This is a genomic window from Burkholderia sp. BCC1993, assembly GCF_905339865.1.
Lineage (GTDB): Bacteria > Pseudomonadota > Gammaproteobacteria > Burkholderiales > Burkholderiaceae > Burkholderia.
The window spans coordinates 57,672-169,812 of record NZ_CAJPGZ010000015.1; the positions used below are offsets into that span (position 1 = coordinate 57,672).

Genomic DNA, 112,141 nt, shown 5'->3' on the forward strand with positions numbered 1-112,141 from the left:
TTGTTCCGGCGCTGCCGGCGCAGGCCGCGACGCCGCCCGGCATTTTCGTCGTCGCCACCCAGCTCGGCGAATTCACGACCCTCGATCCGAGCGAAATCTACGAGCTCGTGCCGTCCGAGTACGTCGCGAACACCTACGAACGGCTCGTGCGGGTCGACCTGAAGGACCCGACGCGCTTCGACGGGCAGATTGCGCAATCCTGGACGGTCGGCGCCGACGGGCTCACCTATACGTTCAAGCTGCGCCCCGGCCTCGCGTTCCACTCCGGCAACCCGGTCACCGCCGACGACGTCGCATGGTCGCTGCAGCGCACCGTCCTGCTCGACAAGGGCCCGGCCGGCGTGCTCGCCGATCTCGGCCTCACGAAGGCGAACGTGATGCAGAAGGTGCGCGCGGTCGACCCGCAGACCTTCGTGCTCGAAACCGACCGCAAGTACGCGCCGAGCTTCGTGCTCAACGTGCTGAGCGCGTGCCCGGCGTCGGTGCTCGACAAGAAGCTGCTGATGTCGCACCAGCAGGGCAACGATTTCGGCAGCGGCTGGCTGAAGACCAACGACGCGGGCTCGGGCCCGTACCAGCTCGCCAAGTGGACGCCGAACGAAAGCATCGTGTTGCAGCGTTTCGACAAGTACCGCGCGCCGTACCCGATGAAACGCGTCGTGCTGCGCCACGTGCCCGAGGCATCCGCGCAGCGGCTGCTGCTGGAAAACGGCGACGTCGACGCCGCGCGCAACCTGAGCCCCGACAGCCTCGCCGCGCTGACCAAGGCCGGCAAGATCAAGGTCGCGTCGTGGCCGGTGTCCGCGCTGCTGTACCTGAGCCTGAACACGAAGAACCCGAATCTCGCGAAGCCCGAGGTCCAGCAGGCGATGAAGTGGCTGGTCGACTACGACGGCATCCAGCGCAACATCGTCAGCACGACTTACAAAGTCCACGAAACCTTCCTGCCGGAAGGCTTCCTCGGCACGCTGAAGGCGAACCCGTACAAGCTCGACGTCGCGAAGGCGAAGGCGCTGCTCGCGAAGGCCGGCCTGGCGAACGGCTTCGACGTAACGATGGACATGCCGAATGATTACCCGTACCTCGAGATCGCGCAGGCGCTGCAGGCCAACTTCGCGCAGGGCGGCATCCGCGTGAAGCTGATCCCGGGCGATGCGAAGCAGGCGATCGGCAAGTACCGCGCGCGCCAGCACGACATCTTCATCGGCGAATGGTCGCCCGACTACATGGACCCGAACAGCAATGCGCGCGGCTTCGCCTGGAATCCGGACAATTCCGACCAGTCGAAGACGAAGATGCTCGCGTGGCGCAACAGCTGGGACATCCCGCAGCTGACGAAGGACACCGAGGCCGCGCTGGTCGAGCCGTCGCCCGCGAAGCGCGCGCAGCGTTATGAGGCGCTGCAAAAGGCCGTGCTCGCGAACTCGCCGTTCATCATCATGTTCGAGAAGGTCGTGCAGGTCGCGACGCGCCCCGGCACGACCGGGCCGGAGATCGGCCCGATCAACGACCTCGTGTCCTACCGGACGCTGGCGAAATAAGGCCGGCTGCCCGCGCGACCGGCGACGCCGGCGCGCGGGTGCATCCCTCATCCAATACGCTTCGCTCGGGGCCACGCAATGCGCTCATTACAAGAACTGCGGCTGGAATTTCTCCAGTACAAGATCGAACCGATCGGCTGGCTCGGCGACAGCCCGTCGCGCTTCGACTTCTATACCCGCACGGCCGCCGGATGCGACAGCATCGTCGAGCTGGGCGTGTTCACCGGACTGACCACGACAGCCTTCATGCTCGCGCAGCCGAAGCGGCTCGTGTCGGTCGACATCACCGATCAGTATTTCCACATCCAGGACGAGCTGAAGCACGCGGCGCGGGAACTGTCGATCGACTTCGAATTCAGGATCGCCGACGATCTCGCGATGGAGCCGCTCGCGTGCGACCTGCTGTTCATCGACACCACGCACACGTACGAGCAGACGCTCGCCGAACTGAACCGGTTCGGCCCGCTCGCGCGCAAGAAGATCGTGCTGCACGACATGAACACGTCGGGCGTCTACCAGGCCGTATTCCAGTGGCTGTGGGACAACAAGCAGTTTCACATCACGTATCACGACAGCCGCGGCTGCGGCGCGGTCGTGTGCGAGCGTCACGTCGGCTATTGAGCCGCGCCGCGCACGCGCAACGGAGAGGCACCATGCATTCGAACGGACACGCAGTGTGCGTGGCGATCAACGACAACAACCGCGCGTGGTACGAGATGCTCGTACCGTTCCTGCTGTCGCTGCGGCAGACAGGCTACGACGGGCAGGTGGCCGTCATCGGCTACGGGCTGTCCGAACGCAAGCGGCGTATCCTGGAAAGCCAGTCGGTCGACGTGGTCGAAGCGTCGAGCGCGCATGCGCTGCCGGTCGGCCGCTTCATCGAGGCCGCCGACTATTGCGCGCGCAATCCGCACATCACGAAACTCGCGCTGTACGACGCGGACATCTGGTTCAGCGCGTCCTCGTTCGACCTGTTCTCCCGGATCGTCGACGACCGCCTGTACGCGTGCCCCGACCCGCTGTTCTGCACGTTCGTCGTCACGCCGCTGATCGGCGAGCGGCGCGACGCGCACTGGCGTCTCGTCGTGGACGAGGTGCAGGCGCGTCACGGCGGTGCGCTGCAGGCCGGGCTCGTCGCCGGCACGGCCACGGCGTGGGCGCGCTTCGCGGCGCACCTGCGCGACTGCGTCGCCCGCATCGGCACCGACTTCCAGGAATGCTTCGGAATCGACACGACGTTCCTGCACCTGTGGGGCGCGCGCGGCGAAACTGCGCTGCTCGACCCGGTCCAGAACTTCGTCAGCAAGAACGGCATTCACGAATCGTTCGATTCGAGCAACGGCACCACGACGTTGCGCTATCAGGGCGAACCGATCCGCGCGCTGCACATGACCGGCGACATCCGTTTCTTCGATCGCTGGCGCTACTACGCGAACCATGTCGACGCCGCATTGCGCGACGGCATGCCGTTCGCGCTGTCGGACGGCACGCCGTCGCCGTCCGACACGACCGCCGCCCGCATCGCCGCGGCCGAATACGTGCGTTCGGCCGGGCTGACCGTCACCTCCGCCGCGATCGAGGGCAGCGCGGGCGCGTACCTGCAGGCGATCGACGAACCGGGCGGCACAATGCTCGTCGGCAGCGGGAACCACGAGATCGTGTTGACCGCGACCCGCGACATCGCACGGCTGAACGTGTACATCACGCACCCGTCCGGCTCGCCGTCGCCGCTGCGATGCGAGGTGGTGATCGATGGGCAGGCGCAGCGCAAGGGCCCCGACCTGATGACCCATTTCTGGTATCGGATCTCGGCCGGCACCGTCATCACGCTGCGCTCGACGAGCCTCGGCGGCCAGCAGTGCAATACGATCTGGCGGCTGCGCGAGGCGTCGGACATGCAGCAGTAGGCAGTGGACGACGCGTAGGCGGTTCGCGGCCCGACGTCAGGCGCGCGGTGTTTCGGCGAGACGTTCGGCGGCGAACCGCAATCCGCCCAGAATGCGTTCGGCGATCCGCGCCGGAAACCCGGCCGGCAGCGTCGCTCCGACCGACTCGATCACGTGCGGCGTCGCGGCGACCAGCCGTTCGATGATCGGCGTCGCGATATCGCCGAGCAGACAATGCTCGGCCATCGCACTGAAGTGACGGCGCGTGATGTCGCGCATCGCGTAGTGCTTGCGCTTGCCGTGCACGGCCATCGCGAGTTTGGCCTTGTGCCACGACCACTGGTTCGCGCCGTCGCCCTCGACCGGCCAGATCGACATCACGTCGTAGAGCGGCGTCAACCGGAACCGACCGCCCGGCAGCAAGCGCAGGCTGAAGTTCTTCGCATGCCCGTCCGGTGCGGCGAGCATCCAGAACACGATCAGCGCCGCGAACAGCGTGTCGAGGTCGGCCTGCGCCGTTTCCGAACGGCGCAGGATGGCGGCAAGGTCCGGCACGCCGGGGCCGCCCTGCGATTCGTATTTCAGATGCGGCGGCACACCGAGCGCCTGGCAGAAATCCTCTTGCGGCAAGCGCAACAACCATCCGCCGTCACGATGCAGCGCACGATCGAAACGCGCGACCGACAGCACCTTGTGGTCGCCGAAGCGCACGATTTCGGCATCGGCCGTCGGCAGGCCGTACGCGCGCAGGATCGCGAGACACAGCCACTCGTTTTCGACGGAAGCGGTGAGATCCGCACGCTTGTTGCCGACCAGACCGAGCGGCAACTTGAGAATATGCGTGGTCGGCGTCGCACCGTGCGGGCGCATCCATCGCCCGTCGTGAAACAGCAGCGCGGTCTTTTCCTGCGCGCCGGCGAGCGACAGGCGGAAGTCGTCGTCATCCTGCGCGCCACCCGCCACCCCGCTCGCCTGATCGAGCACGCGCGCCACCTCGTCGTCCGACAACGGCGTACCGTCGATGCGATCATGGCCGGCCGGTGCTTCGTCCTCGCCGAGCAGTTGCACCGCGCCGACGCAGTCGCGGCCGAGCGCGGCGAGCAGATCGAACGGCTCGATCGTCGCCGTGCCGAACCGGGACGCCAGCCGGCGACGAATCGCATCACTGTCGGGCAGCAGATTGTCGAAGTAATGGTTGACGCGCACGCCGCGCAACGGCGCATCGCCGACGCCGAACGGCAGCGACAGCGACAACGGGCGGCCCGCCGCGGACTGCTTCCAGCCGGCGTCGTACCGCAACTCCATGTCGCCGCGCGCGGGAATCCGCCATGTCCCGACCCGCTGGCCGTTGGCCCAGATCGACAGCGCACGGGTGTGCGAGTTGCGCCCCATCGCTTACCAGTCGATGTCGGCAGCGTCGCGCCCGTCCTTCGTGCGGACGCTGAGCTCGAGACCGTACAGCGCGGTCAATTCGAGCAATTGGCTGAGCGACAGGCTGGCGGTGCGCGTGGTCTCGAGCGACGACAGGCGCGACTGGCCGACGCCGATGCGCGCCGCCGCCTCGGCTTGCGTCAGCCGCCTGGCCTGACGCGCGGACGACAGGATTTCGCCCAGTTGCGCGGGCGTATTGACGATGAAATTCACGGCTCGGGTCCAGTGGGCAATAAATGCAGTATATCTCTGACAGGCATAAACGCAAATTATTGCTGACAGGCATAAGCGCAAAATATCTCTGTCAGAAATAACTCGCGTGGTTGCGCATCGCGACGGTGCCGTCGGGCACGCGTACCCGACCCTATCACCCTCCGCTAAACCATAGTTTTTATCCGCTGGCGCGAATGATTTTGGCTTTGTTAGATGGATGACACCGAATCATCTGATGACAAACATCTAACATTCCGATGACCTGCGCGTTCGCCCATACCGTCGAATCCCGCTTTGCCGAGCTGACGCCGACCGCGAAGCGCATCGCGAGCTACATGCTCGCGAACCTCGACCGTCTCGGGCTCGAAACGGCCGACCAGATCGCGCAGCAGGCCGGCACCAGCGGCATCTCGGTCGGGCGCTTCCTGCGCAGCATCGGCTACCGGAACCTCGACGACCTGAAACGCGAACTGCGCGGCGGCAGCGATCGCCCGTGGATGATCACCGATCGCCTCGACGAATACCGCCGCGCCGCCGGCACGCGCCCGACCGCCGGCGACGACCCTCGCAGCGACGGCACGCTGGCGTCGTCGCTCGATCGCGAACTCGACGCGATCCGCCACGTCTACCGGCTCGCCGAAGAACCGGTGTTCGCGCAGGTCGCGGACCGGATCGCGCATGCCGATGCCGTGTTCATCCTCGGCATCCAGTCGACCCGCGGCATCAGCAATGCGTTCAGTAGTTATCTCGAATATGTGCGCCCGCGCGTGTTCTATTCCGACGGCCAATCGGGCTCGTACGTCGATTCGCTGAACTCCGAATTCGAGCGCCCGTACTGCATCGTCACCGACACGCGCGCCTATTCGCGCAGCGCGCGCCGCTATTGCCAGGCGGCCGCCGAGCGCGGCCAGCCGTTCGCGCTGGTCACCGACCTGTATTGCCCGTGGGCGCGTGAATGGCCGGCCGACCTGCTGCAGGTGAAGACCGATGTCGGCCAGTTCTGGGACTCGCTCGCGCCGCTCACGTGCCTGTTCAACCTGCTGATCACCGCCGTGATCGGCCGCCTCGGCCCCGCGATCGACCGGCGCGTCGCGCGCAACCGCGAACTGCAGCGCACGTTCGACCAATTCGAATCCTGAGCGCCCCGACTGCCGATGAACCCTTCCCGCCTCGTCGAAATCACACCCGCCACGCATCGCGTCGAGATCGATCTCGTCTACGCGACCGAGCGCAACCTGACCGGCAAGCCGATCTACCGCCGCGCGCACTGCCTGCTGCTCGAGCCGGCCGAAGCCGCGCTGCGCCGCGCGGTCGACGTCGCCGCGCAGGCCGGCTTCACGCTGCGTGTCTACGATGCGTACCGGCCGCCGCAGGCGCAGCAGGTGCTGTGGGATTTCCTGCCCGACCCGAACTTCGTCGCCGATCTCGGCCGCGGCTCGAACCACAGCCGCGGCACCGCGCTCGACCTGACGCTCGTCGACGCGAACGGCGAGGCGCTCGACATGGGTACCGGCTTCGACGAGATGGTGGCCGCGTCGGGCCACTTCCACGCGGGGCTGCCCGAAGCCGTGCAACGCAACCGGCTGCTGCTGCTCGGCGTGATGCACGCGGCCGGCTTCGCGCATATCGACAGCGAGTGGTGGCACTACGAGCTGCCCGGTTCGTATGCGTTGCCGCAGATCGACAACGACGCGAGCGGCCCGTGGCGCCTGATGTAACGACGCTGCACGTTCCCTTCACCGTTCACGTTCAACGACTTCAACGACACATGGAGAAACGCACATGAAGCCCCTGACCTCCCGGCTCGTCGCGGCACTGGTCGCCGCATCCGTGCTCGCCGCCGTTCCGCTTGCCGCCGCACGCGCGGAAACGCCGAAGGACATGTTCGTGATGGCCACGCTGCTCGACGAATTCACGACGCTCGATCCCGGCGAGATCTACGAGCTGGTGCCGGAGGAATACGTCGCGAACACGTACGACCGGCTCGTGCGCGTCGACCTGCGCGATCCGTCGAAATTCAACGGCGACGTCGCGCAGTCGTGGACGGTGAGCACCGACGGGCTGACTTATACGTTCAAGCTGCGCCCGGGCCTCAAGTTCCACTCGGGCAACCCGCTGACGGCCGACGACGTCGCCTGGTCGATCCAGCGCGCGGTGCTGCTCGACAAGGGCCCGGCCGCCGTGCTGACCGGCATCGGCCTCACGAAGGCGAACGTCGTCGCGAACGTGAAGAAGCTCGACGACCAGACGGTGTCGATCACGACCGACCACAAATACGCGCCGACCTTCGTGCTGAACGTGCTCGGCGCGTGGCCCGCGTCGGTGGTCGACCGGAAGCTGCTGCTGTCGCACCAGCAGGGCAACGACTTCGGCAACGCATGGCTGAAGACCAACGAGGCCGGCTCCGGCGCGTACAAGCTGGTCAAGTGGGCAGCCGGCGACAGCATCGTGCTGCAGCGCTTCGACGGCTACCGGCTGCCGCTCGCGATGAAGCGCATCGTGCTGCGCCACGTGCCCGAAGCGGCGAGCCAGCGCCTGCTGCTGGAAAACGGCGACGTCGACGCGGCGCGCGACCTGAGCCCAGACGATCTCGCGTCGGTCGTGAAATCCGGCAAGGCGAAGGTCATGGCCTCGCCGCAGGCGACGCTGCTCTATCTCGGCCTGAACACGAAGAACCCGACGCTCGCGAAGCCCGACGTGCAGGAAGCGCTGAAATGGCTGGTCGATTATTCCGGCATCCAGAGCAACGTCGTGAAGACGACTTACAAGGTGCACCAGACCTTCCTGCCCGAAGGCTTCCTCGGCACGCTGAAGGCGAACCCGTACAAGCTCGACGTCGCGAAGGCGAAGGCGCTGCTTGCGAAGGCCGGCGTGCCGAACGGCTTCTCGGTGACGATGGACGTGCGCAACGACTATCCGTATACGGAGATCGCGCAGGCCGTGCAGGCGAACTTCGCGCAGGCGGGTGTCAAGGTGCAGCTGATTCCCGGCGACAACAAGCAGACGCTCGCGAAATACCGTGCGCGCCAGCACGACATCTATATCGGCGAATGGTCGGCCGACTACATCGACCCGCACAGCAACGCGCAGGGTTTCGCATGGAACCCCGACAACGCCGACAAGTCGAGCTATAAAATGCTGGCCTGGCGCAACAGCTGGGACATTCCGCAACTGACGAAGGAGACCGACACCGCGCTCGCCGAGCCGACCGCCGCGCAACGCGCGCAACGGTATCAGGCGATGCAGAAGGACCTGCTCGCGCGCTCGCCGTTCGTGAACATGTTCGAGAAAGTCGCGCAGGTCGCGACGCGGCCCGGCGTGAGCGGGCTCGAAGTCGGACCGATCAACGATCTCGTGTCGTACCGTAACCTGAAGAAGCAATAAGATTCGCCGCATGTCGACTCCCGCCTCCTCCCTCGAAGCACTGCGCACGCTGCCCGCGCGCCGCCCGGCCGTACGCTGGGCGCTGCGCGTGCTGCGCTGGGCGCTCACGCTCGCCGTCACGTTCGCGGGGCTGCTCGCGCTGACGTTCGTGATCGGCCGCAAGGTGCCGATCGATCCCGTGCTCGCGATCCTCGGCGATCGCGCGTCGGCCGAGGCGTACGCGGCCGAGCGCATCGCGCTGGGCCTCGACAAGCCGCTCGTCACGCAGTTCCTGATCTACGCGCGCGACGTGCTGCACGGCGATCTCGGCATGTCGCTGCTGACGTCGAACCCGGTGCTCGACGACATCAGGCGCGTGTTCCCCGCCACGCTCGAACTCGCGACGATCGCGACGCTGATCGGCATCGCGATCGGCGTGCCGCTCGGCGTCGCGGCCGCGGTGAAGCACAACCGGCCGATCGACCACGTCGCGCGCTTCGTCGGCCTGATCGGCAATTCGGTGCCGGTGTTCTGGCTCGGGCTGATGGGGCTGCTGCTGTTCTATGCGCGGCTGCACTGGGTCGGCGGCCCCGGGCGGCTCGATCCGGTGTACGACGGGATGGTCGACACGCGCACGGGCAGCCTGCTGATCGACGCGGCGCTCGCGGGCGAGTGGGACGTGTTCCGCAACGCGGTGTCGCACATCGCGCTGCCGGCCGCGATCCTCGGCTACTACTCGGTCGCGTACCTGAGCCGGATGACGCGCTCGTTCATGCTCGACCAGCTGAGCCAGGAATACATCGTCACCGCGCGCGCGAAGGGCCTGTCCGAGCGCCGCGTGATCTGGCGGCACGCGTTCGGGAACATCGCGGTGCCGCTCCTGACCGTGATCGCGCTCACGTACAGCAACCTGCTCGAAGGCTCGGTGCTGACCGAGATCGTGTTCGCGTGGCCGGGGCTCGGCTCGTACCTGACGGGCGCGCTGCTGAACGCCGACATGAATGCGGTGCTCGGCGCGACGCTCGTGATCGGCGCGATGTTCATCACCGTCAACCTGCTGACCGACGCGCTGTACCGCGTGTTCGATCCGCGTGCGCGCTGAGGGCTGCCGCAACATGACTGCTGCCGCCCTGCTTCCTTTCCCGTCCATGCCGAAGGTGTCCCGATCATGAATGCCGAGCGTCTCACGCTGCGCGCGTGGCTGCTTTCCGATGCGCCCGCGTCGCGCGCGCAGGCCGCGTTCGGCCTCGCGTATCGCCGCTGGCGCCGCTTCGCCGCCAATCCGCTCAACCTGTTCGGGCTCGCGATCCTGGTCGCGCTGATCGTCGTCGCGATCGTCGGCCCGCTGATCATGCCGCACGATCCGCTGCGCCAGGTGCTGTCCGACCGCCTGCTGCCGCCCGGCTCGCCGTCGCACTGGCTCGGCACCGACCAGCTCGGCCGCGACATCCTCTCGCGACTGATCGACGGCTCGCGCCTCACGCTCGGCATCGCGCTACTCGTGGTCGTGATCGTCGTGCCGATCGGCCTCGCGATCGGCACGACGGCCGGCTATTGCGGCGGTTTCGTCGACAGCGTGCTGATGCGCATTACCGACATCGCGCTCGCGTTCCCGAAGATCGTGCTCGCGCTCGCGTTCGCGGCCGCGCTCGGGCCCGGCGTGGTCAACGCGGTCGTCGCGATCTCGATCACCGCGTGGCCCGCCTATGCGCGGCTCGCGCGCGCGGAGACGATCCGCATCGCGCAGGCCGACTACATCCACGCGGCGCGCCTGCAAGGCGCATCAGGCCCGCGGATCCTGCTGCGCTACATCGTGCCGCTGTGCATGTCGTCGGTGATCGTGCGCGCGACGCTCGACATGGCCGGCATCATCCTGACCGTCGCGGGCCTCGGCTTCCTCGGCCTCGGCGCGCAGCCGCCGAGCCCCGAATGGGGCTTCATGGTCGCGTCCGGCCGCAACGTGCTGCTCGATGCGTGGTGGGTCGCAACGCTGCCCGGCGCGGCGATCCTGCTCGTCAGCCTCGCGTTCAACCTGCTCGGCGACGGGCTGCGCGACGTCTTCGATCCGCGTCATGGAGCGTGACATGCCACTGAATTCCGTCAACGCCGCCGCGCCGCTCTGCGAGATCGACGGCCTGAAGATCGGGTTTCGCGGACACGACGGCGTCGTGTCCGACGCGGTGCGCGACCTGTCGCTGACGCTCGCGCCCGGCGAACGGCTCGGCATCGTCGGCGAATCGGGCTCCGGCAAGTCGCTGACGGGCCGCGCGCTGCTCGGCCTGCTGCCCGAAGCTGCGCGCTGGTCGGCCCGCACGATGCGCTTCGCGGGCCACGACCTGCTCGCGATGTCGGCGGGCGAACGCCGGCGCCTGTGCGGCAGCCAGATGGGGATGATCCTGCAGGATCCGAAGTATTCGCTGAACCCGGTGATGACCGTCGCGAAGCAGATGGGCGAAGCATTCCGGCTGCATGAGCCGGGGCTGCGCGGCCGCGCGCTGCGCGAACGGATCGTCGATGCGCTCGCGGCCGTGCAGATCCGCGATCCGGCGCGCGTCGCCGATGCGTATCCGCACGAGCTGTCGGGCGGCATGGGCCAGCGCGTGATGATCGCGATGATGGTGTCGACCGGCCCGCGCCTGTTGATCGCCGACGAACCGACCTCTGCGCTCGACGTCGCGGTATCGATGCAGGTGCTCGCGGTGCTCGACGCAATGATCGCGCGGCACGGCACGGGGCTAATGTTCATCAGCCACGACCTGCCGCTCGTGATGTCGTTCTGCGATCGCGTCGCGGTGATGTATGCGGGCCGCGTCGTCGAAACCTGCGCCGCGCGCGACCTGCGCAATGCCACGCACCCCTACACACGCGGGCTGCTCGCGGCGAACCCGCCGCTCGCGAACCCGCCCGACGAACTGCCGGTGCTGCGGCGCGATCCGGCGTGGCTCGATACCGTTTCGCCTGCAAGCGCCGCGACGGCACAACAGGAGTCCGCCCGATGATCGACGTCGATCACGCCTCGATCCGTTTTCCGACCCGCACGGGCCATGTCGACGCCGTGCGCGATGCGAGCTTCGCGGTGCGCGACGGCGAAGTGTTCGGCCTCGTCGGCGAATCGGGCTCCGGCAAGTCGACGCTGCTGCGTGCGCTGACCGGCCTCGTGCCGCTCGCGGGCGGCAGCCTGTCGATCGACGGCCGGCCCGTCGGCGGCACGCCCGACCGCGCATTCCGCCGCCACGTGCAGATGGTGTTCCAGGATCCGTACGCGTCGCTGCATCCGCGCTTCACGGTCGATCAGACGCTGCGCGAGCCGCTGTCGATCCACAGGATCGACGACGCCGACGCGCGCATCGCCCGCGCGCTGTCCGAAGTCGGGCTCGGCCCGGCGTTCCGCTTCCGCTATCCGCACCAGCTGTCGGGCGGCCAGCGCCAGCGTGTCGCGATCGCGCGCGCGCTGATCGTCGAGCCGCGCGTGCTGCTGCTCGACGAGCCGACCTCCGCGCTCGACGTGTCGGTGCAGGCGGAGATCCTGAACCTGCTGCGCCGCCTGCATCGCGAACGCAACCTGACGATGATCCTCGTCAGCCACAACCTCGCGGTGATCGGCTTCCTGTGCCAGCGCGTCGCAGTGATGCAGCATGGCGAGATCGTCGAACAGCTGCGGATCGAGGACGTGCGCGCCGGGCAGGTCGCACGCGACTACACGCGTACGCTGCTGCGCGCGACCGAAGGCTATCGGCGCCTCGATCCGGTCGCCTGACATGTGCGCGACGCGCGGGCGTGCGATACTCGGCACCCCGTGCGTCGGTGCGCCAGTGCGCCGACGCGCCGCCGAATGGAACCCTCGCGCGCCGCGCGGGTCCATTTCCTTTCGTCAACAGCTCAACAGCTATAGGGAGGCGTTCATGCTGCAATTCATCGAAACCCTGGTGGTCGGGCTCATCGTCGGCCTCCTCGCCCGTGCGCTCAAGCCCGGCGACGACAAGATGGGCATCCTGATGACCATCGTGCTCGGCATCGTCGGCTCGCTCGTCGCGGGCTACGTCGGCCGCGCGGCCGGCTGGTATGCGCCGGGCCAGGGCGCCGGCTGGATCGCGTCGATCATCGGCGCGATCGTGCTGCTCGTGATCGTCGGCGCGGTGCGCAAGCGCGCGGGCTGACCGCCGCATCGCCCGCATCGATGCACAACGGCCGCTCGTTCACACGAGCGGCCGTTTTCTTTTTACACACCTCAATTCGCGCCCCCCTCGAATCGTTGAGTCCTCAACGATTTACCAGCAAACGCCGCATCCATTGATGCCCCTTCCGCAAGCGTACGCCACCGGCAATACCCTGACTTGCGGCCGCGCAAATTTGAGATAAATTGATTAAAGGAATACGGCGTCATTTGCTTATTGCCGTTATTTCCGTCTTTTCATTCAAGAGGTCCGATGGATTTGCCGTTTACGCATACAGCACCGCAGCGTTGACGGACTGCCATTCGAGCGGCCCCGCTGCGACGCGCTTCCTCTCTGGAGCCTGTCATGAAGCATCGCCTGTTTGCCGCCTCGTTTGCGCTGGCTGCCGCGCTTCTGGCCTCGTCCTCGTCATTTGGCGCCGACACGTCCGGCATCATCCACTTCACCGGCATGATCGTCGAGCCGCCGTGCTCGTTCGCGCTCGACACCGCCGACACCGCACATGCGCACGTGCGCCCCGACTGCCCGCGTCCGGTGACCGGACAAGTCGCGTTCGTCGACGCGGCCAGCCTGCGCACGATCAAGACCACGACCTTTACGCAGGCGTCGCGCGCAATCGTTTTACCGGACCGTCCGGGCAACGCGCATGCGCCGATGATCGCCGTCGTCACCTATCAGTAAGCAACACGCGCCGCCGGCGTCGCGTCGCGCGTCAGTCGCGATGGCTGGCGATCCAGTCGCTGAACGCGCGAATCTTCTGCTGGCTGCCGATGCTCTCGGGATAGACGAAGAAATAGCGGGCGCCGGTCTCGAGCACGATGTCGAACGGCCGTTCGAGCCGGCGCACGCTGACGTCGTCGTCGACGAGCGTCACGTCGCCGATCGCGACGCCGAAGCCCTGCATCGCCGCGTTCGTCGCGAGATCGAGCGTGTCGAAGGTCGGGCCGCGCTCCGCGTCGACGGCACGCTCACCCGCGTAATCGAGCCACGCGCGCCAGTCGCGATGGTCGCGCGTCGGATGCAGCAGCGTATGGCGCGCGAGATCGCCGACCGCATCGAGCGGCGTCGCGTGCCGCAGCTCGGGTGCGCACACCGGCGTCAGCCGCTCGTCGAACAGCGGCAGCGCGAACACGCCCGCGCCCGGCGACGTGCCATAGACGACCGCCGCATCGAACGGCTCGGTCGAGAAATCGACGACGTGCTGCCACGCGGTCGTGATCTGCACGTGGAGATCGGGATGCTCGCCCTGGAAGCGCATGATGCGCGGCAGCATCCAGCGCATCACGCAGGTCGGCACCTTCAGCGCGAGATCGGTGCGCTGCCGCGTGAGCTTCATCGAGATGTCCTCGATCCGCGCGAAGCTCTCGTTGACGACCGGCAGCAATTGCTCGCCCTCCGCCGTCAGCGTGAGGCCCTTCGCGTGCCGCTTGAACAACGGAAAGCCGTAGTGCGCCTCGAGTGTCAGGATCTGCCGGCTCACCGCGCCCTGCGTGAGGCACAGCTGCTCGGCCGCGCGCGTGAAGCTGCGGTGGCGAGCCACGGTCGAGAAGATCTGCAGCGCGTGCAGGGGCGGAAGTCGGCGCATGACGAAGCGTGTAAGGCGGGTAAACGGACCGCGGATCGCGGATCGACCGCGCTGAACGACGGCGCGGCAGGACCGCGCGTCGACACCGGCGCGCGCTGATCGACACGATAAGCCAAACGCCGGCTTTACGCGAGGTGCGCCGGGCGCTCAGGTCGTGGGGACAAGCGCACCCGCCGCGATGCGCGCCGCCGACGCGACGACGTCCGCGCGTGCCGCCGCGTCGGCACGCGGCTGCGTGAACGACACGGCCAGCACGATCGGCGCGCGTGACGGCGGCCACAGCACCGCGACGTCGGTCGTCGTGCCGTAGCCGCCGGTGCCGGTTTTGCCGGCAATGCGCCAGCCGGGCGGCACGCCGGCCGCGATCCCGGTCGCGCCGCCGGTCATCCATTCGGTGAGCTGCGCACGCTGCGGCTCGCGCAGCGTGTCGCCGAGCAGCAGCCGCTGCAGCATGTCGACCATCGCCACCGGCGTCGACGTATCGCGCTCGTCGCCGGGCGCGGCCTGGTTCAGTTCGGGTTCCCAGCGGTCGAGCCGGAACGCGGTATCGCCGCTTTCATGCGCGAACGACGTGACGGCCTGCGGGCCGCCGAGCACGCCCATCAACAGGTTCCCCGCGCCCTTGTCGCCCGACTGCAGCAGCGCCGTGCAGAGCTGCGCGATCGTCATCCCCGTATCCACATGGCTTTCCGTCACCGGCGACCCGGCCACGACCTCGTAGCGGCGGTACAGGATGCGGCGCGGCAGCAGCGATGCGTCGAGCGAACCGCGCGCGAGTATCGCGGCGGCGGCGGTGACCGCATAGGTGCCGCACAGCGGAAAGCGCTCGCGCGCGTGATGCGCGATGCGCGTGCCTTTCGATGTATCGAGTGCGGCGACGCCCAGCCGGCCGTTCGACGCTTTTTCGAGCGCGGCGAGTTCGGCCTGGGCGACGTGGGCGCGCCCCTGGTCGGCGACGGGCGCCGACGAGCACGCGGCGACGAACGGCGCGGCGACGGCGGCGAGCAACAGCGAGCGGCGTGTCGGAGAGTGTTCCATGGATGAAGGCTGTTCGGTCGGAAACGGTGGCACGGAGCAACGCACGCGCGCATCGGCGATGCGCGCGTGTTCACGCCGACGGCCGGCTCGCGACGGCTTCGCCGCGCATCCCCGAAGACGTCCGTCGGCCCCGCATGCGGCGGGACTCACATGAACAGACCCTAGCGTAGCAGCGCGCGCGGCCCGCGTCAGCCTTGCGACGAAGGCAGGTACGGCATCGGATTGACGGGCTTGCCGTCGCGCCGCACTTCGAACAGCAGCGCGACCCGCGAGTTGTCGAGGTCGCCCATCTCGGCGATCTCGTCACCCTGGCGCACGATATCGCCGGTCTTCACGAGCAGCTTGCGGTTGTGCGCATAGGCCGTGAGGAAATCGGCGTTGTGCTGAACGATGATCAAGGTGCCGTAATCGTTCAGGCCGCTGCCCGCGTACATCACGCGGCCGTCGGCGGCCGCGCGAACCGGGTCACCCGGCCGGCCGGCGATCTGGATGCCGCGGTTCTGCCCCGGCTTGAATGCATCGACGATCTTGCCCTGCGCGGGCCATTTGAGCGCCACCGCGCCCGCATGCCGCCGGGTTTCCTTCACGACCTGCCGGTCGCTCGCCGTCGACGCGCTCGCCTGCGCGGCGCCCGCCGCATTGTTCGCGGCGGCCGGCACGGCCGCCTGCGCGCTGGCGGGCGCGCCCGGCGCCTGCAACGGCTGCTGCCGGACGATGCGCAGCACCTGCCCCATGCGCAGCCGGCCGCGCCCGTCGAGCTTGTTCCAGGTCCGCAGGTCGGCGACGCTGCAATCGTTGGCGGACGCGATGCCCGACAGCGTGTCACCGCGTTTCACCACGTACTTCTGCGCGACGAGAATGGGCGCCGGCGGCGCCGCGGGCGTGGCCGCCGGCGCGGCGGCGAGCTGGCCCGACGGCGAACCCGCCAGCGTATCGCTCGGCGGGACGGACGGCGTGCTGGCGCAACCGGCCATGACGAGCACCGCGGCCAGGCCGGACAGCCACGCCGACTTGCGGCAAATCTCGCGCTGTTTCATGGACGATCGACTCCGGTTTGACAATCTTTCAAGCATCTCAAAAACGGAACGGCCGACGTGTAACCGGATGCAAACAATGATGACAAACGATCACGAACCGGGCGCCGGCAAACGCTTGTTACCGGGAATACGGTCGGATTCGGAAAAACTTGACGGTATTGGATGGGCGATGCGGAAGAAATTTCGCGATGCGCCGATTATTTCGAACAGCTTTCATTGCGCGCGTGACCGCGCGGGCCAGCCGCTGCGGCCCGCGCCGCCCGCCCGCTCAACGCAGCCAGTCGACCAGCTCCGCGCAGGCCCACGCGATGCCGATGCACAGGAACAGCACGTGCAGCGCGATCTTGAACGACACGCCCCACGACGAATCGACCCGCATGACAGTCTCCCCCGGTTGATATGCGGCCATGATCCGGCATCGATCCCGCCCCGAAAATGCGGAACCGGCGAACGGGGTCTCAGGCCCAGCCTGAGACCGGTGCGGCGGTTCCTGCTAACTTATCGGCCATACCCATCCTTACGCGCCCCCACCGATCATGCGCTTCGACCTGACCGACCTGCGGCTCTTCCTGAACATCTGCGAGGCCGGCACGATCACGGGCGGCGCCGAGCGCACCCACATCACGCTGCAGGCCGCCAGCGAGCGCATCCGCGGGATGGAGGACGAGCTCGGCGTGCCGCTGCTGCACCGGACCAAGTCGGGTGCGCAGGTAACCGACGCCGGCCGCGCGCTCGAGCACCACGCGCGCACGGTGCTGCAGCAGATCGACCACATGCGCGGCGAGTTGCAGCAATACGGCCAGGGGCTGCGCGGGCATATCCGGCTGCTGTGCAACACGGCGTCGCTGAGCGAATACCTGCCCGACGCGCTCGCCGCGTATCTGCCGCTTCATCCGAAACTGTCGATCAGCGTCGAGGAGCGCTCGAGCCAGGAAATCGTGCATGCGATCCGCAACAGGACGGCCGAGGTCGGCATCGTCGCCGATTCGGTCGGGCTCGGCGGGCTCGAACAGAAGCCGTTCAGAGAGGACTGGCTGATCGCGGTCGTGCCGGCCGGTCATCCGCTCGCCGCGCGCGACAAGGTCGCGTTCGACGAGATCGCCGACGCGGACTTCATCGGGCTGACCGACGGCAGCGCGCTGCAGGTCCATCTGGCGGACCAGGCGCGTGCGCTCGGCAAGCGGATCCGCTACCGTGTGCAGCTGAAGAGTTTCGATGCGATCTGCCGCGTGATCGCAAGCGGCGTGGGGATCGGCATCGTGTCGCGCCATGCGGCCGAACGCGCGATGCAGACGATGGACGTGCGGCTCGTCGAGCTGTCCGATGCGTGGAGCCACCGCAAGCTGACGCTCTGCGCGCGCTCGTTCGATGCGCTGCCGAAATACACGCAGGCGTTCGTGTCGTATCTGTCGGGCGACATGCCACCACGCTGAACGTCGCGCGCTCCGCAACAGCCGGGCGATACCCGAGGAGACATCGCAGCCATGACCGGACCCGAACTCGCGATGCACTATCGCGCCTACATCGACTGCCTGAACCGGCAGGACTGGCCGGCGCTCGGCCGGTACGTCGCCGACAACGTGATCCACAACGACCGGCCGCTCGGCCTGGCCGGCTATCGCGCGCTGCTGGAGCAGGATTTCCGCGACATTCCGGATCTCCATTTCGAGGTCCGGCTGCTCGTGAGCGAACCGCCGCGCATCGCATGCCGGCTGCGCTTCGCCTGTGCGCCGAAAGGGACCTTCATGGGGCTCGCCGTCGACGGCACGCGCGTCACGTTCGCCGAGAACGTGTTCTATGAATTTCATGACGGCAGGATCCGGCAGGTCTGGTCGGTGATCGACAAGGCCGCGATCGAAGCGCAGCTGTGACGCTGGCGGCCGTCACGGCTTAGCGCAGCCCCGACACGGCCATATAGGCGCCGAGCGCGATCATCCCGACGAAGAAGCAGCGCTTGAACGCCTTCTCGCTCATCACGCGCCGCGCGTACTGCCCGCCGATCATCCCCGCCAGTGCCGGCACGAGTGCCAGCGCCGATACGCCGAGATCGACCGTCTGCAGCGCGCCCGTCACGCGCAACTGCAGGCCGAGCGCGATCGTCGACGCGGTAAACGACAACCCGAGCGCCTGGATCAGCTCGTCTTTCGACAGGCGCAGCGCCTGCAGATACGGCACGGCCGGCACGACGAACACGCCGGTCGCGGCCGTCACGACACCCGTCAGGTAGCCGACCGCGGCCGACAGCCACTTTTCGTGACGGCCCGGCGCGGGCAGCCGCGCGGCGGCGAGCCCCCAGCCGCCGTACGCGACCAGCACGATGCCGAGTGCCGCGCGGGTCCACGCGCTGCCGGCCGCGAGCGCGGGCAGCCCGCCCGTCAGCGTGCCGAGCGTCAGCGCGGCGAGCAGCGGCCACAAACGCCGCAGCAATGGCCCGAACGACGGGCCGAGCCACAACTGCCACACGTTGGTGATGAACGACGGCACGAGCAGCAGGCTCGCGGCGGCCGACGGCGGCATCGCGAGCGTCAGCAGCCCCATCGCGATCGTCGGCAGCCCGAGGCCGATCATGCCCTTGACCGCGCCGGCGAGCAGAAAGACCAGCACGATGATCGTCAGCGTATGCGTTTGCATGGCGGGTGTTCCGTCCGGTTGAATACGGCGCCGATGGTGAACCACCGTCACGCCGTCGGCCATCTGGCTTTGCCTGAGGCTGGCTCGGGCCCGCCCGGCGGGGCCTTTCACCCCGCCATCCCGTCACCCCGTCGCCCCGCCATGCGCGCCGTTCAGGCGCCGTGCGCCGGCCCCCGTCCCTGCTCGCTGTCGAGGTGCGCCATCTGCGCGGCGGGATAACGCTCGCCGGCAGCCGCCCCGGCGGGAACCGCCGTTTCGATGCGAGCGAGATCATCGACCGTTAGTTGCGATTTGGATGCCTGAAGCGCGTCCTGGAGTTGCGTGCGCTTGCGCGCGCCGATCAGCGGCACGATGTCGTCGCCGCGCGACAGCGCCCACGCGATCGCGATCTGCGCCGGGTTGCTGCCCTTCTCGTCGGCGATCGCGCGCAGCGCGTCGACCAGCGCGAGGTTGTGCGCGAGGTTCTCGCCCTGGAACCGCGGGCTGGCCGCGCGGAAATCGCTCTCGCCCTGCCGCGCCGCGCTCCAACCGCCGCCGAGCAGCCCGCGCGACAGCACGCCGTAGGCCGTCACGCCGATCCCGAGTTCGCGGCACACGGGCAGGATGTCCGTCTCGATCCCGCGCGACAGCAGCGAGTATTCGATCTGCAGGTCGGCGATCGGCGCGACGGCCGCCGCGCGGCGGATCGTATCGGCACCGACCTCCGACAGGCCGATGTGACGCACGTAGCCGGCCTTCACGAGATCGGCGATCGCCCCGACCGTCTCTTCGATCGGCACCGCCGGATCGACGCGCGCCGGCCGGTAGATGTCGATGTGGTCGGTGCCGAGCCGCTTCAGCGAATACGCGACGAAATTACGGATCGCCTGCGGCCGCGCGTCGTAGCCGACGAACGCGCCGGCCGGATCGCGCAGCGCGCCGAACTTCACGCTGATCAGCACCTGGTCGCGCGTGCGGCCGCGCAGCGCGTCGCGGATCAGCATCTCGTTGTCGCCCATCCCGTAGAAGTCGCCCGTATCGAGCAGCGTGATCCCGTTGTCGAGCGCCGCGTGCAGCGTCGCGATGCTTTCGTCGCGATCCGCCGGCCCGTAGAGATCCGACATCCCCATGCAGCCGAGCCCGATCGCCGACACCTGCGGGCCCGTGCGGCCCAGTTGACGCTTGTCCATGTCCGTTTCCTCGCGGTGGTGAGTGAATGAACCGGATTCTGGGCGTAACGCGGCGCGCGATAAACGCGAAACGCCCAACCAAATCATTCGACGCTGATTAACAATGGAGCCTGTCCCGATCCGCCACGTTTCCGCCCCGCATGGACCATCTGCATGCAATGCGCATCTTTGCGCGCGTCGCCCACCTCGGCAGCTTCACGAAAGCCGCCGAGCAGTTGCAATTGCCGCGCCCGACCGTCAGCAATGCCGTTCAGTACCTGGAGAAGCACCTGAAGGTGCGCCTGTTGCAGCGGACGACGCGGCGGGTCGCGCTGACCGCGGAAGGCGCGACCTACTACGAGCGTTGCACGCGGCTGCTGGCCGACCTGGACGACGCCGAGACGCTGTTCGACGAAGCCGGTGCGTCGCCGCGCGGCCTGATCCGCGTCGACCTCCCCGAGCGCTTTGCGCTGAACAAGGTGATTCCGGCGCTGCCGGATTTCCACGCACACTATCCCGACCTGCGCGTCGTGCTGAGCACGACCGACCGCTTCGTCGATCTCGTCGCCGACGGGATCGACTGCGCGGTGCGGGTCGGCATGCTGTCCGACACGTCGCTGGTCGCGCGGCGCGTCGGCGAGATGGCGCAGATCAACTGTGCGTCGCCCGCGTATCTTGCGCGATACGGCACGCCGCGCTCGCCGGACGATCTGCCCGACCACGTCGCGGTCGGCTATTTCTCGAGCCGCACGGGCCGCGAGCTGGACTGGGAATATGCGGACATGGATTCCGGCGCGCTGCAGACCGTGAAGATGCGCAGCGTGGTCGCGGTGAACAGCTCGCACGCGTATCTCGCGTGCTGCCTCGCGGGCCTCGGGCTGATCCAGGCGCCGCGTGACGGGCTCGCGCCGCTGCTGGAAGACGGCTCGCTGGTCGAGGTGCTGCCGGAATGGCATGCGGCGCCGCTGCCGGTGTCGGTCGTGTTTCCGAACGGCCGGCATCTGGCGCCGCGCGTGCGGATCTTCGTCGACTGGCTCGCGCACACGCTCGACGACGCGCACCGGGCGCAATGACGACGGCCGGCACCGGGGCAACCCGCCCCGGGCGCCGGCCGGTCAAGCGCATCAAAACTTGTGGCGGATCGCGGCGCGCACCGCGAACTGGTTCGCCGACGACGACGGACCGTCCGTCCCGACCACGTAGCCGCCGTCTGCCGCGGTGCCCGTCTTGTCGCCGGCGACCTTCTGCCATGCGCCCTGCAGGTAGACGTCGGTGCGCTTGGACAAGCTGTAGTCGGCCATCAGCCCGACGGTGTGGTACTTCGGCTTGAACGAACCGGCCGTGGCGTCGAACTTGCCGTCGGTGTACACGTACTGCGCGCCGAGATAGAAGTCGGGCGTGAGCTGGTACTTGCCGTTGATCTCGAAATTCTGGAACTTGGTGGCCGTGAGCCCGAGGCCGTCGAACGTCGACGCCGGCAGGTAGACGGTCGACACCGGGTTCTTCACGTCGGTCTTCGTATAGACGAAGCCGACCGTCGCCGCACCGAACGTATAGTTGATGCCGCCGCCGAAGATCCGCAGGCGGTCGGCGACGAAGTTCGCGTCGTCGGCCGCGATCGCGCCCGCGCTGCCGACGCCCGGGCTGTTCGCCTGCAGGTACGCGGCCGCGACCTGCAGCCCGGCCAGCGAATACTGCGCGCCGATGCTGTACTGGCGGTTGGTCGAGAAACCCGTGCTGTTGCTGAAGCTGTAGGTGCCGCCGAACGACAGCCCGTTCCAGTCGGGGCTCGCGTACTTGACCGTGTTGTTGACGCGGAACGAGTTGTCCGTGTTGTCGTTGTCGAACGGGTGCGAGAACAGCGTGCCGCCCCAGTTGCCGTTCGCGGTGAGCGGCGCGAGATAGTCGACGACGGCATCGTACTGGCGGCCGAAGGTCAGCGTGCCGAAGCGCGAGGCGCTCAGCCCGACGAACGCCTGGCGGCCGAACATCCGGCCGCCCTGGTTGAGCCGGCCGTTGTTCACGTCGAAGCCGTTTTCCAGCGTGAAGATCGCCTTCAGCCCGCCACCCAGGTCCTCGCTGCCCTTCAGGCCCCAGCGGCTGCCCTGCGCATAGCCGCTCGCCAGCTGGTAATTCGTTTTTCCGACCCCGTTCACGTTCACGTTGTTCGTGTAGTTGAAGCCCTCGTCGATCAGGCCGTACAGCGTCACGCTGTCCTGCGCGAAGGCCGGCGCGGCGAAAGCGGCCAGCGCGGCGGCAAAAATGACGTGCTTCTTCATGACGGATCTCCGGAGCCGGGTGCCGGGCAGGCCATTCGCCCGGCGATTGTTTGGTCTGTTTTATAGAGGTGGCCCGCAGGGCGGACTGCGCGGTGTGCGGCCGCGAGGACAAAATGGTGTCACGTCGCAAACCGCCCGTCCATCGGGGCGTGGGCGCGGCAAGCAAAGCGTTGCGCTCGTCCAACTGCCCTGTTCTTCCGATGGCATGACCAGGCTTATCGGCAACGGCCGGCCGGCCCGCCATCCGCGTAAACCCGGACGGCACCGCATCGGTGGCACAATGCGCATCCGTTCGTCATTTCTTCACGAATTCATGCTTCACCCCGATTCATGCGCGGCAGGTGCCGGCCGCGCACGCGGCGCGCGCCGGGAGGCGGCCCGATGACCGCCGCCGCCCGGGCCGGCCGCTACGCCGAGCTCGATTTCTTCCGCGGCCTCGTGCTGCTGGTGATCGTCGTCGACCACATCGGCGGCAGCATCCTGTCGCGCGTGACGCTGCATGCGTACGCGCTGTGCGATGCGGCCGAGGTGTTCGTGTTCCTCGGCGGCTTCGCGACCGCCATCGCGTACAACTCGCTCGCCGAGCGCCACGACGAGGCCGCCGCGCGCCAGCGTTTCATCCGCCGTGCGTTCGAGATCTACCGCGCATTCCTCGTGACGGCCGGCCTGATGCTGCTGATCACCGCCGCGCTGAACGCGTTCTCGATCGACGGCCCGAACATGCCGACCAACGATCTCGACGGCCTGCTCCACAAGCCGCTCGCCGCGCTGCGCGACATCCTGCTGTTCCGCCGCCAGCCGTATCTCGCGTCGGTGCTGCCGATGTATGCGTTCTTCGCGCTGCTCGTCCCGCTCGCGCTGCCGCTCGCGCGCACCCAGCCGTGGCTGATGCTCGCGTTCAGCGGCTCGCTCTGGTACGCGGCGCCGCACGTCGCGCGCTTCTTGCCGACCGTCGAAGGCGCGCCGTGGGACTTCAACCCGTTCGCGTGGCAGTTCCTGTTCGTGCTCGGCGTGATCGCGCGCTGCCAGCCCGTCTACCAGACGCTCGCGCCGAAACCGCAGGGCTGGCTGCTGACGGCCGTGTCGCTCGCGATCGTCGCGGCCGGCGCGTACTACCGGCTGCGCATCGAGCCGTTCCCGACCGATCCGTCGATCAAGCAGAACCTCGGCGTGCTGCGGCTCGCGAACTTCCTCGCGATCGCGTGGCTCGCGGCCAAGCTCGTGCACCTCGGGTGGATGAAGAAGGTCGCGCACGCGATGCCGTGGATCGGCACGATCGGCCGCCAGGGGCTGCTGTGCTTCGTCGCCGGCACCGGCATCTCGCTCGCGGTCGACTCGCTGCTCTACCAGGCGACCGAAGGCTATCTGGACGTGCCGCTCGGCCTGACCGCCGACATCGTTGCAATCGGGCTGCTTTATCTCGTCGCGAAGCTCTATGCGCCGCTGGTGTCGCGGCTGCCGTTCCCGTTCCGTACGCGGCGATGACGTGCCGCGCCGTCACGCGCCGCTGCTACGATAGCGGGCGCCTCTCCTGAAACGCTTCGCCATGCGCCGACTCGCCCTTCCGTTCGCCGCCGCCCTGATCGCCGGCTCCATCGCCACCGCCCACGCCACGCCGGGCGGGCCCGCGGCTGCGCCGGCGACGTCCGCGCCCGCGATCGTCCCGCCCGCAACGGTCGCGCCGGCCACCCAGGAGCCGCCGGTCAATCCGGGCAGCAGCGTCGTGCTGCGCGCGTTCCGGTCGGTGTCGCTGAAGCGCGACTGGTCGTACACGGTCTACCTGCCGCCCGGCTACAACCCGGAAGGCGCGCGCTACCCGGTGCTGTACCTGCTGCACGGCAATGCCGGCAATGCGAACGACTGGATCACTCAGGGCCGGCTGCAGGCCACGGCCGACACGCTGATCGAGCGCCGCGAGATCCCGCCCGTCGTGATCGTGATGCCGCAAGGCGGCACCGACTGGTACGTCGACCGCAAGGAGAAGATGCAGAGCGCGTTCCTGAACGACCTGCTGCCGGAAGTCGAAGCGCACTTCGCGGTGTCGAACCAGCGCGCGGGCCGCGCGATCGGCGGCGTGTCGATGGGCGGCTTCGGCGCGCTGCGTTTCTCGCTGCTCGAACCGGGCCTGTTCTGCGGCGCGATGCTGCTGAGCCCCGCGATCTACGCGAACGAGCCGCCGCTCAATTCCGCCGCGCGCTATGTCGGCGTGTTCGGCGACCGGCAGTTCGACCCGCGCGTGTGGCACGAGCTGAACTATCCGTCCCTGATGCACGGCTATTTCGCGCGCAACTGGCGCGTGCCGATGTTCATCGCGGCCGGCGACGACGACCTGACGATCCAGGCCGAATCGAGCGTGCTGTACACCCACCTGCGCCGCGCGCAGAACCCGGCCGAACTGCGCATCGTCGATGGCGGGCACACGTGGGACGTGTGGCGCGGGGTGCTCGGGTCGGGGTTGAAGTACGCGCTGGAATGCGTGAAGTAATGGAGCCGGCCGACGCGTCAGGCAACCGCACAATGATCACCTGACGCCGCTTCCTGCGCTGCGCCGGTGTCGGCGGCGCAAGGCGCGCGCTGCGCTGTCGCGCTGACTCGCACCCGATTCAATTCCACGCATGCCGCGCCGGCCGCACGCCGTTCAGGTAGTAGTTGCCGACGAGGTGATACTTCCACCGCACCGGATCATGCAGCGTGTGCGTGCGCGCATTGCGCCAGTGCCGGTCGAGATTGTGTTCGGCGAGCGTCGACTGCGTGCCCGCCAGCTCGAACAGCTTCTCGCCCGCGAGCAGCGCGATCTCGGTCGTCAGCACCTTCGCCTCGCCGATCGCGACCGATGCACGCGCGACATCGTCGTCGGTCACCGTGCCGCGCGCGCCGATCTCGTCGAGCGTGCGCGCCGCGCGTTCGAGCAGCGCTTCCGCCGCATGCAGCTGGATATGCAGACGGCCGATCTCGCGGACGATCAACGGATCGTCGGCCGCCCGCTCGACGCCGCTGTCGACCCACGGCCGCGTGCGCGTGCGCACGAACGTCTCCGTATCGGCGATCGCGGCCTTCGCGATGCCGGCATCGATCGCCGCCTGGATGATCTGCGACAGCGGGCCGTTGAGCGTCGGCTCGTCCGACACGCGCTGCGCGTGCAACACATGCGAAGCCGGCACGCGCACGCCGTCCAGCACCACCGTGCCGCTCGCGGTCGTGCGCTGCCCGAAGCCCGACCAGTCGTCGATCACGGTCAGCCCCGGCGTCGGCTGCGGGATGTAGGCGAGCCACGCCTGCTGCGCATCGTCAAGGCCGAGCACCGGCACGTAGTGCGCGAACAGTGCGCCGGTCGAATAGAACTTCGTGCCGTCGACGACATAGTCGTCGCCGTCGCGCCGCACGCGCGTCTTCAGGTCGAGCACGTGCTTCGTGCCCTTCTCCGAAAAGCCGTTGCCGAAGCGCTTGCCGCTCAGGATCTCCGCGAAGAAATGGCGCTTCTGTGCGTCGGTGCCGGTCAGCGCGATCACGTCGACCAGCCCGAAGTGGTTCTGCGGCAACTGCCCGAGCGACGCATCGGCCGCCGCGACGATCTTGATCACCTCGGTGAGCGTCACGTTCGATACGCCCGCGCCGCCATAGGCCTTCGGCACCGTGATTGCCCACAGCCCCGACTGCGAGAACCATTCGATCTCGTCGCGCGGCAGCCGGCGCTCGCGGTCCCGCTCGGCCGCCCCTTCGGCCAGCCGCTGCGCGAGTGCCTGCGCAACCGCGATCGCCTGCGCGTCATCGGCGATCACGCGGGCCACCTGCGGTCTTGCGTCGGCCGGCCGGTCCTGAATCGTCGCGCTCGTATCTGACATCGGGCTCTCCTGTCGAATCACGAAAGCATTCAATCTAGCAGCGCGCTGCAGGCCGGCAAACCGAGCGATTCTCGTAACGATATTCCTTCGGATAACAAACGACATCGCACGGCACGGCATCCGCTTCCGCGCTTCGGCGTCGCAATCGATGCCCGGGCGTCGACGTTTCCCGTCGCCGTTCGGCGTAATGCACAGCGACGATAACGATCTGCGAATCCGTTATTGGAACGCGCGCGCCGTGCTTCCTATACTGGGCTCCCGGTGCAAACGGCCCCGCCCTACGAGGAACCCCGCATGACTTCGTCGCACGCAGATACCGAATTGTCCACCGGCACCGACTACGACGCACTCGCGAGCCGGTTCCGGCCGATCTTCGACCGGATTGCCGCCGGCACGGCCGAGCGCGAACGCCGCCGCGAACTGCCGCACGAAGCGATCGGCTGGCTCAAGGCCGCCGGCTTCGGCGCGATACGGCTGCCGGTGCGTGACGGCGGCGCCGGCGCATCGCTGCCGCAGCTGTTCCGGCTGCTGACCGAACTCGCCGCCGCCGATTCCAATCTGCCGCAAGCGTTGCGCGGCCACTTCGCGTTCGTCGAGGACTGGCTGAACGCGCCGCCCGGGCCGCAGCGTACGACGTGGTTCGATCGTTTCGCGAGCGGCCAGCTCGTCGGCAACGCGTGGTCGGAGGCCGGCGACGTTCCGCTCGGCCAGACGATCACCAAGGTATCGGAGCAGAACGGCCGGCTCGTGTTGAACGGCCGGAAGTTCTATAGCACCGGCAGCCTGTTCGCGGACTGGATCGACGTGTTCGCGCAGCGCGAACAGGACGGCAGCGACGTGATCGTCGCGATCGCCACCGGGCAGCCCGGCGTGATACTCGAAGACGACTGGGACGGCTTCGGCCAGAGAACGACCGGCAGCGGCACGACGCGCTTCGAGAATGCGGCGGTCGACGCCGACCACGTGATCGATTTCGCACGCCGCTTCAAATACCAGACCGCGTTCTACCAGCTGTTCCACGTCGCCACGCTGGCCGGCATCGGCCATGCGATCGTGCGCGACGCGGGCGAGCTCGTGCGCGGCCGCACGCGCGTGTACAGCCACGGCAACGCCGCGCGCGCCGGCGACGATGCGCAGCTCCAGCAGGTGATCGGTGAAATCGCATCGTGGGCCTATGCGGCCGATGCGCTCACGCTGCGCGCCGCGCAGCCGCTGCAGCAGGCATACCTCGCACGCTTCGGCGGCGACGACGAAGCGGAACATGCCGCCAACGTCACCGCCGAAATCGAATCCGCGCAGAGCCAGCTCGTCGTGTCGGAACTCGTGCTGCGCGCGGCGACGCGCCTGTTCGACGCGCTCGGCGCTTCCGCGACGCGCAGCACGACCGCGCTCGACCGTCACTGGCGCAACGCGCGGACGGTGTCGTCGCACAATCCGCTCGTCTACAAGGCGCGGATCGTCGGCGACTGGGTCATCAACGGACGCACGCCGCCGTTCGTCTGGCGCGTCGGCAACGGTGCAGGTGCGGAAGCCGGCACGGAAACGGGAGCCGCGCGATGAGCAAGACCATCCGCTTCAACGCGTTCGAGATGAATTGCGTCGGCCATCAGTCGCCCGGCCTGTGGGCGCATCCGCGCGATCGTTCGTGGCAGTACAAGGATCTCGACTACTGGACCGATCTCGCCCGCGTGCTCGAACGCGGGATCTTCGACGCGATCTTCATCGCGGACGTGATCGGCTATTACGACGTCTACCAGGGCAGCAACTACCATGCGCTGCACCAGGCCGCGCAGATCCCCGTCAACGATCCGCTGCAGCTCGCCGCGCCGATCGCGATGGCGACCGAGCATCTCGGTATCGGCATCACCGCGTCGACGACGTTCGAGCATCCGTACACGTTCGCGCGCCGGCTGTCGACCGCCGACCATCACACGAAGGGCCGGCTCGCGTGGAATATCGTCACGTCTTATCTGGAAAGCGGCGCGAAGAATGTCGGCGACAACGGACTGCGCACCCATGACGACCGCTATGCGGTCGCGGCCGAATACGTCGAGGTGCTGTACAAGCTGTTCGAAGGCAGCTGGGAAGACGGCGCGGTCGTGCGCGATCGCGACGGCCGCGTGTTCACGCATCCGGAGAAGGTGCACGAGATCGGCCACAAGGGGCGCTTCTTCGACGTGCCCGGCTATCACCTGTGCGAGCCGTCGCCGCAGCGCACGCCGGTACTGTTCCAGGCCGGCGCGTCCGGCCCCGGCAAGGCGTTCGCCGCGCAGCACGCCGAATGCGTGTTCGTCGCCGCGCCGACCCGCCCGCAACTTGCGCGCTATGTCGCCGACGTGCGCGCGCAGGCCGCCGCCGCGGGCCGCGACCCGCACGACGTGCTGATCTACAACCTCGTCACGGTGATCGTCGACGAGACCGACGAGAAGGCGCAGGCCAAGTTCGACGAGTACCGCCGCTATGTGTCGTACGACGGCTCGCTGGTGTTCATGTCCGGCTGGACCGGCATCGATTTCGGCCAGTACGCGCCGACCGATCCCGTCCGGCGCGTCGAGACGAACGCGATCGTGTCGGCCGTCGAGCATCTGGCCGGCGGAGACACCGCGTGGACGATCGAGGAACTGGCCGCGTGGGGCGGCATCGGCGGGATGGGGCCCGTGTTCGTCGGCTCCGCGCAGACCGTCGCGGACATCCTGCAGGAATGGGTCGCCGCGACCGACGTCGACGGCTTCAATCTCGCGTATGCCGTTGCGCACGAAACCTTCGAGGACATCGTGCGCTACCTCGTGCCGGAGTTGCAGCGGCGCGGCGTCTATCCGACCGAATACGCGCCGGGCACGCTGCGCGAGAAGCTGTTCGGTGCGTCGGCGCGGCTGCCGGACGCCCATCCGGCCGCGCGGTTTCGCGACATCGAACAGGTCAAGCGCGAGGCGCAACAGGTGGCCGACTACGCGTGACGGCCAGCCGGGCTGGCCAGCATGCCCGACGAACGGCCGCGCGCCCGGGCGGATTCGACTGGTCGCCCGACGCGCTGCCGCCGATCGCGCCGCACCCTGCCGCTCACAGCCACGTCCCGCCCTGCCGCTCGTTCGGTTCATCGGCGAGCGCGTCGAAATCGTGAATCCAGTCCAGGTGATGCAGCACGCTGTCACGCTCGCCGAGACGCGCGTTGCGCGCCTGCGCGGCCGGCCCGTCGGGCAGATGCAGCACGTCGGCCGCGGAGATCGACGCGTACTGCACCTTGCGCGTGCGGCCGCGCCGCAGCCGCTCGTACGCTTCCTGCGCCTCGCGCCAGTTGCCGCGCCCGGCCTTCGCCAGTTGCGCGGCCAGCACCATCGCGTCCTCGATCGACTGGTTCGCGCCCTGCCCGTGATGCGGCACCAGCGCATGCGCGGCGTCGCCGATCAGCGTCACGCGCCCGCGGCTCCAGCGGCCGAGCGGCGGCCGGTGGAACAGCCCCCAGCGCTGGCTGATCGGCACCGCGGTGATCATCTGCACCACCGCCGGATGCCAGTCCTTGAACAGGCGCAACTGCTCGCCCTCTTGCGCCGGCATGACCCAATCGCGCGACGGCCACGGCGACGGATGACGCTCGACCAGCAGGAAGTTCTGGTCGCCGTTGTCGCCGATCGGATAGTGCAGCAGATGGCCGTGCGGCCCGACCCAGAACTGAATGGACTCGGGATCGGGCAACAGGTCCATCCGCTCGGCCGGCACCACGCCGCGAAAGCCCGAGCACCCCGAATACAGCACGTCGTCGTAGCCGAGCATCCAGCGCCGCGTGATCGAACGCGCGCCGTCCGCGCCGATCACGAGATCGGCGTCGACGCGTGCGCCGTTGGCGAAGCTCAGCGTGACGCGATCCGGATGCTGCGCGAGATCGACGAGCCGATGGCCGAGATGAATCTGCCCGACACCGACCGCCTTCGACAGGATCGCCTGCAGGTCCGCGCGATGCACGCCCCAGTACGAGCCGCCGAACTGCCGGCGATAGTCGGGTTCGCCGCGATGATGGCCGATCACCGCGCCGCTGCGCCCGTCGCGATAGACGAGGCCGGGAATCTCCGCGCACACCGCGTCGAAAGCCGGCCGTAATCCCATCCGTTCGTAGAAGCGCGTCGCGTTGGCCGACAGCGCGACGGCCGCCCCCACCTCGCGCAGCACGTCGGTCTGCTCGTACAGTTGTGCGTCGATGCCCTGCTCGCGCAATGCAAGCGCCAGCGTCAGGCCGCCGATGCCGGCCCCGACGATCGCGATCCTCAGATTCGTCTGCATGATGAACGTGTCTCCGATATTCAGATAGTGAGTGGTCGAGGCCGCGGCGCGCGCGACCTGCCTGGCGCGCCAGTCGAATGCGAGCGCCGTATCGGTATTTTCAGCAGCGCCCCTTCATCCCACAATAAAATGCAGGGAATCTGCTTCATCACTGATCGGAATGATCCGACACAACCCGGAACCATGGAACTGAGCGAGATCGACCTCAATCTGTTGCTGCTGTTTCAGCGACTGATGCAGGAGCGGCGCGTGTCGAGCGTCGCCGAGCAGATGAACATGAGCCAGCCGGGCGTCAGCAACGCGCTCGCGAAGCTGCGCCGCCGGCTCGGCGATCCGCTGTTCGTGCGCGGCCCGGGCGGCGTGGTGCCGACGCCGTTCGCGCTGCGCCTGGCCGAACCGGTTGCGCACGCGCTGTCGACGCTGCATGCCGCGCTCAACCCCGAGACCGGTTTCGATCCGCTGCGCGCGTCGCGCACGATGACGATCGGGATGACCGATATCGGCGAAGTCGTGTTCCTGCCCGCGCTGCTCGAACACCTGTCGCGCACGGCACCGGGCATCGCGCTCAATACGGTGCGCAACACGAGCGTCAACCTCGCCGACGAGATGGCCGACGGCCGCGTCGATCTCGCGATCGGCCTGCTGCCGCAGTTGCAGGGCGGGTTCTATCAGCGCCGGCTGTTCGATCAGCGCTACGTGTGCCTGTTCCGGCGCGGGCATCCTCTCGAGGACGCGCCGCTGACCGTCGACGCATGGCGGGCGGCCGAGCATCTCGTCGTGGTGTCGGCCGGCACCGGTCACGGCCAGGTGGACGAATGGCTGAAGCGGCGCCGCGTGAAGCGCCGCGTGCGGCTGACGGTGCCGCATTTCATGAGCGTCGGCTATATCCTGCAGCGCACCGACCTGATCGCGACCGTGCCGGAACACCTGGCGCTGCAGCTCGCCGCGCCGTTTTCGCTCGGCTGGCGCGCGTTGCCGGTCACGCTGCCGGGCGCGCCGATTCACATGCTGTGGCATGCGCGTGTGAATCAGGATGAAGGCAACCGGTGGCTCCGCGATGTCGTGGTCAGCCTGTTCGCGCAAGCCGGAACGCGCGAACGGAAGGCCGCGCCGGCGCGCAAGGCATAGCCGCTCGCGTCGCGAAATCCGGTGTGCGCGGTAGGATGTCGCTTCGACCGGCGCGGCGAGTCCATCGCGCGCCCGCCGCCGCTTTCCTCACCCAACCCGCAGGAAATCAAGCCATGTCTGTCTCGAAGAAGTTCGCCGCCGTCACGGGCGCCGGATCCGGCATCGGTCGTGCCGCGGCAATCGCGCTCGCGAACGCCGGATTTGCCGTCGCGCTGATCGGACGCAAGGAAGCCTCGCTGCGTGAAACGAAAGAGGCGATCGTCGCCGACGGTGGCGACGCACACGCGTTTCCGGCCGACGTCACCGACGAAGCGTCGGTGGAACACGCGTTCGCGCAGATCGCGCAGCGGTTCGGGCGGCTGGACGTCCTCTTCAACAATGCCGGGCGCAACGCGCCGGCCGTGCCGCTCGACGAACACGCGTTCGGCGTGTGGAACGACGTCGTCGCGACGAACCTGACGGGCGTCTTTCTGTGTGCGCGGGCCGCGTGGCGCCTGATGAAGGCGCAAACGCCGCAGGGCGGCCGGATCATCAACAACGGCTCGATCTCCGCCTATACGCCGCGCCCGAACACGATCGCGTACACGGCCACCAAGCATGCGGTAGCCGGCATCACCAAGTCGCTCGCGCTCGACGGCCGCGCGTACGGCATCGCCTGCAGCCAGATCGACATCGGCAACGCGGCGACGTCGCTGACGGATCGCATGACGGAAGGCGTGCTGCAGGCCGACGGACGCATGGCGCCCGAGGCGCGGATGGACGTCACGCATGTCGCGAATGCGGTCGTTCAGATGGCGAATCTTCCGCTGGATACGAACATCCTGAACATGACGATCATGGCGACCGCGATGCCGTTCGTCGGACGGGGATAAAGCCCGGCGCCGCGCCGTTTCTGCTGCGCCGGGCCGCGATGCCGGGCACGCCGCCCGGCCACCCGGCTTCGCTCGTCCTTGACAAGTTGCGCATCGCAACTAATATTACTTGCGACACGCAACTTTCCCGGGCTCGGCATGGACCTCATCGATATTCCGTCGAAGACGCGCGAAGCGACGATCCTCGAACTTCGGGACTTCTCGCGCAAACTGGTTCGCGAACTGGGTTTCATGCGGGCGACATTGGCCGACAGCGATCTGGCGCCGTCTGCCGTTCACGCCGTTCTCGAGATAGGCATGGCGCCTGGCATCAGCGCAAAGGATCTGGGCAGCATTCTGCGTCTGGATAAATCAAACACGAGCAGGCAGCTTTCCCGGCTCGAAACGGCCGGCTTCGTGACGCGCCGCGTCTCGCCCGACGATGCGCGTGCGACGCAGCTGTACCTGACTGCCGACGGGCAAAAACTGCGCAAGAAGATCGACCAGTTTGCGACGCGTCAGGTGTCGAATGCGTTGCGCCGGATGGTTCCGGCGGACCAGCAAACCCTCGTCCGCTCCCTCGCGCTTTATAGCGATGCGCTCGCGCAAGACAATGCCACCGACACGCGCACGCCTAAAGCGGACACCACGCAGATCGTCGACGGCTACCAGCCCGGCTGTATCGGCGACATAGCAAGCCTTCACGCGCGGTTCTATTCGGAACACTGGGGGTTCGGCGCTTTCTTCGAGAAAAAGGTGGCGACCGAACTCGCGGAATTTGCCGGCACCCTGCCGGCCGAAGGCAAGGCTCTGTGGCTCTATGCCGAACACGGCCGCGCACTCGCCTCGGTCGCGATAGACGGGAATAAAGCCACGGGAATCGCACATTTGCGATGGTTCATCGTCGACGATGCATTGCGTGGCTTCGGGATCGGACGGGAACTGATGACACGCGCCATGCATTTCGTCGACGCGCAGCAGTTCGACGAGACCTACCTGTGGACGTTCAAGGGGCTGGATTCGGCACGTCACTTGTATGAATCGTTCGGCTTTACGCTGACCAGCGAATCGGAGGGCGCGCAATGGGGAACCAACGTCGTCGAGCAGCGCTTCAGCCGGCGCAGGTCAAGCAAATGAGCCTCCGCGCGTTTCAACGTTCGTGATAGATCGCGAGCCAGACCGACCGTTCTTCAGGATGCGTCCACGCGACACGATGCCGGCAATGCGGTTCGATCAGCACGTAGTCGCCGGGGCGCATGTCGTGCAGCGTCGCGTCCGCTTCGAACTCGAGCACTGCGGCACCTGACAGCAGCACGACCCATTCGGTGCGCGGATCGTCGTACCAGAACCCGTCGGGACTCGTGTGCCCCATCGACACGATGCGCTCGACGTTCAGGCGCGGCCCTGCGACGAGTATGTCGACCCGTTCGTCGCCGCCGCGCGTTCCTTCGACACTGAACAGGTTGCCGGTTTGAAGTTGCATGATTCGACCTCGGGTCGGCCTTCGACGGAAGGCGGATGACGCCCACTGTAGCGCGGCGGGCGTCGTTGCGGCGAACTTGTTTTGCCGGCCACGAACCGGCCGGGAACGCGCTGACAGCGCCCGATCGACCCGCTTCGCAACATGCCGCGACGTTGCCCGGCCAACCCGGTCATCGCGCTGTCACAGGCTCAGGATCTCCGCTGCAACGCGCTCGAACGGCACCCGCCCTTTTCGAACCACGGCCGTATCGTCGCTCGCGAATGAAATATGGCCGCTGTTCAACCCGCGATTCAGTTCGATGAAGCCATCGATCGCGGCTGCGGAAAACGCGTTCTTCGCGAGCGCCTCCGCCCATGCGGACGGGTCCAGCGCCATCGGCCGCACCGATCGATTCAGCAAGCGAGCAAAGACGGCCGCGATGTCGTCAGGCGAATACGCAACCGGTCCCGCCAGACCGATCGTCCTGATACCGCTCCAGTCTTCCCGCAGGAGATCCGCTGCGACACGACCGATATCCTCGGTCGCGACCATCGGGATGGCGCGCTCGAGCGGCGCGAGCAGGCTCGGCAGGATGCCGTGCGTGCGGACCGGATCGACCACGCGCGCCCAGTTCTCCATGAAATAGGCGGCGCGGACGAACGTGACCGGAATCCCGAGTTCGGTCAAGCGTCGTTCGGCCGTCGCATTGGTCCTGATCACGCCGGTGCCGTCCGGCCGGTCCGCGCCGACCGACGACAGCAGGACCAGCTTGGGCAGCCCCGCCGCACGAACCGCTTCGGCCACGGCGCGCGCGGTCATCTCCGCATGTTCGAACAGATTCTCCAGCGCATAGTTGGGCGGCTTCACCAGATAGGCGCCGCGCGCACCGGCAAAGGCGCGCGTCAATGCGGCGGGATCCGTCAGGTCCGCGACTGCGACCTCCGCCCCCTGTGCGATCCACCGTGCGGCCTTCGCGCGGTCGCGCACGACCACGCGAACCGGCTCCCCTTCATCGATGAGCGCCTGGGCCGCGACAGCCCCGGTGCGCCCGGTCACACCCGTGACGACGTACATGCAATCTCCCGAAATCCGCTCCACCGGTTGGAGCGCCGGACTCGATGATGTACGCTCGTTCTACATAACTCAAATGCATACCGATCATGTCCAGCATGCACGAAGTGGATTTACACGCGGTCGATCTCAACCTGCTCAAACTGCTCGACGCATTGCTCAAGGAACGCAGCGTCACGCAGGCCGGCGTGCGACTCGGCCTGACCCAGCCGGCGGCCAGCCGCGCGTTGGGTCGGCTGCGGCGACTGCTGGCCGACCGCATCGTCGTGCGCACGCCCAAGGGCCTCGAATTCACCCCGCGCGCCGCCGCGCTGGCCCAGCCGGTCGCACGCCTGCTCGCCGAAGCGGCCGCCATCATCGCGCCGGCGGCGTTCGACCCCGCCACCGCGCACGGCCGCATCTCGATCGCCAGCCTCGACCACATGGCGCTGACGATGATCCCGAGCGTGACGGCCTGTCTGGAGCGATGCGCGCCGGGCCTCGATCTCGACATCCCCCCTTCACGCGGCGACAACGTCGAACTCGTGGCGAACGGCACCGCGGGCATCGCGCTCGGGGTGTTCGGCGACGCTGCGTTACCCGCGGGCTTCTATCGCCGCAGGCTTTACGACGAAGCACTCGTCGGTATCGTGCGGCACGCGCACCCGGTCCTGTCGACCGGACTGACGCTCGAGCGTTTCGCCGAACTGTCCCACGTGCTGGTGACGATCGTCGGCCGAGGCGGCGCGGCGGTCGATGCCGCTCTTGCGAGGCAAGGATTGCGACGGCGGATCGCCATGCGGCTGCCGCACTTCCTGGTGGCCCCTGCGGTCGTCGCGCGCAGCGACATGATTGCCATGCTGCCGCGCCGCCTCGCGCAATACGCCGCACAGTCGACACGCGTGACGCTCGTCGAATTGCCGATCGACGTTCCGCCTTTCACGTTGTCGATGATCTGGCACGAGCGCACGCACGACGATCCCGCACATGCATGGCTGCGCCAGCAGATCGCCGAACTCGCACGGGACATGACATGACGGGCCGGCCATCTCTCTGCCGGCGGACGACCGCATTCACACGGCCGCCTCGGCGTCGACATCGCGCGCCGTCGGTTCATGACGCACGATCAGCAGAAACACGATCGGCGTGACCGCGCTGACCGCGACGACCCAGAACATGTCCGTGCCGAGACGGGCCTGCAGGATCGGCAGCACGAACAGCGCGAGCGCCTGGCCGATCCCGCACAGCGAGCGCCCTAAGCCGACGCCGGTGCCGCGGATCGCCGCCGGATACGACAGCGTGGGATAGATCATCATCTGCGCACCCGGCCCGAAGCCTTCGGCGAACAGCCAGGTGCCGAGCATCAGCAGCACGAGGCCGATTGCGAATGCGCCGTGCGGATGCCCCGCCAGCGCGAGCGCGACGAGTGCGACGAACTGCAGCGCGAAGCCCGCGATCGCGACGTGACGCGACGGATATCGATATGCGAGGCGCATGCCGAGCAAGCCGCCCGTCAACGCGAACAGCACGTTCAGCGCGAGCGACGCCGCGATCGTCTCGAACACGCCCGCGCCGAGAAACTGCGACAGGATCGACGGCAGGAAGAACGCGATCGCCGTGTATTCGAACGGAATGCACAGGTTCATCACGCTGGCGACGATCGTTCGGCCGAGATACGGACGCTGGAACAGCACGCGAATCCGCACGGGCGGCGGGCTCGGCTCGCGCGGCGCGTCGTCCGCTTCATGCGCGTGAATGCCGTACGACTCGCGCAGGATGTGCGCGGCATTGGCCAGGTCGCCCTGGTTCGCGGCCCACAACGGCGATTCGTTCATGAAGCGATTCCGGACCAGGATGATGACGAGCGCCGGCACCGCGCCGAAGATCAGCGACGCGCGCCACAGCCAGCCCGCATGCTCGGCCGGCAGCAGGAAATACATGCCGAAGATCAGCAGGAAGCACACCGACGACGCGACGTACCACATCGGGCACCATGCAGCGAGCCGCGACGCCTTGTTGCCGCGGCCGTTGAACTTCGAGAATTCCGCGAGAAACGCCATCGCGACGGGCAGGTCGATGCCGACCCCGAGCCCCATCACGAAGCGCGCGGCGATCAGCACCCAGACGTTCGGCGCGAGCCCGGCCGCGATCGCCGCGACGACGAAGAACAGCATGTCGGCCATGAACACCTGATAACGGCCGATCTTGTCGGTCAGCCATCCGCCGATCAGGCTGCCGAAGATCGTGCCGATCATGATCGCCGAGCCGACCAGCCCGGTCAGCGCGGGCGTCAGGCCGAATTCGCGCGCGACGTCGTCGATACCGTACGACAGTGTCGTCAGGTCATACGCATCGAGAAACACGCCGCCGAGCGCGAGCAGCACGATCATCCGCGCGTGGCTGACGGAACTGTCCGTCGTATTGATCAGGCGCGCCACATCGCTCGCGGAGCGGATGGGCGCGGAAACCGGCGTGACAGCGTTCAGATCGATCGAACTCATCGCATTCCCTTGTTCGCCGCATAGCCGGCGATGTCCACATGGAGACAGGAACCCGACACGTGCATGCACGCTCGCCATCACATGAAAAGTGGATGCTGGAGCGTCGACACACAGGCATTCGGGTTCCGGAAGCGACGATTCTGTTCCCGCGATCCGGCATTCCCAACCGATATAAACCGATAAATTATTCGGTGTACGTCATAAAGTTTCGCGGCCGCGTACGCCTGGCAGGCACGCGCAGGTGCAATCGCGACCGCGGCGGGTTCGAGGCAATTCGAGCGCGGCCACGCGCCTGCGTCATGCCGGCGACTGAAAGGCGACGACCTTGTTCCGGCCGGTCGCCTTCGCGTAGTACAACGCTTCGTCGGCAGCCTTGATCACGGCCTCGGCCTCGGCATCGTGCTCGGGCGTCCAGCTCGCCAGGCCGATACTAGCCGTGACATGCCCGTGTTCGCTGCCGGCGTGCTCGAGCAGCAGCTCGTCGATCGCCGCGCGAATCCGCTCGGCAATCCGGGCGGCCCCCGTCTCGGGGGTATCGGGGAGCAACACGACGAATTCCTCTCCGCCATAGCGGGCCGCGGTGTCGGCCGGCCGGCGAATGTTGTCGCCGATGCAGCGCGCAACCGCAGCCAGCGCATCGTCGCCCGCCTGGTGGCCGTAGGTATCGTTGTAGGCCTTGAAGCGATCGACATCGACGAACAGCAACGAGAACACCGATCGCGCGCGCCGCGCGCGACGCCATTCGCGGTCCAGCACTTCCGCAAAGCTGCGGCGATTGTTCAGGCCGGTGAGACCGTCGGTGCGGGCGAGCAGCACGAGTTCCGACTCGGCGCGCATCCGGCGCCGGAGTTGCGTGCCGAGCATGAAGGACACCCCGATGAACGCGGCGCCGAACGTCGCCACCAGCGCGCCGATCGTCACGGCGCGGTGCCGCCAGGCCGCATAGATATCCTGCTCCGCTTCCGCGACCATGATGATCAGCGGCAGCTTGGGGAGATGTTTGAAGTAATAGAGACGGCGCACCCCGTCGATCGACGACGTTTCAGAGAACGAACCCTCCGGCGCGGTCTGGAAGCGCCGGAAGGTCGCGGCTTTGCTGATGTTGCGCCCGATGGTATGCACGTCGTACGGCTGGCGCATCACCATGATGCCGTCGTTGCCGATCAGCGAGATCGAACCATGCTGCCCCAGCGAGAGGCCGGCAAACAGTTGATGGAAATACTCGAGGTTGACCGCGATGAGCACGATGCCGGCAAACGAGCCGTCCGGGTTCGAGATCCGCCGCGAGAGCCCGATGCTGGGCGAGCCTCCTCGCAGGCGCGATATGAACGGATCGCTGACGTAGAGCCCTGCATCCGGATTGTCGCGGTGGATGGCGAAATACTTGCGATCGGCGAAATTGCCGTGGCGCGGCTCGTCGCTGCCCGAATCGAGGACGATGTTCCCGCCGGCGTCGAGCACCAGCATCGAGCCGAGAAACTGTGCCGTCATTGCGTTATCGAACAGCACGGCGCGCCGCAAGCTCGCGGGCGCGGTCATCACGTCGTGACGTTGAAGCCCCGCGATGACCGCCTGCAGCGACAGGTCGTAGAGTTCGAAATTGCGTTCGATGTCGCGCTCGGCGATCAGGCCGAGATTGCGGGAGGTTTCGCGCGCCCGCTCGAGCGCGTCGTTGCGGCTCTGGAACAACTGCAGCACGCACAGACCCATGAGCGCGCAGGCAATCACGATACCGATCACGACGATGGTATGGGGCGCCGCCGACCTGAATTGCATGTGTCTCCTCGATGATCACGCTCGTGCGCGGCGCACGACGCGATTACCTCATACTAAATAACGTGCGGGGACATATCAAGCGGGGTTGCCCCGGTCACCGCGCGGCAGGGCGCGCGATGCCGGGATAGTGCACAACCGGTCCTCACACGTCCGGATCCGGAATCCGCGCCGACTGAATCACGACCAGCGTATCGCCCGCCTCGATCCGGCACGGCGGATCCTCGTAGAACGACTGGATCTTCCCGCAGCGATCGAGCCCGACGACGATCGCGCCCGGCACGACGTTCGTCATGCAACCGATCTCGTGCGGCAATGCCTCGCGCTCCAGCAGCGTCGCGCGCCCGCGCGTCGACAGCATGTCGTTCACGAACGGCACGATGTAGCGGCTATGCACCGCATCCGCGAGCAGCAGCGCGCCGATCTTCGTCGACGACACGATCACGTCCGCGCCCGCCTGCCGCAGCTGCCGCTGATACAGGTTCTCCTGGATCCGCACGACGATCTTCGTCTCGGGCGCAATGCTGCGCACCGACAGCGTCAGCAGGATCGCGGTCGGGTCGTCGGTCACCGAGATGATCACGGCCTTCGCCGAGCGCACTTGCGCCTGCTGCAGCAGATCCTCGTGCGCGGGATCGCCGAGCAGCCCCGTCACGCCGAGCGACGTCGCGGCCTCGAGCGCCTGCTGCTGCGCATCGATCACGATGACCGTCGACGGATCGACACCGCTTTCGAGCAGCTCGCGCACGGCGATCGACCCCGACAGGCCGTAGCCGCACACGACGATGTGATCGGACAGTTGCTTCTGCAGGCGTTTCATGCGGAATTCCTCGATGACGCGCTGGATCACGAACTGATACGCCGTGCCCAGGAAGATGAACCAGATGCCGATGCGGATCGGCACGATGAAGAACGCATCGATCAGACGCGCGCGCGCGGTGACCGGCACGATGTCGCCGTAGCCGACCGTCGCGACCGTGACCATCGTGAAGTACACGAGATCGGCGACGTTCATCGGCGTGCTCTTGGTCGAATCGCGCAGGCCGTCGCGATCGAGATACAGCACGAGAAATGCGAGCATGCACAGCACCACGACCGCGCCGAGACGGAACAGCAGCGTGCGCCGCGGCGACGTCGCGGGACGCGTGAACAGCGTGCGCGCACGCGGCGCCTGCCACGGATCGCGGGCACGACGCAGGCGTGAGCGCAACGAGCGGCGCTTGTCGGAGGGCGTTGCCAACGGGGGAATCTCCTGAAGGATGCGGGCTCGATTCTACGACGGGAACACGCGGGCCCGTCCGCTACAGCATGCTGCGCGGCCGCACCATCGTCCCGTCGACGAAACGCCGGGCGCGAAACGCCGCCAGGTCGAGCGACGGCGCGCCCGTATCGACCCATTCGGCCAGCAGCCGCCCGACGATCGGCCCCATCGCGAAGCCGTGCCCGCAGAAGCCGGTCGCGATCGCGAGCCCGGACGGTGTGCCGGGCGCATCGATCACCGGAATCCCGTCGGGCAGCACGTCGATCAGGCCGGCCCAGGCCTCGACGATCTGCGCGTCCTTCAGCGCGGGGAAGATCGCCTTCAGCTTCGCGAGCGCGCGCGGCGCATGCGCGCGATTCGGCTGCGGCTGCGGATCGCGCGGCTCGATCGGCCCGCCTCCGCCGCCGATGCGCGCGCAGGCATCGCGCCACGCGGCGCCATTCAGATGCAGCCGGAACTTCTCGCGCTGCGACCAGAATTCCGGCCAGAACAGGCTCAGGCCGCGCAGATGGCCGAGCGTCAGGTCGACGTCGACCTGCATGTCGTCGGCGAGATTGATCGCGCCGTTCCTGCGTTGCCGGATGCCGAGGCCGTGCCCCCAGATCGTCGACGCGGACACGTCGGGCAACACGTTGGTGCGCATGCAGGTGCCGCGCACGGCCTGCTGCGGCAGCCGGATTCCGACGCCGTCGAGCAGCCGGAAGCTGGTCGCGCCGGCCGCGCAGATCACGCGCCGCGTGCGGATCGTGCCGCGCTCGGTCACGACGCCGACGACCGCTCCGCCGGCCGTCTCGATCGCCGTCACGCCGCAGCCTTCGAAGAAACGCGCGCCGGCTTCCGTCGCGCGCGCCGCGAACGCGGCGGCCACGCGGCGCGGTTCGGCCTGCCCGTCGGTCGCCGTATACAGCCCGCCGAGCGTGCGCGCCTGCGTCGACAGCCCGGTCACGCGTTCGTCGATTTCCGCACGCGTCAGCGTGCGCGTGTCGAGGCCGTGTTCGCGCGCAACGGCGAGCCACGCCTGGAACGACGCCCAGTCGTCGTCGTTGTCGGCCATATAGAGGCAACCGCCCTGCCGCCATTCGAGGTCGAAGCCGAGCGCCTGCTCGAGCCCTTCCCAGATCCGCATGCCGGCCATCATCAGCGGCACTTCGGCGGACTCGCGGCCCTGCTGCCGCACGAAGCCCCATGCGCGGGTCGATTGCTGGCCGGCAATGCGCGACTTGTCGAACACGACGGCCTTCAGGCCGCGCAGGCCGAGGTAGTACGCGGCCGCGCAGCCCATGATGCCGGCGCCGGCGATCACGATGTCGGCTTCGGCCGGAAACGCCGTGTCGGCGTGCGTCAATGCGTCGTGCAGCGGATAGGTGGTCGTCATTGTTCTCTGTTGGCGTCGATACGTCCGGCACACGCATCGGCGTTCGCGATGGCATGCGCCGGACAGGCGCCCGGATTGAGGATCGGGATGGCGAACGTGCGGGAAAGTCGATGAACGATCCGGTGCGCGGCCGCGGCCCCGCCGCCGGTCGCGGATGCCCGTCGGCCGTCCCTGTTTTTTCGCCTTGACGGCGCTATGTTACCGCGCGATAAACTGTACATCCATACAGTATTTCTGCGGCAACATGATCCTCCCCCCATTCGATCCCCCGAAGCTGAACGACCTCACCGAATGGTGGACGAGGTGCACCTACGCCGACGTCCAGCGCCTGATCCTCGAGGTGCAGCACCTTCGTCTGACGCTGTGGGAACTGAAAGCGCACGTCGCGGATGCATCGCGCCGGATCCGCGTGCTCGATCCGGCCATGCTCGCGCACGGCTCCGCACTGAGACGGCTGACCTACCTGCTCGAAAAGGAAATCGAGCGCGCGAATCCGATCGGCCGCACGCGCGACGTGTATGCACCGTTTTCCGATGAATGGCGCGCCCGGGAAGCGCTGCGATGTGCATTGCGCGCGCAGCCCGAACCCGCGGAAACCGGCACGCTGCCCTGCACGATTCCGGAATTCCGGCGCATCACCTGGGCCGAGCTGCGCGATCGCTGGCGTCACCTGAGCGACAAGCAATCGAGCCGGCAGAACATCGAGCAACGCATGGTGCTCGAGATCGCGCGCCAGCGATCCGTGATCCTCGCGCGCGCGCGAAAACTCGTCGATGCCGCGATCGCCGAAGCGGCGGCGGAAGGCAAGCAGTTGTTCGCGCTCGATCAACTCAAGCGGCTGCTGTCCGTCGAGCGGGAAGACGGCGAGCCGTTCACGTATAGGCCGGCGTAAGGCAATTCGAATTCGGCGGTCATTTTTCGAGGGTTCTTCGATGTCGTTCGTTTTCCTGATCATGACGATACTTCCCGGTGCAATGCGTCGGGCAGGCCATGCTTCATTGATCAATGCCGAAGGCGCGATGACCGCGAGGTCATCGCAACACATGGACGTAATCGAAGATCGAAAGGCGCGGTTCGCGCCGGGACGATCCCGGTGCAACCGGTATCGGGGTGATCAGTGTGGATAGCGCAACAAACGCGTTTGCGCGCGCGCCGTGCGGTTGTACGGCTGAAGCCGCGCAAGCTGTTCGATCGACATCGTGACGACTTCGAGCACATGCCGTGCGATCTCGTCGTCCGTCATGCCGGCGTCGACGTACTGTTCGATGCTCATCGTTCGAGGCGGATGGCTGCCCGCGCCGTCGTCGACGATGTAAATCCTGGCGGTACGGTGCTCCGACGACAACACGAGCTGGACCGTTTTACCGAGAACGACGATCTGCATGCACAAAGTGGCCATTCGCTGCCTCCCATTGCGTTGCCTTCAATCGAGCATCGAACGATACCTCACAACCCGAGCGATGAATCTACCCACTTCCCCGGATATTCGAAACCATCAGGAATCAATAGCAGGCCGGCCGTCCATCGCTTTCCGCGAACCATTCCGCCGGGCGCGACGATCCAGGCGCGTCGCCATGCGGCAACGGCGGGAAGGTGCGCGCGCCCCCGCCATGCATCCGGGCGTCCCTCGTGATTTTCGCTTTGAATGGGGGCGCCCGTTCGGCGCCCCAATGGCTCACGGTGCATGCACCGGCCGGTCGAACCGGCGCCCGTCTTGCACGGGCAAACGACGCGCTACGCGTAGCGGCTCAACCACGCTTCGGAGAATTCTTTCGCGTAGGCGACGGCGTCGGCTTCGGTATCGAATTCGCCCAGCTTACGGAATGCGGCCTCGCGGCTGAAACCCAGCTTCGTGACCTCGACCTGGGCGGCGTACTTGCCGTCCTCCGTCACGCGCGGTTCGCAGTTCATCTCGTACCCGCGCATCACAAATTTCTTCTGCATCGCTTCAACACTATTTTGAGTCGGGCGAATCGTAGCATGGGCCCCCGCCGCATTCATGCGCACTCCCGACAAGGGCATCTTCATCGGTTTTTTAGAGTAAACCGTCGAACCATCCGCATACAAGATGCGGGGCCATCTGGCCCGACCCGCGACGCCATGTAAAAATTTGTCGCCGACGCAGCGGCACGATGCCGCGGTTCGAGTCGCCGACACGCCCTGCTCTGGTGCATTTCGTCGATAGCGCGGTGCGATTACGTGCCACTCGGCGGGGAATCGTGTCCCGGTGCCTCGCGATCCGCGTCCGAAGGTTGCGAACGGGCCAGCGGTGCCTGACGCACGCCTGCGGATCAAGCGTAACGTCGTGACACACCTTTCACAGAAAGGCACCGATTGCGACATGGAATGACACTCGTTTTGCGGTAAAGTTATCTTTTCCGCGCGTGGCCGGTCGGCTCGCCCCTGGACGTCGTAAAGACTGTCCGCCGAGACTGCCGCAAGGCGTCGTTCTGAACGTCACGATCCGTTCCCGTAGCATGACCACTGAAGCAATCACCACGGATTCCCTCGCGGTTGCCGAGCGCGTGCGCGAGCTGATGACCCGCAACGGCATCGGCAAGCGCCAGCAAACCACCGAGCTGTGCCGCATCCTCGACCTGAGCTTTTCGCAGGGTCACCGCAAATTGCGCGGCAGCAGCCCCTGGACGCTCGCGCAGATCAAGAAAGTCGCCGAAGCCTACGGCGAGCCCGCCGCTCAACTGTTCGGCGCGCAGACGCTCGACCCCGGCATGGTCGGCGCCTATTCGCAGGAGGCCGTCCTGTACGCCGGCGTCGCCGAAATTCCGTGCACCGCCTGGATCGGCGCGCCGCTCGAAGCCGGCGCGCGCCCCGAGTTCGTCGCGTACGAACAGAACGGCCGCTGGCGCGTGCTGCGCCATACCGGCGTGCTGTATCAGAACGCGTACGACGTGCACAAGATCGAGATCTATCCGCGCCGCGCGGAGAGCGACAAGCTCGTCGTCGCGGTGATCGATCCCGATCGCGTCAGCGCGACCGAGTTGTGCCGCTATCTCGAGCGGCAGGGATTCTCGACGGCCGCGTTCGACGGCCTCGCGCCGTTCGTCGACGCGCTGCAGGGCCAGGCGTTCGACGCGGTCGTCACCGAATGGCTGTTCGACGACAGCACGGCCGCCACCGCGATCAAGGCGGTGCGCACGTCCGACAATCCGGGCGCGCCGATCTTCGTGCTGACGGGCGACCTGCTCACCGGCCGCGCGAGCGAAGCGGACATCAGCGAAGTGATCCGCGCATTCGACGTCGTCTGCTACGAAAAACCCGCGCGCATGGCGATCCTCAGCGCCGACCTCGCGAAGCGGCTCGCACGCGGGTAATTCCCGCACGCCGCCTACCTCTTTCGCATGGCCGGCGCCCATGCGGCGCGGCGGTCGTGAACAGGTTCCTCAGTACAATAGCCGGACCCCGTTCACGACCGGCATCCGCCGCCCGACTTCATGGCCCGCCTCATTCCCGACGACTGGAAAAGCCTCGCCGCCACCGGCGCGGCCGAACGCGAGCGCGAGACGCTTGCCGCCCTCGAACACGCGCTGCCGGACAGCTACACCGTCTATCACGGCGTGCACTGGACGCGTGCCGACCAGGGTTTCTCGGTGTTCGGCGAAGCGGCGTTCGTCGTCGTGAGCCCGGCCGGCCGCGTGCTGCTGATCGAGCAGAAGGCCGGCTTCCTGCGCGAAACGCCGAAGGGGCTCGTGAAGGTCTACCTGCAGAAGGAGCGCAACGTTCCGATCCAGCTCGCGCGCACGCAGGAGACGCTGCACCGGCGGCTGACCGCCGCGCTCGGCGCGGGCGTCTATGGCGTCGACGCGCTGCTGTACTGCCCCGACTACGCGATCCGCGAGACGGCGATCGCCGGCGTCGCGGCCGACCGCATCGTCGACGCGTCGCGCAAGGCGCAGCTCGCGCAGGTGATCCTGCAGATCCTGCCCGAGCACGACGAGCCGTTGCCGAACGCAGCGAAGCTGCATCACTTCCTCGCGGACGAACTGGCGCTCACGCCCGACACGAGCGCGCTCGTCGGGCAGGCCGGCACGCTCGTCACGCGGCTGTCGGGCGGGCTTGCCGCGTGGGCGCGCCAGCTCGAGTTCACGCCGTTCCGCTTGCGCGTGACGGGCACCGCGGGTTCGGGCAAGACGCAGCTCGCGGTGCAGGCGATGCGCGACGCGGTCGCGGCCGGCAAGTGCGTGCTCTACGTGTGTTTCAACCGGCCGCTCGCCGACTACATCGCGCGCATCGCGCCGCCCGGCGCGAAGATCGCGAACTACCATCAGCTGTGCGACTGGGTCGCCCGCGACGGCGGCTATACGCCCGACTTCGACACGCCCGGCGCGTTCGAGCGGCTCGAGGCGCGCTTCGCGGAAGCGCCGATTCCGGAACGCTGGCGTTTCGATGTACTGATCGTCGACGAAGGACAGGACTTCCACGCGCCGTGGGCGGCGGCACTGGAGCGCCTGCTGGCGCCGGACGGCGCATGGTGGTGGCTGGAAGATCCGCTGCAGAACCTCTATCTGCGCGAGCCCGTTGCGCTGCCCGGCTGGGTCACGCTGAAGGCGCTGACGAACTACCGCAGCCCGCGCGACCTGCTCGAATTCGTGCGCGACGTCGTCGGCCGCGTCGAGCCGCTCGCGGCCGAACTGCGCTCGGGCAGCCCGTTCGACGGTTCCGATCCGTCGGTGTCGTCATACGGGGAAGACGGCGCGTCGGGCGACGCACTCGCCGAAGCGTGCATCGACGCGACCAAGCGCGCGATCACGCACGCGCTGTCGCTCGGCTTCCGCAAGCAGGACATCGCGGTGCTGTCGTATCGCGGCCGCGAAAGCTCGGTGCTCGCGCGGCTCGACCAGCTCGGCCCGCACCGGGTCAAGCGCTTCACCGGCAAGTACGACCTGTTCGGCAACCCTGAATATCGCGAAGGCGACGTGCTGCTCGATTCGATCTACCGCTTCAAGGGGCAGTCCGCGCCGTGCGTGATCCTCACCGAGATCGACTTCGACACGCTCGATGCGCGTGCGGCCCGCAAGCTGTTCGTCGGCGCGACGCGCGCGACGATGAAGCTGCTGCTCGTCGCGTCGGCGCGCTCGGCGGCGCAGCTTGCAGGCGGATGACGCGGCGGTCCGCGGGTGGCGGGCGCGCGCCGGATGACCACTCCGCCCACTGCGCCCGCCGCACCGTGCGTCACGCGACCCGAAACGCCCCCACCGCCCGCCGCAGCCCATCGGCCTGCTCCTCGAGCGACGCCGCAGCCGCCGCCGCCTGCTCGACCAGCGCCGCGTTCTGCTGCGACACCTGATCCATCTGCGACACCGCGCGGTTCACCTGCTCGATCCCGTCGCGCTGCTCGTTCGACGCGGCCGCGATCTCGGTCATGATGCCCGTCACGCGGCCGATCGCCTGCTGGATGTCCTGCATCGTCGCGCCGGCCACGCCGACCAGCCGCGACCCCGTCGCGACGCGCTCGACCGACTCGCCGATCAGCGTGCGGATCTCCTTCGCGGCCGACGCCGAGCGCTGCGCGAGCGTGCGCACCTCGCCCGCGACCACCGCGAAGCCGCGGCCCTGCTCACCCGCGCGCGCGGCTTCGACCGCCGCATTCAGCGCGAGGATGTTGGTCTGGAATGCGATGCCCTCGATCGTGCCGATGATGTCGGCTACCTTCTGCGAACTCTGGTCGATCTCGTTCATCGTGCCGATCACTTCGCCGACGACCGTCGCGCCGCGCGTCGCGATCTCGCTCGCGTTGTCCGCGCACGCCTGCGCCTCGACCGCGTGATCGGCGTTCTGCTTCACGGTCGCCGTCAGCTGTTCCATGCTCGCGGCCGTCTCCTGCAGCGCGGACGCCTGCTCCTCGGTACGCTGCGACAGGTCGGTGTTGCCGGCCGCGATCTGGTGCGTCGCGGTCGAGATCGCTTCGGAACCCTGGCTGACCTGGCGCACCGTATCGGCGAGGCTGCGCTGCATGCCCGTCACGCCCTTGACCAGTTCGGCCATCTCGTCGTGCGACGACCAGCGCACTTCCGACGTCAGGTCGCCGTCCGACAGGCGGCGGAAATGCGACAGCAGCCGGTTCACCGGTTGCGTGATCGCGAAATGCAGGCCGACCGCGCAGCCGAGACACGCGGCGAGACCGAACGCGATGCCGGCGATCGCGCCCGCGCGCATCCAGCCGTAATAGGTCTGCGCGGTGTCGTAGACGTCCTTGCCGCGCGCGGCCTGGTACGCGTCGAGCGCGTCGGTCGCCTGCGTGAGCGCGACCGACAGCGGCGGCGCGACCGTCATCAGCAGGCGGTCGGCATCGTCGCGGCGTCCCGCGCGGATCGCGTCGATCAGCGGCTTCAACGCCTGTCCGATCAGCGTCTGGCGCGCGGCGTCGAGCCGGGTCGCGAGCGGGCCTTCATCGCCGTCGTGCGGCATCGTCGCGTAGGTGCGCCACGCGGCGTCGGCCTTCGCGAGATAGCCCTCGGCCTTGTTGACGAGCTCGGGCACGTCCGGCGCTTCCGGATGCAGCATCGCGCGGTCGAGCGTGGTGCGCACGATCGTCAGGTTCAGGCTCGCGGCGGACAGCGCGGTCTTCGCGGCCAACTGGCGCGTATAGGCTTCGTCGAGCGCGCGGTTGGAGTGCTGCATGCCGGTCAGGCCGATCAGGCCCGACACGACGAGCAGCACGGCGACGAGCCCAAGCGTGGAGAAAATCCGCGTACGGATCGAGAAACGGGAAAACAGGGCGTTCAGGTTCATGACGGGACGTGAGCGATAAAGGGTGCCGCGGCAATCGGTCCGCGGCACTCTGGATTACGGTTTGCCTGCAAAAAACTTGAGTCCGGCCCGCCGTCTGGCTGATCGCGATCAATTTTCCCGGCCGGCAATCTCCTGTTACCGATGCAACAAATCGAGGCTCGGCAGAAATTGACCAGGCAACAAATTGTCTCTATATTTCGCTCAATTCCCTGCCATGGCAGATATCTCGATGAGAACCGATACCCTCCTTGCCCCGCCGGCCGCCGACGCGGCCCGCCGCGATGCGCCGACCGGGCTGATCGTCGCCGCGCTGCTGCTCGTCATGCTGCTGTCCGCGCTCGACCAGACGATCGTGTCGACCGCGCTGCCGACCATCGTCGGCGAGCTCGGCGGCCTCGACCAGTTGTCATGGGTCGTCACTGCGTACCTGCTGTCGTCGACGGTCGTGCTGCCGCTGTACGGCAAGCTCGGCGACCTGTACGGCCGCAAGATCGTGCTGCAGGCCGCGATCGTGCTGTTTCTCGCCGGCTCCGCGCTGTGCGGCATCGCGCAGGACATGACGCAACTGATCGTGCTGCGCGCGCTGCAGGGGCTCGGCGGCGGCGGGCTGATGGTCGTCACGATGGCCGCGATCGGCGACCTCGTGCCGCCCGACCGCCGCGCGCGCTATCAGGGGATGTTCGGCGGCGTGTACGGCCTCGCGACGATCATCGGGCCGCTGCTCGGCGGCTTCCTGGTCGAACACCTGTCGTGGCGCTGGATCTTCACGATCAACCTGCCGCTCGGCCTGCTCGCGCTCGCGGTGATCGGCATCGCGTTCCGGCCGCACACCGCGCACGTGAAGCACCGGATCGACTACATGGGCGCCGCGTTCCTCGCGACGGCCCTCACCTGCGTGATCCTGTTCACGAGCGAAGGCGGTTCGCTGCTGCCGTGGTCGTCGCCGCAGCTGTGGATGACGCTGGTGCTCGGCGTGGTCGCGGTCGGCGGCTTCATCTACGAGGAGCGGCTCGCGGCCGAGCCGATCATGCCGCTCGAACTGTTCCGCCAGCGCACCTTCGTGCTGATGAGCCTGATCGGCTTCGTCGTCGGCATCGCGCTGTTCGGTTCGGTCACGTTCATTCCGCTCTACCTGCAGGTCGTGAAAGGCTCGACGCCGTCGCAGGCCGGGATGCAGCTGCTGCCGATGATGGGCGGGATGCTCGCGATGTCGGTTGTCAGCGGCCGGCTGATCTCGCGGCTCGGCACGTATCGGCCGTTTCCGATCGCGGGCACGCTGATCGGCGGTGTCGCGATGGCACTGCTGTCGACGCTGTCGCTCGACACACCGCTGCACACGATGTACGCGTACATGGCGCTGCTCGGGATCGGGCTCGGCATGGTGATGCCGGTGCTGACGCTCGCGGTGCAGAACACGGTCGAATTCCGGCACATGGGGGTTGCGACGTCGGGCGCGACGCTGTTCCGCTCGATCGGCGGCTCGCTCGGCGTCGCAGCGTTCGGCGCACTGTTCTCGCACGGGCTGCAGTCGCGGATCGTGCAGGCGCTGCCGGCCGGCACCGAGCTGCCGCCCGCGCTCGGCCCGGCGGCCGTGCACCAGTTGCCGGATGCGGTGCGCGATGCGTACCTGCATGCGTTCGCCGGATCGCTGCATGTGGTGTATCTCGCGGCGGCCGGCGTGATCGCGATCGCGTTCGTGCTTGCGTGGTTCGTCGAGAGCGCGCCGCTTCGGGGCAAAAGCTAAACGAACAACGCCGGCGCTCGGCTTCCTTTTGACCTTCAATCCTCACACGATATCGCCACGACCACAAGAATCGAGGCGGCGGGGACCATGGATCTAAGTGAAGCGAAACGCAATGCGCTGCTGACGAACGACGACACCGACAAGCCACCTTCTCCACCGCCGCTTTCCGCGGATGGGGTAAGAAAGAAATGGGCATGGGCTTTCAGGATTGCATGGCTTGCACTGATCGGCGCCGTTTACATCATCGGTTATCTGTATCGAACTCAATATTTCGCCCTCTTTCACTTCGATGCAGAGGCCTTCCCGATCGCGACGCCCGAGTATTTTGTCCGCGGTGGGTATGCGATCTACATCGCGGCAAGTGCGTTTCTCAACATCGAAGGGCACGGCGTGTGGTCAATCGCCGGGGTAACTCTCGTGATCGCCGTCGCGATAGGCTGCTACCTGGCAACACTTTCGTTTGTCGTCGAATGGATCTCGCTCCTGTTGCCGAAGGACAAGGCGATCAACAGATCCGCCGATCAGATCAGACGCACACTGAGCGATAAATTCCGGAAAAGACTGCCGGTCAAGCTCGGTATCAGCGGAATAATGGCGGTCATCGTCGGCGCCTATTTTTTCGTCGCAATCTGCATAATCGCCATATTCGTGTATGGGGCGCCAAGCGCTATCGCAGAGGCAGCCGCCAGACGGCAATACCACATGGAGCTCGCCCGCTTCGGAAACGGCTGCAAAGACCCGCAAACGCAAGACTTCTGCTTTGCGGTTCAGGACAGTAACGGCGCAACCTTGGCACGAGGGTTCCTGATTGCCGCTGCGCCCGAATATGTGGCGCTCAGCGACGACGGTCGAACGCGCGTGGTGTCGCTTCAAGGGCGCCAGTTGGTACAACTGGACATGCCGCTGAAAGAGTAGCGTCTGCCGGATGCCGCTTTTGAGCGTCACGGCACCAGCACCACCCCGCCCGTCGTCTGCCGCGACTCCAGCAAGCGATGCGCGTCGGCCGCCTGTTCGAGCGGCAGCCGCGCGCCGATCTCCACGTGCATCCCGCCCGCGAGCCGCTCGAGCGTCGCGCGCGCCGCTTCCCGATACCCCGCCACGTCACGCGCGATGAAACCCAGCACGCTCGGCCGCGCCAGCGCGATCGAGCGGGCCGGCCCGAGTTCGTCGAGATCGATCGTCTGCCGCGCGCCGATCGCGGCGACCTGCCCGATGCTCGCGACCATCCCGAACGGCCGGACCGCGCCGAGCGTACGCGTCAGCACGTCGCCGCCGATCCCGTCGATCGCATAGTCGACGCCCGCGCCGCCGGCGAACGCGCGGGCCGCCGCGACGAAATCCGCCTCGCGATAATCGACCACCGCTTCCGCCCCGTGCGTGCGCACCAGCGCCGCCTTCGCGGCCGAGCCGACCGTGCCGATCACCCGTGCGCCGAGCGCGCGCGCCCACTGCGTCGCCAGCAAGCCGACGCCGCCGGCCGCCGCATGCACGAGCACGGTCTCGCCGGCGCCGACCTGCCGCACGCGGTGCAGCAGCATGTAGACGGTAATGCCTTTCAGCAGCCCGGCCGCGGCCGCGTCGTCGCTCACGCCGTCGGGCACGGGCACCACGCGCTCGGCGGGCAGCGTGCGAAGGCTCGCGTAGCTGCCGGTAGGCAGTCCCGCATAGGCAACGCGCTGGCCCGGGACGAGCGCCGTCACGCCGGGCCCGACCGCCTCGACCACGCCGGCCGCCTCCACGCCGAGCGCGTCCGGCAGTGCCGGCAACGGGTGCGCGCCAGTCCTGAAATAGATGTCGACGAAATTCACGCCGACGGCGGTCTGGCGAATCCGCACCTCGCCGGCGCCGGGCGGCACGACGGGCGCATCGACACGGCGCAGCACGCCGGCGTCGCCGTAGCGGTCGATCCCGATCCGGGTGGCGGTGGCAGTTTGGGTCATGACGTTCCTCGCAATCGAATGAAGTGACACGATCATCCCATCGTGCATAATCGAACGGAATTCCCGTTATGCGCCCATCTACTGTGCAAAATTCGACCGAACCAACGGCAGTGTCCGCGCCGCCGATGAGCTGGGACGACCTCCGCTATTTCCTCGCGGTGATGCGCGGCGGCAGCCTGTCGGCCGCCGCGCGGGCGCTGCAGGTCCAGCATTCGACGGTCGCCCGGCGCATCGACGCGCTGGAGTCCGCGCTCGGCATCCGGCTGTTCGACCGGCTGCCGCGCGGCTGGCCGCCGACCGACGAAGGGCTGCATCTCGCCGAACATGCGGCGCGCGTCGAAACCGACGTGCATGCGTTCGCGCGCGCCGCGCAGGGGGCGGCGGCGCTCGAGGGGGTGGTGCGCGTGTCCGCGTCGCCGGTGTTCGCGAGTCACTTCCTCGCGCCGCGGCTCGCCCGCGCGCAGCGCGCGTGGCCCGCGCTGCGGATCGACCTGATGGGCGAAATGCACGCGGCCAACCTCTACGCGCGCGAAGCCGACCTCGCCGTGCGCTTGTCACGACCGAACGAGCCGGGGCTGGCCGCGCGCCGGCTCGGCACGATGCGCTTCGCGCTGTGCGCGTCGCCCGACTGGGCCGCCGCGCCGCCCGACACCTGGGCATTCCTCGGATACGACGACGCGCTCGCGCAAATGCCGCAGCAGCAATGGCTCGAACGCTTCGCGGCCGGGCGCCGCTTCGCGTTCATCGCCAACGACCTGGCCGCGCTGCATCGTGCGTGCGTGGCCGGCGCGGGGATCGCGTTGCTGCCGCGCTTTCTCGTCGACGTGCCGGCGACGAGCACGCGCCCGGCCGCGGCCGATCCGTCGTTGTCGGCCCCCGCAGCGCTCGTCGAACTGACGTCCGCACCTCGTTGCGACGTCGAGCGCGAGATCTGGCTCGTCGTCCACCCCGACGTGCGCCGCTCGCCGCGCGTGCAGCGCGTCGCGGAGGCGATCGCCGACGCGGTTCGCGACGCGGACGGCCATCTGTAGGCCGGTCGGGCAGGCCCTGCACGCAGGCGACGCGGCCAATGCCTTTACCGCACCGCCCGACGGCCGGCATAGTAGCGGTTTCATCCGCCTACTCCGCCACCATGCCCGCCGCTCCCGCCTGCGTCATCCGCGACGCGACCGATGCCGATCTCGACGCCATTCACGCGATCTACGCGCACCACGTGCGCCACAGCGTCGCGTCGTTCGAGGAGACGCCGCCCGACGTCGACGAACTGCGCACGCGCCGCGACGCGGTGCTGCGCCACGGGCTGCCCTATCTCGTCGCGGAATGCGACGGCCGCATCGCCGGCTACGCGTACGCGACGCCCTATCGCACGCGCAGCGCGTACCGCCACACGCTCGAGGATTCGATCTACATCGACGACGCGCAGCGCGGCCGCGGCATCGGCCGCGCGCTGCTCGCGGCACTGATCGCGCGTTGCGAAGCCGGCCCGTGGCGGCAGATGATCGCAGTGATCGCCGACGGCGGCACCGGCGGGTCGACGTCGCTGCACCGCGCGTTCGGTTTCGAGCCGGCCGGCGTGCTGAAGGCGGTCGGTTTCAAGCACGGCCGCTGGATCGATACCGCGTTGATGCAGCGCGCGCTCGGCGAGGGCGCACGCACGCTCCCCGCCGCGCCCGAGCCTGTCGCGTCGCGCTAGAATGGCCGCATGTCAAAACAGACTCCATCCATGCCAGACGAGGCCGCGCCGGATTCCCGCAACGAGTACACGGTCGACGAACTCGCACGCGTGTCCGACACGACCGTGCGCAACGTGCGCGCGTACCAGGATCGCGGGCTGCTCGCGCCGCCCGAGAAGCGCGGGCGCGTCGGCATCTACGACGACACGCACGTCGCGCGCCTGAAGCTGATCAACCACCTGCTCGCGCGCGGCTACACGCTGTCGAACATCCAGGACCTGATCATGGCGATCGACGAGGGTCACGACCTGCGCTCGATCCTCGGCCTGGAAAACGCGATCGGCGGCCGCTGGTCGCACGAACTGCCGAAAACCTATTCGCTCGCGCAACTCGCGCAGATGTTCGGCCCGCAGACGGCGTCGCAACTGTCGCGCGTGACCGAACTCGGGCTGCTCGAACGGCGCGGCCTGTCGTTCGTCGCGAAAAGCCCCGCGCTGCTCGAGGCGGCAGCCGCGATGACGAAGGAAGGCATCCCGCCGCGCGAGCTGCTCGACGTGATCAGCCTCGCGCGGCCGCACTTCGACGCGATCGCGCGGCTGCTCGTCGATCTCGTCGTGAAGCGGCTCGACCGCTATGACGAAGGCACGCTGCCGCCCGTCACCGACGTGCCCGCGCTCGTCGATGCGATCTGGCGCCTGCGCCCGCTCGCGGCCGTGTTCGTCGAGGGCGAGACGAACCGCGCGCTCGAGAACGCCGCCAGTGCGTATCTGGGCGGCCGTGTCGCGACGATCCTCGACAGGAAACTCAGCGACGAAGCAGCACGCCAGGCCGGCACGTCCGATACGTCCGACACGTCCGGCCCGCAAGGCGACGGCGACAAAGCATAAGACCGCCGCCGTCATATTCATATCGGCATTGCTTGGTTTGCGGGCCCGATCGCCCATGCGACGATTCTTCCAACCGAGCGGCACACGCCGCTCCCCGAAGACGTTTCGCATGGAGTCCGTTCGATGATTCGTTTCACCCGCTGGATCACCCGCACCGCCGCGACGGCGCTCGTCGCCGTCGCCGCCACATCGGCCTTCGCGCAAGGCAGCGCCGACAAGGTCGTGCGCATCGGCTACCAGAAGGCCGGCCTGCTGTCGGTCGTCAAGACGCAGGGCGCGCTCGAGACGCGGCTCAAGCCGCTCGGCTACACCGTCCAGTGGTTCGAATTCCCGGCCGGCCCGCAACTGCTCGAGGCACTGAACGCGAACAGCATCGACTTCGGCTACACGGGCGCGCCGCCGCCGGTGTTCGCGCAGGCGGCCGGCGTGCGCTTCGTGTACGTCGCCGCGGAACCGCCGTCGCCGCACAACGAAGCCGTGTTCGTGAAGGCCGATTCGCCGGTCCGTTCACTCGCCGACCTGCGCGGCAAGAAGGTCGCGCTGCAGAAGGGTTCGAGCGCGAACTACCTGTTGCTCGAAGCGCTGAAAAAGGCCGGCGTACGCTACGACGAAATTCGCCCGGTGTATCTGCCGCCCGCCGACGCGCGCGCCGCGTTCGAGAGCGGCAACGTCGACGCGTGGGCCGTGTGGGATCCGTATTACGCGGCCGCGCAGAATTCGCTGAAGATCCGCACGCTGTCCGACTACACGGGCCTCACGCCCGCGAACAACTTCTACGAGGCAACGCGTGGCTTCGCGGAGCAACATGCCGACGTAGTCGGCACGATCCTGAAGCAATTGCGCGAGACGGGCCTGTGGGTCAACGGGCATCCGGCCGAGACGGCCGCGCTGATCGCCCCGAAGGTCGGCCTGCCGCTGCCGCTCGTGGAAACGTGGATCAAGCGCGTGCCGTTCGGCGCAGTGCCGGTCGATGAGAAGATCGTCGCGGTTCAGCAGGGCGTGGCCGATGCGTTCTATGCGGCGAAGCTGATTCCGCAGAAGCTGAACGTGGCCGATAACGCGTGGACCGACAAGGGCGTGGCGAGCGCGCTCGCGGCGAAGTAACGCGCGGCGCGCACTCGTTTCGAACAGGCCGACGGGTACCCTGCCCGTCGGCCTTTTTTGGTTCCTCTCGAATTTTCGGGGGAACGTCGGGCGCGCTGTCGGCGTTCGGCCAGTTTGAGTCGCTGAACGAAGATTTACGACCGCCCGCTCCCGGACCAAGAAGAGACGGTCATCAATGATGCTGTACCCTTCGGATCGTCTACCGTTGCGGCGGTCGCGAACGGAAGCCCTGTCTCGCGGAAGAGGCTTGGTCGTGACTGCCAGCCCGTTGGCAAACAGGTTCGGCACCGGGGCGGCCGGGCAAGTGGCTCAGATCACACAGTCGGAACAGTTCCTCCGTCGATGACGTATTCAGTGCCGGTGATTGCGCTGGCCCGCGCGGAGACGAGGAAGCCAATGAGCTCCGCAACCTCCCGAGGCGAGCATGGTCGGCCGAGAGGAATGCCACCGAGCGAATCCATGATGATCTTGCGGGCGCCTTCCGTGTCGATACCGCTTTGTCGGGCGATCTCGGCAACGAGACCTGCGGCGGCATCGGTCTCGACCCAGCCCGGGGAGACACGCACGACGCGAACGCCCTTCGGACTGACCTCCTTCGACAAGGCTTTGCTGTAGTTTGACAGGGCAGCCTTGGCGGCGGCATAGGCAATCGTCGCCTCCGGCAACGGCAATTGCCGCTGGATCGACGTGACATGGATGATGACGCCCGAACGCTGCTCGACCATCGAGGGCAACAGCGCGCGATCGATGCGCACTGCCGGGAATAGGTTCAGGCTCAATGCCTTGTTCCATTCATCGTCATCTAGCACGCTGAAGCCACCGGCCGGCGCAGATGAGCCGCCCGCTACGTGCACGACTATATCAACGCCACCCAACCGCTCGAGCACGGCGTCGACAATGGTTTTACAGCCCTCGGCCGTCGTGATGTCCGCCCCGATGAACCGTTCTTCGGCAAGCTCATCGGGACGGGAACGCGCGGTCGTCAGAACGTTCGCACCTGCCTCGCAAAGGCGTACGACAACGGCTTTGCCGACGCCCTTGGTTCCGCCCGTAACGAGCGCCCGAAGCCCCAGAAGTTCGGGTGCGGAGCTCATTAGCGGATTTCCAGCGACGCAATCCTGCCGCCGGCCAGGACGAACGTATAGGTCAGCTCAACTGGGCTACCTGGGAAGGTGCCCGTGAGCCGAGCGCGCATCGTCACGGTGGCGCCGTCCTGCAATACGTCCAGCGGCTCAATGCTGTACTGGTACCTGGTTTTGCTGTCTTTCTTCCAGGCCTGGATGGCCTCCAGCCCCTTGATCGTGCGGCCTTCGTCCCGCACGACGGCATCGGCGGTAAAGCAGTTCGATAGAGGGGCGGTGTCGGTGACGGTTTCCGCGAGCAGATAGGCATCCAGCGGCGGAGGCAGCATCATGTTCATCGGGGTTCACCTCAACGTGAAGGTTTGCATGCCCCGATCATGGCGCTACAGTTACCGCATCGCAAGAACGCACAAAAAAGTAAGTAACCCGTGGCTAACCGAAAAAACTACACCCCCGCGACTGCCGCAAGCGATGTCGAAGCCGCATTCAAGCTGCTGGAAGGCCGCTGGAAACTGGTGATCCTGTTCCACCTATTCGGCGGACAAGTGAGGCGCTTTTCGGACCTCGAGAGGCTGATCCCCGGCATCACGCAGAAGATGCTTGCCCAGCAGCTACGCCGCCTCGAAGCGGATGGCATCGTAACGCGCACGGTCTATCACCAGGTGCCGCCGAAGGTGGACTACCGCCTGACTGATTGGGGTCAGGCGTTGTGCCCCGCACTGGATGCGATCCTGACATGGTCGGAGCGCCGTGAAGACTTTCCGTAGGCCGCGCCGAGCTTGCGTGCGTGATGCTAGCAGCCTTTCATCCGGAGCTCCAATTTCGCAAGTCGTCGACGTGGTCTCATCCGCGATCGTCTCATGTCGGGCCGGAACCTGACGGTCGTCAATCTCATTTGAGGGGCAGCACCGGGTCGGAAAGCACCATCCACGGAAACGCGTGACGAGCTTCTTTTGCTCGACCCACGGCGAGCAATCCACCCACCGCCATCGATCCGTCGAAGTTGCGTGCAGCGCATCAAAGAAGACCGGCGGGCACCCAGCCCGCCGGCCTTCTGCATGACAAGGCCGTGCCCGCCGGCCCCACCCCACTTCAACGCCCCGCCACCTTCTTCTGCCGCCACAGACACAGCAAATCGCACGCAATATGCGCAGCGGCGATTGCGGTGATGTCCGCGTGATCGTAAGCAGGCGCGACCTCGACGACATCCGCGCCGACCAGATTCACCGCACCGAGCGCACGCACGATCGCGAGCGCCTGCGCGGACGACAACCCGCCCGCGACCGGCGTCCCCGTGCCGGGCGCGAACGCCGGATCGAGACAGTCGATATCGAACGTCAGGTACGCGGGCCGCGCGCCGACGATGTCGACGATCCGCTCCACCGCCGCGCGCGGACCATGCTCATGCACCCACGCGGCATCGAGCCGCTCGATCCCGAGGAAATCGTCGTTCCACGTACGGATGCCGACCTGCGCCGACGTCGCCGGATCGATCAGCCCTTCCTTCACCGCCTTGTAGAACATCGTGCCGTGATTGAGGCTGTCCGGCTCGTCGTCGGCCCACGTATCGCAGTGCGCATCGAAGTGGATCAGCGACAACGGCTTGCCGTAGCGCTCCGCGTGCGCGACCAGCAGCGGATACGTGATGTAGTGATCGCCGCCGAGCGTCAGCATCTTCGCGCCCGAGCGCAGGATCGTGCGCGCATGCTCGACGATCGCCGGCTTGATCGACAGCGGGTTGTGCGCATCGAACCAGCAATCGCCGTAATCGACGGCCGCGAGATCCTCGAACGGATCGAAGCCCCACGGATACGGATTGAGCTCCGCGAGCTGCACGCTCGCCGCGCGGATCGCGGCCGGGCCGAGCCGCGCGCCCGAGCGATAGGTCGTCGCGAGGTCGAGCGGCACGCCGGATATCGCGACGTCGACGCCGTCGAGCGCGCGCGAATAGTTGCGGCGCATGAACGACAGCACGCCCGCATAGGTGTTTTCGATCGAGGAGCCGTATGGCGTCGTGCGACGGATCGCGCCGTCGCCGTGGAGCAGTTCGGTCATGTCGAACCTGTTGGTCAGGAGGACCGGCCCCGGCCACTGCATCGGGTGCGCTGGCGGGACTCGGCACGGATTCATTGGAAACGCGGCGGCATGCCCTCGCCGGGCGCGGCCGTCGCGCCGGCCTGCGAACCCTGTAGCGTGGCCGGGCGGGACAACGTCGATACGCGGCGATGATAGCAAGCCGAAACCGCGGTGTTGCCCCGGTTCGACCGGGGCAAACGCATCGAAACGATCGGCGCGGCGGCAGGCGCACCGGCGCCGCATGGCCCGATCCCGTGCCGCCGGACCGCCGCACCACCGCCCCCGTCGCCATGCCGCGCCTAGAAGGATTCGCCGGTTTTCGCCCGCGCTTTCTTCCGGATAATGGCCGCAGCCGCGCCCGCGACGGCGCGCCGTCCACCGCAGACGACAACAACCCCGGAGACACCCGCCTTGATCGCCACGCTTCCCGCCACCTATCGCCGGCTCTGGCCGCTCGCCGTCGCCGCCGCGCTGCTGTACGGGCTGTCGCTCGCCGCCGCGCCCTATCCCGGCCAGGCCGCCGCGAAAGCCGCGATGGGCATCCTGCTGCTCGCGGCCGGCAGCACCTGCGCGGCACCGCGCGAACGCGCGTGGCTGTGCGCGGCGCTCGTCACGGCCGTGCTCGGCGACGTGCTGCTCGCGCTGCCCGAGTGGCCGCTGTCGTTCGTCCTCGGCCTCGGCGCGTTCCTGCTCACGCACCTGTGCTACTGCGCGATCTTCGTGCGCTGGCGCGCGCGGCCGCACGGCTGGCGCGTCCTCGCGCTGATCGGGCTGTGGATCGCCGCGCCGGCGTTCTATGCGGCGTTCCTTCCGCACTTGGGCGAACTGCTCGCACCCGTGGCCGTCTACATGCTCGTGCTGTGCGCGATGGCGAGCTTCGCGCTCGCGGCCCGCACGCGCGGCCCGCTGGTCGCCGTCGGCAGCCTGATCTTCGTCGGCTCCGACACGCTGATCGGCGTCGGACGCTTCCTCGGCGGCTTTCCCTGCATCGACTGCCTGATCTGGGGCCTCTACGCGCTCGCGCAGATCACGATCGTCGCCGGGGTTTTCCATGAGACGGCCGCCCGCCCGATCCGTCCCCGATAGCGTTTCAAACAGGCCGCCGCATATCGGCGGCCTCGTCTCCTGCCTCTCCTGCCCTGCCGACGGCCGTTTCCGTGCATTCCGCAATGCGGAAACCAGACCGTTCCAAACCCCGCTCAGCCTTTTCCCGCGCGGCTTCCGGCCCTTAGAGCGCCGCTTCTAGCCTCTTGCGGTTTCCGGGTTCACCCACTATCGTTACATCAACCAATGTAACATTCAAAAATGAGCCAAATCGGAGACACCCGGATGAATGCTCGCACGTTGCCTTTCGGCCCGCCCGGCCACGACGGCCTGGACGAAACCACCGACATCGCCATCATCGGCACCGGCTTCGCCGGTCTCGGGATGGCCATTCGCCTGCGGCAGACCGGCGTGACCGACTTCGTCGTGCTCGAGAAGGCCGCGTCGGTCGGCGGCACGTGGCGCGACAATGATTACCCCGGGTGTGCATGCGACGTGCAATCGCACGTCTATTCGTTCTCGTTCGCGCCGAACCCGCGCTGGACGCGCATGTTCGTGCCGCAGCCGGAGATCCGCGCGTACCTGGAAGACTGCGTGCAGCGCTTCGGCGTCGGCCCGCACCTGCGCCTGAACCACGAGTTGCAGCGCGCCGAATACGACGAGGCCGCGCGACGCTGGCGCCTCACGTTCGCGAACGGCAAGCGGCTGTCGGCGCGCGTGCTGGTGTCGGGGATGGGCGGGCTGTCGCGCGCCGCGCTGCCGGCGATTCCCGGCGTCGAGACCTTCAAGGGCCGCGCGTTCCATTCGCAGCAGTGGGATCACGACTACGCACTCGAAGGCAAGCGCGTCGCGGTGATCGGCACCGGCGCGAGCGCGATCCAGTTCGTGCCGCAGATCGCGCCGCGCGTGAAGGCGCTCGCGCTGTTCCAGCGCACGCCGCCGTGGATCATGCCGAAGCCCGACCGCAACCTGACCGGCTTCGAGAAGTGGCTGTTCCGCACGCTGCCGTTCACGCAGAAGGCCGTGCGCAGCGGCATCTACTGGATGCTCGAATCGCGCGTGCTCGGCTTCGCGATCCATCCGTCGCTGATGAAGAACGTGCAGAAGCTCGCGCTGCGCCATATCCGCAAGCAGGTTCCCGATCCGGAGCTGCGCGAGGCGGTCACGCCGGACTACACGCTCGGCTGCAAGCGCGTGCTGATCTCGAACGACTACTACCCGGCGCTGTCGCGCAAGAACGTCGACGTGATCACGACCGGCATCGACCGCATCGAAGCCGACGCGGTCGTGACGACCGACGGCAAGCGTCATGAAGTCGACTGCCTGATCTACGGCACGGGCTTCCAGGTCGCCGATCCGTATCCGCGCGGCGCGATCATCGGCCGCGGCGGCCTCGACATCGTCGATGCGTGGCGCGACGGCGCGCACGCGTATCTCGGCACGACGCTGCCGGGCTACCCGAACTTCTTCATGATCGTCGGCCCGAACACCGGCCTCGGCCACAACTCGATGGTGTTCATGATCGAGTCGCAGATCGAATACATCCTCGGCGCACTGAACGCGATGCAGCGCGAACGCGCGGATGCGATCGAGGTGCGCCCGCTCGTCGAGGCGCAGTTCAACAGCGACCTGCAGGGCCGGCTTAAAAAGGCGATCTGGTCGACGGGCGGCTGCAAGAGCTGGTACCTCGACCCGCGCACCGGCAAGAACACGACGCTGTGGCCGGGCTTCACCTGGCGCTTCCGCCAGGCGACCGCGCACTTCTCGATCGCCGATTACCACGCGTATCGCGCGCCGCACCACGACACGAGCGCGCGGCCCGTCGCCGCGCCCGCCGCGGCCGCCGCTTCCGCCTCCACTTCCGCCGAAGCGGCCTGAGCCACACAAGGAGCCAACGACATGAGAGATTTCGCCAACAAGGTCGCCGCGATCACGGGCGCAGGCTCGGGCATGGGCCGCTCGCTCGCGGTCCAGCTCGCGCAGGCCGGCTGCCACGTGTCGCTTGCCGACAAGAACGGCGTCGGCCTCGCCGAAACCGAGCGGATCGTCCGCGCGATCGCGCCGAACGTGCGCGTGTCGACGCGCGTGCTCGACGTCGGCGACCGCGACGCGATGTTCGCCTGGGCCGACGACACCGCGCAGGAACACGGCAAGGTCAACCTGATCTTCAACAACGCGGGCGTCGCGCTGTCGAGCACGATCGAAGGGATGGAATACGGCGATCTCGAGTGGATCGTGAACATCAACTTCTGGGGCGTCGTGCACGGCACGAAGGCGTTCCTGCCGCACCTGAAGGCGAGCGGCGACGGTCACGTGATCAACACGTCGAGCATCTTCGGGATCTTCGCGCAGCCGGGCATGAGCGGCTACAACGCGACCAAGTTCGCGGTGCGCGGCTTCACCGAATCGCTGCGTCAGGAACTCGACATGATGAAGTGCGGCGTGTCGGCCACGTGCGTGCACCCGGGCGGCATCCGCACCAACATCGCGCAGTCGAGCCGCGTCGCGAAGAACATGGTCGGCTTCATCGTCGAGAGCGAGCAGCAAGGCAAGGACAGCTTCGAGAAGTTCTTCATCACGACCGCCGACGACGCCGCGCGCACGATCCTCGCCGGTGTGCGCAGGAACAAGCGCCGCGTGCTGATCGGCCGCGACGCGAAGGCCGCGGACTGGATGGCGCGCATCCTGCCGGCCGCGTATCAGGCGCTCGTCGTGCTCACGACGCGCCGCGAGGCCGCGAAGGCTCGCCGCGCGGCCTCGCGCTACGGCACGCCGGCCGCCGCGCCGCTTCACGCCACCTACAACAACGCAGGCAATCAGGGAGGAGAACAATCATGACGACCCCGAACATGATGCCGGTGCGGCGCGACATCCGTTTCGCGCTGCCGCCCGAACACGCGAAGGACTGGCATGTCCAGGGCGTGCCGGTCACGCACTTCATGAACGCGCTGTCGCTGCTGTTCCCGGCCGGCGAGCGCTTCTTCATGGATTCGGTGCGCCACTACCGCGACCGCATCGAGGATCCGGAGCTGAAGAAGCAGGTGCTCGGCTTCATCGGCCAGGAAGCGATGCACACGCGCGAGCACATCGAGTACAACGACCTGCTGCAGTCGTCCGGCCTGCCCGCGCACAAGCTCGACAAGCGGCTGTGGACGATCCTCGGCTTCTTCAAGAAGACGCTGCCGCATTCGATGCAGCTCGCGATCACGATCGCGCTCGAGCACTACACGGCGATCCTCGCGAACCAGCTGCTGTCGGGCCACGAGCACCGGATCGACGGATCGGTCGAAGGCTATCAGCAGATGTGGATGTGGCACGCGATGGAGGAAACCGAGCACAAGGCGGTGTCGTACGACGTATGGAACGCCGTGATGAAGCCGGGCCTCGGCAGCTACCTGCTGCGCACGGGCACGATGCTGACGACGACGGTATTGTTCTGGACGATCGTGTTCGACTTCCACGTGCGCCTGATGCGCGCGCACCGTCGCGAACACGGCAGGTTCGGCGGCATGTGGCGCCTCGTGAAATATCTATACAGCCCGAAGCACGGCGTGTTCCCGAGCATCGCGCGCGAATGGCTCGACTACTTCCGTCCGGGCTTCCATCCGTGGGACCACGACAACCATCAGTACCTGCAGGGGCTCGACACGCTGCTCGCGAACATCGATGCGACCAATGCGCGCCATGCGGCGCAGGCCGCCCCGCGCCGCGTGCCGCTGCATCCGGTTCCGCAGGCATGACGTCATGGCGCGCACGCACGAGATGCTGACCGTCCGCTCCGGCGACGTGAAACTCGCCGTCCATGTCAGCGGCCCGCGGCGCGCGCCGCCGCTGATCCTCGTGCACGGCTATCCCGATTCGTCGGCCGTGTGGGCGCCGGTCCGCGCGCGGCTCGCGAAGCGCTACCGCGTGATCGCCTACGACGTGCGCGGCGCCGGCGCATCCGATGCGCCGCGCCGCCGCGCGGACTACACGCTGGCGCGGCTCGCCGACGACCTGAAGGCGGTGGCCGACGCGACCTGCGGCGCGCGGCCGTTCCATCTGGTCGGTCACGACTGGGGGTCGATCCAGTGCTGGGAGGCCGTGACCGACCCTGCGTTGCGCGGCCGGATCGCGTCGTACACGTCGATCTCCGGCCCGTGCCTCGACCACGTGTTCCGCGCGAAGATGCGGCTCAGGCAGAGCCTGAAATCGTGGTACATCGCGTTTTTCCACCTGCCGGTCGTGCCGTCGCTGGTGTGGCGCCTCGGCGGCGCCGCACTGTGGCCGCGCTGGCTGCAGTTGACCGAACGCGTGCGGCCCGAGCGCGATCCCGCGCAGTTGAAGAACGCGCTGAACGGGTTGCAGCTCTACCGCGCGAATTTCCTCGCGCGGGCGAGAAAGCCGCGCGAGCGGTATGCGCAGGCGCCGGTGCAGATCCTCGTGCCGGTGCGCGACCGCTACGTGACGCCCGAAATGTCGGTCGATCTCGAGCGCTGGCTCGGCGAGCACGTGCGCGAGGAAATCGACGGCGCGCACTGGGTCGTGGTGCGCAATCCCGACCTGATCGCGGCGCGGATCGACCGGTTTGCCTCGACGCATGAACGACCGGCGGTCGCGACAGCACCCGCGGCACCGCGAGCGGCGGTTCAGCGCAATGGCGGCAGGCGCTTGAACAGCGTTTCGTAGTCGATCACGAGCCCGTCGGCGTCGACGTCCATCTCGGCCGTGAAACTCCGGAAGATGCCTTCGTAGCGGTAGCGCCGGCCCGGCTCGATGCACGCGTAAGCCTGCTTGACCGGCGTCACCTTCAGGTCCGGCGTCGAGATGTATGCGACGTCGATCGGCCGCCGCTCGCCGCGTGCGAGCCCGAGGCGGCCGATCGGCAGCGCGTTCGTGAACGGCGTCGCCGCGATGTCGATGTCGACGCAGCCATCCAGTTCCGGCAGCGCGCTGCCTGAACCGTCGCGCCAGTGCCCGGCCCCGTCGCCGTGCAGTTCCAGCGTGCCGCCGCCCATCACTTTGAGCACCGCATACCTGACCCGCCATTGCGGATCGCACTCGACCCGGTACGCAAGCCCGTACGCGCGGCCGTACCGCTGGCCGACCACGGCGCTTTCGACGACGATGCCGGCGTCCCCCCGGTCGAACGTCAGGTGTTCGATTCCGTCGCCCTCGAGCGACGCCCAGCGCAGTTCACGCATCGTTCCTCCTCGAAAACGCCGACGCGTCAGCATACGCACGAAAAATCCGACGGCGGCCAAAATTTCGCTACCCGGCCTGGCAATCCCGCGAAAACGCCGTCGCCCCGGGCAGGCAGACGCCGGAACACGCGCCCCGCCCCAACTCAGGGCACGCGCCACAAATGCTGACTATCCAGAATTCCCTATTCCGGTGCACGGCATTGTGTCCTATGCTCGCGGCTCGTCCTGTTCCACCGCCGCCATGCCTACCGCTCGCCCCGCCTCGCCGTCGATCGACCTGCGCATCCTGCTGCGCGGCATCGGGCAGATCGTCCTGCAGGCGCATGCCGTCACCGGCGCGCTGCTGCTCGCCGCGCTGGCGCTGACCGACCTGCGGCTCGCGTCCGCGGCGCTGGTCGGCTCGGCCGCCGCCAGCATGACGGCGGTGCTGACGGGCGCCGAGCGCCGCGACGTCGAACAGGGGCTGCACGGCTTCAACGGCGCGCTCGCCGCGCTGATCGCCGTGCTGTTCGCGCCTGCTTCGCTCGCCGCCGTCGCGCTGGTGCCGCTGGTCGCGATCGGCGCGGCGCTCGTGCAGCGCGCGATGCGTGTGCCCCTCGCCCGCTGGCGCCAGTGCCCGTATTCGAGCCCGTGCCTCGCCGTCACCGCGCTGTGGCTGCCGTTTGTCGCGCTGCAGCATGCGGGCGACGCGACAGCTGGTGCGCCCCTGACGCTGCCTTCCATCGCCGACGCGCTGCTTTCGGGCGTCGCGCAAACCACCTTTGCGCAAGGCCCGTGGGCCGGCGCGCTGATCGTCGCCGGCCTCGCCGTCGCGTCGCGCCGCGCGGCCGCGTTCGCGCTCGGCGGCGCGATCGTGTCGACCGTGCTGCTGCTCGCGGCCGGCGCGAACGGCGCGTCGTTCGCCGACGGCCTGCTCGGCTTCAACGGCGCGCTCGCCGCCCTCGCGCTGATGCCGCGCGGGCCGCGCGCGGCGTTCGCGGCCGCCGCGCTCGCCGCGCTGATCCAGTGGCTCGCGACGCGCGCGGGCCTCCCCGCGTTCACGGCCCCGTTCGCGATCGCTGCGTGGATCACGGTGATCGTCGCGCGCCGCTTCACCCTCGGAGAACCCGATGTCGTCATTCGCACACCGTCCTGACACCGTGAAGCCCGGCGGTCCGATCTCGGACGCCGAGCGCCGGTTGCGCGTCGATCTCGCCGCCGCCTATCGCCTCGTCGCGCTGAACGGCTGGGACGACCTGATCTACACGCATCTTTCCGCGACCGTGCCCGGCGAACCCGGGCATTTCCTGATCAACCCGTTCGGCCTCGCGTTCGACGAGGTTCGCGCATCGAATCTCGTGAAGATCGACCTGGCCGGCAACCGGATCGGCGAGAACGAATACGCAGTCAACGTGACCGGTTTTGCACTGCACGCGGCCGTGCATGCGGCGCGGCCGGACGCCGTCTGCGTGATGCACCTGCACAATACGGCCGGCATCGCCGTGTCGATCCAGCGCGACGGGCTGCTGCCCGCGTCGCAGCACGCGCTGCGGTTTCACGGCGACCTCGCGTACCACGACTACGAGGCGCTCGCGTTCTCGCCGGCCGAAGGCACACGGCTGACCGCCAGCCTCGGCGCGAAATCCGCGATGCTGCTGCGCAACCATGGCACGCTGACGGTCGGCCGGACCGTCGCCGAGGCATATGTGCTGATGGATACGTTGATCAAGGCCTGCGACATCCAGGTGCGCGCGCAGGCAGGCGGCGGGCCGCTCGTGCTGCCCGAGCCGGCCGTCGCCGAGCGCACCGCCGCGCAGTTGCGCGACGGCGGCGCGATCGAGGGCGAACTGGAATGGCCGGCGCTGCTGCGCCGCCTCGACCGGATCGATCCGTCGTATCGCGACTGACGCCGCTCGCGTCCCGACTTCCCTACCCCCAACCATCGGAGCATCCAGTCATGCCGACTTTCAATATCCAGTTGTTCGAAGGCCGCACGGTCGAGCAGAAACGCGCATTCGTCGAAGCGATCACGCGCGTCACGTGCGAGACGCTCGGCTGCGACCCGGGCTCGGTCGACATCATCCTCGCCGACGTGAAGAAGGAGAACTGGGCGACGGGCGGCAAGCTGTGGAGCGACGAACGCTGACACCGCTGCGTTCGGCGGCGGCGGAACCTGCCTGGCGACAGGCGTTCGAATTGCGGTGACATCCGGACGAATGCGCCGCACGATGCGGCTCGACTCGAAGCCGCCGACCACGCCTGACCCGCCCGTGCGACGCCGGCTACCGGCGTCGCACGCGGCCTTCGTTCCCTGCGCCGCGTTGTGCGCCCGCACATCGCGTTGTCACGCAATCGGCGCATATAATGCGGCACAGACGCAGCAGCCAATGGCCACCCGACCAGGAGACCGCCATGGAAGCGAAGAACGAAGAAGTCGTCGCACACCTGCTCTCCGATGTCGTCGAATTCGCGCGCGGACGCCTGCCCGAAGCCACGTTCCGGATCGTCGAACCGTTCCTGCGTCATTACTACGATTTCGTCGACGCCGATGATCTGCAGAATCGCGGCATCGCCGACCTCTACGGCGCCGCGATGGCGCACTGGCAGACCGCCCAGAAATTCGTGCCCGGCAGCGAGCGGCTGCGCGTGTACAACCCGATCCTCGAACAGCACGGCTGGCACTCCGACCACACGGTGATCGAGATCGTCAACGACGACATGCCGTTCCTCGTCGACTCGGTGACGATGGCCGTCAACCGCCTCGGGCTCGCGCTGCACTCGGCGCTGCACCCGGTGTTCCGCATCTGGCGCGGCGGCAACGGCGCGATCGAGCGCGTCGACGCCGGCGGCGCGACGGCCGGCGACGGCCAGTCGCAGCTCGCGTCGTTCATCCACTTCGAAGTCGACCGCTGCGGCGACGCCGCGCTGCTCAACACGCTGCGCAACGATATCGCGCGCGTGCTCGGCGACGTGCGCGCATCGGTCGAGGACTGGCCGAAGATCGTCGACATCGCGCGCGCGACGATCAAGGACATGAAGGCCCGCGAATCCACCGCGGAAGACATCGAGGCGCGCGCGTTCCTCGAATGGATGGCCGCCGACCACTTCACCTTCCTCGGCCAGCGCGACTACGCGCTCGTGTCGGACGGCACGGGTTTCGGCCTGCGCGGCGTCGAAGGCTCCGGCTGCGGCCTGCTGCGCGAATCGCTGCGCGCGCCCGGCGCACCGGACGTGACGCCGCTGCCGCCGGCCGCCGCCGAGATCATCACCGGCCCCTGGCCGATCTTCCTGACGAAAGCGAACTCGCGCGCGACCGTGCACCGGCCCGGCTATCTCGACTACGTCGGCGTGAAACTGGTCGGCGCCGACGGCAAGGTGACCGGCGAGCGCCGCTTCATCGGGCTCTACACGTCGACCGCGTACATGGTGTCGAGCGCCGAGATCCCGATCGTGCGCCGCAAATGCGCGAACATCGTGCGGCGCGCGGGCTTCCTGCCGAAGGGGCATCTCGGCAAGTCGCTGGTGACGGTGCTCGAAACCTATCCGCGCGACGAACTGTTCCAGGCCGACGAGGACCAGCTCTACGACATCGCGCTCGGCATCCTGCGCCTGCAGGAACACCAGCGCACGCGCCTGTTCGTACGGCGCGACCGCTTCGACCGCTTCGTGTCGTGCCTCGCGTTCGTGCCGCGCGACAAGTACAACACCGACCTGCGCCGCCGCATCGCGAAGCTGCTCGTCGATGCGTACAACGGCGTGAACGTCGAGTTCACGCCGCTGCTGTCGGAATCGGCGATCGCGCGGATTCATTTCGTCGTCCATGCGGAACCGGGCACGATGCCCGACGTCGACACGCGCGAACTCGAAACGCGGCTCGTGCAGGTGGCACGCCGCTGGCAGGACGATCTCGCCGACGCGCTGCTCGACGCGTTCGGCGAAGAACAAGGCAACCGCCTGCTGCAGCACTATGCGGACTCGTTCCCGGCCGGCTATCGCGACGACTATCCGGCGCGCACGGCCGTGCGCGACATCGAGCTGATCGAGCGCGTGAAGGATTCGGGCCAACTGGCGATGAACCTGTACCGCCCGATCGAGGCCGAGGCGCGCGCGTTCCGCTTCAAGGTGTATCGCGCGGGCGACCCGATCGCGCTGTCGCGCAGCCTGCCGATGCTCGAGCATCTCGGCGTGCGCGTCGACGAGGAACGGCCGTACCGGATCCAGACGCAGGATGCCGCGCCCGCCTGGGTGCACGACTTCGGCCTCGAACTCGCCGACGATACCGAGTTCGACATCGAGCGTGTGAAAGGCCTGTTCGAGGATGCGTTCGACCGGATCTGGAGCGGCCGGATCGAGAACGACGACTTCAACCGCCTCGTGCTGCGCGCGCACCTGAGCGCGCGCGAAGTCACGATCCTGCGCGCATATGCGAAATACCTGCGGCAGGTCGGCTCGACGTTCAGCGACGCGTACATCGAGCGCGCGCTGACCGGCAACCCGGCGATCGCGCGGCAGCTCGTCGAGCTGTTCCTGGTGCGCTTCGACCCGGCCACGGGCGACACGCGCGACGTGCAGGCCGAACGCCTGCTGAAGGCGATCGAGACGGCGCTCGACCAGGTGCCGAACCTCGACGAGGACCGGATCCTGCGCCAGTTTCTCGGCGTGATCAACGCGACCGAGCGCACCAACTATTTCCTGCACGACGCGAACGGCGAATCGAAGCCGTACCTGTCGTTCAAGTTCAATCCGGCGAAGGTGCCCGGCCTGCCCGAGCCGAAGCCGATGTTCGAGATCTGGGTGTACTCGCCGCGCGTCGAGGGCGTGCACCTGCGCGGCGGGCGCGTCGCGCGCGGCGGGCTGCGCTGGTCCGACCGTCGCGAGGATTTCCGCACCGAGGTGCTCGGGCTGATGAAGGCGCAGATGGTGAAGAACGTCGTGATCGTGCCGGTCGGCTCGAAAGGCGGCTTCGTCGTGAAGAACCCGCCGCCGCCGAGCGATCGCGAAGCGTGGATGCGCGAAGGCATCGCGTGCTACCAGACCTTCCTGCGCGGCCTGCTCGACCTGACCGACAATCTCGCCGGCAACGCGATCGTGCCGCCGCCCGACGTGGTGCGCCACGACCCCGACGATCCGTATCTCGTCGTCGCGGCCGACAAGGGCACGGCCACCTTCTCCGACTACGCGAACGCGATCTCGCACGAATACGGCTTCTGGCTCGACGACGCGTTCGCGTCAGGCGGCTCGGTCGGCTACGACCACAAGAAGATGGCGATCACCGCGCGCGGCGCGTGGGAATCGGTGAAGCGGCACTTCCGCGAGATGGGCGTCGATACGCAGACGACCGACTTCACGGTGGTCGGCGTCGGCGACATGTCGGGCGACGTGTTCGGCAACGGGATGCTGCTGTCGCCGCATATCCGGCTCGTCGCGGCGTTCGATCATCGCCACGTGTTCCTCGACCCGAACCCCGACCCGGCGACGAGCTTCGCGGAGCGCCAGCGGATGTTCACGCTCGAACGCTCGAGCTGGGCCGACTACGACACGTCCGTGATCTCGGCGGGCGGCGGCGTCTACCCGCGCACCGCGAAGACGATCCCGCTGTCGCCGGCCGTGCAGGCCGCGCTCGGCATCGACGCGCAGGCGCTGCCGCCGACCGAGCTGATCCGCGCGATCCTGCAGGCGCCGGTCGACCTGCTGTACAACGGCGGGATCGGCACCTACGTGAAGGCCGCGCGCGAAACCCACCAGCAGGTCGGCGATCGCGCGAACGACGCGGTACGCGTGAACGGCGCGGACCTGCGCTGCAAGGTCGTCGGCGAAGGCGGCAACCTCGGCTGCACGCAGTTCGGCCGCATCGAGTTCGCGCAGCGCGGCGGGCGCATCAACACCGACGCGATCGACAACTCGGCCGGCGTCGATTGTTCGGATCACGAAGTCAACATCAAGATCCTGCTCGGGCTCGTCGTCGGCGACGGCGAGATGACCGAGAAGCAGCGCAATGCCCTGCTCGCGGAAATGACCGACGAAGTCGGGCTGCTCGTGCTGCGCGACAACTACTACCAGACGCAGGCGCTGTCGATCGCGGGCCGCTACGGCGTCGAGCTGCTCGACGCCGAGGCGCGCCTGATGCGCTGGCTCGAACGCGCGGGCCGCCTGAACCGCGTGATCGAGTTCCTGCCGACCGACGACGAGATCGCCGAACGGCAGGCCGCGAAACAGGGTCTCACGTCGCCGGAACGCGCGGTGCTGCTCGCGTACAGCAAGATGTGGCTGTACGACGCGCTGCTCGAATCCGACGTGCCCGAGGATCCGCTCGTCGCCGCGATGCTCGTCGACTATTTCCCGAAGCCGCTGCAACAGCGCTTCAGCGAACCGATGCAGCGCCACCCGCTGCGTCGCGAGATTCTCGCGACGCACCTGACCAACGCGCTCGTCAACCGGGTCGGCTGCGCGTTCGTGCACCGGCTGATGGAGGAAACCGACGCGAAGCCGGGCGACATCGTGCGCGCCTGCATCATGGCGCGCGACGTGTTCGATCTCGATGCGGTGTGGCGCGACATCGACGCGCTCGACAACCGCGTCGCCGACGACGTGCAGGCGCGCATGTTCGTCGACGTCGCGCGGCTGCTGGAGCGCGCGGCGCTGTGGTTCCTGCGGCAGTTGCAGTCGGGCACGGTGGCCGACGGCGGCGTCGCCGGCCTGATCGCGCGCTGCCGCGACGCGGTGCAGCGCATCGCGCCGCAATTGCCGTCGTTGCTGCCGGCCGACGATCTGGAGGCGCTGTCCGAGCGGCAACGCGTGCTGGTCGAAGCCGGCGTCGAGAGCGCGCTCGCGGTACGCGTCGCGAGCGGCGACATCTCGGCCGCGCTGCTCGACATCGCCGAAGTGGCCGCGACCTGCGACCGCAGCCTCGAGCTGGTCGCGGGCGTCTACTTCTCGCTCGGCACGCTGTTGAACTACGGGTGGATCGGCGAACGCGCGGCCTCGCTGCCGACCCCGACGCACTGGGACATGCTGGCGCGCGCGGCCGCGCTCGCGGAAGTCGCGCGGCTCAAGCGCACGCTCGCCACCAGCGCGCTCGCGGAGTCGGCCGACTCGACGGCGCCCGAGACGATCGTCCACGCGTGGCGCGAACGCCGCGAAGCCGCGCTGCAACGCTACGAGCACCTGCTCGCCGACCTGCGCGCGTCGGGCGGCGCGAGCCTCGCGGTGCTGCTCGTGATCGTGCGCGAGATGGCCGTGCTCGAACGCGCGTGATGGAAGGTCGCGACGTCACACCGTCGCGACCAGCAGCTCTTCCGCGTTGCCCGGCGGGCGCAGGCCGTCGCTGCGATCGGCGAAGTAGCGGCGCGCGAGATCCGCGGCCGACACATGCTCGGCCCGCGCGAAGCCGGCCCCGGTCGCGAGCGCGCGGATCTCCGCCGGCATGAAGAAGCTGATGAACGGCGTGCCGCTCGCGCGCGCGCCCTTCGCGGCCATTTCGAGCCCCGGGCGCACGTCCGGATCGGCATGCTCGAGCGGCAGCAGGAACGTCATCGCGAACGTCGAGCCCGGCGCGAGCGACGCGACTTCGCGCAGCGCCGCCGCGTTCGCATCGCGCGTCAGGTACATGCTGACGCCGGTGGACACGACGACCGCCGGCTTGCCTGCATCGAAGCCCGCGCGCACGAGCGCGTCGCGCCACGACTGCTTCGCTTCGAAATCGACCGGCACGAACCGCAGCCAGTCCGGCACGCCGAAGCCGAGCTCGGTCAGCCGGCGGCGCTTCCACGCCTGCGGCGCGGGCGGATCGACCTCGAAGACGGTCAGGCGCGACGCCATCTCGGGCCGCCGCTGCACGAAGCTGTCGAGGCCCGCGCCGAGGATCACGTACTGGCTCACGCCCCGCGCGGCCTGCTCGACGACGAGATCCTCGATGAAGCGCGCCCGCGCGACGATCGACGCGCGAAACGGCCGCGTGAACTGCGGATCCATGTCGCCGCGCTGCTGCCAGCCGGGCGCCGGCGCGAGCAGGCGCAGTCCGACTTCGTCCGCGAGCACGTGCGGCGGCGCATCGAGTTCGACGTGCAGCGCGCGCCACAGCGCGACGCGCGCAGCGGTGCTGTCAGGGGCGTCCGGATCAAGGTCGGTCATCGTCTCGTCCTCATGCGCGCGGCTGGCCCGGCGCCTGCAGGCGCCACGCGCGGCCGTCGGGATCGCGTACGGTCATGTCGCGGCCCGCAACGCATTACATCGTGTTCGCCCGCGCCGCCACCCGCGCGAACAACGCGTCGAGGTCGAAGCCGGTCGTATCGATGCCGATCGTGTCGCGCAGGCACGCGCCCCACGCGGCCGCGTCGTCGAACGTGACGGTGCGCCCCGCGCCCGCCGCGTCGCGCAGCGTCAGCACGGTGTTGAACAGCGCCGCGCGGCCGTCCGGCAGCACGCGGCAGGCGATCAGGTCGTTGACGAAGATCGAGTCGGGATAGGTCGACGTGAACCAGTTCGCGGCGTCGTAATCGATCCACTCGGCCGGCTTCAGCGAAAAGCGGTAGGTCGTCTGCCAGCCGTCGGGGATCTGGAACTGCATGTCGAATTCGCCGTCGACCGGCGCGCCGACGACGCGAAACGCCCCATGCGGCGTCAGCTGCCGCTCGCCCGGCACGAAGCGCAGCGGCGCGGTGAGCGTCGCGCTGCCGAAGCCGATGTCGGCGAGCCACGCCACGCCGTCGAGATCGATGCGCAGCAGCATGTGGGTCTGCGCGGTGACGACCTCGGGCGGCCGCATCCAGCGCACGCGCGCGATCAGCGGCGTCACGCGAAAGCCGATCGTCGTGAGCGCGGTGTAGAAGAGCTTGTTGAGTTCGAAGCAGTAGCCGCCGCGGCGGCACCCGATCAACTTGTCGACGATCGCGGGCAGGTCGAGCGCGACGCGCGCGCCGGTCAGCGGATTGAGGTTTTCAAACGGAATGGCCTGCGGCTGCAGCAGGTGCAGCCGGCGCAGCACGTCGAGCGTCGGCTCGGCCGGGCCGTCGTAGCCGATGCGGGCGAAGTAGCGCGAGAGGTCGAACGAGTCAGTCATGAACCGGCACCGGGAACGGGGAACACGCCACGATAGCATCGAGCGATATCCCCATGTTGCGCGGGGCCATCCCGGATCGCCGCGCGCGCGGCCGGCTCCGCAGCGGGTCCGGCCGCGTTACGGCAGCAGCTTCAGCGCAGACGACGCGACCGACGGCACCGCAATGCCCTGGCTCGTCGCGAACTGCACGGCCTGGCTGAGCGTCGCTGCGAGCGACTGCAACTGGCCCGGCGCGCTTTGCGCGATATACGACGCGGCCTGCATGTTCTGCGGATTCAGGCCCGATTGCAGCAGCGATGCCGCGCTGGTCGAACCGAGATTACCGAGCCCCGACTGCAGCTGCGAGTACTGCGTCAGGCCCTGGCCGAGCGATGCCAGACCGTTGCTGAACGCCTGCTTGTCGATCGGGCCGTGCGACGCCCCGCCGCTCGCGAACGCCTGGCCGAGCGCCTGCGACACCGACTGCTGCGCGCCGCCCATCTGCGACAGCGCGGCCGGCGTCAGCGCATTGCCGCCGCCGAGCAGGCCGACGGCCTGCTGCGCCTGACCGGCCGCGCCGGTGAGCCCCATCGCCGACGCGAGCGACGACTGGCCGACCAGCACCTGCTGGTTCGCGCCGACGTACGCCTGCATCAGCTGCGCGACGCCGCCCTGCGCGGGTGCGGCCTGCTGTTGCCCGCCGCCGAGCAGCGCCGAGCCGATCGACTGGAGGTCGAGATGTGCATGTGCGGTGCCGTTCACGCCGAGCAGGATGCCGAAGGCGATGCCCGCCGATGCCAGGTGCTTGCCCGTCGCGCGAATGTGCTTCATGTGTTTCCCTCGTGCCCGAATATGTTTGAGGCCGATATTGTCGAAGCGCGCCGCGCGCCGCCGCAACGACTGAAACACATCGAAACGAAATCGCGTGCCGCGGCTGCTTGCAATTCCGCGGCCAACGGACGCCTGTGTGCGGATTCGCCCGCGTTTTCCGCGCGATATCGCGCGCGTGCCGAGATTCGTTCCTCGGCCGCAGCAATGAACGACGACGAGCTTCGCGCTCCGCGAGCGACGCGGCAACCTGTTCGCCGCTGGCGCGCGGAGCGTGGAGCGGCGTGCGCCGACGAGCATCCTGTGCGGGGCTTCAAACACGACGGGCGACCCGCCGCCGCCCGAATTGCCGCCCCGCGCGACCAACCCTCGCCGACGCCGATGTTACGCAGCCATCCAGCCCGGCAGCCGCCGGCCGACCCAGTCGGCCGCCTGCTCGTAGCCACGCGCGAGCTGCAGCACGGCGAGATCCGCGCGCGGCCGGCCGATCAGCTGCATCCCCATCGGCAACCCCGCGTCGTTGAAGCCCACCGGCACGCTGATCACCGGGCAGCCGGCCAGCGTCCACGGCACGACCGTTTCCATCCAGCGGTGATAGGTATCCATCGCGCGGCCCGCGATTTCCTTCGGCCAGCGCTGCTCGACGTCGAACGGGAACACCTGCGCGGTCGGCGCCGCGATGAAGTCGTAGCGATCGAAGAAGCCCAGCACGGCCTGGTGCCACGCCGTGCGCTCGACGCTCGCGTCGAACACCTCGGCCCCCTGCATCGCGAGCAGCCCTTCGACCTCGTAGATCGCCTCGGGCTTCAGCAGCGCACGCCGTGCCGGGTCGCGATAGTGCGCGAGCAGCCCGCCGCCGGACAGCAGGTGCCGATGCGCGAGCCACAGCCGCCAGATGCGCTCCGGTGCGAACGCCGGCAGCGCGGCATCGACGTCGCAGCCGATCTCGCGCAGCGTCGCGAGGCCCTGTTCGCACTGCGCGAGCACGCCCGGCTCGGTCGCGAGATAGCCGTTCCAGTCGCCGACCCACGCGATGCGCTTGCCGCGCAGGTCCGTGTCGAGCGGCTTCGCGAACACGGCCGGATCTTCCGCGAGCGACAGCGGATCGTTCGGGTCGTAGCCGGCCTGGATCGCGAGCAGCTGCGCGACGTCGCCGACCGTGCGGCCCATCGGCCCTTCGATGCCGAGCTGCTGCATGAACACGTCGATGCCCGGCCAGCGCGGCACGCGGCCCTGCGACGGACGGAACCCGTAGATGTTGCAGAACGCGGCCGGATTGCGCAGCGAGCCGCCGAAGTCGCTGCCGTCCGCGACCGGCAGCATGCGCGCGGCCAGCGCCGCCGCCGTGCCGCCGCTGCTGCCGCCCGCGCTCTTCGTCAGGTCGTACGGATTGCGCGTCGCGCCGTGGATTTCGTTGAACGTATGCGAGCCGAGGCCGAACTCCGGCGTGTTGGTCTTGCCGATGAAGATCGCGCCCGCCGCGCGCATCCGGCCGACGCCGACCGAATCGGCCTGCGGCACGTTATCGCGGAAGATCGGCGAGCCGTAGGTCGTCCGCAGCCCTTTCGTCATCGCGAGATCCTTCGGCGCCTGCGGCATCCCGTGCAGCCAGCCGTGGTACTCGCCGCGGGCGAGTGCCGCGTCCTTCTCCGCTGCTTCGGCGAGCAGCGTGGCGCGATCGCGCAGCGAAATCAACGCGTTCACCGCGCCGTTCACGCGCTCGATGTGATCGAGATACGCACGCATCGTCTCGACGCACGAGACCGCCTTGCCGCGGATCGCCGATGCGAGTTCGCCGGCCGACAGGCGCACGATCGGGTCGACGGTGATGGAAGCGGGTGCGAGAAGCTGCGGGGCGCCATGCGGCATGCGAGGTCTCCTGGAATCGGAATGGAATGGCGGGCCGCAAGGGGCGGCGGTCCGTCCCGAACGGCCTGGACAGCCCGGGAGAAGGCCGCGCCGCGGCCGATGCACTACTCTACGCGACGCCGGATCGCCGACCTCCGATATTTTCCGCCGCGATTCATTGAGGATCCGACTAAATCGGCGTGGTGCGCCACTCGGCGGCCCGCCCCGGGGCCGCCGCCCGGCCGGTCGGTGAAAACGTTTATGCGCATAAACTTAAATTTCTTATATTTCTAATAGGCGCGGCGGACGTTGACGACATTTTTACGCGGCCGCCCGATCTCTTTAGATCGCGCGATCTGGCCGCGCGCTACGCTGGAAACATCTCGATTCCGGAGCATCTTCCATGCTCAAACTGCTGGTTCCGGTCGGCCATTCGCCCCGCTCGCTGCAGGCGGTCCGCCACGCGACCTTCCTGTATCGCGAACGCTGCGCGTCGGAAATCGTTCTGATCAACGTCCAGCCGCCGCTCGAAGCGACGCGGCTCGAGGCGTTCCATCCGCTGTCGCGGCTCCAGTCGATCGAGGACAAGTTCGCGTGCGACGATCTGGCGATGGCGGAGCGAGTGCTGCGGGAAGCCGGTGCCCGGTACAGCATCGTGAAGAAGGTCGGGCCGGTGGCCGACACGATCGCGGCCGTCGCGGCCGCGACCGGCTGCGACGAAATCGTCGTCGTCGCGCCGCGGCGGGATCCGTTTCACGCGATGCTGTCGATGTTCCGTCGCAGCGTGATGGACCGGCTCGTGCGGATCTCGAATGTGCCGGTGACGGCGGTGCGATAAGCGGCGCGGCGCTTACTTGATAACCTTGCGCCAGAACACGAGATAGGTCGCGGCGGAAGATGCAATCAGCAGCATGGCCCACATCGGCGCGAGACTGATCAGGACGGAAGACACGTTAAGCATTTGGATTCCTCACTATTTCGACAGCGATGTTCGGCATGGACCTGCTGCATTCGGAACCGCTGCGCCCATCGCTTGCCGCGCATTGCGTTCCGTTGAAACATGCATTCATGCTATCGCCTTGACTGCCGGCGCGACCGTCCCGCCCCGCCCATACCCTGACATTCGTCAAACTCGCGTCGATCGCGCGCCGGTGTGGCCGGCCGCCGCCCTTTTCCGCGTCCGCGCGACAAAAGAAACGGGACGCAATCGCCCCGGCGCGCCGCCATTTCAGCAGACGTTTACCGGGGGAAGCCCCAAGTGCTTCCCGCAACGTGTCCGCGTTACGCTTCGGCAACGAGGAGACGAATCATGAGACGAGTCGTACACATCGCTTTTTTCGCACTGCTGGCCTACCTGATCGGCGATCGGGCGCTGCTGCACGCGCAAGGCCGCGACGCCAGCCCGATGGCGTGCTCGCAGGGTGCCGAGCAGGTGAAGTACGACGCGCTCGGTCGCGGCTTCGGTGCTGCGGCCGCCAGCAGCCAGAGCGAGGCGTTCATGTCCGGCTGCCTGGTGACCGGGCGCGGCAATCAGGATGTCGCGATGGCGGCCCGTTGACGCCGAGCGGGCGCCGCGACCCGGTCGCGCGCATGTTGCGCCCCTGACCGAGCGACGGTCACCCCCGGGGCTTTCCGTCTTTTGCAATTCGCACCGTCGGCACTGACGTGCCGCCGGTAGCTGGCGATACATCGTCGATCCGGCGCTCGATGCAACCGTCGAGCGAACGACGCGGCACGTCGGGCACGCCAATGCGCCGGCACGCCGACGCGTAACGCCCCTGCCGCGCGTCCATCGCGGCCGCGGTCCGGCCGCACGCGTTAGCGAGCGCGCAGCCCGTTTTCTCCCGCCTCCCCCGCTTCCCGCGCCCCGGCCAAGTCGGCTTTCCACTGCGCCGCGTTCAAGGTTCGACATGCATCGGCCGACCGGCGCCGCCCGGGCACGCCGCTTGCGACGCCGCTTGCAACTCGATTGCCCCCTTCCACGGATCGCCGACATGAACGACAACGAGTCCCCCGATTCCGCACAGCCTCGTCCGCGTGCGGCAACGTGGCTCCGGCGCCTCGGGCCGGGCCTCGTCACCGGCGCCGCCGACGACGATCCTTCCGGCATCGGTACGTACTCTCAGGCGGGTGCGCAGTTCGGCTTCGAGCTGCTCTGGGTGCTGCTGCTGACCTATCCGCTGATGACGGCGATCCAGCTGGTCAGCGCGCGCATCGGCCTCGTCACGGGCAAGGGTCTCGCGTCGAACATACGGACGCACTATCCGCCGTGGCTGCTCTATGCGACCGTCGCGCTGCTGATCGTCGCGAACGTGATCAACATCGCGGCCGACCTGTCGGCGATGGGCGCGGCGGTCAACTTGCTGCTGCACGGCCCGCAGGAGCTCTACGTCGTCGCCCTGGGCGGCATGTCGGCCGTGCTGCAGATCTTCGTGCCGTACGACCGCTATGCGCGCCTGCTCAAATGGATCGCGCTGGTGCTGCTCGCGTATGTCGCGGTGGCGCTCATCGTGCCCGTCCCGTGGGGCGAGGTCGGGCGCGCGATCGCGCGGCCGCATATCCAGTTGAGCGCTGCCTACCTGACCACCGTCATCGCCATGCTCGGCACCACGATCAGCCCTTATCTGTTTTTCTGGCAGGCGTCGCAGGAAGTCGAAGAGCTGCGCGCGGTGCCGAACCAGCACGCGTTGCTGCGCGCGCCTCGGCAGGCGCCCGCGCAGTTGCGCCGGACCACCTTCGATACCTGGGTCGGCATGGGCGTCTCGATCACGATTGCGTTCTTCACCACGTTGACGGCAGCGGCCACACTCAACCTGCATCACATCGACGTGAAGACGTCGGCCGATGCCGCGCGGGCACTCGAGCCGATTGCCGGACACTTCGCGTACGTGCTGTTCGCGCTCGGGATCGTCGGCACCGGCCTGCTGGCGTTGCCGGTGCTCGCGGGATCGGCGGCCTATGCCGCCGCGGGCACCTTCCGCTGGCGCAACAGCCTCGCGCTGCGGCTGGGCGTCGCGCCCGAGTTCTACGCGGTCATCGCATTGGCGATCGTCGGCGGCGTCGCGATCACGTTCATGCATTTCGACCCGATCCGCGCGCTCTACTGGAGTGCGGTCATCAACGGCGTGACCGCCGTCCCGATCATGATCGTGATGATGCTGATGGCCGGAAGCCGGCGCATCATGGGCGAATTCGCCGTCACCGGCGCGCTGGCCTGGGGTGGCTGGCTCGCGACACTCGCGATGGCGATCGCGGCAATGGGCGCGTGCGTGCCGGGATAAGCGGGCTCGGTCGCGCGCGCCGGATCGTGCGCGCGATCAGCCCGCCGCAGGACGAATCACCAGCTCGTCGAACCCGGTGCCCGCATCGGGTTCACGGGAAAATCGATGCGCGGGCAACAGCACGAGCAGGATCTCGGCGGTCGTCCGCACCACGCAGCCGCGCGCGACGTGCCCGCCCGACACACGACCGTGTGCGTCGGACACCGACATGTGCAGGTGCGCGCCGTCCGGCGACACCGAACCGGCCAGCGTCAGGATCTCGAGGTCGCCGCACAGTTCGGTCGGTGCGTCGACGCCGGCAAAGCGCAACTGCGCGACGTTCAGGCTGCCGATCCCCTGGATCACGAATGCCGCGTGTGCGTCGAGCCGACGCAGTGCCTGCTCGATCGACGCGCGCAGATCGTCGCCGGGGGACAGACGCAAAGGATGGGCTTGCATGGTCGATCACCTGCTGGCGGGCCTGAGTGTCGACAAAGAGTACGTCCGGCCGGGCCATCCGGCAAGCCGCCAGTATCGACGACGCAGGCTGAAGCCGATCTCCGCCCGCCGGCATTGCTCGTGCGCATGGAACAGCACGCATTCGCCGAGCACGTCGCCGGTGTCCCGCGCTTCAAGCACGCAGACGAGATCCTGTCCGCCGGCGGTCGTCGCGAGGTTGCGCGCGACGCGCTCGGCGGCCTGCCGCCAATCCGTGAGCGGCGCGAACGACGAATAGCGCATCGCTTCCGCATCGGACCAGAGGTCGAAGAACGCGTGAGCGTCCGTGTCGCGAAGCGGACGCAGGACGAGGCGGGACGTATGCAGCGTGACGGGTTCGAACAAGGGCATCGCGGCGGCCGGATGAAAAAAGGACCGTGAATTAGAACACGCAAGCCGGCCGTCGGCCATTGCGCTCGCCCCCTGCCCGGCACGTGCAATCGAGCGCGATCGCCCGAAAAAAAGCCCGGACATCGTCCGGGCCTTCCACGTCAGCTTTTGCCGCGCGCCGCGCTTACGCCTCGAGCGCCTCGAGCACCTTCCCCTTCGTCTCGATCCCGACGAAATGAACGGTCACGGCCGCGATCAGCGGCACGATGCCGATCAGGTAGAACGCCGGCGCGAGATTGCCGCCGATGATCGCGTGCGGCACGATCATCGGCGCCGCGAACGACGCGATCTTCAGCCACGCGCTGCCGAGCCCGCAGCCCGACGCGCGGATGCTCGTCGGATACTGTTCCGGCGTATAGACGTACGCGGTGATGAAGCCCGATGCCATCAGCCCCAGCGACAGCGAGCAGAAGGTCGCGACGACATACACCGACGACGCGTGGTAGATGCCCGCGAACGCCAGCGACAGCGCGCACAGCACGAACGACCACACGATCACCGGCTTGCGGCCGAGCTTGTCGACCAGCAGCGCGGACGCGAGCGAACCGAGCACGCCCATCACCGAGCCGATCACCGCGAGATTCAGCGCGAGCTGCAGCGGCGCGTGATAGAAGTTCTTGTAGATCGTCGGCAGCCACGTGGACAGCCCGTACTGGATGAACCCGCAGGTCGCCCACAGCGTCGCCACCGCGAGCGTGCGCTTGCGATACGCGGCGCTGAACAGGTCGCTCATCCGGCGCTTCGGATGCTGGCGCACCATCTCGTCGAACGCAGCAACCTGCGTGACCGGCGGCAGCTCGCCGCGCACCGACGCTTCGAACACGCTCACCGCGCGCCCGGCTTCCGGGAGCCGCCCGCGCGACGCGAGCCAGCGCGGCGATTCCGGCACCAGACGCGTGAGCACCAGCGCGAGAATCAGCGGCAGCCCGCCGACGAAGTACATGATCTCCCAGCCGAACCGCGGCACGAGCCACGCGCCGAGCGCCATCGACACCAAGAGGCCGATCGGGAACACGATCTCGTACAGCAGCACGAAGCGGCCGCGGCCATGTGCGCGTGTGATTTCGTTGATGTAGGTCGCGGCGACCGGCAGCTCGCCGCCGAGGCCGAGCCCCTGCAGGATCCGCAGCAGCACGAACACCTCGAACGTCGGCGCGAAGCCGCACGCGATGCTCGTGATGCCGATCACGGCGGAACTCCACGCGATCGCCTTCACGCGGCCATGCTTCTCCGCGAGCGCGGGAAACAGGAATGCGCCGATCAGCTGGCCGATCGCGCCGGACGCGATCAGCATGCCGATCTGCGTCGGCGACAGCCCCCATTTGTGAATCAGCAGCGGCAGCGTCGCCGCGATCGTGATCACGTCGAAGCCGTCGAAGAACGTCGCGGTGCCGATCAGCACGCGCGCGCGGATCTGCATCGCGTTGGCCGGAAGCCGCTCGAGCCGCGCGATGATCGCGCCGGGCGTGGAGGCGGCAGCTTCCATCGTGGCCCTGCCGGCCACGACGTTGTCGAAAGTGCTCATGCGGGGTGTCTCCTGGATCTTTGTACCGGTTTCGCCGGTCAGGCAAGCGCTTTGGTCGTGTCCGCCAGGGCTTCCGTATCCACTGCCCGGCCCTGGTTCATCCACTTGCGTGCGAGCTTGAGCTCGCGTGCGTTGTTGATGGCGATGACACCTCTCACATGCCCATCGCCCACGAAAAACAGCGTCGCGCGGCGCGCGGCGAGATCGCCGCGCACGACGAGCTGCGCATCGGCCGGCAGATCGCCGAGGATCTGCAGGTTCACGTCGTACTGATCCGACCAGAACCACGGAATCTCCGCGTACGGCGCACGTACGCCGAGCACGGCCTTCGCGGCCGCGATCGCCTGGTTCTGCGCGTTCGCCCACGATTCGAGCCGCACGCGCCGCTTCAGCCAGCCGTTGTGATGGTTCGCGACGTCGCCGCACGCGAAGACCGCCGGGTCGCTGGTCGCGCCGAATTCGTCGACCACGATGCCGTCGTCGATCGCCAGGCCCGCGTTGCTCGCCAGTGTCGCGTTCAGCGCGAGGCCGATGCCGGCCACCGCGAAATCGGCGTCGATCGTCGTGCCGTCCGCAAGCGTCGCGCGCACCTTCGATGCGTCGTCCGGCTGCGCGTCGAGCGACGCGAGCGCCGCGCCGAGGCGCACGTCGACACCGTTCGCGCGATGCAGGTCGAGCAGGAAGTCCGACACGACCTGCGGCACCGAGCGGCCGCACAGCCGCGGCGCGCCTTCGACGACGACGGCCTCGACACCGAGCTTGCGCGCGGTCGCCGCGACCTCGAGGCCGATCCAGCCGCCGCCGATCACGAGCACACGCCGGTTCGCACGCAGCTTCTCGCCAAGCGCGGCCGCTTCGTCGAGCGTGCGCAGGTAATGAAGATTCGGCGTCCTGACGATCGAGTCAGGCAAGCGGCGCGACGTGCCGCCGGTCGCGATCACGAGGCGGTCGTATTCGATCTCGCGACCGCTTTCGGTCTTCACCACGCGGCGCGCACGGTCGATCGACGCCGCGCGTTCCGGCTGCCACGCCTCGACGTTCAGCGCGTCGAACTCGTCCGGGCGCACGACGCGCACGGTTTCGATGTCGGCGTCGCCGGCCAGCACGGCCTTCGACAGCGGCGGACGCTCGTACGGCAGATGCGGCTCGTCGGCAATCATCACGAGACGGCCCGCAAAGCCTTCCGCGCGCAGCGTCTTCAGCACCCAGCCGGCCGCCTGCCCGCCGCCGATCACGACGACCGTGCCCGGCGCCTGCGTATTCGCTTCGGTCATGATTTCCGCTCCGTCATGAACTTGCCTTCCGGCGCCTTCGCGTTCTTCTGCCGGCGCGTGTTGCCGTCGAGGCCGCCGTCGACGGCCCATTCGGCGAACACGGTCGGGCCCGGTTCGAATTCGCGCGGCTGCCATTCGGGCGTCAGCACGTCTTCGTCCGCGTAGTACTCGATCAGCGCGCCGGCCGGGTTCTGGAAGTACCAGAAATACGCGGACGACACCGGATGACGCCCCGGGCCGAGTTGCGTTTCCCAGCCGCAGCGGTCGATGTGCATGCCGCCGCCGAACACTTCGTGGATGTCGCGCACGGTGAACGCGACGTGGTTCAGGCCGCGCTTGCCATTGGGCAGCGCGAGCAGGAACAGGTCGTGGTGACCACCGTGCGGCGCGCAGCGCATGAACGCGCCGCGGCCCGGATAGCGGTCCGACGTCTCGAAGCCGAGCAGCTCGTGATAGAACTTCTCCTGCGCGTCGAGGCAGTTCGTGAAGAACACGACGTGGCCCACCTCGACCGGCTCGGCGCGCGCATAGATCGGGCTCGGCTGGTCGACCCGCGCCGTCCGGCCCCACACGTTCGACGGCGAGCCGGTGATGTCGAGCGCGCGCTTGCGCGTCACCTCGATGCGGATCGCCATCCCGTTCGGATCGATGCAGCCGACCGCATCGTCCTGCGCGTAATAGCCGGGCTGGCCGGCCAGCTTCGTGCGCAGCGCGTCGACTTCCTGCTGCGTCGCGACGCCCCACGTGACTTCGCGCAGCGTCGGGCCCGCTTCGAACGCGGGCGGCAGCGACGGATCGTCGGCCTTGACGACCAGCACGGTGCAGCCGTTCAGCGTCTCGAAACGTGCGCGCGTGTCGTCGTGCGCGACTTCCTTCAGGCCCCAGTCGGCGAAAAAGCGCCGGCACGTCGCGAGGTCGTCGACACCGTACGTGATCTGCTCGATACCCAAGATGCTCATTGCGTCATTCCCCTTCGCTCAGTTCGCCCACGGCAGCGGCGCGTCGTTCAAGCCCCAGTAGAGGCTCTTCTGCTGCATGTACTCGCGGATGCCGAGACGGCCCTTCTCGCGGCCCATCCCGCTCTCCTTCCAGCCCGAGAACGGCGTGGAGATCGAGAACAGCTTGTACGTATTGATCCAGACGGTGCCCGTCTCGAGCGCGCGCGCGATGCGCCATGCGCGCTTGTAGTCGCGCGTCCAGATGCCGGCGGCAAGGCCGAACACGCTGTCGTTCGCCTGCGCGATCAGCGACGCTTCGTCGTCGAACGGCATCGCGACCAGCACCGGCCCGAAGATTTCCTCCTGGCAGATGCGCGCGCTGTTCGGCAAGCCTTCGAGAATCGTCGGCTGGTAAAAGAAGCCGTCCTCGCGCCCGTCGCCCGACGGCCGCTCGCCGCCGCACAGCAGGCGGCCGCCTTCCTCCAGCCCGAGCGCGACGTAGCGCTCCACCGATTCGCGATGCTTCGCGGTGATCAGCGGCCCCATCTGCGTGTCGGGCCGCGTCGGGTCACCCACGCGCAACTTGCGTGCGCCCGCGACCAGGCGCTGCATGAACTCGTCGTAAACCGAGCGCTGCACGAACAGGCGCGAACCTGCGATGCACGCTTCGCCCGACGAGCTGAAGATGCCGTACAGCACGCCGTTCACCGCGTGATCGAGATCCGCGTCGTCGCATACGATCGTCGGCGACTTGCCGCCCAGCTCCAGCGACACGGGCATCAGCTTTTCCGCCGCGATGCGCGCGATACCGCGGCCCACTTCGGTGCCGCCGGTAAACGACACCTTCTTCACGAGCGGATGACGCACCAGCACGTCGCCGATCACCGAGCCCTTGCCCGGCAGCACGCTCAGCACACCCTTCGGCACGCCGGCTTCCTCGCAGATGCGGGCCAGCGCGAGCGACACGAGCGGCGTCACTTCGGCCGGCTTGAGCACCACCGCGTTGCCGCCGGCGAGCGCCGGCGCGAGCTTCTGCGCGTCGGACGCGATCGGCGAATTCCACGGCGTGATCGCCGCGATCACGCCGATCGGCTCGTGCACGCTCATCGTCAGGTAGTCGCCGCGCGACGGCGTCAACTCTTCGTCGAGCGTTTCAAGGCACGCCGCGAAATAGCGGAACGTGTTGGCCGCGCTGGCCACCAGCACGCGCGTCTCGCCGATCGGCTTGCCGTTGTCGCGGCGCTGCAGGTTCGCGAGCGCCTCGTGACGCTGCATGATCAGGTCGGCGATCCGGTACAGCACCAGCGCGCGCTGGTGCGGCTTGAGGCCGGCCCAGTCGGCGCGCCGCCACGCGGCATCGGCGGCCACGACGGCGTCGGCCGCGTCTTCCGCGTTCGCCGTCGAGACTTCCATGTTCAGCGACTGGTCGGCCGGATAGATGCTCGCGTAGGGCGCGCCACGGCCGCGCCGCCACTCGCCGCCGATCAGGATGTCGCCGTTGGGTACGAGGCTCGTATCGAAAGGAGTCATGTCACAAGTCCCACAAATCTGTCTCTGCGCAGCCGCCGCGCCGTGGCGCCGGCGGCCGTTCAATGGCCCGAATGGCCGCGTCGGCCTGGTTGTCCGGGTTGTCTGCCTGCTCAGATCACGCAGCGGGCCGCGCGGTTGCGCAGCGCGCGGATCGCGCTGTACGCGGTCAACGCGGACGTCTTCGGGTTGTCGGGCAACGGCTTGCCGCTCATTTCGAGCGACATCTCGCCGAACGCGCCGCGCGCGGTGATGCGGTGCACGTTGCGCGCGACCGCCGGATCGGCGATCAGGCGCACGCGCGTCGCGTCGAGCCCGAGGCCCGCGAGCGCAACCGTCGCCGCAACGTTCGCGTTCTTCGGATAGAGCCGCGCGGCATCGCGTGCGGTGCCTTCGAAGATCACCTTTTCCTCGGTCATCGCACGCAGGTCGCACAGCGCCTCGGCGGGCGTGCCAAGCCAGCCGAGCGGCGGCTTGCGGCCGACGTACAGCACTTCGTCGAGGCCGCCCTGCTTCGCGGACGCCAGCGCGTCGATGCCGCCGATCGCGCCGGACAACAGCGTCAGCGTCGCGTCGCCTTCGTCGGCGGCCTGCGACAGCACGTCGAGCAGCGCGAGATCGGACAGCGCGCCGATCGACGCGACCGCGCAATCGGTGCCGGCCTTCAGCAACGGCACGACGTGATCGACGAGCGCGCTGTGGCCCGCGCATTCGAGCGCGAACTCGGGGCGGCGGGCCAGTGCGTCGACCGACGACACGACCTCCACCGCACCGCCGAGCTCGCGCTGCACCGCGTCGCGCTGATGCTCGGGCACGATCACGTGCGCGACGTGCAACGACGCATCGTGCTCGACCGCGTGATACACGGCGGCACCGATCGCGCCGAAGCCGATCATCGCGACGTCGACGGGCGCATGCCCGTGTCGCTGGCCGTTATGCATACTGGCGCTCCGACGGCGTCTCTTCCTTCTTCACCGGCGGGCCCGCGAACTGCGATGCGAACGAGCCGACCGACAGCATGTCGACTTCGACCATCACCGGCCCTTCCTTCGCGATCCCTTCGCGCACGATCGCTTCCGCCTGGTCGAGCGACGTGATCCGGTAGTGCGTGAGGCCGAAGCTCGCGCAGAATTGCGCGAAATCCGGCTGGTGCAGCTGCACGAAGCAGCGGCGGCCGCCGTAGTGCGCGTCCTGGATGTTGCGGATCACGCCGTAGCACTGGTCGTTCATCAGCACGATCATCACGTTCGCGTTTTCCTGCACGGCCGTCACGAGCTCGCCGACGTTGACCATCAGGCCGCCGTCGCCGACCAGGCAGACCGTCTTCGCCGCCGAGCCGGCCAGCGCCGCGCCGATGCCCATCTGGATGCCCTGGCCGATGCCGCCGCCGAGCGCATGCACGCCCGCGCGCGGCTCGAAGATCTTCAGCAGGCGGTTGCCCCACGTGCTGTTCGAGATCGTCACGTCGCGCACCCAGTTGTAGTCGCGGCCGACCGCGCCCTGCAGCGTGTCGACGAGCTGCTTGTACGGCCCGAGGCCCTTCGACACGTCGGCCACCGCCTGCTCGCGGGCCGCCGCGAGATCGGCCGCAAACTGCGGATCGACCGACAGGCGGCCTTCGAGGCGGTCAGCCAGCTCGGCCAGCACGCGCTTCGAATCGCCGTGCACGAACAGTTCGTTGCGATAGCCACGGTTGTCGGCAAGTGCCTCGGCATCGACGCGGAACAGCGGCTGCGGCAGCGCGAGCTTGTACTTCAGCGTCTCGTTGCCGCGCAGGCGCGAACCGACGACGACGAGCGCATCGCAGGTCTTGTAGAACGCTTCGACGGACGCATGCACGTTGAACGCGCCGAGCGTCGCCGGGTGATCCTCGGGCAGCACGCCGCGGCCCTGCACGCTCGTCACGACGCCGAAGCCGAGCTTCACGAGGCGTTCGACTTCTTCGCGTGCATGGCGCGCGCCGCCGCCGAGCCACAGCAGCGGGCGGCGCTTCGCCGCGAGTGCGTCGGCAAGCTTCGCGACGCGTGCGGAATCGTGCTCGCGCACCGTGACGTGCGCCGGCGCGAGGTCTTCAGGCCATTCGATTTCGGCCGCCTGGATGTCGATCGGGATCTCGACCGACACTGGGCCCGTCGGCGCCGTCTGCGCGATGCGCACGGCTTCGCGGATCGTCGGCAGCACGGTTTCGACCGTACGCACGCGGAACGCGGCCTTCGAAATCGAGTCAAGCATCGACAGCTGGTCGGGCGCTTCGTGGATGTAGGCCAGATCCTGGTCGAGGTAAGGCGTCTCGATCTGCCCCGTCACGTGCAGCAGCGCGGTGCCAGCCGTCAGTGCCTCGACCATCGCGCCGGCCGCGTTGCCGGCCGCCGTGCCCGTGCTCGTGAACGCGACACCGAGGCCGCCCGACACGCGGGCCAGGCCGTCGGCCATGTTCAACGCACCGGCTTCACCGCGCGCGCCGACATAGCGAATGTTCCCGCGCGAGTTGATCGCGTCGAGGATCGGCATGTTGTGGATCGAGATGACACCGAATGCGGTTTTCACGCCGCACTGCTCGAGAAAGGCGGCAATCAGCTCGCCAACCGTGGTTTTTTTAGACATGGCGTGCAAAGCCTCCAGAAACGTCGATATGGCTGCCCGTCGTGTACGACGACAGATGCGTTGCGAGATAAAAGAGTGCCCAGGCGGCCTCGTCAGGCTTGCCGAAGCGGTTCAACGGAATGTTCTTCTTGCGGGCGAGCGCGCCCGTCCAGTCCTCCCAGCTTTCGCCGGCCTGCGCCTGTGCTTCGTAGCGGCGGCGCCACTGCCCCGACTCGACGATGCCGATCAGGATCGAGTTCACGCGGATGCGCTGCGGCGCCAGTTCGGTCGCGAGTGACTTCACGAGGCTCAGCACGCCCGCGCGCGCCGACGACGTCGCGACCATGTGCGGCTCCGGCTGCAGCGCGAGCAGCGAGTTCACGCAGGTGATCGTCGGCGCGGCCGCATCGCGCAGCAGCGGCAGGAACGCACGCGTCGGGCGGATGATGCTGAAGTACTTCAGTTCGAGTTCTTCGCGCCATGCGTCGTCGGTCGTGTCGGCGAAGGTCGACACGCGGCCCTGGCCCGCGTTGTTGACCAGCATGTCGGCCCGGCCGAGGCGGTCGGACACGGCCTGCGCGAACGCGGCCACGTCGGCTTCGTCGAGCACATTGCAGCGCACGGCCAGCAGCGGCGCGCCCGGATACTTTTCGCCGAGCATCGCTTCGGCACGTGCGAGGCGTTCGCCGTCGCGGCCGCAAATCGCGACCGACGCGCCGGCCTGCAGGAACCGTTCGGCCGTCGCGAGACCGATGCCGGACGAACCGCCCGTCACCACCGCAACCTGCCCGGTCAGATCGATCTGAATCATCGCAGTCCTAAAGCTTTGAGAAACGTGTGCTCGTCATCCGAGCGGTAATTGAGCCGCCGCGACAGTTCCGCCGCCGCGCGCTGCACCTTGTCGATCAGGCCGTCGGCGATCAGCGCCGCGTCGATCTCCGGCCGCGGCACAGTCACCGTGATGCAGGCGACGATCCTCTGCGTGTCGTTGCGCACCGGCGCCGTGACCACCGAGATGCCGCGTTCGAACGACGAATTGCTGACGCCGTAGCCGCGCAGCGCATCTTCCCGGATCACTTCGTACAGCGCGTCGACCGTTTCCGGCGTCGCGCTCGTCATCCGGTTCAGCGTGCCTTCCGGATACAGCGCCCGCAGTGCCTGAAGCGACAGGTCGCCCATCAGCACGTGGCCGTGGGTCGTCGCATGCGCGGGCAGCCGCGTGCCGACGTTCACGCGAATCGAGCTGAACACCGGCGACTGGCTCTGCGCCTTCGCGACGAACACCACGTCGCGGCCGTCGCGGATCACGATGTGCGTCGTGAAGCCGGTCGCATCGCGCAGGCTCTCGATCACCGGCAGGCCGAGATCGGTCAGCTCGAGCGAGCTCAGGTATTCGAAGCCGAGCCGCAGCACGGCAATGCCGAGCTTGTAGTTACGATCCTTGTCCGCGCGCTCGAGAAAGCCGAGCGATTCAAGCGTCTGCAGCAGACGGAACACCGTCGTGCGCGGAATGCCGAGCCGTTTCGACAGTTCGGGCGCGCCGAGCACCGGCTCGCGCGGCGAGAATTCGGCGAGGATCCGCAAACCGCGTTCGAGGCCCGGCACCACGTAGTTGGCCTCGGACTTCGCGGTGTCCGCATCCTGTTGTTGCAACGGTTCGCTCATGATGCCTCCCGCCGGGCCGCCCCAAGGGCACGATGAAATACATGTCGGGGATGGGGGGGCTGCGCCGCCCCAAGCGAACGAATGTGAGCGTGGGGGTAGTTCATTCCAGCCCCCGTTGACGGTCGCATTGACGGCAGAACGTGTCGATCAGCGACGAATACACTGCCGGCGCTTCCACGTAGCCCGCATGACCGGCCTGCGGAATCACCTGCAGCCCGACGTGCGCGGCAGCGGCGATCCGCTCGCACGCAGCCGGCGGCGTGATCGCATCGTTCGCGCCGACCGCCACCGCCGTACGGCCGCGAAAGCCGGCGAGATCGGACGCGAGATCGGCGTTCGCGAGCAGATGCGTGGCCTGCGCATAGCCGGCCGGCACGATGCGCGCCATGTTCCAGCGCACCCATGCACGCGCATCCTCGCTCGCGAAACCGGACAGCATGTTGCCGCTGCGCTGCTCGGCGAGCCCGGCCGGGCCGAGTTCGTCGAGCATCGCGAGGCGTGCATCGCGGCGCGTGTCGCGCGTTTCGGCGGGCGCGCTGCCGTAGCCGCCCGCGGGCGAGATCAGCAGCAGGCCGGCGATCCGCGCGGGCATCACGCGGGCCAACCCGCCCGCGACGATCGCGCCGAGCGAATGCCCGACCAGCACGCAGCGTTCGATGCCGAGTGCCTCGAGCCACGCGTTCAGCGAGGCCGCGTAATCGGCGGCGGCCGGCGACGCGCCGCGCACGGGCGTCGACACGCCGTAGCCGGGCGCATCCCACGCGAGCACGCGGCGCGACGCGCCGAGCGTGTCGAGCTGGCACACCCACGATGCAGCGCCCGAGCCGATCCCGTGCAGCAGCACGACGGGCAGCGCGCGGCCCGCGTGCTGCGCGCCGGCCTCGCCTGCGCCAGCCTCACGGTAGCCGATCGTGCCCGCCGCGCCGGCCGCGCAGCGCTGTTCGGGAAACTGCCCGAGCAGCGCGGCGAACGCCGCGGTGCGGTTGCGTTCACGTTTGTCGATGACACGCATTGCTTGCTCCGCCCCGTCTCAGCGCTTGATCTTCGCGAGCGGCGAATCCGGCGGATACGTCGGCGTGATGGGCTTCGGCGAACCGAGCATCACGCACATCAGCGCGTCTTCCTCGCCGATGTTGATTTCCGTGCGGTACACGCCCGGCGGCACCGAGATCAGGTCGCGCTCGCCGAGGATCGCTTCCCAGGTCTCGCCATCGCGCTCGCAGATCACCTTCATCTTGCCGCGCAGCACGAAGAAGATTTCCTCGACGTCCATGTGGATGTGGCTCGGGCCGATGTTGCCGGCCGGAATGACCATCGTCGAGAACGTGAAGCCGCCGGCCGGCACCGTATTGACGTCCTTCGCGACGCCCGTGCCGCCCGTGCCGACGTAGCGCATCTGCGCACGGCGGTACTTCGGGTCGTAGTCGGCCTGGAACTTCAGTGCGTCCCAGTCGTAGCGCCGCGTCGCGTAGCGCGCGACACGCCCTTCCATCCAGTCGCCGAAGCTTGCGTCTTCCGGCTGGTCCCACGACTTGCGTTCGAGATCGGCGTCCGCCATCGTCCTCTCCTTCATCAGAGTGAAAACTTCAATTCAATTCATTACGAAGCCGCCGTTCACCGGCAGCAATTGACCCGTCACGAAGCGCGCGCCGTCCGACAGCAGGAACAGCACGGGGCCCGTCACGTCCTCGGGCACCTGCGCGCGCGTCAGCGCGCGGCCCTGCATGTAGAACGCGTGGCGTTCCGCCGGCACGTAGGCCGTCGCCTCGACTTCGGTAAGCCCCGGCGCGATCGCGTTGACCGTCACGCCGTGCGCGCCGAACTCGCGCGCCTGCGCATGCGTCATCGCGATCACCGCGCCCTTGCTGGCGACGTACGCGAGCAGCTTCGGCGCGCCCCACAGCGCGGTGTCCGATGCGAGGTTCACGATCGCGCCGCGGCCCGACTGCGCGAGGTGCGGCAGCGCCGCATTGCTGACGAGCCACACGCCGCGCACGTTCACGTTCATCACGGCATCCCAGGTCGACACGTCGAGCTCAGTCGACAGCTTGCCGCCCGAATTCGTGATCGCCGCGTTGTTGATCAGTGCATCGATGCCGCCGAGCGCTTGCGCGCCGTGCGCGACGAAAGCCGTGACGCTCGCCGGATCGGCCAGGTCGAGCGTGAAGAAATGCGCGGTATGGCCCGCCTGCGCGAGTTCCGCGACCAGCGCGCGGCCTTCGTCGGCCAGCACGTCGCCGAACGCGACCTGCGCGCCCGCTTCGACGAGCGCCTTCACGAATGCGGCGCCGAGACCGCGCGCGCCGCCCGTGACGAGCACGCGGCGCCCCGGCAGCGCCACGACCGGTGCGAACTCAGCCATTCGCGGGCTCCGCCGCGGCGTGCGCCGCGCGATGCGCGTCGAGCGCGGACAGGTGTTCCTGCGCGCGCTGGCGCAGCATCCGGCGCACGCGCGTGATGCCGACGTCGTGCTGGTACAGGTATTCGTGATCGCGCGCGTGCGGCGCGAGGCTTTCGAGGACGTAGCGGTCCTGCTCGAGCACGTCCCAGTGCAGGCCCTCGAGGCGGTTGCGGTACATGAAGCGCCACACGTCGCGCTGCCAGCCGCTGACCTTGCGGGTACGCCAGAAGTAGACCTGGCAGTTGTCGCCGTCGACCGGCGTCGCGAAGCCGATGATCCCGAAGTTGCCGCCCGGGCCGAACTTCTGCTTGTACGGAATCGCGAGGCGCATCCACAGGCAGCCCGTTTCGCCGAGCTCGACCCAGTCGAAGTTCACGTCGCGCTGGCCGACCTTCTCGAACATCAGGCCCGTTTCCGTCTTGCGCACGCGCATGTCGGCCTGCTTGTCGCCTTCGGCCATCGAGTGCGACGTCGCGTGCAGGTACGCGCCATGCATCGGGTCCATCACGTTGTCGATCGCGTACTGGTAATTGCACTTCCAGTTCGACACGCACAGGAAATGGCCGTACTCGTCGGCGACCAGTTCTTCCGGCAGGTTCAGCGGCGCCGGCTCGCCGTGCGCTTCGTCGCCGAACCACAGGAAGATCGCGCCAGCCTTCTCCTCGACCGGATACGACTTCACGCACTTCGTGCCTTCGAGCGGACAGTTCGCGACCGCCGGCACGCGATTGACCGTGCCGCCGCCGTCGATTTCGACGCCGTGATACCAGCAGGCGATGTTGCCGCCGAGGTTCCAGCCGAGCGACAGGCGCGCGCCGCGGTGCGGACAGCGATCTTCCAGCGCGTGGACCTTCCCTTCGTGATCGCGCCACAGCACGATCTGCTCGGACAGGCGCGTGAGGCCGACCGGCGCGTTCGACACCTGCCAGCTCGGGGCGACGGGATACCAGTAGTTCTTGATGCCGCGGTCGAGGTAGTCGCGGACCGGGTCGTGTTGTGTTTCGTGTTGTGCGGGGGACGTCATCAGTGTGCTCCGGATGCGGTTGTCGGGTCGGCGCTCAGGCGTGCGGCGCGGTCGGTGCGCTCATTCCGCCAGCGAGGCCATTTCGGCGCGGAAGCGCTCGGGCGTCCACGCCGCGCCGTCCGGCGCGCGGAAGCCGATGCGGTTCAGGCCCGCGACGACCTCGTCCAGCTCGGTCGCACCGCTCTCGAACACGCGTTCGAGCGCATCGCCCAGATCGTTCTCGTACTGCGTCGGCTCGGCCTTGCGGTTTTGCCAGATGCGGTTCTCGGCCTGGCCCGGGATCTCGATCTGCCCCTTGCCGGCGACGTTGTTCGGCTGCGGCGCCACCCACGGCTTCAGGAAGGGATTGAAGTTGACGGTCGCTTCTTTCATGTCATTCCACCTTGATCTGGATTTCCTCGCCGGCCAGGCGCACCGCGTACTGCTTCAGCGCGCGCCCGCCCGGGCCCTTCAGGCATTCGCCCGTCTTGATGTCGAACACGGCCTCGTGCAGCGGGCATTCGACCGTGCCTTCGTCGACGAACCCCTGCGTCAGCAGCGCGTAGGCATGCGGGCACACGTTCTCGAGCGCATACACCTCGTCGCCGACGCGGTAGATCCCGATTTCGACACCGTCGGTCCGCTTGAACTCGATCGGCGTGTCTTCCGACAGCGCGCCGGCGTGCCCGGCACAAACCCATTGTTCAGACATCTCACACCCTTCCTTCTGATCGACTCTCGGTTCGCCCCGGATTTGTTCCATACCCGGAACAGCAGTTTATGGATGGTGATTATAGGAGTGACTTTCCACGAGTAAAACAAAAAGCTGCATGTCCTAGGGAAAACACCGACCGCCGGGTCGACGATCGCCGACATCCAACTTTAGAAAGGTGATTTTTTGTTTTGCGGCGGGGATTTAAGTCCTTTTCTCAGGACGCTCGATCCCGTGTTGCGGATCGTCACCATTCGCATCCGGCCCGATAAATTTATTTTTGATCCGGTGCACGACACCTCTATACTCCATTCCATCAGAGGCACATTGTTCCTTATATGGAACATTAAAAATGCCCGCCCGGTGGTGAAGAACGCGCGACGGCCGGCCGTCCCCCGCGCCCGCCGCCATGGCACGTTTCTCATCAGGTTTGGAGAGTCAGGAGATCAAATGGTCAAGCACGCGGTAGCAGCAGCACTCATCGGAATCGGCGCGATGTCGGGCGCCTGGGCACAAAGCAGCGTGGTGCTGTACGGCAGCATGGATGCCGGCGTCGCCTATGTGAACAACGTCGGCGGCCATGCGAAGTGGGCGATGATCCAGGGCAACACGCAGCCCGACCGGTGGGGCCTGAAAGGCAAGGAAGACCTCGGCAGCGGCCTGTCGGCGATCTTCCAGCTCGAAAACGGCTTCTATACGAACAATGGCCAGTTCGCGACCGCGAACACGATCTGGAACCGCGCGGCCTTCGTCGGCCTCAGCTCGGACCGCTACGGCACGCTGACGCTCGGCCGCCAGACGCCGCTGACGTTCGACTATCTCGATCCGCTCAGCACCGCGTATCTCGCGCTGAGTTGGTATGCGTTCCATCCGGGCAACATCGACGGGCTCGCCGCGACCGGCAACGTGCCGTACAACAACGCGGTCAAGTACCGTTCGCCGAGCTTCGCCGGCTTCTCGGCCGCGGCGGCGATGGCGCTCGGCAACACGACGAACTTCTCGACCGGCAAGTCGGTCGGCGTCGCGCTGAACTACGCGAACGGGCCGTTCAAGGCGTCGGCCGTCTACTCGAACGAGCACGACCGCGCGATCCTGATCGGCCAGACGGGCATCACGTCGTTCCAGGGGCAGAACACCGCGAACGGCTACATCGCGAACAAGGTCGAGAACATCGGCGCGGGTGCGTCCTATCAGATCGGCGACTTCCTCGTGCACGGCCTCTATACGCGCGTGAAGATGCAGTCGAACGGGTTTTCCGACACGTTCCAGAGCTACGACGCGGGCGTGAACTACCGCAGCAGCGCATTCAACACGATCGCGGGCGGCGCGGCGACCACGACGCTGGCCGGCCGCCGCTGGACGCAGGTCGAGCTCGGCGACATCTATGCGCTGTCCAAGCGCACGCAGCTGTATGCGAACGTGCTGTACGAACACGGCTCGGGCGGCGCGAAAGCCGCGTTCTTCACGGCCGGCGCGTCGAGCACCGCGAACCAGGTGATCGTGCTGACCGGCATCCACCACTCGTTCTGAGCGGCGACGGGCGGATGCGCCCGGGGCCGGAAAAGAAGAGAGCAGCCCGCGGGCTGCTCTTCTTTATTGGCGACGCGTTGTTCGTTACTGGCTATCGGCCAAGCCGCAAGACGCGGCTCGCTCGACGGATCAGAACATCGCGACCCGATGGCGCGCGTGCGCGAACGTCGGGTCGCTTTCGAGCGGCCGGTAGTTCAGCCGCTGCGACAGGTCGACCGCCGCGCCGCACACCGCTTCGACGAGCCGCTCCTTCTCGCCGGTCTCGCCGATTTCCGAGCGCGGCACCGTCGCGGTGATCGCCGCGACGATCGCACCCGAATGGTCGCGCACGGGTGCCGTCACGGCCGAGATGCCGCTCTCGAACGCGGCTTCGCTGACCGCGTAGCCGAGCCGCGCGTAATGGCGCACACGCTCGTACAACTCATCCACCGTGCCCGGCGTGCGCTCGGTGAACTGTTCGAGCCGCTTCTCCGGATACAGCTGGCGCAGCGCGTCGCGCGTGAGGTCGCCCATCAGCACATGGCCGTGCACGGTCGCGTGCGCGGGCAGCCGCGTGCCGACGTGTACCTTCACCGAGCCGAACATCGACGTGTTGCTCTGCGCCTTCGCGACGAACACGACATCGCGCTGGTCGCGGATCAGCAGGTGCGTCGACAGGCCGGTCGCATCGCGCAACCGTTCGAGCACGGGCGCGCCGAGATCGGTCAGTTCCAGCGAATTCAGGTATTCGAAGCCGAGCCGCAGCACGCCGACGCCGAGCCGGAAATAACGGTCGCCGTTCACGCGCTCGAGAAAGCCGAGCGCTTCGAGCGTCTGCAGCAGGCGGAAGGTGGTTGTGCGCGGAATGCCGATGCGCTTTGACAACTCGGGCGCGCCGAGCACCGGCTCGCGCGCGGAGAATTCGGCGAGGATCCGCAGCCCGCGCTCGAGGCCCGGCACCAGATACGACGACGCGCCGCCCGACGATTCGTCATCGCCCGCGGCCGGCTTCGACGCGTCGCGGTCGACGTCGTCGCCGGCTGTCGCGCGCGGCGCGCTTGCCGGCTTCGCCGGCGGTTTCGATGCGCCGCTCATCGTTGGATTGATCCTGTGCACATGGACGGAATGGAAGCGTTCACGAATGACCCGCAATGCTTGATTATGGATTTTCGACCGGACCGGATCAACACGATCCGGCACAGGCGGCCGATGGCCCGGTGCGCCCGATCGGGTAGCCGGACTGTCATATAGCCTGATGCGATCGAAAGGATAACAGCGATAGACAGGACTGCCCACCGGAACGTCGTCGTGGGCAAGGCGGGCCGCCGGCCCTGCTCATCCGCGATCGGGATGCATCACGCGCGGTGCCGGCCGGCACAATCACGGCTGATGTGCGCCAGGAAAACGAAGGGGGGAAGAAGCGCGAGGGAACAAACGACCGCACCGATCCGCGAACGGGATGGGCGCGACGCGACGTCAGGCCGTCACGGCGTCGTCATATTCGGCACGGGCGAGCTGGCCAGCGGCGTACGCGTCGGCTTCGCCGCGAAAGCCGTCCGTGCTGAATGCGACGACTTTCACACCGACACCCGACGCCCGCTTCACCGTCAGCGCCCATTGCCATCCGCCGTCTTGTTCGAAGACGTGCAGCGAGGGTTCGAGGGATGAGTCCAGTACGGTCACGGGTTAGGCTCCTGCCCTGCGCGTCGCATTGCGAAGCGTCGGGCATGTCGAAAAGATGCGCCGGTTCGCGGCGCGTTTCGACAGTCTAGTCAAGGAATGTTGCGACGCACCATCAGGGCTTACACCTGCCTATCAGAACCAGGCGGTCGATCAAAATGCCTGAATCCCTTATGGCGCGGGCCTCGCGAGCCTGTTCCCACAGCCCGGGACACCTGCGTGCGGCAACGTGCCGCATCGACGATCGCTTGTCCGGTGCGGTTGAAAAACAGGGCGCGACCAGCACGACCGAGCCGGAGAACCGCGCCGGCCGATCGGCATGGCAAACGGCTACCGGCCCGCCCCCGCGGCCATCACCCGCCGGAACGTCAGGTTGACGCGCTCGCCCTGCACGGCCGGCGCCTTCGGCACGCGATGCTGCCATTCGGCCTGCGTGCGGCCGCGCATCACGAGCAGGCTGCCGTGCGTCAGCCGGTACGCGTGCACGACGCCGGTCGCACGATGACGCAGGTCGAACACGCGGATCGCGCCGAGGCTCACCGACGCGATCACCGGCGCGTCGCCGAGCTCCGGCTCGTTGTCCGCATGCCAGCCGAGGCTGTCCTGCCCGTTGCGATACCGATTGAGCAGCACGCTGTTGAATCGCGCGCCGCAGGTCGCCTCGACCGCGCGCTTCAGGTCGAGCACGGCCGGCGTCCACGGCTCGGGTACGTTGCGGATCCCCGAGTACACGTAGACGGCGTCGGGCTCGCCCTGCCACGCGGTGAGCCGCGGCAACGGAATGCGACCGCGCGGCGTGCGGATCGTGTCCTGCCGCCACGCGACCTCGTCGATCAGCGCGGCCAGCACGCGATCGGCGTCGGCCAGCGCGAGCCAGTCCGGGTACCAGTCCACGTCGGGCACGGGCGAATCGGCGAAAAGATCGGGCGTCGACATGTCGGAGTCAGGCAGCAAATGAACGATGCAGGCGAACCATGCCTGCATGGTAGCCAACGGCGACGCGCGCCGCCATGCGCTGTCATTCCGGCGCGTGACACACCCGCGCGCTTGCATCGCCGGTCGCGAAGCCGATGCGTTTTCGCGCGCCACGCTATCATCGCGCCGTGTCGCGGCGCGCCCTTATCCAGGGCGCGGCCATCTTCCGCCATGCCGACCGGCGCGACCCGGCCGATTTCTTCCCGGACCCACCATGACGCTCTCCGATTCCGCCCTCGACCAGCTGTTCCTCACCGCGCGCACGCACAACGCATGGCAGGACAAACCCGTCGACGACGCGCTGCTGCACCGGCTGATCGACCTGACGAAATTCGGCCCGACGTCGGCGAACGCGAGCCCCGCGCGCTTCGTGTTCGTCAAGTCGCCCGAAGCGAAGGCGCGCCTGAAACCCGCGCTGTCCGAAGGCAATCGCGCGAAGACGATGGCTGCGCCCGTCACCGTGATCGTCGGTATGGACTTCGCGTTCCACGAGCACCTGCCGCGCCTGTTCCCGCACGCCGACGCGCGCAGCTGGTTCGCCGGCAACGACGCGCTGATCGAAGCCACCGCATTCCGCAACTCGTCGCTGCAGGGCGCGTACCTGATCCTCGCCGCACGCGCGCTCGGCCTCGACGCGGGCCCGATGTCGGGCTTCGACGCCGCGAAGGTCGATGCCGAGTTCTTCGCGGGCACCGCGATCCGGACCAACTTCCTCGTGAATCTCGGCTACGGCGACCCGGCGGGCCTGTTCCCGCGCAGCCCGCGCTTCGATTTCGACGATATCGCGCGCATCGTCTGATGCCGCGCGCTAGCGGCCGCGGGTCAACCGGATCAGCGTGATCTCGGACGGCACGCCGAAGCGGTTCGGCGGCCCCCAGTAGCCGGTGCCGCGGCTGGTATAGAGCCACATCGCGCCGAACCGGTTCAGCCCACCGATCACGGGCTGCTGCAGACGCACGAACGGCGGCCACGGCAGGAACTGGCCGCCGTGCGTATGGCCGGACAGCTGCACGGTGAAGCCGGCGCGGCTCGCCGCTTCCGCACTGCGCGGCTGGTGCGCGAGCAGGATCTTCGTGGCAACGTCGCGCGGCGCGCCGGCCAGCGCCTGCTCGGGATCGCTGCGATGCGCGGGATCGAACCCGCCCGCCGTGAAATCGGTGACGCCCGCGAGCACCGCGCGCGCACCGTCGTGCTCGATCAGCACGTGCTCGTTGAGCAGCACCGTCAACCCGATCCGCCGGAACTCGTCGATCCATGCATGCGCGCCGGCGTAGTACTCGTGGTTGCCCGTCACGAGGAAGCTGCCGTGCCGCGACTGCATGCGGCCGAGCGGCGCCGTGTGTTCGCGCAGCCGCTTGACCGAGCCGTCGACCACGTCGCCCGTCACGACGACGAGATCGGCCTCGAGCGCATTGACCGCGCGCACGATCCGCTCGATATACGGGCGCTTGATCGTCGGCCCGACGTGAATGTCCGACAGTTGCACGATCGTCAGCCCGTCGAGCGCGGCCGGCAGCCCGTCGACCGGAATCGACACGCGCTTGACCGCCGCCGTGCGGCGCGCGCCGACGAATCCGAGCGCGCTGACCAGCACCGCGCCCGCCAGCACGCCGAGCGCCGTGTCGGATGCCGCGCCACTCCAGGCGCCGTCGTGCCCCAGATGCCGCCAGACGACGACGCCGAGCAGCACCAGCTCGCGCAGGAATGTCAGCACCAGCAGCGACGAGAAGAAACCCATCACGATCGAACCCAGCCAGCCGACCAGCGTCGCGACCCAGCCTTCGTCGAAGCGACGCGAGAACATGCCGACCGGGATCAGCACGACGAAGCTCGCCAGCACGAGCGCCGCGATCGTGCGCGCGAGCGGCGACGTGAAGGCGTCGGGAATGATCCGCAGCCCGACATACAAATGAAACACCACGCCGATTGCGATGAACCGGACAAAAAAACTTCGCATGGAATACTCGTCCTCGTTGCGATACCGCTTCCGCGCCGCGCGTCGGACGGGACCGTGACGCAGGTCTCGTCATGCCCCGCGCCACGCGCCGCGCCCTTCGCAAGATGGTACACAGATACCGGCCGGCACGACCGGTCACGGGCGCGGCGGGTGCGGCGGGTGCGCCGGACGTCCGGGGCGTGCTGACAGGACATCGGCGTGCCGGTCGATCGGTCGCACCGCACCGCACGACGCATCGCATCGCAACGACGATGACGACGACATGACGCAGAACCTCGATCGTCGACCTGCAATCGGCGTGCCGGTCGATCGGTCGCGCCGCACCGCACCGCACCGCACCGCACGACGCATCGCATCGCAACGACGATGACGACGACGTGACGCAGAACCTCGATCGTCGACCTGCATCGCGAACGGGCGCAGCCAACCCGGCCCGCCCGGTCATGTCCACACGCGGATTCGCTCGCGTTCACGCGACAATCCAGTCTTCACGCGGCGATTCCCGCACGTCAGCAAACAAACGTGCCAGCCCGGTTTCGTCTGACGATCCTTTACAGTCCGTTAGCAACCCTTCAAGAGCATGAGCCGGCAGAATCGCGGGCCGGTCGCGACCGCCCCACGACACCCACCCGGCGACCTGCCGCATGCCAGCGATGCACGCCGCATCGCTGGCGGTCTACATCGCGCTGATTTATTATCGGCTCCGTATCGCGGAATCGTCGTCGCGGCGACGACCCGCCTTGCGCCGCGCCCGGCATCCACCCCCAACGTCGAGCTCGTCACACCATGAGAAAAACAACGCCGCGCGCGCCCCTGCGCGTCGCCGCCGTCCTGGCGCCCGCCCTGCCGCTCGCGGGCTGCACGTCGCGCGGCGCACCGTCGTACGTCCTGTTCGGCGCGTATTTCCCGCTCTGGCTCGTCAGCGCGATCGTCGGCATCGTCGGCGCGATCGTCGCGCACCGCGTGTTCGTCGCGACCGGCTGGGCCGCCACGGTGCCCTACCAGCTCGCCGTCTGCACCGCGATCGGGCTCGTGATCGCCGTGATCGTGTGGCTCGCCGGCACGGGGCCGTTCGCATGAAGGCCGCCGGCACCGCCCGCCCGTCCACGAAAGGCCGCGTGATCGCGCTGGCGATCGTCGCGCTCGGCATCGCGGCGCTCGCGTACGCGTACCACCGCACGACGGCCTACCCGTCCACCGACGACGCGTCGATCGACGCGGACGTCGTGCACGTCGCATCGCCCGTCGGCGGCCGCATCGTGCAGCTTGCCGTGCACGAGAACCAGCGCGTCGCGAAAGGCGACCTGCTGTATCAGATCGATCCGGTGCCGTACCGGCTGACGGTCGCGCAGGCGCAGGCCGATCTCGAACTCGCGCGCGCGTCGCTCGACACGCGCCGCCGGTCGCTGATCGGCGAGCGCTCGAACGCGGCCGTCGCCGCCGAGCAGGTCAAGCGCGCGACGCAGAATCACGATCTCGCGACGCGCGACGTGAACCGGCTCGCGCCGCTCGCGGCGCAGGGCTACGTCAGCGCGCAGCAGTTCGACCAGGCGAAGGTCCGGCAGCGCGATGCGGCCGTGTCGCTCGCGCAGGCGCAGGAACAGCAGCGATCGTCCGCGCAGACGATCGGCGACGACGCCGATGCGATCGCCACGCTCCACGCACGCGAAGCCGCACTCGCCCGCGCGCAGCACGCGCTCGACGACACGGTGGTGCGCGCGCCGCACGACGGGCTCGTGACGGGCCTGACCGTGCTCGCCGGCGAAACCCTCGCGCCGAACCAGTCGATCTTCACGCTGATCGATGCGAGCGAATGGTTCGCAGTCGGCAATTTCCGCGAAACGTCGTTGAACCGCATCGCGGTCGGCGACTGCGCGACCGTCTATTCGATGATCGACCGCGGCCGGCCGCTGACGGGCAAGGTCGTCGGCATCGGCGCCGGCATCGCGGACAGCGACCGCATCAACCTGCCGCGCGCGCTGCCGATCGTGCAGCGCTCGGTGAACTGGGTGCACGTCGCGCAGCGCTTCCCGGTGCGTGTGAAGCTCGACGAACCCGACGGCAAGCTCGTGCGCGTCGGCGCGAGCGCGATCGTCGAGGTCCGGCATGGCTCGGCCTGCCGCTGAGGTCCGCTCGCCCGGCCCGCGCGAAGTCCTGCGACTGCTCGTGCCGTTTCCGGGGCGCGCCGCGATGGCCGCGCGGGTCGCGCTGATCTGCGCGCTCGTCGTGCTCGTGACGAGCGGCTACGGCACGCCGGAAGCCGCGATCTCCGCGTACGTCGTGTTCTTCCTGAACCGCGCCGACCGCGTGACGAGCGTCGTGCTCGCGGTCGCGATGCTGCTGCTCATCACGCTCGTGATCGCGCTCGTGATCGGCGTCGCGATCTTCAGCATCGACTATTCGGTGCTGCGCGTCGCGTGCATGGCCGTGCTGTCGGTCGGGCTGCTGTACCTCACGTCGGCGAGCAAGCTGCGCCCGGTCGGCGCGATCCTCGCGATGATCGTCGGCTTCGGGCTCGACCAGCTCGGCCTCGCGCCGGTCGGCGAAGCCGCGACGCGCGCGCTGCTCTACGCATGGCTGATGGTCGCGATTCCGGTCGGCGTCGCGATCGTCGTCAACCTGCTGATCGCGCCGTCGCCGCGCAAGCTCGCGCTCGCGCAGCTCGCGAAAAGGTTGCGGCTCGCCGCGCAGCGGCTGCGCGGCGACGAGGACGCGCGCGCGGCCTTCGACGCGAGCCTGCGCGAAGGCGACAAGCAGCTGCTCACGTGGCTCAAGCTGTCGACGCTCGAAGGGTCGACGCCCGCCGCCGACGCGCCCGCGGTACGGCAAGCCATCGCGTCGAGCACCGCGCTGCTCGTCGCGGTCTCGCTCGCCGACCGCGAGCCGGACGCGCGGCTGCCCGCCGCGTTCGCGGAACCGGTTGCGGCGACACTCGACGAGATGGCCGGCATCCTCGAGCAAGGCGGCTATCCGGTCGACGTGACGCTGGCGCTGCCGCCGGCCGATACGCTGCCGCCGCTCGCGCGCGTCGTCGCAGCCGATCTGCACACGGCCATCACACAGTTTGCCGAGCCGGCCACACCTGCTGAATCGACTGCAGCGACTGCACCGGCCGCATCGGCCGCGCCTGCTGCCGCTGCCGCATCTGCCGCACCGACGGCGACTCCGCCCGATGCATCGGCTGCGACCGCCAACGCACCCGCGGCGCCGCGCGGCGGCTTCTTCCTGCCGGACGCCCGCACCAACCCCGACCACATCCGCTACGCGCTGAAGACGACCGTCGCAGCGATGTTCTGCTACCTGCTGTACTCGCAGCTCGACTGGTCGGGCATCCATACCTGCTTCATCACCTGCTACATGGTGTCGCTCGGCTCGACGGCCGAAACGGTCGAGAAGCTCACGCTGCGGATCGCCGGCTGCATCGTCGGCGCGCTGATCGGGACCGCGGCGCTCGTGTTCGTCGTGCCGGCGCTGTCGTCGATCGGCGAGCTGATGGCGCTCGTGTTCGTCGGCGCGTGGCTGTCCGCGTGGGTCGCGTTCGGTTCGCCGCGCATTGCGTACGCGGGCTTCCAGGTCGCGTTCGCGTTCTTCCTGTGCGTGATCCAGGGCGCGGGCCCCGGCTTCGACCTGACGCTCGCGCGCGATCGCACGATCGGCATCCTGCTCGGCAACGTCGTCGTGTATCTCGTGTTCACGCGCATCTGGCCCGTCAGCATCGGCAAGCAGATCGACGTCGCGTTCGCGGCGCTGCTCGATCAATGGCGCCGTATCGCGCAGGTCGTGCAGCCGGCCGAACGCCGCACGCTCGCCGCCGAAGCGTTCGCGCGCCACGGCGCGATCGCGCAGGAGCTCAACCTGATCCATTACGAACCATCGTGGGTGCGGCCGGCCGCCACGTGGCTCGCCACCCGGCGACGCGCGCTCGCGGAACTCGGCGCGCTCGAAGGCCCGCTGTTCCTGCTCGCCGAGCGCACGCCGGGCGATGCGGCGATCGGCGCGCACCTCGCGCGCGTGGTCGAACTGCGCGACGACGCCCCGACTGCCGACGCCGCTTCGGCGCCGCCGTCGTCGACGGCAGGCGCGGCAGCCGTGCCCGCCCCGCCGCCGGCCGCAACCTCCGCCGACCCTGCACGCGACGCGCTGCTGAACCTGATCGACACGCGGCTCGCGCACATCGCCGACGCCGCGCGTCCAGACACCCCGAAGGAGCCTGCCCCTCATGCGCGTCCCTGAACCGCCGGCCGCATCGATCGCCGCCGCCGCGCTCGCGACCGCCATCGCGCTGACCGGTTGCGCCACGTCGTCGGTCGATCTCGCGCCGGAGGCCCCCGACCGCCCGTGGCAGCCGCAAACGTCGGCCGCCGGCGACATCGTGCCGGCGCCGCCGCTTGCATCGGCGCAACGTGCGCCGCACGACTACACGCTGCCGGCCTCGCCCGCGCTCGCATCGGTGTCGCCGCCGGCCGCGCTCGATGCCGCGCATCCGTACACGCTGCCCGAGCTGATCGATCTCGCCGAATCGACGAACCCGCTGACCCGCATCGCGTGGAACGACGCGCGCAATGCGGCGCTCGCGGTCGGCATCGCGAAGGCCGCGTACCTGCCGAACCTGTCCGCGACCGCGATGGGCGCGTACCAGACGAGCCACGGCTCGACGTCGACGATCCTCGGCGACGCGTCGAGCAACACGACCGTGCACGGCACGATCTCGGCGCTGTCGCTGCAATGGCTGCTGTTCGATTTCGGCGGCCGCGCAGCGCGCGTCGAGGCGGCCGAGCAGGTGTCGGTCGCGTCGAACGTCGCGTTCACGGCCGTGCACCAGCAGGTGATCCACGACGTGACCGTCGCGTATTACCGTTACGAAGCCGCCCGCTCGCGCGCGGTCAGCGCGCAGCAGGGCCTGGCGAACGCGGACGCGATCCTCGCGGCGTCGCGCGCACGGCTCAGGCAAGGCGTCGGCACCGTCGTCGAACTCGCGCAGGCGACGCAGAATCGCGCGCAGGCGAACCTCGCGCGCGTGCAGGCGGACGGCGCGGAAAGCGACGGCTACCTCGCGCTGGTTTCCGCGCTCGGCATCTCGCCGCTGTCGAAACCGTCGATCGCCGCGCAGCCCAAGCGAGCGCTGCCGCCCGCGCTCGCGTCGTCGGTCGACGCGATCGTGTCGGACGCGATCGCGCGCCGCCCGGACCTGCAGGGCGCCTATGCGCTCGAGCAGGCCAACCGCGCGAAGATCAAGGCCGCTCAAGCCGCGTTCATGCCGAAGATCTTCCTGTCGGCGTCGACGTCCTACGCCAGCGGCGGCACGGCGATCACCGCGCTGCCCGCGATCGGCGACCAGGCCCCGACCGTGAACCTGAACGGCAGCCGCTACGGCGGCGGCGTGTTCCTCGGCGTGACGATTCCGCTGTACGACGGCGGCCTGCGCTCGGCGGTGCTGATGCAGGCGCGCAACGATGCGCAAAGCGCATCCGCGCGCCTCACGCGGACCAAGGAGGAAGCCGTCCGCCAGGTCGTCGCCGCGCAGAACGCGGTGCAGACGAGCCTCGCGTCGCACGACGCGGCGAAGGCGCTCGTCGATGCCGCGCAGACGAGCTACGACGCGGCGCTGGCCGCGTACCGCAACGGCGTCGGCTCGGTCACCGATGCGACGATCGCGCAAAGCCAGCTGCTCGCAGCCCGCAACGCGGAGGTCGACAGCTACGCCGGCGCGCTGTCGGCCGCCGCCGCGCTCGCGCTCGCGACGGGGACGATCGGCGCGTCGCAGTCACCGTCGCAGTGACGCACCGGCCGCTCGCGGCCGGCCGCCAGACGGGTTGACGCCTGCGCGGGCGGCCCACTAGAATGCCGCCCATTCTTCCTTCAGGAACCATCGTGGACAGTAGCAGCACTCCGTTGCGTGCGCCGCTTGCCGCCTGAACGCCTGTCCGCCGCAGTTCTCCTGCCGCGGCTCGCGTTCCGCGAGCCCGCACGCCACCCGTTTCACATTGAATGACGCATCCGCGCGGTACAGTACCGCGCGATGACGGCCATCGTGCCGCGTTCGGCTTCGCGCCGCCGCGACGCGGGTCGGCATGCGCACTTGGCACGGCAGGACCACCATGACTCTCGATTTCGCACTCCGTCTTTTCACTGCGTTCGCCTGCGGCGTCGCGATCGGCCTCGAACGCCAGATGCGGCAACGCACGGCGGGGCTGCGCACGATCACGCTCGTCGCGAGCGGCGCCTGCCTGTTCGTCACGCTCGGCGTGCTGACCGGCAACGGCGTGGCCGGCGTCACGCAGATCGCCGCTTACGTCGTGTCGGGCGTCGGCTTTCTCGGCGGCGGCGTGATCATGCGCGACAAGGGTTCGATCCAGGGCATCAACACAGCCGCGACGCTGTGGTGCTCGGCCGCCGTCGGCGTGCTGGCCGGCTCCGGCCACTACGTGCCGGCCCTGGCCGGCACGGGTGTCGTGCTGCTCACCAACACGGTGCTGCGCGGCGTCAGCCAGGCGATCAACGCGACCCCCGTGTCGAATGCCGACCTCGTGCGCGAATACCAGATCACCGTGATCTGCCTCGCCGCCGACGAAGTGCACATCCGCACGCTGCTGTCGAATGCGATGTATGCGAAACCGCTGTCGTTCCAGAGCCTGACGAGCGAGGACGTGCCCGAGCAGCCGGACCGATTGAAGGTGACCGCGACGCTGAAGCTGCATCCGAAGGATCAGCAGAAGCTCGAGCAGATCGCGAGCCGGATGAGCATGGAGAAGAGCATTTCCAGCGTGAGCTGGACCGCGAAGGAAGCGGAGCCGATGATGGAGTGAGCGCAAACGGCGGCCGGCTCGGCACGTCCGCTCCGCCGCCGGTGCCGCGTCAGGGCGTATCGATGAGCCCGGCCGAGATCGCCTTGACCACCGCCTGGACCTTGTTGGTCGCGGCGAGCTTCTCGAGGATGTTGTTCACGTGGAAGTTGACCGTGCGCTCCGAGATGCTGAGGATCTGGCCGATCTCGCACGCGGTCTTCCCTTCGGCCGTCCAGCACAGCACCTCGCGCTCGCGCGCGGTCAGCGTGACGCTCGCCTCAGGCGACAGCTTCGGCACCATGAAGCGGCTCATCAGCGAATGCGACAGGTTCGCGAGCCAGTTGGTCTGCAGCGTCAGCATGTTGATCTCGGCCGGCGTGAGCCGGTCCGCATGACGCGCGATGCTCAACAGCCCGAACGCGCCGCGCGCCGCCCAGCTCGACTGCGCGACGCCCACCGACAGCCCGTGGTCGCGCGCGTCCTGCCACAGCGGACACGGATCGATCCGGTCGACGTCCGGCCAGACGATCATGTTGGTGCTGAGCGCGCCGTCACGAACCGTCGAGTCGATCTCGATGTAGTTCTGCGCCTGGTAGTGGGCCATCCAGCCGTCCGGATAGGTATCGAAGATCGCGACGGCCGGCTTCGATACGGGCAACGGCACGCGAATGCCGTAACAGCAATATTCGAAGCCGAGGCGTTTAGAATAAGCGGCGATCCGCTGGAAGAGCTGCTGCTCGTCTTCCGCGGCGCTGAATTGTTGGTAGGCATCCTGCCAGCGCAGTTCCATTCATTCTCCGACAACGTTACGCTGTCATACCTGTCAGGTGCCAGCGCCGGTTCGGGGCTGATACATTCCGCGCATGACTTCACCTTTGTTGCACCCGGTCCGCGGCTCGTCTCCGGACGGCTACGTGCGCCTGTCCGAAAGCGCGCTGGCCGCGCTCGCGCTCGACCATGTCGCGAGCGGCCTCGATGCATCGCTGCTCGCGGAGCTGCGCGACAGCGCCGTCGACGCGCGCCTGGCCGGCTACACCGAATGGCACCGCCCGGCCAGTGCCGGCCTCGCGTACCTGACGGTCGGCTGGGACTGGTATCTCGAACGCGCGACGGGCACGTTCGTGATCGCGGGCGGCGACGTCCGCAGCAACATCATGGCCGTCGACGCCACCGGCGCCGACCTCGGCATGTTCCGCACCGCCGCCGTGCTCGCCGCGCGGCTCGCACACACCGACTGGCCGGCCGCGGTTGCGTCGGCATTGCTCGGCCGCAACGACGTCTATCATGCCGGTCCCGTGCTCCAGTGACAACCGGCCGCGCTTTCGTCTGACATTTCCGCAGGACTGGCGCTCTTTATAAGCAAAAGCCGCCGGTATTTCAATCCCGCCGATCAAGAAACCGTTACCACCGGTCGAATGGTGTCGGCGCGCCCCCACCCTGTAAGAGTTACCAGTTACCGCCTCCTCGGGACGCGCGATGTAATGCGGGCATACCAAAGTACCGATCCGAGGACACCATGCGGACCTTCGTTCACGATGAAGGGCGGTTACCACACGAACTTGCAGCGGATCTCGGGCGCTATCGGCGCCGTGTGTTCGTCGAACAGCTCGGTTGGGCGCTCCCGTCGGCGAACGAATGTTTCGAGCGCGACCAGTTCGATCGCGACGATACCGTCTACGTGTTCGCGAGAAATGCCGGCGGCGAAGTGTGCGGATGTGCGCGCCTGTTGCCGACCACCCGCCCGTATCTGCTGAAGTCGCTGTTCGCCGACCTGATCGCCGAAGACGTCGCACTGCCGCAATCGGCTGCCGTCTGGGAGCTGTCGCGGTTCGCGGCGACCGGCGACGACGAAGGCGGTCCGGGCAATGCCGAGTGGGCCGTCCGCCCGATGCTCGCCGCGGTCGTCGAATGCGCGGCGCAACTGGGCGCGCGGCAGTTGATCGGCGTGACGTTCGCGAGCATGGAGCGGCTGTTCCGCCGGATCGGCGTGCACGCGCACCGGGCAGGTCCCCCGAAACAGGTGGACGGTCGTCTGGTTGTCGCGTGCTGGATCGACATCGATCCGCAAACGTTTGCCGCACTAGGAATCGAGCCGGGACGGGCTGCCCGGCAAGCCATCGCCGCCTGAGCCGGAACGCGCGTAGTCCGGCCAGGCGGCATCGTAACGAAGGAGAACCACCGTGGACCAGTCTCAGGTCTTTCGCGCGATGATGCCCGGGTTGACGGGTGCCGGCGGCGCCCGCATCGCAGTCGCCTACCCGTCGTTTCCGCGGCCGCTGCCGCTCGTGCGGCTCGATCGCCGCGGGCTCGTGTTCCGGGCCGCCGGCGCCACGCCGCTCGTGTGCGGGCTGCCGCGCACGGCGACGCTGCTGGTAGCGGACGAGCCGCTCTGCTCGCTGCGCCTCGTGATCCGCGACGTCGCCGCGGTCGGCGACGGCCGGCGCGACCTGACGATGCAGCCGTCCGGTGCCGCCGGCGACGAACTGCTGTGGCACGCACTGCGCGACCGCAAACCGTACCGGCAGACCGGGCAGCCGCTTGCGCCCGTCGATGCGGCCATCGCGCCGAACGGCGAGCCGCAGGCCGCCGGCGGCGGCGCGCAGCGTCCGTCGCGTAGTGCGGCGTTCCGTCTGCGCTGCCATAGCGACGCGCTGTTCTTTGCCGACTGGCTCGAATATCACTTCGACGAGCTGCGCGCGCTGTCGCAGCGACACGGGCCGCAACTGCAGCTCAATCAGCTGCAACGGCAAGTCGCCGACGACGAGGTGGGCGTGCGCTTCGTCTACGACATCGACGGACACGCGACGCGGCATGCGCTGACCGACTGCGCGCGCGAGGCCTGCGCGTGGATCGAGACGGAAATGCGCAACAAGTACGCGGTGCCGCTTGCGCAGGAACGGTTCGGCACGTTTGCCGCGCATGCGCGGGCGGGCGGGATGTAAGAGCGGCGGCGGATACGCGGATACGCACCGACGGTGCGTCGGCGGTTCGGCAGGACACGGTGGAACGCCCGCGACTGCTGGATGACGTGCAGCACCACCCTGGTCAGGAAAGCCCGCGGCGCTGCGTTGCACAATTACAACTAGGGCTTGCCATCCCTCGGGTTTTCCCTTAAAGTTACATCCGTCTCCTCCATGTCTCCAAACATGGATTCAGCCCGCTCCAGTAGCGGGCTTTTTCTTGCCTGCGATAATTTATCGAGGACATATCAAGGCCCCCTGCGAGCCACCGCAGCGCGCCCGGGCCTGCCCGTCGGCTTATCATCGCCGAATCGCTCACCCATAGCCGACATCGTCATGCATGCCCACCTGCGCATCGCCCGCCCCGTCGCCGACCTCGCCAGAACCGAGCACATGTACTGCGACGCATTCGAGCTAGCAGTGCTCGCGCGCTTCGACGATCACGACGGCTTCTCCGGCGTGATGCTCGGACGCGAAGGACTCGACTACCACTTTGAATTCACGCACTGTCCGGCGCATCCGGTCGCCCCGTCGCCGACACCCGAAGACCTGATCGTCTTCTATCTTCCCGACCGCCCGGCATGGGAAGCCGCGTGCGCACGCGCAGTCGCGCACGGCTTCATGCGGGTGACATCGTTCAATCCATATTGGGATGCGTCCGGACAGACGTTCGAGGACGCCGACGGCTACCGGATCGTGCTGCAGAACGCGAGGTGGCGTTAATGGGCAAGCGTGCCAGGGCGCGTTAAGCGCTGACGTAGTCATCCGGACGAACGGATGTTGCGTGCGCGACAAACACCACATGCGGTCGCAGCGCATGCCCCGGCGGCAACGCAGGATGATCGAAATCGCGCATCGGTTGCCGCGCCATCCCGAGTTGCCGTGCAACACGCTGCGATCGCTGGTTGGCAGCAGCCGTCCACGCAAAGATCTCGCCGAGCCCCACCCGGCCGAACCCATCGACCAATACCGCAGCGGCCGCTTCCGCGACATGGCCATGCCCCCACGATGCGCGGGCCTGGCGCCATATGATCTCGACACACGGCGCCATCGGATGCTCGTCACGAACTTCACGCGACAACCCGCAGAGCCCGATCAGCGCGCCATCCGCACGACGCTCGATCGCCCACACACCGAAACCGTGCGCGTCGAAATGCGCTTCGAAGCGTGCGATGGCGGCCTCCGCCTCATCGAAGGACATCGGGCCACGCGCCAGCCACGCGGTCACATCGGGATCGGCGTGCATCGCAGCCAGCGCACCGGCATCGCCCGGTCGCCAGCGACGCAACGTCAAACGTTCGGTCTCGATCTTCAATGGCGGATCAACCGTGATCGGAATGTGCAGAAGGCATGGGGTGCGTCAGGCCGCACGCACACGGTTCTCGTAACGCAGGAGCGAGCTCGAAGGCGAAGCGGTGGGACGAAGCAATCGCGCTCGTCACCTGCGCCGGCAACGAGCGGCGACGGTCACGAGAACCA

The 112,141-nt window shown here is 68.0% G+C and carries 105 protein-coding genes and 1 pseudogene (1 of these 106 running past the window's edge); 56 read left to right on the forward strand and 50 right to left on the reverse strand.

Annotation, left to right across the window (positions count from 1 at the left end):
• The 3 genes from U4Y91_RS24690 to U4Y91_RS24700 all read left to right on the forward strand — a co-directional run.
• On the forward strand, positions 1-1,541 hold the 3' portion of the coding sequence (locus U4Y91_RS24690; protein WP_321807270.1) for an ABC transporter substrate-binding protein. The gene continues 49 nt to the left of window position 1, outside the view; only the last 1,541 of its 1,590 coding nucleotides appear in the window; the start codon falls outside the window, past its left edge; the stop codon is at positions 1,539-1,541.
• 78 nt (positions 1,542-1,619) lie between these two features.
• On the forward strand, positions 1,620-2,162 hold the full coding sequence (locus tag U4Y91_RS24695) for a class I SAM-dependent methyltransferase (protein ID WP_321807271.1): 543 nt from the start codon (positions 1,620-1,622) through the stop codon (positions 2,160-2,162).
• Between the two features lie 32 nt (positions 2,163-2,194).
• A complete protein-coding gene (locus U4Y91_RS24700) occupies positions 2,195-3,448 on the forward strand; it encodes a hypothetical protein (RefSeq protein ID WP_321807272.1) in 1,254 nt (417 codons plus the stop codon).
• Between the two features lie 36 nt (positions 3,449-3,484).
• On the opposite strand, the gene U4Y91_RS24705 is transcribed toward U4Y91_RS24700, so the two are convergent.
• Positions 3,485-4,819: a type II toxin-antitoxin system HipA family toxin gene (locus tag U4Y91_RS24705; protein WP_321807273.1), complete on the reverse strand. Its 1,335-nt coding sequence runs from the start codon at positions 4,817-4,819 to the stop codon at positions 3,485-3,487.
• Between the two features lie 3 nt (positions 4,820-4,822).
• Positions 4,823-5,071: a helix-turn-helix transcriptional regulator gene (locus U4Y91_RS24710; RefSeq protein WP_321807274.1), complete on the reverse strand. Its 249-nt coding sequence runs from the start codon at positions 5,069-5,071 to the stop codon at positions 4,823-4,825.
• 257 nt (positions 5,072-5,328) lie between these two features.
• On the opposite strand from U4Y91_RS24710, the gene sapR reads away from it, so the two are divergent.
• The 9 genes from sapR to U4Y91_RS24755 all read left to right on the forward strand — a co-directional run bounded on the left by sapR (position 5,329) and on the right by U4Y91_RS24755 (position 13,290).
• Positions 5,329-6,210, forward strand: a complete 882-nt coding sequence (gene sapR / locus U4Y91_RS24715) for a sap1 transcriptional regulator SapR (protein WP_321807275.1) — start codon at positions 5,329-5,331, stop codon at positions 6,208-6,210.
• Between the two features lie 15 nt (positions 6,211-6,225).
• Complete coding sequence (gene ddpX, locus U4Y91_RS24720; RefSeq protein WP_321807276.1) at positions 6,226-6,789, forward strand: D-alanyl-D-alanine dipeptidase; 564 nt, start codon at positions 6,226-6,228, stop codon at positions 6,787-6,789.
• Between the two features lie 64 nt (positions 6,790-6,853).
• Entirely contained in the window at positions 6,854-8,455 is a 1,602-nt protein-coding gene (locus U4Y91_RS24725; RefSeq protein WP_321807277.1) for an ABC transporter substrate-binding protein, read from the forward strand.
• 10 nt (positions 8,456-8,465) lie between these two features.
• A complete protein-coding gene (locus U4Y91_RS24730) occupies positions 8,466-9,536 on the forward strand; it encodes an ABC transporter permease (protein WP_321807278.1) in 1,071 nt (356 codons plus the stop codon).
• Positions 9,537-9,602: 66 nt separating this feature from the next.
• Positions 9,603-10,517 (forward strand): nickel transporter permease, encoded by a 915-nt coding sequence (gene nikC, locus U4Y91_RS24735; protein ID WP_321807279.1) that lies wholly within the window; start codon positions 9,603-9,605, stop codon positions 10,515-10,517.
• Between the two features lies 1 nt (position 10,518).
• Complete coding sequence (locus tag U4Y91_RS24740; protein WP_321807280.1) at positions 10,519-11,433, forward strand: ABC transporter ATP-binding protein; 915 nt, start codon at positions 10,519-10,521, stop codon at positions 11,431-11,433.
• The gene (locus tag U4Y91_RS24745) at positions 11,430-12,191 is read left to right on the forward strand and encodes an ABC transporter ATP-binding protein (RefSeq protein WP_044843242.1); all 762 of its coding nucleotides are present in this window, start codon (positions 11,430-11,432) and stop codon (positions 12,189-12,191) included. Before U4Y91_RS24740 ends, U4Y91_RS24745 begins: the two co-directional genes overlap by 4 nt.
• A 145-nt stretch (positions 12,192-12,336) precedes the next feature.
• A complete protein-coding gene (locus U4Y91_RS24750; RefSeq protein WP_044843241.1) occupies positions 12,337-12,591 on the forward strand; it encodes a GlsB/YeaQ/YmgE family stress response membrane protein in 255 nt (84 codons plus the stop codon).
• 363 nt (positions 12,592-12,954) lie between these two features.
• Complete coding sequence (locus U4Y91_RS24755; RefSeq protein ID WP_321807281.1) at positions 12,955-13,290, forward strand: type 1 fimbrial protein; 336 nt, start codon at positions 12,955-12,957, stop codon at positions 13,288-13,290.
• Positions 13,291-13,321: 31 nt separating this feature from the next.
• On the opposite strand, the gene U4Y91_RS24760 is transcribed toward U4Y91_RS24755, so the two are convergent.
• The 3 genes from U4Y91_RS24760 to U4Y91_RS24770 all read right to left on the reverse strand — a co-directional run bounded on the left by U4Y91_RS24760 (position 13,322) and on the right by U4Y91_RS24770 (position 16,269).
• Positions 13,322-14,194, reverse strand: a complete 873-nt coding sequence (locus tag U4Y91_RS24760) for a LysR substrate-binding domain-containing protein (protein WP_321807282.1) — start codon at positions 14,192-14,194, stop codon at positions 13,322-13,324.
• A 147-nt stretch (positions 14,195-14,341) separates the two neighbouring features.
• The gene (bla, locus tag U4Y91_RS24765) at positions 14,342-15,232 is read right to left on the reverse strand and encodes a class A beta-lactamase (protein WP_321807283.1); all 891 of its coding nucleotides are present in this window, start codon (positions 15,230-15,232) and stop codon (positions 14,342-14,344) included.
• A 188-nt stretch (positions 15,233-15,420) separates the two neighbouring features.
• A complete protein-coding gene (locus tag U4Y91_RS24770) occupies positions 15,421-16,269 on the reverse strand; it encodes a peptidoglycan DD-metalloendopeptidase family protein (protein WP_321807284.1) in 849 nt (282 codons plus the stop codon).
• 536 nt (positions 16,270-16,805) lie between these two features.
• On the opposite strand from U4Y91_RS24770, the gene U4Y91_RS24775 reads away from it, so the two are divergent.
• On the forward strand, positions 16,806-17,702 hold the full coding sequence (locus U4Y91_RS24775) for a LysR family transcriptional regulator (protein WP_124488124.1): 897 nt from the start codon (positions 16,806-16,808) through the stop codon (positions 17,700-17,702).
• 51 nt (positions 17,703-17,753) lie between these two features.
• Complete coding sequence (locus U4Y91_RS24780) at positions 17,754-18,140, forward strand: ester cyclase (RefSeq protein WP_321807285.1); 387 nt, start codon at positions 17,754-17,756, stop codon at positions 18,138-18,140.
• A 19-nt stretch (positions 18,141-18,159) separates the two neighbouring features.
• On the opposite strand, the gene U4Y91_RS24785 is transcribed toward U4Y91_RS24780, so the two are convergent.
• Together U4Y91_RS24785 and U4Y91_RS24790 are read right to left on the reverse strand one after the other, a co-directional pair.
• The gene (locus U4Y91_RS24785) at positions 18,160-18,900 is read right to left on the reverse strand and encodes a sulfite exporter TauE/SafE family protein (RefSeq protein ID WP_321807286.1); all 741 of its coding nucleotides are present in this window, start codon (positions 18,898-18,900) and stop codon (positions 18,160-18,162) included.
• 152 nt (positions 18,901-19,052) lie between these two features.
• Positions 19,053-20,069, reverse strand: coding sequence for an aldo/keto reductase (locus U4Y91_RS24790; RefSeq protein WP_321807287.1), 1,017 nt, complete (start codon positions 20,067-20,069; stop codon positions 19,053-19,055).
• A gap of 140 nt (positions 20,070-20,209) precedes the next feature.
• Here U4Y91_RS24790 and U4Y91_RS24795 point away from each other — a divergent pair, with 140 nt between their 5' ends.
• Positions 20,210-21,121 carry a LysR family transcriptional regulator gene (locus U4Y91_RS24795; RefSeq protein WP_321807288.1) on the forward strand — a complete coding sequence of 304 codons (912 nt, stop codon included), beginning with the start codon at positions 20,210-20,212 and terminating at the stop codon, positions 21,119-21,121.
• A gap of 51 nt (positions 21,122-21,172) precedes the next feature.
• Here U4Y91_RS24795 and U4Y91_RS24800 read toward each other — a convergent pair whose 3' ends face one another.
• Positions 21,173-22,327, reverse strand: coding sequence for a porin (locus U4Y91_RS24800; protein ID WP_321807289.1), 1,155 nt, complete (start codon positions 22,325-22,327; stop codon positions 21,173-21,175).
• Positions 22,328-22,708: 381 nt separating this feature from the next.
• Here U4Y91_RS24800 and U4Y91_RS24805 point away from each other — a divergent pair, with 381 nt between their 5' ends.
• Positions 22,709-23,812 carry an OpgC domain-containing protein gene (locus U4Y91_RS24805; RefSeq protein WP_321807290.1) on the forward strand — a complete coding sequence of 368 codons (1,104 nt, stop codon included), beginning with the start codon at positions 22,709-22,711 and terminating at the stop codon, positions 23,810-23,812.
• A gap of 61 nt (positions 23,813-23,873) precedes the next feature.
• Entirely contained in the window at positions 23,874-24,812 is a 939-nt protein-coding gene (locus U4Y91_RS24810) for an alpha/beta hydrolase (RefSeq protein WP_321807291.1), read from the forward strand.
• 118 nt (positions 24,813-24,930) lie between these two features.
• Here the strand turns inward: U4Y91_RS24810 and U4Y91_RS24815 are convergent, their stop codons facing one another.
• On the reverse strand, positions 24,931-26,169 hold the full coding sequence (locus U4Y91_RS24815; RefSeq protein WP_321807292.1) for an SfnB family sulfur acquisition oxidoreductase: 1,239 nt from the start codon (positions 26,167-26,169) through the stop codon (positions 24,931-24,933).
• Positions 26,170-26,463: 294 nt separating this feature from the next.
• Between U4Y91_RS24815 and U4Y91_RS24820 the strand changes: the two genes are divergently transcribed.
• Both U4Y91_RS24820 and U4Y91_RS24825 read left to right on the forward strand, forming a co-directional pair.
• Complete coding sequence (locus U4Y91_RS24820) at positions 26,464-27,729, forward strand: acyl-CoA dehydrogenase family protein (protein WP_321807293.1); 1,266 nt, start codon at positions 26,464-26,466, stop codon at positions 27,727-27,729.
• The gene (locus U4Y91_RS24825; RefSeq protein WP_321807294.1) at positions 27,726-29,126 is read left to right on the forward strand and encodes an LLM class flavin-dependent oxidoreductase; all 1,401 of its coding nucleotides are present in this window, start codon (positions 27,726-27,728) and stop codon (positions 29,124-29,126) included. The genes U4Y91_RS24820 and U4Y91_RS24825 overlap by 4 nt, the downstream gene beginning before the upstream one ends.
• A gap of 103 nt (positions 29,127-29,229) precedes the next feature.
• Here U4Y91_RS24825 and U4Y91_RS24830 read toward each other — a convergent pair whose 3' ends face one another.
• Positions 29,230-30,444: an FAD-dependent monooxygenase gene (locus tag U4Y91_RS24830; protein ID WP_321807295.1), complete on the reverse strand. Its 1,215-nt coding sequence runs from the start codon at positions 30,442-30,444 to the stop codon at positions 29,230-29,232.
• A gap of 183 nt (positions 30,445-30,627) precedes the next feature.
• Here U4Y91_RS24830 and U4Y91_RS24835 point away from each other — a divergent pair, with 183 nt between their 5' ends.
• The 3 genes from U4Y91_RS24835 (at position 30,628) to U4Y91_RS24845 (ending at position 33,560) form a co-directional block, all read left to right on the forward strand.
• Positions 30,628-31,572 carry a LysR family transcriptional regulator gene (locus tag U4Y91_RS24835; RefSeq protein ID WP_321807296.1) on the forward strand — a complete coding sequence of 315 codons (945 nt, stop codon included), beginning with the start codon at positions 30,628-30,630 and terminating at the stop codon, positions 31,570-31,572.
• Between the two features lie 113 nt (positions 31,573-31,685).
• Positions 31,686-32,444 (forward strand): SDR family oxidoreductase, encoded by a 759-nt coding sequence (locus tag U4Y91_RS24840; protein WP_321807297.1) that lies wholly within the window; start codon positions 31,686-31,688, stop codon positions 32,442-32,444.
• A 138-nt stretch (positions 32,445-32,582) separates the two neighbouring features.
• Complete coding sequence (locus tag U4Y91_RS24845; RefSeq protein ID WP_321807298.1) at positions 32,583-33,560, forward strand: helix-turn-helix domain-containing GNAT family N-acetyltransferase; 978 nt, start codon at positions 32,583-32,585, stop codon at positions 33,558-33,560.
• A gap of 13 nt (positions 33,561-33,573) precedes the next feature.
• Here the strand turns inward: U4Y91_RS24845 and U4Y91_RS24850 are convergent, their stop codons facing one another.
• Both U4Y91_RS24850 and U4Y91_RS24855 read right to left on the reverse strand, forming a co-directional pair.
• Positions 33,574-33,906: a cupin domain-containing protein gene (locus U4Y91_RS24850; protein ID WP_321807299.1), complete on the reverse strand. Its 333-nt coding sequence runs from the start codon at positions 33,904-33,906 to the stop codon at positions 33,574-33,576.
• A gap of 180 nt (positions 33,907-34,086) precedes the next feature.
• On the reverse strand, positions 34,087-34,959 hold the full coding sequence (locus U4Y91_RS24855) for an NmrA family NAD(P)-binding protein (RefSeq protein ID WP_321807300.1): 873 nt from the start codon (positions 34,957-34,959) through the stop codon (positions 34,087-34,089).
• A gap of 86 nt (positions 34,960-35,045) precedes the next feature.
• On the opposite strand from U4Y91_RS24855, the gene U4Y91_RS24860 reads away from it, so the two are divergent.
• Positions 35,046-35,972 (forward strand): LysR substrate-binding domain-containing protein, encoded by a 927-nt coding sequence (locus U4Y91_RS24860; RefSeq protein ID WP_321807301.1) that lies wholly within the window; start codon positions 35,046-35,048, stop codon positions 35,970-35,972.
• 36 nt (positions 35,973-36,008) lie between these two features.
• Here U4Y91_RS24860 and U4Y91_RS24865 read toward each other — a convergent pair whose 3' ends face one another.
• From U4Y91_RS24865 to U4Y91_RS24880, 4 genes are all read right to left on the reverse strand, one after another.
• A complete protein-coding gene (locus U4Y91_RS24865; RefSeq protein WP_321807302.1) occupies positions 36,009-37,436 on the reverse strand; it encodes an MFS transporter in 1,428 nt (475 codons plus the stop codon).
• A 297-nt stretch (positions 37,437-37,733) separates the two neighbouring features.
• Entirely contained in the window at positions 37,734-39,212 is a 1,479-nt protein-coding gene (locus U4Y91_RS24870; RefSeq protein WP_321807303.1) for a sensor domain-containing diguanylate cyclase, read from the reverse strand.
• 142 nt (positions 39,213-39,354) lie between these two features.
• Positions 39,355-40,449 carry a potassium channel family protein gene (locus U4Y91_RS24875; RefSeq protein ID WP_321807304.1) on the reverse strand — a complete coding sequence of 365 codons (1,095 nt, stop codon included), beginning with the start codon at positions 40,447-40,449 and terminating at the stop codon, positions 39,355-39,357.
• A gap of 61 nt (positions 40,450-40,510) precedes the next feature.
• Positions 40,511-41,845 carry an FAD-binding oxidoreductase gene (locus tag U4Y91_RS24880; protein WP_321807305.1) on the reverse strand — a complete coding sequence of 445 codons (1,335 nt, stop codon included), beginning with the start codon at positions 41,843-41,845 and terminating at the stop codon, positions 40,511-40,513.
• A gap of 244 nt (positions 41,846-42,089) precedes the next feature.
• Here U4Y91_RS24880 and U4Y91_RS24885 point away from each other — a divergent pair, with 244 nt between their 5' ends.
• Positions 42,090-42,737, forward strand: a complete 648-nt coding sequence (locus U4Y91_RS24885; protein WP_321807410.1) for a hypothetical protein — start codon at positions 42,090-42,092, stop codon at positions 42,735-42,737.
• A gap of 222 nt (positions 42,738-42,959) precedes the next feature.
• On the opposite strand, the gene U4Y91_RS24890 is transcribed toward U4Y91_RS24885, so the two are convergent.
• Positions 42,960-43,244: a hypothetical protein gene (locus U4Y91_RS24890; protein ID WP_321807306.1), complete on the reverse strand. Its 285-nt coding sequence runs from the start codon at positions 43,242-43,244 to the stop codon at positions 42,960-42,962.
• A gap of 335 nt (positions 43,245-43,579) precedes the next feature.
• Positions 43,580-43,789, reverse strand: coding sequence for a hypothetical protein (locus tag U4Y91_RS24895; protein ID WP_321807411.1), 210 nt, complete (start codon positions 43,787-43,789; stop codon positions 43,580-43,582).
• A gap of 533 nt (positions 43,790-44,322) precedes the next feature.
• Here U4Y91_RS24895 and U4Y91_RS24900 point away from each other — a divergent pair.
• Positions 44,323-45,177: a helix-turn-helix domain-containing protein gene (locus U4Y91_RS24900; protein ID WP_044843213.1), complete on the forward strand. Its 855-nt coding sequence runs from the start codon at positions 44,323-44,325 to the stop codon at positions 45,175-45,177.
• Between the two features lie 120 nt (positions 45,178-45,297).
• The gene (locus tag U4Y91_RS24905; RefSeq protein ID WP_321807307.1) at positions 45,298-46,965 is read left to right on the forward strand and encodes an ATP-dependent helicase; all 1,668 of its coding nucleotides are present in this window, start codon (positions 45,298-45,300) and stop codon (positions 46,963-46,965) included.
• A 70-nt stretch (positions 46,966-47,035) separates the two neighbouring features.
• Here U4Y91_RS24905 and U4Y91_RS24910 read toward each other — a convergent pair whose 3' ends face one another.
• Complete coding sequence (locus U4Y91_RS24910; protein ID WP_321807308.1) at positions 47,036-48,595, reverse strand: methyl-accepting chemotaxis protein; 1,560 nt, start codon at positions 48,593-48,595, stop codon at positions 47,036-47,038.
• A 229-nt stretch (positions 48,596-48,824) separates the two neighbouring features.
• On the opposite strand from U4Y91_RS24910, the gene U4Y91_RS24915 reads away from it, so the two are divergent.
• Positions 48,825-50,339 carry an MDR family MFS transporter gene (locus U4Y91_RS24915; RefSeq protein WP_321807309.1) on the forward strand — a complete coding sequence of 505 codons (1,515 nt, stop codon included), beginning with the start codon at positions 48,825-48,827 and terminating at the stop codon, positions 50,337-50,339.
• A gap of 87 nt (positions 50,340-50,426) precedes the next feature.
• Complete coding sequence (locus tag U4Y91_RS24920) at positions 50,427-51,254, forward strand: hypothetical protein (RefSeq protein WP_321807310.1); 828 nt, start codon at positions 50,427-50,429, stop codon at positions 51,252-51,254.
• A gap of 26 nt (positions 51,255-51,280) precedes the next feature.
• Here U4Y91_RS24920 and U4Y91_RS24925 read toward each other — a convergent pair whose 3' ends face one another.
• A complete protein-coding gene (locus U4Y91_RS24925) occupies positions 51,281-52,279 on the reverse strand; it encodes a quinone oxidoreductase (RefSeq protein ID WP_321807311.1) in 999 nt (332 codons plus the stop codon).
• Positions 52,280-52,404: 125 nt separating this feature from the next.
• On the opposite strand from U4Y91_RS24925, the gene U4Y91_RS24930 reads away from it, so the two are divergent.
• From U4Y91_RS24930 to U4Y91_RS24945, 4 genes are all read left to right on the forward strand, one after another.
• Positions 52,405-53,310 carry a LysR family transcriptional regulator gene (locus U4Y91_RS24930; protein ID WP_321807312.1) on the forward strand — a complete coding sequence of 302 codons (906 nt, stop codon included), beginning with the start codon at positions 52,405-52,407 and terminating at the stop codon, positions 53,308-53,310.
• Between the two features lie 101 nt (positions 53,311-53,411).
• Positions 53,412-53,972: an N-acetyltransferase family protein gene (locus U4Y91_RS24935; protein WP_321807313.1), complete on the forward strand. Its 561-nt coding sequence runs from the start codon at positions 53,412-53,414 to the stop codon at positions 53,970-53,972.
• A 9-nt stretch (positions 53,973-53,981) separates the two neighbouring features.
• Complete coding sequence (locus tag U4Y91_RS24940) at positions 53,982-54,839, forward strand: MerR family transcriptional regulator (protein WP_321807314.1); 858 nt, start codon at positions 53,982-53,984, stop codon at positions 54,837-54,839.
• Positions 54,840-54,962: 123 nt separating this feature from the next.
• Positions 54,963-55,943 carry a sulfonate ABC transporter substrate-binding protein gene (locus U4Y91_RS24945; RefSeq protein WP_321807315.1) on the forward strand — a complete coding sequence of 327 codons (981 nt, stop codon included), beginning with the start codon at positions 54,963-54,965 and terminating at the stop codon, positions 55,941-55,943.
• 314 nt (positions 55,944-56,257) lie between these two features.
• On the opposite strand, the gene U4Y91_RS24950 is transcribed toward U4Y91_RS24945, so the two are convergent.
• Both U4Y91_RS24950 and U4Y91_RS24955 read right to left on the reverse strand, forming a co-directional pair.
• Positions 56,258-57,037, reverse strand: a complete 780-nt coding sequence (locus U4Y91_RS24950) for an SDR family oxidoreductase (protein WP_321807316.1) — start codon at positions 57,035-57,037, stop codon at positions 56,258-56,260.
• A complete protein-coding gene (locus U4Y91_RS24955) occupies positions 57,037-57,363 on the reverse strand; it encodes a nuclear transport factor 2 family protein (protein ID WP_321807317.1) in 327 nt (108 codons plus the stop codon). The genes U4Y91_RS24950 and U4Y91_RS24955 overlap by 1 nt, the downstream gene beginning before the upstream one ends.
• A 90-nt stretch (positions 57,364-57,453) precedes the next feature.
• Here U4Y91_RS24955 and U4Y91_RS24960 point away from each other — a divergent pair, with 90 nt between their 5' ends.
• On the forward strand, positions 57,454-57,792 hold the full coding sequence (locus U4Y91_RS24960; RefSeq protein WP_321807318.1) for a helix-turn-helix domain-containing protein: 339 nt from the start codon (positions 57,454-57,456) through the stop codon (positions 57,790-57,792).
• Positions 57,793-58,117: 325 nt separating this feature from the next.
• Here U4Y91_RS24960 and speB read toward each other — a convergent pair whose 3' ends face one another.
• The gene (gene speB, locus U4Y91_RS24965; RefSeq protein WP_321807319.1) at positions 58,118-59,080 is read right to left on the reverse strand and encodes an agmatinase; all 963 of its coding nucleotides are present in this window, start codon (positions 59,078-59,080) and stop codon (positions 58,118-58,120) included.
• A 432-nt stretch (positions 59,081-59,512) separates the two neighbouring features.
• Between speB and U4Y91_RS24970 the strand changes: the two genes are divergently transcribed.
• The 5 genes from U4Y91_RS24970 (at position 59,513) to U4Y91_RS24990 (ending at position 64,813) form a co-directional block, all read left to right on the forward strand.
• Positions 59,513-60,187: a lysoplasmalogenase gene (locus tag U4Y91_RS24970; protein ID WP_321807320.1), complete on the forward strand. Its 675-nt coding sequence runs from the start codon at positions 59,513-59,515 to the stop codon at positions 60,185-60,187.
• 243 nt (positions 60,188-60,430) lie between these two features.
• Complete coding sequence (locus tag U4Y91_RS24975) at positions 60,431-62,023, forward strand: NAD(P)/FAD-dependent oxidoreductase (RefSeq protein WP_321807321.1); 1,593 nt, start codon at positions 60,431-60,433, stop codon at positions 62,021-62,023.
• 21 nt (positions 62,024-62,044) lie between these two features.
• Complete coding sequence (locus tag U4Y91_RS24980; protein ID WP_321807322.1) at positions 62,045-62,983, forward strand: SDR family NAD(P)-dependent oxidoreductase; 939 nt, start codon at positions 62,045-62,047, stop codon at positions 62,981-62,983.
• Positions 62,980-63,885 carry a metal-dependent hydrolase gene (locus U4Y91_RS24985; RefSeq protein ID WP_321807323.1) on the forward strand — a complete coding sequence of 302 codons (906 nt, stop codon included), beginning with the start codon at positions 62,980-62,982 and terminating at the stop codon, positions 63,883-63,885. Before U4Y91_RS24980 ends, U4Y91_RS24985 begins: the two co-directional genes overlap by 4 nt.
• Positions 63,886-63,889: 4 nt before the next feature.
• The gene (locus tag U4Y91_RS24990) at positions 63,890-64,813 is read left to right on the forward strand and encodes an alpha/beta fold hydrolase (RefSeq protein WP_321807324.1); all 924 of its coding nucleotides are present in this window, start codon (positions 63,890-63,892) and stop codon (positions 64,811-64,813) included.
• On the opposite strand, the gene U4Y91_RS24995 is transcribed toward U4Y91_RS24990, so the two are convergent.
• On the reverse strand, positions 64,774-65,328 hold the full coding sequence (locus U4Y91_RS24995) for a putative glycolipid-binding domain-containing protein (RefSeq protein ID WP_321807325.1): 555 nt from the start codon (positions 65,326-65,328) through the stop codon (positions 64,774-64,776). The genes U4Y91_RS24990 and U4Y91_RS24995 overlap by 40 nt on opposite strands.
• A 241-nt stretch (positions 65,329-65,569) precedes the next feature.
• On the opposite strand from U4Y91_RS24995, the gene U4Y91_RS25000 reads away from it, so the two are divergent.
• From U4Y91_RS25000 to U4Y91_RS25015, 4 genes are all read left to right on the forward strand, one after another.
• Entirely contained in the window at positions 65,570-66,463 is an 894-nt protein-coding gene (locus U4Y91_RS25000; protein ID WP_321807326.1) for an urea transporter, read from the forward strand.
• Positions 66,438-67,214, forward strand: coding sequence for a class II aldolase/adducin family protein (locus U4Y91_RS25005; RefSeq protein ID WP_321807327.1), 777 nt, complete (start codon positions 66,438-66,440; stop codon positions 67,212-67,214). Before U4Y91_RS25000 ends, U4Y91_RS25005 begins: the two co-directional genes overlap by 26 nt.
• A gap of 50 nt (positions 67,215-67,264) precedes the next feature.
• Entirely contained in the window at positions 67,265-67,453 is a 189-nt protein-coding gene (locus U4Y91_RS25010) for a 4-oxalocrotonate tautomerase (RefSeq protein ID WP_044843193.1), read from the forward strand.
• 266 nt (positions 67,454-67,719) lie between these two features.
• Complete coding sequence (locus U4Y91_RS25015) at positions 67,720-72,561, forward strand: NAD-glutamate dehydrogenase (RefSeq protein WP_321807328.1); 4,842 nt, start codon at positions 67,720-67,722, stop codon at positions 72,559-72,561.
• 15 nt (positions 72,562-72,576) lie between these two features.
• On the opposite strand, the gene U4Y91_RS25020 is transcribed toward U4Y91_RS25015, so the two are convergent.
• From U4Y91_RS25020 to U4Y91_RS25035, 4 genes are all read right to left on the reverse strand, one after another.
• On the reverse strand, positions 72,577-73,437 hold the full coding sequence (locus U4Y91_RS25020; protein WP_321807329.1) for a class I SAM-dependent methyltransferase: 861 nt from the start codon (positions 73,435-73,437) through the stop codon (positions 72,577-72,579).
• A 94-nt stretch (positions 73,438-73,531) separates the two neighbouring features.
• Positions 73,532-74,365 (reverse strand): arylamine N-acetyltransferase, encoded by an 834-nt coding sequence (locus U4Y91_RS25025; RefSeq protein WP_321807330.1) that lies wholly within the window; start codon positions 74,363-74,365, stop codon positions 73,532-73,534.
• Positions 74,366-74,482: 117 nt separating this feature from the next.
• A complete protein-coding gene (locus tag U4Y91_RS25030; protein WP_321807331.1) occupies positions 74,483-75,175 on the reverse strand; it encodes a hypothetical protein in 693 nt (230 codons plus the stop codon).
• A gap of 381 nt (positions 75,176-75,556) precedes the next feature.
• Positions 75,557-77,041 (reverse strand): amidase, encoded by a 1,485-nt coding sequence (locus U4Y91_RS25035; protein ID WP_321807332.1) that lies wholly within the window; start codon positions 77,039-77,041, stop codon positions 75,557-75,559.
• A 382-nt stretch (positions 77,042-77,423) separates the two neighbouring features.
• On the opposite strand from U4Y91_RS25035, the gene U4Y91_RS25040 reads away from it, so the two are divergent.
• From U4Y91_RS25040 to U4Y91_RS25050, 3 genes are all read left to right on the forward strand, one after another.
• Positions 77,424-77,858, forward strand: coding sequence for a universal stress protein (locus U4Y91_RS25040; RefSeq protein ID WP_321807333.1), 435 nt, complete (start codon positions 77,424-77,426; stop codon positions 77,856-77,858).
• A gap of 471 nt (positions 77,859-78,329) precedes the next feature.
• Positions 78,330-78,578 carry an adhesin gene (locus U4Y91_RS25045; protein WP_321807334.1) on the forward strand — a complete coding sequence of 83 codons (249 nt, stop codon included), beginning with the start codon at positions 78,330-78,332 and terminating at the stop codon, positions 78,576-78,578.
• Between the two features lie 436 nt (positions 78,579-79,014).
• Entirely contained in the window at positions 79,015-80,301 is a 1,287-nt protein-coding gene (locus U4Y91_RS25050) for an Nramp family divalent metal transporter (RefSeq protein ID WP_321807335.1), read from the forward strand.
• Positions 80,302-80,337: 36 nt separating this feature from the next.
• On the opposite strand, the gene U4Y91_RS25055 is transcribed toward U4Y91_RS25050, so the two are convergent.
• The 16 genes and pseudogenes from U4Y91_RS25055 to U4Y91_RS25130 form a co-directional block, all read right to left on the reverse strand.
• Complete coding sequence (locus U4Y91_RS25055; protein WP_321807336.1) at positions 80,338-80,739, reverse strand: PPC domain-containing DNA-binding protein; 402 nt, start codon at positions 80,737-80,739, stop codon at positions 80,338-80,340.
• A gap of 66 nt (positions 80,740-80,805) precedes the next feature.
• Positions 80,806-81,129, reverse strand: a pseudogene (locus U4Y91_RS25060) (GNAT family N-acetyltransferase); the annotation flags it as partial.
• A 163-nt stretch (positions 81,130-81,292) separates the two neighbouring features.
• A complete protein-coding gene (locus tag U4Y91_RS25065; RefSeq protein WP_321807337.1) occupies positions 81,293-82,693 on the reverse strand; it encodes an MFS transporter in 1,401 nt (466 codons plus the stop codon).
• A gap of 38 nt (positions 82,694-82,731) precedes the next feature.
• A complete protein-coding gene (locus U4Y91_RS25070) occupies positions 82,732-83,967 on the reverse strand; it encodes an NAD(P)/FAD-dependent oxidoreductase (RefSeq protein ID WP_321807338.1) in 1,236 nt (411 codons plus the stop codon).
• Positions 83,964-84,926, reverse strand: a complete 963-nt coding sequence (locus U4Y91_RS25075; RefSeq protein ID WP_124520782.1) for a VOC family protein — start codon at positions 84,924-84,926, stop codon at positions 83,964-83,966. The genes U4Y91_RS25070 and U4Y91_RS25075 overlap by 4 nt, the downstream gene beginning before the upstream one ends.
• Positions 84,927-84,944: 18 nt before the next feature.
• On the reverse strand, positions 84,945-86,435 hold the full coding sequence (locus tag U4Y91_RS25080) for an aldehyde dehydrogenase (protein ID WP_321807339.1): 1,491 nt from the start codon (positions 86,433-86,435) through the stop codon (positions 84,945-84,947).
• A gap of 110 nt (positions 86,436-86,545) precedes the next feature.
• A complete protein-coding gene (locus tag U4Y91_RS25085; RefSeq protein ID WP_321807340.1) occupies positions 86,546-87,373 on the reverse strand; it encodes an aspartate dehydrogenase in 828 nt (275 codons plus the stop codon).
• Positions 87,366-89,036 carry a thiamine pyrophosphate-binding protein gene (locus U4Y91_RS25090; RefSeq protein WP_321807341.1) on the reverse strand — a complete coding sequence of 557 codons (1,671 nt, stop codon included), beginning with the start codon at positions 89,034-89,036 and terminating at the stop codon, positions 87,366-87,368. The genes U4Y91_RS25085 and U4Y91_RS25090 overlap by 8 nt, the downstream gene beginning before the upstream one ends.
• Positions 89,029-89,826: an SDR family oxidoreductase gene (locus U4Y91_RS25095; protein ID WP_321807342.1), complete on the reverse strand. Its 798-nt coding sequence runs from the start codon at positions 89,824-89,826 to the stop codon at positions 89,029-89,031. The genes U4Y91_RS25090 and U4Y91_RS25095 overlap by 8 nt, the downstream gene beginning before the upstream one ends.
• A complete protein-coding gene (locus U4Y91_RS25100) occupies positions 89,823-90,680 on the reverse strand; it encodes an IclR family transcriptional regulator (RefSeq protein WP_321807343.1) in 858 nt (285 codons plus the stop codon). The genes U4Y91_RS25095 and U4Y91_RS25100 overlap by 4 nt, the downstream gene beginning before the upstream one ends.
• 100 nt (positions 90,681-90,780) lie before the next feature.
• Complete coding sequence (locus U4Y91_RS25105) at positions 90,781-91,692, reverse strand: alpha/beta fold hydrolase (RefSeq protein ID WP_321807344.1); 912 nt, start codon at positions 91,690-91,692, stop codon at positions 90,781-90,783.
• Positions 91,693-91,710: 18 nt separating this feature from the next.
• Complete coding sequence (locus tag U4Y91_RS25110) at positions 91,711-92,238, reverse strand: cupin domain-containing protein (protein ID WP_321807345.1); 528 nt, start codon at positions 92,236-92,238, stop codon at positions 91,711-91,713.
• Between the two features lie 33 nt (positions 92,239-92,271).
• Positions 92,272-93,042, reverse strand: a complete 771-nt coding sequence (locus U4Y91_RS25115) for an SDR family oxidoreductase (protein ID WP_321807346.1) — start codon at positions 93,040-93,042, stop codon at positions 92,272-92,274.
• Entirely contained in the window at positions 93,035-94,105 is a 1,071-nt protein-coding gene (locus tag U4Y91_RS25120; RefSeq protein ID WP_321807347.1) for an aromatic ring-hydroxylating dioxygenase subunit alpha, read from the reverse strand. The genes U4Y91_RS25115 and U4Y91_RS25120 overlap by 8 nt, the downstream gene beginning before the upstream one ends.
• A 60-nt stretch (positions 94,106-94,165) precedes the next feature.
• Positions 94,166-94,477 carry a recombinase-like helix-turn-helix domain-containing protein gene (locus tag U4Y91_RS25125; protein WP_321807348.1) on the reverse strand — a complete coding sequence of 104 codons (312 nt, stop codon included), beginning with the start codon at positions 94,475-94,477 and terminating at the stop codon, positions 94,166-94,168.
• Position 94,478: 1 nt separating this feature from the next.
• The gene (locus U4Y91_RS25130; RefSeq protein ID WP_006758060.1) at positions 94,479-94,796 is read right to left on the reverse strand and encodes a non-heme iron oxygenase ferredoxin subunit; all 318 of its coding nucleotides are present in this window, start codon (positions 94,794-94,796) and stop codon (positions 94,479-94,481) included.
• Positions 94,797-95,246: 450 nt separating this feature from the next.
• On the opposite strand from U4Y91_RS25130, the gene U4Y91_RS25135 reads away from it, so the two are divergent.
• Positions 95,247-96,326, forward strand: coding sequence for a porin (locus U4Y91_RS25135; protein ID WP_321807349.1), 1,080 nt, complete (start codon positions 95,247-95,249; stop codon positions 96,324-96,326).
• 129 nt (positions 96,327-96,455) lie between these two features.
• On the opposite strand, the gene U4Y91_RS25140 is transcribed toward U4Y91_RS25135, so the two are convergent.
• The 3 genes from U4Y91_RS25140 to U4Y91_RS25150 all read right to left on the reverse strand — a co-directional run bounded on the left by U4Y91_RS25140 (position 96,456) and on the right by U4Y91_RS25150 (position 98,921).
• The gene (locus tag U4Y91_RS25140) at positions 96,456-97,400 is read right to left on the reverse strand and encodes an IclR family transcriptional regulator (RefSeq protein ID WP_321807350.1); all 945 of its coding nucleotides are present in this window, start codon (positions 97,398-97,400) and stop codon (positions 96,456-96,458) included.
• Between the two features lie 381 nt (positions 97,401-97,781).
• Complete coding sequence (locus U4Y91_RS25145; RefSeq protein ID WP_014898921.1) at positions 97,782-97,988, reverse strand: hypothetical protein; 207 nt, start codon at positions 97,986-97,988, stop codon at positions 97,782-97,784.
• A 327-nt stretch (positions 97,989-98,315) separates the two neighbouring features.
• On the reverse strand, positions 98,316-98,921 hold the full coding sequence (locus tag U4Y91_RS25150; protein ID WP_321807351.1) for an alpha-ketoglutarate-dependent dioxygenase AlkB: 606 nt from the start codon (positions 98,919-98,921) through the stop codon (positions 98,316-98,318).
• A gap of 253 nt (positions 98,922-99,174) precedes the next feature.
• On the opposite strand from U4Y91_RS25150, the gene U4Y91_RS25155 reads away from it, so the two are divergent.
• Positions 99,175-99,759 (forward strand): malonic semialdehyde reductase, encoded by a 585-nt coding sequence (locus U4Y91_RS25155; RefSeq protein ID WP_257769600.1) that lies wholly within the window; start codon positions 99,175-99,177, stop codon positions 99,757-99,759.
• A gap of 9 nt (positions 99,760-99,768) precedes the next feature.
• Here the strand turns inward: U4Y91_RS25155 and U4Y91_RS25160 are convergent, their stop codons facing one another.
• On the reverse strand, positions 99,769-100,917 hold the full coding sequence (locus U4Y91_RS25160) for a metallophosphoesterase (RefSeq protein ID WP_321807352.1): 1,149 nt from the start codon (positions 100,915-100,917) through the stop codon (positions 99,769-99,771).
• 786 nt (positions 100,918-101,703) lie between these two features.
• Between U4Y91_RS25160 and U4Y91_RS25165 the strand changes: the two genes are divergently transcribed.
• From U4Y91_RS25165 to U4Y91_RS25185, 5 genes are all read left to right on the forward strand, one after another.
• Positions 101,704-101,997: a hypothetical protein gene (locus tag U4Y91_RS25165; RefSeq protein WP_321807353.1), complete on the forward strand. Its 294-nt coding sequence runs from the start codon at positions 101,704-101,706 to the stop codon at positions 101,995-101,997.
• On the forward strand, positions 101,994-103,043 hold the full coding sequence (mdtN, locus tag U4Y91_RS25170) for a multidrug transporter subunit MdtN (protein ID WP_321807354.1): 1,050 nt from the start codon (positions 101,994-101,996) through the stop codon (positions 103,041-103,043). The genes U4Y91_RS25165 and mdtN overlap by 4 nt, the downstream gene beginning before the upstream one ends.
• Positions 103,024-105,150 (forward strand): FUSC family protein, encoded by a 2,127-nt coding sequence (locus tag U4Y91_RS25175; RefSeq protein ID WP_321807355.1) that lies wholly within the window; start codon positions 103,024-103,026, stop codon positions 105,148-105,150. Before mdtN ends, U4Y91_RS25175 begins: the two co-directional genes overlap by 20 nt.
• Positions 105,137-106,696: a TolC family protein gene (locus U4Y91_RS25180; protein ID WP_321807356.1), complete on the forward strand. Its 1,560-nt coding sequence runs from the start codon at positions 105,137-105,139 to the stop codon at positions 106,694-106,696. Before U4Y91_RS25175 ends, U4Y91_RS25180 begins: the two co-directional genes overlap by 14 nt.
• A 319-nt stretch (positions 106,697-107,015) precedes the next feature.
• Positions 107,016-107,723 (forward strand): MgtC/SapB family protein, encoded by a 708-nt coding sequence (locus U4Y91_RS25185; protein ID WP_044843160.1) that lies wholly within the window; start codon positions 107,016-107,018, stop codon positions 107,721-107,723.
• A 49-nt stretch (positions 107,724-107,772) separates the two neighbouring features.
• On the opposite strand, the gene U4Y91_RS25190 is transcribed toward U4Y91_RS25185, so the two are convergent.
• On the reverse strand, positions 107,773-108,492 hold the full coding sequence (locus U4Y91_RS25190) for an autoinducer binding domain-containing protein (RefSeq protein ID WP_321807357.1): 720 nt from the start codon (positions 108,490-108,492) through the stop codon (positions 107,773-107,775).
• 73 nt (positions 108,493-108,565) lie between these two features.
• Here U4Y91_RS25190 and U4Y91_RS25195 point away from each other — a divergent pair, with 73 nt between their 5' ends.
• The 4 genes from U4Y91_RS25195 to U4Y91_RS25210 all read left to right on the forward strand — a co-directional run bounded on the left by U4Y91_RS25195 (position 108,566) and on the right by U4Y91_RS25210 (position 111,385).
• Positions 108,566-109,009, forward strand: a complete 444-nt coding sequence (locus tag U4Y91_RS25195; RefSeq protein ID WP_321807358.1) for a DUF4902 domain-containing protein — start codon at positions 108,566-108,568, stop codon at positions 109,007-109,009.
• A gap of 209 nt (positions 109,010-109,218) precedes the next feature.
• Positions 109,219-109,830, forward strand: a complete 612-nt coding sequence (locus U4Y91_RS25200) for an acyl-homoserine-lactone synthase (protein ID WP_321807359.1) — start codon at positions 109,219-109,221, stop codon at positions 109,828-109,830.
• Positions 109,831-109,882: 52 nt separating this feature from the next.
• Complete coding sequence (locus U4Y91_RS25205; protein ID WP_321807360.1) at positions 109,883-110,644, forward strand: hypothetical protein; 762 nt, start codon at positions 109,883-109,885, stop codon at positions 110,642-110,644.
• 354 nt (positions 110,645-110,998) lie between these two features.
• The gene (locus tag U4Y91_RS25210; RefSeq protein ID WP_321807361.1) at positions 110,999-111,385 is read left to right on the forward strand and encodes a VOC family protein; all 387 of its coding nucleotides are present in this window, start codon (positions 110,999-111,001) and stop codon (positions 111,383-111,385) included.
• 22 nt (positions 111,386-111,407) lie between these two features.
• Here U4Y91_RS25210 and U4Y91_RS25215 read toward each other — a convergent pair whose 3' ends face one another.
• Positions 111,408-111,977 carry a GNAT family N-acetyltransferase gene (locus U4Y91_RS25215; RefSeq protein WP_321807362.1) on the reverse strand — a complete coding sequence of 190 codons (570 nt, stop codon included), beginning with the start codon at positions 111,975-111,977 and terminating at the stop codon, positions 111,408-111,410.
• Positions 111,978-112,141 lie beyond the last annotated feature (164 nt).

What these genes read in the sequence shown, in the direction of transcription:
- U4Y91_RS24785 (WP_321807286.1), bottom strand. Translation starts at nt 18,900, where the DNA reads ATGCAAACGCATACGCTGACGATCATCGTGCTGGTCTTTCTGCTCGCC.
- U4Y91_RS24855 (WP_321807300.1), bottom strand. Translation starts at nt 34,959, where the DNA reads ATGTACGTCGTCACGGGTGTGACCGGGCGCACCGGGGCTGTCGCGGCC.
- U4Y91_RS25165 (WP_321807353.1), top strand. Translation starts at nt 101,704, where the DNA reads ATGAGAAAAACAACGCCGCGCGCGCCCCTGCGCGTCGCCGCCGTCCTG.
- nikC (WP_321807279.1), top strand. Translation starts at nt 9,603, where the DNA reads ATGAATGCCGAGCGTCTCACGCTGCGCGCGTGGCTGCTTTCCGATGCG.
- U4Y91_RS24935 (WP_321807313.1), top strand. Translation starts at nt 53,412, where the DNA reads ATGCCCGCCGCTCCCGCCTGCGTCATCCGCGACGCGACCGATGCCGAT.
- U4Y91_RS24740 (WP_321807280.1), top strand. Translation starts at nt 10,519, where the DNA reads ATGCCACTGAATTCCGTCAACGCCGCCGCGCCGCTCTGCGAGATCGAC.
- U4Y91_RS25070 (WP_321807338.1), bottom strand. Translation starts at nt 83,967, where the DNA reads ATGACCGAAGCGAATACGCAGGCGCCGGGCACGGTCGTCGTGATCGGC.
- U4Y91_RS25135 (WP_321807349.1), top strand. Translation starts at nt 95,247, where the DNA reads ATGGTCAAGCACGCGGTAGCAGCAGCACTCATCGGAATCGGCGCGATG.
- U4Y91_RS25140 (WP_321807350.1), bottom strand. Translation starts at nt 97,400, where the DNA reads ATGAGCGGCGCATCGAAACCGCCGGCGAAGCCGGCAAGCGCGCCGCGC.
- U4Y91_RS24835 (WP_321807296.1), top strand. Translation starts at nt 30,628, where the DNA reads ATGGAACTGAGCGAGATCGACCTCAATCTGTTGCTGCTGTTTCAGCGA.
- U4Y91_RS24945 (WP_321807315.1), top strand. Translation starts at nt 54,963, where the DNA reads ATGATTCGTTTCACCCGCTGGATCACCCGCACCGCCGCGACGGCGCTC.
- U4Y91_RS24880 (WP_321807305.1), bottom strand. Translation starts at nt 41,845, where the DNA reads ATGACGACCACCTATCCGCTGCACGACGCATTGACGCACGCCGACACG.
- U4Y91_RS24780 (WP_321807285.1), top strand. Translation starts at nt 17,754, where the DNA reads ATGACCGGACCCGAACTCGCGATGCACTATCGCGCCTACATCGACTGC.
- U4Y91_RS25020 (WP_321807329.1), bottom strand. Translation starts at nt 73,437, where the DNA reads ATGACCGACCTTGATCCGGACGCCCCTGACAGCACCGCTGCGCGCGTC.
- mdtN (WP_321807354.1), top strand. Translation starts at nt 101,994, where the DNA reads ATGAAGGCCGCCGGCACCGCCCGCCCGTCCACGAAAGGCCGCGTGATC.
- U4Y91_RS24955 (WP_321807317.1), bottom strand. Translation starts at nt 57,363, where the DNA reads ATGAACATGATGCTGCCTCCGCCGCTGGATGCCTATCTGCTCGCGGAA.
- U4Y91_RS25180 (WP_321807356.1), top strand. Translation starts at nt 105,137, where the DNA reads ATGCGCGTCCCTGAACCGCCGGCCGCATCGATCGCCGCCGCCGCGCTC.
- U4Y91_RS24940 (WP_321807314.1), top strand. Translation starts at nt 53,982, where the DNA reads ATGTCAAAACAGACTCCATCCATGCCAGACGAGGCCGCGCCGGATTCC.
- U4Y91_RS24925 (WP_321807311.1), bottom strand. Translation starts at nt 52,279, where the DNA reads ATGACCCAAACTGCCACCGCCACCCGGATCGGGATCGACCGCTACGGC.
- U4Y91_RS25155 (WP_257769600.1), top strand. Translation starts at nt 99,175, where the DNA reads ATGACGCTCTCCGATTCCGCCCTCGACCAGCTGTTCCTCACCGCGCGC.
- U4Y91_RS25010 (WP_044843193.1), top strand. Translation starts at nt 67,265, where the DNA reads ATGCCGACTTTCAATATCCAGTTGTTCGAAGGCCGCACGGTCGAGCAG.
- U4Y91_RS24905 (WP_321807307.1), top strand. Translation starts at nt 45,298, where the DNA reads ATGGCCCGCCTCATTCCCGACGACTGGAAAAGCCTCGCCGCCACCGGC.
- U4Y91_RS24775 (WP_124488124.1), top strand. Translation starts at nt 16,806, where the DNA reads ATGCGCTTCGACCTGACCGACCTGCGGCTCTTCCTGAACATCTGCGAG.
- U4Y91_RS24985 (WP_321807323.1), top strand. Translation starts at nt 62,980, where the DNA reads ATGACGACCCCGAACATGATGCCGGTGCGGCGCGACATCCGTTTCGCG.
- U4Y91_RS24810 (WP_321807291.1), top strand. Translation starts at nt 23,874, where the DNA reads ATGCGCCGACTCGCCCTTCCGTTCGCCGCCGCCCTGATCGCCGGCTCC.
- U4Y91_RS24815 (WP_321807292.1), bottom strand. Translation starts at nt 26,169, where the DNA reads ATGTCAGATACGAGCGCGACGATTCAGGACCGGCCGGCCGACGCAAGA.
- U4Y91_RS25130 (WP_006758060.1), bottom strand. Translation starts at nt 94,796, where the DNA reads ATGTCTGAACAATGGGTTTGTGCCGGGCACGCCGGCGCGCTGTCGGAA.
- U4Y91_RS24870 (WP_321807303.1), bottom strand. Translation starts at nt 39,212, where the DNA reads ATGCAATTCAGGTCGGCGGCGCCCCATACCATCGTCGTGATCGGTATC.
- U4Y91_RS25100 (WP_321807343.1), bottom strand. Translation starts at nt 90,680, where the DNA reads ATGAGCGAACCGTTGCAACAACAGGATGCGGACACCGCGAAGTCCGAG.
- U4Y91_RS24795 (WP_321807288.1), top strand. Translation starts at nt 20,210, where the DNA reads ATGGACCATCTGCATGCAATGCGCATCTTTGCGCGCGTCGCCCACCTC.
- U4Y91_RS24825 (WP_321807294.1), top strand. Translation starts at nt 27,726, where the DNA reads ATGAGCAAGACCATCCGCTTCAACGCGTTCGAGATGAATTGCGTCGGC.
- U4Y91_RS25175 (WP_321807355.1), top strand. Translation starts at nt 103,024, where the DNA reads ATGGCTCGGCCTGCCGCTGAGGTCCGCTCGCCCGGCCCGCGCGAAGTC.
- U4Y91_RS25095 (WP_321807342.1), bottom strand. Translation starts at nt 89,826, where the DNA reads ATGATTCAGATCGATCTGACCGGGCAGGTTGCGGTGGTGACGGGCGGT.
- U4Y91_RS24890 (WP_321807306.1), bottom strand. Translation starts at nt 43,244, where the DNA reads ATGGCCACTTTGTGCATGCAGATCGTCGTTCTCGGTAAAACGGTCCAG.
- U4Y91_RS25190 (WP_321807357.1), bottom strand. Translation starts at nt 108,492, where the DNA reads ATGGAACTGCGCTGGCAGGATGCCTACCAACAATTCAGCGCCGCGGAA.
- ddpX (WP_321807276.1), top strand. Translation starts at nt 6,226, where the DNA reads ATGAACCCTTCCCGCCTCGTCGAAATCACACCCGCCACGCATCGCGTC.
- U4Y91_RS25075 (WP_124520782.1), bottom strand. Translation starts at nt 84,926, where the DNA reads ATGAGCATCTTGGGTATCGAGCAGATCACGTACGGTGTCGACGACCTC.
- U4Y91_RS24850 (WP_321807299.1), bottom strand. Translation starts at nt 33,906, where the DNA reads ATGCAACTTCAAACCGGCAACCTGTTCAGTGTCGAAGGAACGCGCGGC.
- U4Y91_RS25040 (WP_321807333.1), top strand. Translation starts at nt 77,424, where the DNA reads ATGCTCAAACTGCTGGTTCCGGTCGGCCATTCGCCCCGCTCGCTGCAG.
- U4Y91_RS25000 (WP_321807326.1), top strand. Translation starts at nt 65,570, where the DNA reads ATGCCTACCGCTCGCCCCGCCTCGCCGTCGATCGACCTGCGCATCCTG.
- U4Y91_RS25005 (WP_321807327.1), top strand. Translation starts at nt 66,438, where the DNA reads ATGTCGTCATTCGCACACCGTCCTGACACCGTGAAGCCCGGCGGTCCG.
- U4Y91_RS24745 (WP_044843242.1), top strand. Translation starts at nt 11,430, where the DNA reads ATGATCGACGTCGATCACGCCTCGATCCGTTTTCCGACCCGCACGGGC.
- bla (WP_321807283.1), bottom strand. Translation starts at nt 15,232, where the DNA reads ATGGAACACTCTCCGACACGCCGCTCGCTGTTGCTCGCCGCCGTCGCC.
- U4Y91_RS24830 (WP_321807295.1), bottom strand. Translation starts at nt 30,444, where the DNA reads ATGCAGACGAATCTGAGGATCGCGATCGTCGGGGCCGGCATCGGCGGC.
- U4Y91_RS25015 (WP_321807328.1), top strand. Translation starts at nt 67,720, where the DNA reads ATGGAAGCGAAGAACGAAGAAGTCGTCGCACACCTGCTCTCCGATGTC.
- U4Y91_RS24910 (WP_321807308.1), bottom strand. Translation starts at nt 48,595, where the DNA reads ATGAACCTGAACGCCCTGTTTTCCCGTTTCTCGATCCGTACGCGGATT.
- U4Y91_RS25105 (WP_321807344.1), bottom strand. Translation starts at nt 91,692, where the DNA reads ATGCGTGTCATCGACAAACGTGAACGCAACCGCACCGCGGCGTTCGCC.
- U4Y91_RS25090 (WP_321807341.1), bottom strand. Translation starts at nt 89,036, where the DNA reads ATGTCTAAAAAAACCACGGTTGGCGAGCTGATTGCCGCCTTTCTCGAG.
- U4Y91_RS24755 (WP_321807281.1), top strand. Translation starts at nt 12,955, where the DNA reads ATGAAGCATCGCCTGTTTGCCGCCTCGTTTGCGCTGGCTGCCGCGCTT.
- U4Y91_RS24995 (WP_321807325.1), bottom strand. Translation starts at nt 65,328, where the DNA reads ATGCGTGAACTGCGCTGGGCGTCGCTCGAGGGCGACGGAATCGAACAC.
- U4Y91_RS25085 (WP_321807340.1), bottom strand. Translation starts at nt 87,373, where the DNA reads ATGCATAACGGCCAGCGACACGGGCATGCGCCCGTCGACGTCGCGATG.
- U4Y91_RS24700 (WP_321807272.1), top strand. Translation starts at nt 2,195, where the DNA reads ATGCATTCGAACGGACACGCAGTGTGCGTGGCGATCAACGACAACAAC.
- U4Y91_RS25200 (WP_321807359.1), top strand. Translation starts at nt 109,219, where the DNA reads ATGCGGACCTTCGTTCACGATGAAGGGCGGTTACCACACGAACTTGCA.
- U4Y91_RS24895 (WP_321807411.1), bottom strand. Translation starts at nt 43,789, where the DNA reads ATGCAGAAGAAATTTGTGATGCGCGGGTACGAGATGAACTGCGAACCG.
- U4Y91_RS25160 (WP_321807352.1), bottom strand. Translation starts at nt 100,917, where the DNA reads ATGCGAAGTTTTTTTGTCCGGTTCATCGCAATCGGCGTGGTGTTTCAT.
- U4Y91_RS25115 (WP_321807346.1), bottom strand. Translation starts at nt 93,042, where the DNA reads ATGGCTGAGTTCGCACCGGTCGTGGCGCTGCCGGGGCGCCGCGTGCTC.
- U4Y91_RS25025 (WP_321807330.1), bottom strand. Translation starts at nt 74,365, where the DNA reads ATGACTGACTCGTTCGACCTCTCGCGCTACTTCGCCCGCATCGGCTAC.
- U4Y91_RS24730 (WP_321807278.1), top strand. Translation starts at nt 8,466, where the DNA reads ATGTCGACTCCCGCCTCCTCCCTCGAAGCACTGCGCACGCTGCCCGCG.
- U4Y91_RS25110 (WP_321807345.1), bottom strand. Translation starts at nt 92,238, where the DNA reads ATGGCGGACGCCGATCTCGAACGCAAGTCGTGGGACCAGCCGGAAGAC.
- U4Y91_RS24920 (WP_321807310.1), top strand. Translation starts at nt 50,427, where the DNA reads ATGGATCTAAGTGAAGCGAAACGCAATGCGCTGCTGACGAACGACGAC.
- U4Y91_RS24845 (WP_321807298.1), top strand. Translation starts at nt 32,583, where the DNA reads ATGGACCTCATCGATATTCCGTCGAAGACGCGCGAAGCGACGATCCTC.
- U4Y91_RS24805 (WP_321807290.1), top strand. Translation starts at nt 22,709, where the DNA reads ATGACCGCCGCCGCCCGGGCCGGCCGCTACGCCGAGCTCGATTTCTTC.
- U4Y91_RS24885 (WP_321807410.1), top strand. Translation starts at nt 42,090, where the DNA reads ATGATCCTCCCCCCATTCGATCCCCCGAAGCTGAACGACCTCACCGAA.
- U4Y91_RS24865 (WP_321807302.1), bottom strand. Translation starts at nt 37,436, where the DNA reads ATGAGTTCGATCGATCTGAACGCTGTCACGCCGGTTTCCGCGCCCATC.
- U4Y91_RS24790 (WP_321807287.1), bottom strand. Translation starts at nt 20,069, where the DNA reads ATGGACAAGCGTCAACTGGGCCGCACGGGCCCGCAGGTGTCGGCGATC.
- U4Y91_RS24860 (WP_321807301.1), top strand. Translation starts at nt 35,046, where the DNA reads ATGTCCAGCATGCACGAAGTGGATTTACACGCGGTCGATCTCAACCTG.
- U4Y91_RS25080 (WP_321807339.1), bottom strand. Translation starts at nt 86,435, where the DNA reads ATGACTCCTTTCGATACGAGCCTCGTACCCAACGGCGACATCCTGATC.
- U4Y91_RS25150 (WP_321807351.1), bottom strand. Translation starts at nt 98,921, where the DNA reads ATGTCGACGCCCGATCTTTTCGCCGATTCGCCCGTGCCCGACGTGGAC.
- sapR (WP_321807275.1), top strand. Translation starts at nt 5,329, where the DNA reads ATGACCTGCGCGTTCGCCCATACCGTCGAATCCCGCTTTGCCGAGCTG.
- U4Y91_RS25030 (WP_321807331.1), bottom strand. Translation starts at nt 75,175, where the DNA reads ATGAAGCACATTCGCGCGACGGGCAAGCACCTGGCATCGGCGGGCATC.
- U4Y91_RS24770 (WP_321807284.1), bottom strand. Translation starts at nt 16,269, where the DNA reads ATGAAACAGCGCGAGATTTGCCGCAAGTCGGCGTGGCTGTCCGGCCTG.
- U4Y91_RS24950 (WP_321807316.1), bottom strand. Translation starts at nt 57,037, where the DNA reads ATGAGCTCCGCACCCGAACTTCTGGGGCTTCGGGCGCTCGTTACGGGC.
- U4Y91_RS25125 (WP_321807348.1), bottom strand. Translation starts at nt 94,477, where the DNA reads ATGAAAGAAGCGACCGTCAACTTCAATCCCTTCCTGAAGCCGTGGGTG.
- U4Y91_RS24975 (WP_321807321.1), top strand. Translation starts at nt 60,431, where the DNA reads ATGAATGCTCGCACGTTGCCTTTCGGCCCGCCCGGCCACGACGGCCTG.
- U4Y91_RS25045 (WP_321807334.1), top strand. Translation starts at nt 78,330, where the DNA reads ATGAGACGAGTCGTACACATCGCTTTTTTCGCACTGCTGGCCTACCTG.
- U4Y91_RS24900 (WP_044843213.1), top strand. Translation starts at nt 44,323, where the DNA reads ATGACCACTGAAGCAATCACCACGGATTCCCTCGCGGTTGCCGAGCGC.
- U4Y91_RS24820 (WP_321807293.1), top strand. Translation starts at nt 26,464, where the DNA reads ATGACTTCGTCGCACGCAGATACCGAATTGTCCACCGGCACCGACTAC.
- U4Y91_RS25035 (WP_321807332.1), bottom strand. Translation starts at nt 77,041, where the DNA reads ATGCCGCATGGCGCCCCGCAGCTTCTCGCACCCGCTTCCATCACCGTC.
- U4Y91_RS25210 (WP_321807361.1), top strand. Translation starts at nt 110,999, where the DNA reads ATGCATGCCCACCTGCGCATCGCCCGCCCCGTCGCCGACCTCGCCAGA.
- U4Y91_RS24930 (WP_321807312.1), top strand. Translation starts at nt 52,405, where the DNA reads ATGAGCTGGGACGACCTCCGCTATTTCCTCGCGGTGATGCGCGGCGGC.
- U4Y91_RS25065 (WP_321807337.1), bottom strand. Translation starts at nt 82,693, where the DNA reads ATGAGCACTTTCGACAACGTCGTGGCCGGCAGGGCCACGATGGAAGCT.
- U4Y91_RS24695 (WP_321807271.1), top strand. Translation starts at nt 1,620, where the DNA reads ATGCGCTCATTACAAGAACTGCGGCTGGAATTTCTCCAGTACAAGATC.
- U4Y91_RS25185 (WP_044843160.1), top strand. Translation starts at nt 107,016, where the DNA reads ATGACTCTCGATTTCGCACTCCGTCTTTTCACTGCGTTCGCCTGCGGC.
- U4Y91_RS24705 (WP_321807273.1), bottom strand. Translation starts at nt 4,819, where the DNA reads ATGGGGCGCAACTCGCACACCCGTGCGCTGTCGATCTGGGCCAACGGC.
- U4Y91_RS24915 (WP_321807309.1), top strand. Translation starts at nt 48,825, where the DNA reads ATGAGAACCGATACCCTCCTTGCCCCGCCGGCCGCCGACGCGGCCCGC.
- U4Y91_RS25120 (WP_321807347.1), bottom strand. Translation starts at nt 94,105, where the DNA reads ATGACGTCCCCCGCACAACACGAAACACAACACGACCCGGTCCGCGAC.
- U4Y91_RS24750 (WP_044843241.1), top strand. Translation starts at nt 12,337, where the DNA reads ATGCTGCAATTCATCGAAACCCTGGTGGTCGGGCTCATCGTCGGCCTC.
- U4Y91_RS24840 (WP_321807297.1), top strand. Translation starts at nt 31,686, where the DNA reads ATGTCTGTCTCGAAGAAGTTCGCCGCCGTCACGGGCGCCGGATCCGGC.
- U4Y91_RS24980 (WP_321807322.1), top strand. Translation starts at nt 62,045, where the DNA reads ATGAGAGATTTCGCCAACAAGGTCGCCGCGATCACGGGCGCAGGCTCG.
- U4Y91_RS24800 (WP_321807289.1), bottom strand. Translation starts at nt 22,327, where the DNA reads ATGAAGAAGCACGTCATTTTTGCCGCCGCGCTGGCCGCTTTCGCCGCG.
- speB (WP_321807319.1), bottom strand. Translation starts at nt 59,080, where the DNA reads ATGACCGAACTGCTCCACGGCGACGGCGCGATCCGTCGCACGACGCCA.
- U4Y91_RS24760 (WP_321807282.1), bottom strand. Translation starts at nt 14,194, where the DNA reads ATGCGCCGACTTCCGCCCCTGCACGCGCTGCAGATCTTCTCGACCGTG.
- U4Y91_RS25055 (WP_321807336.1), bottom strand. Translation starts at nt 80,739, where the DNA reads ATGCAAGCCCATCCTTTGCGTCTGTCCCCCGGCGACGATCTGCGCGCG.
- U4Y91_RS25195 (WP_321807358.1), top strand. Translation starts at nt 108,566, where the DNA reads ATGACTTCACCTTTGTTGCACCCGGTCCGCGGCTCGTCTCCGGACGGC.
- U4Y91_RS24990 (WP_321807324.1), top strand. Translation starts at nt 63,890, where the DNA reads ATGGCGCGCACGCACGAGATGCTGACCGTCCGCTCCGGCGACGTGAAA.
- U4Y91_RS24725 (WP_321807277.1), top strand. Translation starts at nt 6,854, where the DNA reads ATGAAGCCCCTGACCTCCCGGCTCGTCGCGGCACTGGTCGCCGCATCC.
- U4Y91_RS25050 (WP_321807335.1), top strand. Translation starts at nt 79,015, where the DNA reads ATGAACGACAACGAGTCCCCCGATTCCGCACAGCCTCGTCCGCGTGCG.